At 57.6% G+C, this 114,754-nt stretch carries 79 protein-coding genes, 1 tRNA gene, 1 other RNA gene, 22 pseudogenes and 1 other annotated feature; of the genes and pseudogenes, 36 read left to right on the top strand and 67 right to left on the bottom strand.

The features are described 5' to 3' along the window. Nucleotides 1–193: 193 nt before the first annotated feature. A complete protein-coding gene (locus tag AC3FLX_RS28035; RefSeq protein WP_488700581.1) occupies nt 194–1,213 on the bottom strand; it encodes an IS110 family RNA-guided transposase in 1,020 nt (339 codons plus the stop codon). Nucleotides 1,214–1,342: 129 nt separating this feature from the next. After that, a pseudogene (locus tag AC3FLX_RS28030) lies at nt 1,343–2,282 on the bottom strand (IS3 family transposase); the annotation flags it as partial. Beyond that, nucleotides 2,137–2,253, bottom strand: a sequence feature (AL1L pseudoknot). (Overlaps the previous pseudogene by 117 nt.) A gap of 703 nt (nt 2,283–2,985) precedes the next feature. Between AC3FLX_RS28030 and AC3FLX_RS28025 the strand changes: the two are divergent. The 4 genes from AC3FLX_RS28025 to ilvA all read left to right on the top strand — a co-directional run bounded on the left by AC3FLX_RS28025 (nt 2,986) and on the right by ilvA (nt 8,490). Continuing rightward, nucleotides 2,986–4,446, top strand: coding sequence for an amidase (locus AC3FLX_RS28025; protein ID WP_488700580.1), 1,461 nt, complete (start codon nt 2,986–2,988; stop codon nt 4,444–4,446). A gap of 160 nt (nt 4,447–4,606) precedes the next feature. Then, nucleotides 4,607–5,428, top strand: a complete 822-nt coding sequence (gene proC, locus AC3FLX_RS28020) for a pyrroline-5-carboxylate reductase (RefSeq protein WP_488700579.1) — start codon at nt 4,607–4,609, stop codon at nt 5,426–5,428. Between the two features lie 236 nt (nt 5,429–5,664). Further along, the gene (locus AC3FLX_RS28015; RefSeq protein ID WP_488700578.1) at nt 5,665–6,672 is read left to right on the top strand and encodes a nitrilase-related carbon-nitrogen hydrolase; all 1,008 of its coding nucleotides are present in this window, start codon (nt 5,665–5,667) and stop codon (nt 6,670–6,672) included. A gap of 255 nt (nt 6,673–6,927) precedes the next feature. Then, a complete protein-coding gene (ilvA, locus tag AC3FLX_RS28010; RefSeq protein WP_488700577.1) occupies nt 6,928–8,490 on the top strand; it encodes a threonine ammonia-lyase, biosynthetic in 1,563 nt (520 codons plus the stop codon). A 289-nt stretch (nt 8,491–8,779) separates the two neighbouring features. Here ilvA and AC3FLX_RS28005 read toward each other — a convergent pair whose 3' ends face one another. Further along, entirely contained in the window at nt 8,780–9,538 is a 759-nt protein-coding gene (locus tag AC3FLX_RS28005; protein ID WP_488700576.1) for a maleate cis-trans isomerase family protein, read from the bottom strand. 266 nt (nt 9,539–9,804) lie between these two features. After that, entirely contained in the window at nt 9,805–11,421 is a 1,617-nt protein-coding gene (gene pdxR, locus AC3FLX_RS28000; RefSeq protein WP_488700575.1) for a MocR-like pyridoxine biosynthesis transcription factor PdxR, read from the bottom strand. A 264-nt stretch (nt 11,422–11,685) separates the two neighbouring features. Here pdxR (AC3FLX_RS28000) and AC3FLX_RS27995 point away from each other — a divergent pair, with 264 nt between their 5' ends. The 4 genes and pseudogenes from AC3FLX_RS27995 to AC3FLX_RS27980 form a co-directional block, all read left to right on the top strand. Continuing rightward, nucleotides 11,686–12,384: a pyridoxamine 5'-phosphate oxidase family protein gene (locus AC3FLX_RS27995; protein ID WP_488700574.1), complete on the top strand. Its 699-nt coding sequence runs from the start codon at nt 11,686–11,688 to the stop codon at nt 12,382–12,384. A gap of 332 nt (nt 12,385–12,716) precedes the next feature. Beyond that, nucleotides 12,717–13,187 (top strand): IS66-like element accessory protein TnpA, encoded by a 471-nt coding sequence (gene tnpA, locus AC3FLX_RS27990; RefSeq protein ID WP_488700573.1) that lies wholly within the window; start codon nt 12,717–12,719, stop codon nt 13,185–13,187. Beyond that, nucleotides 13,187–13,540 carry an IS66 family insertion sequence element accessory protein TnpB gene (gene tnpB, locus AC3FLX_RS27985; protein WP_488700572.1) on the top strand — a complete coding sequence of 118 codons (354 nt, stop codon included), beginning with the start codon at nt 13,187–13,189 and terminating at the stop codon, nt 13,538–13,540. The genes tnpA (AC3FLX_RS27990) and tnpB (AC3FLX_RS27985) overlap by 1 nt, the downstream gene beginning before the upstream one ends. A 105-nt stretch (nt 13,541–13,645) precedes the next feature. Next, nucleotides 13,646–14,326 (top strand): annotated as a pseudogene (locus AC3FLX_RS27980) (transposase); the annotation flags it as partial. Between the two features lie 41 nt (nt 14,327–14,367). Here the strand turns inward: AC3FLX_RS27980 and AC3FLX_RS27975 are convergent. From AC3FLX_RS27975 to tnpA (AC3FLX_RS27965), 3 genes and pseudogenes are all read right to left on the bottom strand, one after another. After that, nucleotides 14,368–15,920 (bottom strand): annotated as a pseudogene (locus tag AC3FLX_RS27975) (IS66-like element IS883 family transposase). A 30-nt stretch (nt 15,921–15,950) separates the two neighbouring features. After that, a complete protein-coding gene (gene tnpB / locus AC3FLX_RS27970) occupies nt 15,951–16,298 on the bottom strand; it encodes an IS66 family insertion sequence element accessory protein TnpB (protein WP_488700571.1) in 348 nt (115 codons plus the stop codon). Next, nucleotides 16,295–16,705: an IS66-like element accessory protein TnpA gene (gene tnpA / locus AC3FLX_RS27965; protein ID WP_488700570.1), complete on the bottom strand. Its 411-nt coding sequence runs from the start codon at nt 16,703–16,705 to the stop codon at nt 16,295–16,297. The genes tnpB (AC3FLX_RS27970) and tnpA (AC3FLX_RS27965) overlap by 4 nt, the downstream gene beginning before the upstream one ends. 71 nt (nt 16,706–16,776) lie before the next feature. On the opposite strand from tnpA (AC3FLX_RS27965), the pseudogene tnpC reads away from it, so the two are divergent. Both tnpC and AC3FLX_RS27955 read left to right on the top strand, forming a co-directional pair. Further along, nucleotides 16,777–17,664 (top strand): annotated as a pseudogene (tnpC, locus tag AC3FLX_RS27960) (IS66 family transposase); the annotation flags it as partial. 66 nt (nt 17,665–17,730) lie between these two features. Beyond that, nucleotides 17,731–18,123, top strand: coding sequence for a pyrroline-5-carboxylate reductase family protein (locus AC3FLX_RS27955; RefSeq protein WP_488700569.1), 393 nt, complete (start codon nt 17,731–17,733; stop codon nt 18,121–18,123). 78 nt (nt 18,124–18,201) lie between these two features. On the opposite strand, the gene AC3FLX_RS27950 is transcribed toward AC3FLX_RS27955, so the two are convergent. The 5 genes from AC3FLX_RS27950 to AC3FLX_RS27930 all read right to left on the bottom strand — a co-directional run bounded on the left by AC3FLX_RS27950 (nt 18,202) and on the right by AC3FLX_RS27930 (nt 25,761). After that, a complete protein-coding gene (locus tag AC3FLX_RS27950; protein WP_488700568.1) occupies nt 18,202–19,071 on the bottom strand; it encodes a TauD/TfdA dioxygenase family protein in 870 nt (289 codons plus the stop codon). Between the two features lie 544 nt (nt 19,072–19,615). Next, on the bottom strand, nt 19,616–21,238 hold the full coding sequence (locus AC3FLX_RS27945) for an N-acyl-D-amino-acid deacylase family protein (protein ID WP_488700567.1): 1,623 nt from the start codon (nt 21,236–21,238) through the stop codon (nt 19,616–19,618). A gap of 8 nt (nt 21,239–21,246) precedes the next feature. Next, entirely contained in the window at nt 21,247–22,215 is a 969-nt protein-coding gene (locus tag AC3FLX_RS27940; RefSeq protein ID WP_488700566.1) for a tripartite tricarboxylate transporter substrate binding protein, read from the bottom strand. A 91-nt stretch (nt 22,216–22,306) separates the two neighbouring features. Then, complete coding sequence (locus tag AC3FLX_RS27935) at nt 22,307–23,278, bottom strand: Bug family tripartite tricarboxylate transporter substrate binding protein (protein WP_488700565.1); 972 nt, start codon at nt 23,276–23,278, stop codon at nt 22,307–22,309. 1,511 nt (nt 23,279–24,789) lie between these two features. Next, nucleotides 24,790–25,761 (bottom strand): Bug family tripartite tricarboxylate transporter substrate binding protein, encoded by a 972-nt coding sequence (locus tag AC3FLX_RS27930; RefSeq protein ID WP_488700564.1) that lies wholly within the window; start codon nt 25,759–25,761, stop codon nt 24,790–24,792. Between the two features lie 692 nt (nt 25,762–26,453). Between AC3FLX_RS27930 and AC3FLX_RS27925 the strand changes: the two genes are divergently transcribed. Together AC3FLX_RS27925 and AC3FLX_RS27920 are read left to right on the top strand one after the other, a co-directional pair. Continuing rightward, nucleotides 26,454–27,710: an NAD(P)/FAD-dependent oxidoreductase gene (locus AC3FLX_RS27925; RefSeq protein WP_488700563.1), complete on the top strand. Its 1,257-nt coding sequence runs from the start codon at nt 26,454–26,456 to the stop codon at nt 27,708–27,710. Nucleotides 27,711–27,867: 157 nt separating this feature from the next. Then, nucleotides 27,868–29,409 (top strand): IS3 family transposase, encoded by a 1,542-nt coding sequence (locus tag AC3FLX_RS27920; RefSeq protein ID WP_488700562.1) that lies wholly within the window; start codon nt 27,868–27,870, stop codon nt 29,407–29,409. A gap of 199 nt (nt 29,410–29,608) precedes the next feature. Here AC3FLX_RS27920 and AC3FLX_RS27915 read toward each other — a convergent pair whose 3' ends face one another. The 10 genes and pseudogenes from AC3FLX_RS27915 to AC3FLX_RS27870 all read right to left on the bottom strand — a co-directional run bounded on the left by AC3FLX_RS27915 (nt 29,609) and on the right by AC3FLX_RS27870 (nt 45,157). Further along, nucleotides 29,609–31,663, bottom strand: a complete 2,055-nt coding sequence (locus AC3FLX_RS27915; RefSeq protein ID WP_488700561.1) for an acetyl/propionyl/methylcrotonyl-CoA carboxylase subunit alpha — start codon at nt 31,661–31,663, stop codon at nt 29,609–29,611. Nucleotides 31,664–31,704: 41 nt separating this feature from the next. Further along, complete coding sequence (bioB, locus tag AC3FLX_RS27910; RefSeq protein ID WP_488700560.1) at nt 31,705–32,760, bottom strand: biotin synthase BioB; 1,056 nt, start codon at nt 32,758–32,760, stop codon at nt 31,705–31,707. A 44-nt stretch (nt 32,761–32,804) separates the two neighbouring features. After that, nucleotides 32,805–33,561: pseudogene (gene bioD / locus AC3FLX_RS27905) on the bottom strand (dethiobiotin synthase). After that, nucleotides 33,558–34,778, bottom strand: coding sequence for an 8-amino-7-oxononanoate synthase (gene bioF, locus AC3FLX_RS27900; RefSeq protein ID WP_488700559.1), 1,221 nt, complete (start codon nt 34,776–34,778; stop codon nt 33,558–33,560). Before bioF ends, bioD begins: the two are co-directional and overlap by 4 nt. After that, nucleotides 34,768–36,191 (bottom strand): annotated as a pseudogene (bioA, locus tag AC3FLX_RS27895) (adenosylmethionine--8-amino-7-oxononanoate transaminase). The gene bioF and the pseudogene bioA overlap by 11 nt, the downstream one beginning before the upstream one ends. Nucleotides 36,192–36,236: 45 nt before the next feature. Continuing rightward, on the bottom strand, nt 36,237–37,085 hold the full coding sequence (locus tag AC3FLX_RS27890) for an enoyl-CoA hydratase/isomerase family protein (protein ID WP_488700558.1): 849 nt from the start codon (nt 37,083–37,085) through the stop codon (nt 36,237–36,239). Between the two features lie 31 nt (nt 37,086–37,116). Further along, nucleotides 37,117–38,724, bottom strand: a complete 1,608-nt coding sequence (locus AC3FLX_RS27885) for a carboxyl transferase domain-containing protein (protein ID WP_488700557.1) — start codon at nt 38,722–38,724, stop codon at nt 37,117–37,119. 15 nt (nt 38,725–38,739) lie between these two features. After that, nucleotides 38,740–39,921, bottom strand: coding sequence for an isovaleryl-CoA dehydrogenase (locus tag AC3FLX_RS27880; RefSeq protein WP_488700556.1), 1,182 nt, complete (start codon nt 39,919–39,921; stop codon nt 38,740–38,742). A 195-nt stretch (nt 39,922–40,116) separates the two neighbouring features. After that, nucleotides 40,117–41,046 (bottom strand): hydroxymethylglutaryl-CoA lyase, encoded by a 930-nt coding sequence (locus AC3FLX_RS27875; protein WP_488700555.1) that lies wholly within the window; start codon nt 41,044–41,046, stop codon nt 40,117–40,119. A gap of 514 nt (nt 41,047–41,560) precedes the next feature. Continuing rightward, nucleotides 41,561–45,157: an indolepyruvate ferredoxin oxidoreductase family protein gene (locus AC3FLX_RS27870; RefSeq protein WP_488700554.1), complete on the bottom strand. Its 3,597-nt coding sequence runs from the start codon at nt 45,155–45,157 to the stop codon at nt 41,561–41,563. A 205-nt stretch (nt 45,158–45,362) separates the two neighbouring features. Here AC3FLX_RS27870 and AC3FLX_RS27865 point away from each other — a divergent pair, with 205 nt between their 5' ends. Beyond that, entirely contained in the window at nt 45,363–46,241 is an 879-nt protein-coding gene (locus AC3FLX_RS27865) for a LysR substrate-binding domain-containing protein (RefSeq protein ID WP_488700583.1), read from the top strand. A gap of 10 nt (nt 46,242–46,251) precedes the next feature. Beyond that, a pseudogene (locus tag AC3FLX_RS27860) lies at nt 46,252–47,153 on the top strand (IS3 family transposase); the annotation flags it as partial. Between the two features lie 6 nt (nt 47,154–47,159). On the opposite strand, the gene AC3FLX_RS27855 reads toward AC3FLX_RS27860, so the two are convergent. Next, a complete protein-coding gene (locus AC3FLX_RS27855) occupies nt 47,160–48,320 on the bottom strand; it encodes an IS30 family transposase (protein WP_488700582.1) in 1,161 nt (386 codons plus the stop codon). Nucleotides 48,321–48,359: 39 nt separating this feature from the next. On the opposite strand from AC3FLX_RS27855, the pseudogene AC3FLX_RS27850 reads away from it, so the two are divergent. After that, a pseudogene (locus tag AC3FLX_RS27850) lies at nt 48,360–48,665 on the top strand (integrase core domain-containing protein); the annotation flags it as partial. A gap of 96 nt (nt 48,666–48,761) precedes the next feature. Here AC3FLX_RS27850 and AC3FLX_RS27845 read toward each other — a convergent pair. The 9 genes and pseudogenes from AC3FLX_RS27845 to AC3FLX_RS27805 form a co-directional block, all read right to left on the bottom strand. Beyond that, nucleotides 48,762–49,748, bottom strand: a complete 987-nt coding sequence (locus tag AC3FLX_RS27845) for a Bug family tripartite tricarboxylate transporter substrate binding protein (protein WP_488700553.1) — start codon at nt 49,746–49,748, stop codon at nt 48,762–48,764. 155 nt (nt 49,749–49,903) lie between these two features. Further along, nucleotides 49,904–50,833 (bottom strand): LysR substrate-binding domain-containing protein, encoded by a 930-nt coding sequence (locus AC3FLX_RS27840; protein ID WP_488700552.1) that lies wholly within the window; start codon nt 50,831–50,833, stop codon nt 49,904–49,906. Then, the gene (gene trxB / locus AC3FLX_RS27835; protein ID WP_488700551.1) at nt 50,799–51,818 is read right to left on the bottom strand and encodes a thioredoxin-disulfide reductase; all 1,020 of its coding nucleotides are present in this window, start codon (nt 51,816–51,818) and stop codon (nt 50,799–50,801) included. The genes AC3FLX_RS27840 and trxB overlap by 35 nt, the downstream gene beginning before the upstream one ends. A 94-nt stretch (nt 51,819–51,912) precedes the next feature. Further along, nucleotides 51,913–52,683, bottom strand: coding sequence for a glutaredoxin domain-containing protein (locus tag AC3FLX_RS27830; RefSeq protein WP_488700550.1), 771 nt, complete (start codon nt 52,681–52,683; stop codon nt 51,913–51,915). A 401-nt stretch (nt 52,684–53,084) separates the two neighbouring features. Continuing rightward, nucleotides 53,085–53,649 (bottom strand): annotated as a pseudogene (locus AC3FLX_RS27825) (IS3 family transposase); the annotation flags it as partial. A 47-nt stretch (nt 53,650–53,696) separates the two neighbouring features. After that, nucleotides 53,697–54,763: pseudogene (gene leuB / locus AC3FLX_RS27820) on the bottom strand (3-isopropylmalate dehydrogenase). A gap of 33 nt (nt 54,764–54,796) precedes the next feature. Further along, complete coding sequence (leuD, locus tag AC3FLX_RS27815; protein ID WP_488700549.1) at nt 54,797–55,447, bottom strand: 3-isopropylmalate dehydratase small subunit; 651 nt, start codon at nt 55,445–55,447, stop codon at nt 54,797–54,799. A gap of 21 nt (nt 55,448–55,468) precedes the next feature. Next, entirely contained in the window at nt 55,469–56,884 is a 1,416-nt protein-coding gene (gene leuC, locus AC3FLX_RS27810) for a 3-isopropylmalate dehydratase large subunit (protein ID WP_488700548.1), read from the bottom strand. A 377-nt stretch (nt 56,885–57,261) separates the two neighbouring features. Further along, on the bottom strand, nt 57,262–57,414 hold the full coding sequence (locus AC3FLX_RS27805; protein WP_488700547.1) for a tripartite tricarboxylate transporter substrate-binding protein: 153 nt from the start codon (nt 57,412–57,414) through the stop codon (nt 57,262–57,264). A gap of 379 nt (nt 57,415–57,793) precedes the next feature. On the opposite strand from AC3FLX_RS27805, the pseudogene AC3FLX_RS27800 reads away from it, so the two are divergent. Then, a pseudogene (locus AC3FLX_RS27800) lies at nt 57,794–58,468 on the top strand (tyrosine-type recombinase/integrase); the annotation flags it as partial. A gap of 6 nt (nt 58,469–58,474) precedes the next feature. Here the strand turns inward: AC3FLX_RS27800 and AC3FLX_RS27795 are convergent. Then, entirely contained in the window at nt 58,475–59,191 is a 717-nt protein-coding gene (locus AC3FLX_RS27795; RefSeq protein WP_488700546.1) for a GNAT family N-acetyltransferase, read from the bottom strand. Nucleotides 59,192–59,300: 109 nt separating this feature from the next. On the opposite strand from AC3FLX_RS27795, the gene pdxR (AC3FLX_RS27790) reads away from it, so the two are divergent. Continuing rightward, complete coding sequence (gene pdxR, locus AC3FLX_RS27790) at nt 59,301–60,767, top strand: MocR-like pyridoxine biosynthesis transcription factor PdxR (protein WP_488700545.1); 1,467 nt, start codon at nt 59,301–59,303, stop codon at nt 60,765–60,767. Between the two features lie 656 nt (nt 60,768–61,423). Here pdxR (AC3FLX_RS27790) and AC3FLX_RS27785 read toward each other — a convergent pair. From AC3FLX_RS27785 to AC3FLX_RS27765, 5 genes are read right to left on the bottom strand one after another with little or no spacing between them, the layout of a single operon-like run. Further along, the gene (locus tag AC3FLX_RS27785) at nt 61,424–62,116 is read right to left on the bottom strand and encodes an ABC transporter ATP-binding protein (protein ID WP_488700544.1); all 693 of its coding nucleotides are present in this window, start codon (nt 62,114–62,116) and stop codon (nt 61,424–61,426) included. 56 nt (nt 62,117–62,172) lie between these two features. Continuing rightward, the gene (locus tag AC3FLX_RS27780) at nt 62,173–63,009 is read right to left on the bottom strand and encodes an ABC transporter permease (protein WP_488700543.1); all 837 of its coding nucleotides are present in this window, start codon (nt 63,007–63,009) and stop codon (nt 62,173–62,175) included. Then, entirely contained in the window at nt 63,009–63,971 is a 963-nt protein-coding gene (locus AC3FLX_RS27775; RefSeq protein WP_488700542.1) for an ABC transporter substrate-binding protein, read from the bottom strand. Before AC3FLX_RS27775 ends, AC3FLX_RS27780 begins: the two co-directional genes overlap by 1 nt. Before the next feature lie 43 nt (nt 63,972–64,014). Further along, a complete protein-coding gene (locus tag AC3FLX_RS27770; protein ID WP_488700541.1) occupies nt 64,015–64,929 on the bottom strand; it encodes a TauD/TfdA dioxygenase family protein in 915 nt (304 codons plus the stop codon). Then, the gene (locus AC3FLX_RS27765) at nt 64,926–65,756 is read right to left on the bottom strand and encodes a sulfurtransferase (protein WP_488700540.1); all 831 of its coding nucleotides are present in this window, start codon (nt 65,754–65,756) and stop codon (nt 64,926–64,928) included. Before AC3FLX_RS27765 ends, AC3FLX_RS27770 begins: the two co-directional genes overlap by 4 nt. Before the next feature lie 272 nt (nt 65,757–66,028). Between AC3FLX_RS27765 and AC3FLX_RS27760 the strand changes: the two genes are divergently transcribed. The 3 genes from AC3FLX_RS27760 to AC3FLX_RS27750 all read left to right on the top strand — a co-directional run bounded on the left by AC3FLX_RS27760 (nt 66,029) and on the right by AC3FLX_RS27750 (nt 68,603). Beyond that, a complete protein-coding gene (locus AC3FLX_RS27760; RefSeq protein ID WP_488700539.1) occupies nt 66,029–67,372 on the top strand; it encodes an MFS transporter in 1,344 nt (447 codons plus the stop codon). A gap of 20 nt (nt 67,373–67,392) precedes the next feature. Next, a complete protein-coding gene (locus AC3FLX_RS27755; RefSeq protein ID WP_488700538.1) occupies nt 67,393–67,887 on the top strand; it encodes a MarR family winged helix-turn-helix transcriptional regulator in 495 nt (164 codons plus the stop codon). Nucleotides 67,888–68,450: 563 nt separating this feature from the next. Next, on the top strand, nt 68,451–68,603 hold the full coding sequence (locus AC3FLX_RS27750) for a hypothetical protein (protein WP_488700537.1): 153 nt from the start codon (nt 68,451–68,453) through the stop codon (nt 68,601–68,603). On the opposite strand, the pseudogene AC3FLX_RS27745 reads toward AC3FLX_RS27750, so the two are convergent. From AC3FLX_RS27745 to AC3FLX_RS27730, 4 genes and pseudogenes are all read right to left on the bottom strand, one after another. Then, nucleotides 68,575–69,030: pseudogene (locus AC3FLX_RS27745) on the bottom strand (IS110 family transposase); the annotation flags it as partial. The gene AC3FLX_RS27750 and the pseudogene AC3FLX_RS27745 overlap by 29 nt on opposite strands. A 466-nt stretch (nt 69,031–69,496) precedes the next feature. Further along, a complete protein-coding gene (locus AC3FLX_RS27740) occupies nt 69,497–70,603 on the bottom strand; it encodes a tetratricopeptide repeat protein (protein ID WP_488700536.1) in 1,107 nt (368 codons plus the stop codon). Nucleotides 70,604–70,740: 137 nt separating this feature from the next. Then, nucleotides 70,741–73,113, bottom strand: a complete 2,373-nt coding sequence (locus AC3FLX_RS27735; RefSeq protein WP_488700535.1) for an MBL fold metallo-hydrolase — start codon at nt 73,111–73,113, stop codon at nt 70,741–70,743. 206 nt (nt 73,114–73,319) lie between these two features. Continuing rightward, the gene (locus tag AC3FLX_RS27730) at nt 73,320–74,105 is read right to left on the bottom strand and encodes a CE1 family esterase (RefSeq protein WP_488700534.1); all 786 of its coding nucleotides are present in this window, start codon (nt 74,103–74,105) and stop codon (nt 73,320–73,322) included. A 3-nt stretch (nt 74,106–74,108) separates the two neighbouring features. Between AC3FLX_RS27730 and AC3FLX_RS27725 the strand changes: the two genes are divergently transcribed. From AC3FLX_RS27725 to AC3FLX_RS27715, 3 genes are all read left to right on the top strand, one after another. Further along, the gene (locus tag AC3FLX_RS27725) at nt 74,109–74,594 is read left to right on the top strand and encodes a helix-turn-helix domain-containing protein (protein ID WP_488700533.1); all 486 of its coding nucleotides are present in this window, start codon (nt 74,109–74,111) and stop codon (nt 74,592–74,594) included. A 2-nt stretch (nt 74,595–74,596) separates the two neighbouring features. Then, a complete protein-coding gene (locus tag AC3FLX_RS27720) occupies nt 74,597–74,791 on the top strand; it encodes a helix-turn-helix domain-containing protein (RefSeq protein ID WP_488700532.1) in 195 nt (64 codons plus the stop codon). A gap of 90 nt (nt 74,792–74,881) precedes the next feature. After that, complete coding sequence (locus AC3FLX_RS27715) at nt 74,882–75,640, top strand: GntR family transcriptional regulator (RefSeq protein WP_488700531.1); 759 nt, start codon at nt 74,882–74,884, stop codon at nt 75,638–75,640. Nucleotides 75,641–76,076: 436 nt separating this feature from the next. Here the strand turns inward: AC3FLX_RS27715 and AC3FLX_RS27710 are convergent, their stop codons facing one another. From AC3FLX_RS27710 to AC3FLX_RS27685, 6 genes are all read right to left on the bottom strand, one after another. Continuing rightward, complete coding sequence (locus AC3FLX_RS27710; protein ID WP_488700530.1) at nt 76,077–76,643, bottom strand: NADPH-dependent FMN reductase; 567 nt, start codon at nt 76,641–76,643, stop codon at nt 76,077–76,079. A gap of 232 nt (nt 76,644–76,875) precedes the next feature. Then, on the bottom strand, nt 76,876–77,829 hold the full coding sequence (locus AC3FLX_RS27705; protein ID WP_488700529.1) for a VOC family protein: 954 nt from the start codon (nt 77,827–77,829) through the stop codon (nt 76,876–76,878). A 106-nt stretch (nt 77,830–77,935) separates the two neighbouring features. Further along, a complete protein-coding gene (locus AC3FLX_RS27700) occupies nt 77,936–78,802 on the bottom strand; it encodes a fumarylacetoacetate hydrolase family protein (protein ID WP_488700528.1) in 867 nt (288 codons plus the stop codon). 305 nt (nt 78,803–79,107) lie between these two features. Next, the gene (locus tag AC3FLX_RS27695; protein WP_488700527.1) at nt 79,108–80,613 is read right to left on the bottom strand and encodes a CoA-acylating methylmalonate-semialdehyde dehydrogenase; all 1,506 of its coding nucleotides are present in this window, start codon (nt 80,611–80,613) and stop codon (nt 79,108–79,110) included. Between the two features lie 51 nt (nt 80,614–80,664). Further along, nucleotides 80,665–81,585, bottom strand: a complete 921-nt coding sequence (gene mmsB / locus AC3FLX_RS27690) for a 3-hydroxyisobutyrate dehydrogenase (RefSeq protein WP_488700526.1) — start codon at nt 81,583–81,585, stop codon at nt 80,665–80,667. A gap of 34 nt (nt 81,586–81,619) precedes the next feature. Then, nucleotides 81,620–82,840 carry an ABC transporter substrate-binding protein gene (locus AC3FLX_RS27685; RefSeq protein WP_488700525.1) on the bottom strand — a complete coding sequence of 407 codons (1,221 nt, stop codon included), beginning with the start codon at nt 82,838–82,840 and terminating at the stop codon, nt 81,620–81,622. Nucleotides 82,841–82,956: 116 nt separating this feature from the next. Here AC3FLX_RS27685 and AC3FLX_RS27680 point away from each other — a divergent pair, with 116 nt between their 5' ends. Continuing rightward, nucleotides 82,957–83,883 (top strand): LysR family transcriptional regulator, encoded by a 927-nt coding sequence (locus AC3FLX_RS27680; protein WP_488700524.1) that lies wholly within the window; start codon nt 82,957–82,959, stop codon nt 83,881–83,883. A gap of 247 nt (nt 83,884–84,130) precedes the next feature. On the opposite strand, the pseudogene AC3FLX_RS27675 reads toward AC3FLX_RS27680, so the two are convergent. From AC3FLX_RS27675 to AC3FLX_RS27665, 3 genes and pseudogenes are all read right to left on the bottom strand, one after another. Beyond that, nucleotides 84,131–85,755: pseudogene (locus AC3FLX_RS27675) on the bottom strand (site-specific integrase); the annotation flags it as partial. Next, on the bottom strand, nt 85,638–86,279 hold the full coding sequence (locus AC3FLX_RS27670) for a TniQ family protein (RefSeq protein ID WP_488700523.1): 642 nt from the start codon (nt 86,277–86,279) through the stop codon (nt 85,638–85,640). The pseudogene AC3FLX_RS27675 and the gene AC3FLX_RS27670, both read right to left, overlap by 118 nt. Then, a complete protein-coding gene (locus AC3FLX_RS27665) occupies nt 86,260–86,421 on the bottom strand; it encodes a hypothetical protein (protein WP_488700522.1) in 162 nt (53 codons plus the stop codon). Before AC3FLX_RS27665 ends, AC3FLX_RS27670 begins: the two co-directional genes overlap by 20 nt. Here AC3FLX_RS27665 and AC3FLX_RS27660 point away from each other — a divergent pair. Further along, nucleotides 86,420–87,247 (top strand): hypothetical protein, encoded by an 828-nt coding sequence (locus tag AC3FLX_RS27660; RefSeq protein WP_488700521.1) that lies wholly within the window; start codon nt 86,420–86,422, stop codon nt 87,245–87,247. The two genes, AC3FLX_RS27665 and AC3FLX_RS27660, sit on opposite strands and share 2 nt — an antisense overlap. A gap of 346 nt (nt 87,248–87,593) precedes the next feature. Here the strand turns inward: AC3FLX_RS27660 and AC3FLX_RS27655 are convergent. After that, nucleotides 87,594–87,761, bottom strand: a pseudogene (locus AC3FLX_RS27655) (tyrosine-type recombinase/integrase); the annotation flags it as partial. 209 nt (nt 87,762–87,970) lie between these two features. On the opposite strand from AC3FLX_RS27655, the gene AC3FLX_RS27650 reads away from it, so the two are divergent. The 4 genes from AC3FLX_RS27650 (at nt 87,971) to AC3FLX_RS27635 (ending at nt 93,440) form a co-directional block, all read left to right on the top strand. Beyond that, entirely contained in the window at nt 87,971–89,320 is a 1,350-nt protein-coding gene (locus AC3FLX_RS27650; RefSeq protein ID WP_488700520.1) for a cell envelope integrity TolA family protein, read from the top strand. Nucleotides 89,321–89,324: 4 nt separating this feature from the next. Beyond that, complete coding sequence (locus AC3FLX_RS27645; protein WP_488700519.1) at nt 89,325–90,431, top strand: hypothetical protein; 1,107 nt, start codon at nt 89,325–89,327, stop codon at nt 90,429–90,431. A gap of 558 nt (nt 90,432–90,989) precedes the next feature. Beyond that, entirely contained in the window at nt 90,990–92,663 is a 1,674-nt protein-coding gene (locus tag AC3FLX_RS27640; protein ID WP_488700518.1) for a site-specific integrase, read from the top strand. 498 nt (nt 92,664–93,161) lie between these two features. Then, nucleotides 93,162–93,440, top strand: coding sequence for an H-NS histone family protein (locus AC3FLX_RS27635; RefSeq protein WP_488700517.1), 279 nt, complete (start codon nt 93,162–93,164; stop codon nt 93,438–93,440). 283 nt (nt 93,441–93,723) lie between these two features. Here AC3FLX_RS27635 and AC3FLX_RS27630 read toward each other — a convergent pair whose 3' ends face one another. The 3 genes from AC3FLX_RS27630 to AC3FLX_RS27620 all read right to left on the bottom strand — a co-directional run bounded on the left by AC3FLX_RS27630 (nt 93,724) and on the right by AC3FLX_RS27620 (nt 99,696). Beyond that, nucleotides 93,724–96,459, bottom strand: a complete 2,736-nt coding sequence (locus AC3FLX_RS27630) for an ankyrin repeat domain-containing protein (RefSeq protein WP_488700516.1) — start codon at nt 96,457–96,459, stop codon at nt 93,724–93,726. Nucleotides 96,460–96,878: 419 nt separating this feature from the next. After that, nucleotides 96,879–98,996, bottom strand: coding sequence for a hypothetical protein (locus tag AC3FLX_RS27625; RefSeq protein WP_488700515.1), 2,118 nt, complete (start codon nt 98,994–98,996; stop codon nt 96,879–96,881). Nucleotides 98,997–99,288: 292 nt separating this feature from the next. Further along, complete coding sequence (locus tag AC3FLX_RS27620; RefSeq protein ID WP_488700514.1) at nt 99,289–99,696, bottom strand: type III secretion system chaperone; 408 nt, start codon at nt 99,694–99,696, stop codon at nt 99,289–99,291. 416 nt (nt 99,697–100,112) lie between these two features. On the opposite strand from AC3FLX_RS27620, the pseudogene istB reads away from it, so the two are divergent. Then, nucleotides 100,113–100,753 (top strand): annotated as a pseudogene (istB, locus tag AC3FLX_RS27615) (IS21-like element helper ATPase IstB); the annotation flags it as partial. A gap of 3 nt (nt 100,754–100,756) precedes the next feature. Next, nucleotides 100,757–100,987: pseudogene (locus tag AC3FLX_RS27610) on the top strand (IS3 family transposase); the annotation flags it as partial. 1 nt (nt 100,988) lies between these two features. Here the strand turns inward: AC3FLX_RS27610 and AC3FLX_RS27605 are convergent. Both AC3FLX_RS27605 and AC3FLX_RS27600 read right to left on the bottom strand, forming a co-directional pair. Beyond that, nucleotides 100,989–101,267, bottom strand: a pseudogene (locus tag AC3FLX_RS27605) (hypothetical protein); the annotation flags it as partial. Next, complete coding sequence (locus AC3FLX_RS27600; RefSeq protein WP_488700513.1) at nt 101,243–101,872, bottom strand: GNAT family N-acetyltransferase; 630 nt, start codon at nt 101,870–101,872, stop codon at nt 101,243–101,245. The pseudogene AC3FLX_RS27605 and the gene AC3FLX_RS27600, both read right to left, overlap by 25 nt. Before the next feature lie 148 nt (nt 101,873–102,020). On the opposite strand from AC3FLX_RS27600, the pseudogene AC3FLX_RS27595 reads away from it, so the two are divergent. Next, a pseudogene (locus AC3FLX_RS27595) lies at nt 102,021–102,176 on the top strand (PepSY domain-containing protein); the annotation flags it as partial. On the opposite strand, the pseudogene AC3FLX_RS27590 reads toward AC3FLX_RS27595, so the two are convergent. From AC3FLX_RS27590 to AC3FLX_RS27565, 6 genes and pseudogenes are all read right to left on the bottom strand, one after another. Beyond that, a pseudogene (locus tag AC3FLX_RS27590) lies at nt 102,161–102,772 on the bottom strand (FAD-binding oxidoreductase); the annotation flags it as partial. The pseudogenes AC3FLX_RS27595 and AC3FLX_RS27590 overlap by 16 nt on opposite strands. A 25-nt stretch (nt 102,773–102,797) precedes the next feature. After that, entirely contained in the window at nt 102,798–103,655 is an 858-nt protein-coding gene (locus AC3FLX_RS27585) for a hypothetical protein (protein WP_488700512.1), read from the bottom strand. Nucleotides 103,656–103,874: 219 nt separating this feature from the next. Continuing rightward, on the bottom strand, nt 103,875–104,099 hold the full coding sequence (locus tag AC3FLX_RS27580) for a hypothetical protein (protein WP_488700511.1): 225 nt from the start codon (nt 104,097–104,099) through the stop codon (nt 103,875–103,877). A gap of 292 nt (nt 104,100–104,391) precedes the next feature. Further along, the gene (locus AC3FLX_RS27575) at nt 104,392–105,921 is read right to left on the bottom strand and encodes a metallophosphoesterase family protein (protein ID WP_488700510.1); all 1,530 of its coding nucleotides are present in this window, start codon (nt 105,919–105,921) and stop codon (nt 104,392–104,394) included. Nucleotides 105,922–106,007: 86 nt separating this feature from the next. Beyond that, on the bottom strand, nt 106,008–106,538 hold the full coding sequence (locus AC3FLX_RS27570) for a hypothetical protein (RefSeq protein WP_488700509.1): 531 nt from the start codon (nt 106,536–106,538) through the stop codon (nt 106,008–106,010). Between the two features lie 419 nt (nt 106,539–106,957). Beyond that, nucleotides 106,958–109,342, bottom strand: coding sequence for a hypothetical protein (locus AC3FLX_RS27565; RefSeq protein ID WP_488700508.1), 2,385 nt, complete (start codon nt 109,340–109,342; stop codon nt 106,958–106,960). Nucleotides 109,343–109,704: 362 nt separating this feature from the next. On the opposite strand from AC3FLX_RS27565, the gene AC3FLX_RS27560 reads away from it, so the two are divergent. The 3 genes and pseudogenes from AC3FLX_RS27560 to AC3FLX_RS27550 form a co-directional block, all read left to right on the top strand. Further along, nucleotides 109,705–109,792 (top strand) — tRNA-Leu (locus tag AC3FLX_RS27560). An 81-nt stretch (nt 109,793–109,873) separates the two neighbouring features. Then, nucleotides 109,874–110,687: pseudogene (istA, locus tag AC3FLX_RS27555) on the top strand (IS21 family transposase); the annotation flags it as partial. Then, nucleotides 110,675–110,788: pseudogene (locus AC3FLX_RS27550) on the top strand (IS3 family transposase); the annotation flags it as partial. The pseudogenes istA and AC3FLX_RS27550, both read left to right, overlap by 13 nt. Before the next feature lie 211 nt (nt 110,789–110,999). Here the strand turns inward: AC3FLX_RS27550 and AC3FLX_RS27545 are convergent. The 4 genes and pseudogenes from AC3FLX_RS27545 to AC3FLX_RS27530 form a co-directional block, all read right to left on the bottom strand. Then, nucleotides 111,000–111,752 (bottom strand): suppressor of fused domain protein, encoded by a 753-nt coding sequence (locus AC3FLX_RS27545; protein WP_488700507.1) that lies wholly within the window; start codon nt 111,750–111,752, stop codon nt 111,000–111,002. A gap of 91 nt (nt 111,753–111,843) precedes the next feature. Further along, nucleotides 111,844–111,906 (bottom strand): annotated as a pseudogene (locus AC3FLX_RS27540) (hypothetical protein); the annotation flags it as partial. A gap of 527 nt (nt 111,907–112,433) precedes the next feature. Beyond that, nucleotides 112,434–112,829: a transfer-messenger RNA gene (gene ssrA / locus AC3FLX_RS27535) on the bottom strand. Nucleotides 112,830–113,123: 294 nt separating this feature from the next. Beyond that, a complete protein-coding gene (locus AC3FLX_RS27530; RefSeq protein ID WP_488700506.1) occupies nt 113,124–113,399 on the bottom strand; it encodes a hypothetical protein in 276 nt (91 codons plus the stop codon). Nucleotides 113,400–113,738: 339 nt separating this feature from the next. On the opposite strand from AC3FLX_RS27530, the gene AC3FLX_RS27525 reads away from it, so the two are divergent. Then, nucleotides 113,739–114,754 (top strand): calcium:cation antiporter (locus AC3FLX_RS27525; protein ID WP_488700505.1); only part of this gene is annotated, 1,016 nt, incomplete at its 3' end.

The raw sequence follows: 114,754 nt of genomic DNA, 5'->3' as shown, positions 1-114,754 counted from the left end.
GTTTCTCTGCTGCGGGCCCCGATGAAATCCGCTGACTTGCGCCTTATTGCCTCAACGAGCTTTGAGCTCTGCAAACTACTCAGGTTCAGCAAGTCACGGTCCTACCTGGTCTGTCATCACACGCAAAATGCCTGCGCAACCTTGGATGATCTATCCTGTGTGAGAGTTGATCTTCTCCAACTCTGTATCTGGGTCATACCGGCTTGGCGCCGATGTAACCTTTGTCGTACTGGCGCTCATGCGCCAGTACCGCCCACATCGTGCGGGCCATCTTGTTGGCCAGCGCCACAATCACCACGTTCGGTGGCCGGCGCTTGCGAATCTGTTCAACCCACGACCCAGAATCTTTCGCGTGCGCAAGCACGCTACGCGCACCATGAATCAGCAGCGTGCGCAAATACGTGTCGCCCCGCTTGCTGATGCCTAGCAGGTTCACCTTGCCACCCGAGCCCGACTGCTTCGGTACCAAACCGATAAACGCTGCAAACTCTCGACCTGATCGGAATACCTTGGCGTCTCCCATTGTGGCGACTGCTGCCGTGGCGGTTAACAGCCCAACGCCGGGAATCTCCGCGATGGCCTGGCATGCCTTGTCTTGCCTCATCCACACCTTGAGCCGTTGCTCGATCTTGCCAATCTGTTCATCCAGTTTCGTTAGCTCGCTGTACCGTTCGCGCAGGGTGTCAATCAGCATGGCTGGCAATCGATCGGCAAGCTTTTTCAACGCACCAGGCATCCCATTGTCCAAAGCCGCACGGCTCTTGCCCATAACCTCGCCGTACTCGGTCAGCAATCCACGCAGCGCGTTAATCTGCATAGTGCGAATCTTGACCAACTGCTGCCGTACGCGATGCATGGCCAGCACCGCCTGCTGGTCCTCGGACTTGACCGCGACGGCCTTGCTAGGTTGCTGCACCGCCAGCCAGATTGCTTTGGCATCCGCCGCATCGCTCTTGTTGCCGATGTTGAATGCCTTGACCAAGCGCGCAGGCATCAGCTTGACTTGGTGTCCTAGCTTCATCAACTCGCGCGCCCAGTGCTGCGCGCCGCCACACGCTTCCATGCCAATCAGGCACGGCGTGCGATTGGCAAAGTACTCCAGAAATCCGATGCGCTTGATCGCCTTGTTCACGATCTCCCCCGTTTCGATGTCCACGTGGTGTACCTGAAACACCGACTTTGCTATGTCAACTCCAACTGGCGTAAGCTGCATGATGGATACTCCGGTTTGCCTGTGAAGACCTCCATGATCTTCCATCTTGTGCACTCCGATGCCGTCGGCCCGTGAGGAGGAACCACCTGCATCCAGGCTTACCCTAGCGGACCCAGGGTTGGGAGACGTTCATTTCATTGCCTCAGCTTCGGCGCGGGATATAGCCGAGGGTTCCATCAGTCGGTGGCGATTGAACCAGGCACCCATTCTAACGTGGCCAGCTCAACGGATTCACGCGTCTTCCAGGCAGTACGACAATGGATCAACTCAGCCTTGTACGAGCCGTTGATCGTTTCAGCCAATGCGTTGTCGTAGCTGTCGCCCCGGCTACCAACCGACGGTTCGATGGCCGCCTCGGCCAAGCGCTCGCTATAGCGCATGCTGATGTACTGCGAACCCCTGTCCGAGTGGTGGATGAGCGATCCATCATTGCCGGGCTGGCGAGCGTAAAGCGCTTGTTCAAGTGCATCAGAACGAAGTCCGTAGTCATCGACGAACTGACCCGCCAGCCGACGATGCGCCCCGCGAACACGTCGATCACAAACGCCACATACAGCCAGCCCTGCCACGTCGAGACGTAGGTGAAATCCGAAACCCAGAGCTGGTTCGGCCGCTCGGCTCTGAACTGACGATTGACCACGTCCGGTGGGGCGCGCTGCTCTCGCATCTGGAGTCGTCGTGCGAACCCGCTTGCGCCGAATCACGCCGCGCAGACTCTGCTGCTTCATCAGCCTCTCGACCGTACAGCGTGCCACCGCAATGCCTTCGCGGTTCATCTGCTTCCAAACCTTGTCGGGCCCGTAGACCTGCATGTTGGCCTGCCAGACTCGCTTGACCTCTGGCCGAAGCCATTCATCGCGCTTGGTTCGCGCAGAGCGCCGGGACGGATCGCGAAGCTGCGCAGCATGGTACCGATAGTCCGACGGGGCAATCTGCAAGACCTTGCAGATCGGCTCGACCCCAAAGGCGTCGCGATGCTGATCGACAAAGGCCTTCAGGACTTCAAACGGCGGTCGAGCTCCGCCTGGGCAACAAATGCGCTCGCCAGCTTCAAGATTTGGTTGGCGCGCGAAACTCCTTTAAATCGCGCGGCCCGATGGGCTTCGCTGGAAATAGGCGTTCGAAGTTGGCAACGCCACCAGCTCGAATACTTGTCACAAGCCCCTCTTTGTGCTCGCGCGACAGCAGCCATTGAACCGGTACGTCAACGAAGTCGGGATTCAGGAACCTATGCCCCGGAATAACCTAGCTGCTCTCAATTGAGGATCTCTTTTACTGGGCACCGGCAAATTGACCGCTTCGCGATCGGGCCTCCAGGCGGGACAGACTTCGTCACGCACCTTTGTGGTTTAGGCGGCAGAGATCGGCTAAGCACTTTTACTGCAATAAAGCGGCCTAGGCCGTTTGATGCTAAGTGGTCCTTTTCGGTGTTGGTTAAGTCGAGAAAAATCGAGGCTCTTCTCCGATCCGAGGAGTCGGGGAGGTTCCCGGCGCGCCCATATCGCCTTGTGCGATGTCTGTGATTGACGACCCAACAAGGCTTCCTTGGAACGCCAAAAATTGTGCTCACACGACCCAACTGAGCTCTAGTAGGGGCGGGAGGGAAGTAACTTGTCTATTTGGAACATCTGAACTTCATAACGACAGCAAAGCGCATGTCGCGTCGACCAGGGATGTTGAACCGGCTTGGAAAGGATTTCGCAACTGGCCCACTTTCCTGGTCCAATCTGTAGAACAGTGCAGTTTTTGTTTGCTGGAGAAGGAAACCACCCATGACCGCCGTGACGCAACTGACAGATCTGTCCGCCTCCCAACTCGCCGAAGCATTGCGGCGACGCGAGTTTTCCTGTCGCGATTTGATGCAGGCAACGCTAACCCGGATCCATGCGCTCAACCCCGTCTTCAATGCGATTGTGAATTTGGCACCGGACGAGTCATTGCTGGCCCAAGCCGACATGGCGGACGCTGACCTGGCCCGCGGCCGGGACCGCGGTTGGCTACACGGGATCCCCATCGCCATCAAGGATTTCGCAGATGCTGTGGGCTTTCCCACGACGAAAGGCTGTGAATTGCTGGCGGCCAACATGCCCCGTACAGATTCAGTCATGACCGCGCGATTGAAAGACGCTGGTTGCATCGTAATCGGGAAGACTGCCACGCCCGAGTTGGGTCTGGGTTCGCATACGTTCAGTTCTCTGTGGGGTGTGACGAGGAACGCATGGGATACCGAAGTCAGTGCGGGCGGAAGCAGCGGAGGCGCTGCTGTATCCTTAGCGCAGCGCATGCTCCCTTTAGCAGATGGCTCCGATGGAATGGGATCATTGCGGAACCCCGCCGGCTGGAATCACGTCTTCGGCATGCGACCGTCTCAGGGTCGTATTCCGCAAGCCGGAACTTCCGATGTTTGGATTGACCTGCTTTCTAACGAGGGGCCGATGGGTCGCAGTATTCGCGACGTTGGTCGCCTGCTCGCCACTCAGAGTGGCTTCGATGCTCGGTCACCCCTGTCAATGCAGATGCCTCTTGGCTGGAATGAGGCCGAGCCGACAGATCCGGACCTGCTGAAGGGCATGCGCATTGGATGGCTCGGAGATATTGGCGGCCATCTGGCCATGGAGCCCGGCGTGCTAGACACGTGCCGCGACGCGTTGCGGCATTTTGAATCCGCAGGAGCAGTGGTAGAGGAGGTCCCGCTGGGCTTTGATCCCGCCCTTCTCTGGGAATGCTGGCTCACTTGGCGACGTGCTGTTGCAGGGCCGCGGGTCGGCGCATTACTGCAACTTCCAGGTGCAAGAGAGAAGATCAAGCCTGAGGCGCAGTGGGAGTACGAATGCTCCCAGGGCATGAGCTTTAACGACTTCCGCGAAGCTACGCAAGTGCGGACGCGCTACTACCAACACATGCACAGCCTGTTTCAGCGCTGGGACCTGCTGGTGCTGCCCTCCGCACAGTGTTGGCCATTCCTTGCCGAAGAGCGTTGGCCAAAGCATATTTCTGGCCGCGCGATGGACACCTACCACCGATGGATGGAAGTGTCTATCTACTCGTCATTGGGAGGATTGCCTTCCCTCGTGGTTCCCGCAGGCTTCCATTCAAATGGGCGTTGGCCAATGGGGATTCAACTGATGGGTCGCTATGGCGGCGATGGCGATGTGCTGCGCGCTGGGGCTGCATATGAAGTGCTGCGGAGCGAATTCATCGCCCAGCGCCCTTCGTCGCCAACTGGCGTCTAATACCAGCACGCCCTGTTTGATCGGCGCCCAGTGGCGGCAACCCTAACCGAGCCGGCGTTGTGCTCACCGGCGCCCTGAGGGCCGATCCGAAGATGCGCGAGTATTACAGCGCTTACGTCCATCCACTTAAACGACGAGCACGAGATGCTCCATTGATAGTATGGAAAGAGATCTGGAAGTGGTATTCGTTGGTGGCGGAGGCATGGCTACGGCATTGATCGGCGGCCTCCTGAGAGGCGGCATGTCGCCAGAGGAAATTCACGTCGTGGACCCGTCCGCGGTGGCACGCAAGCAACTAGCCGACAACTTCGATGTTAGCGTGGCAGAGGGTCCCTGCGACCGACTCGTGCGATGTCGTATGGTTGTGTGGGCTGTTAAACCTCAACATTTTGCGGAGGCAGCGGGTCAAGTTGCGCCTTTCACCGGATCTGCTCTTCACGTTAGTGTAGCGGCAGGAGTCGCCGTTGCCACGTTGCGGCGCTGCTTGAGCGCGAAGCGAGTGGTGCGCGCCATGCCAAATACACCGGCGTTGATTGGCATGGGCATCACCGGCTTGTTCGCCCCCGAAGAAGTCAACGACAATGACCGATCACGGGTGGAGATGTTGGTAGCTGCCACTGGTAGATTCCTCTGGATGAATGAAGAACGGTTGATCGATGCGGTGACAGCCGTATCAGGTTCCGGCCCTGCCTATATCTTCTACGTAATGGAGAGCATGGTGCAGGCGAGCAAAGAGATGGGCTTGTCGGACGATCAAGCCACGGAGTTGGTGGGAGCCACCGTAGCCGGGGCGGCCGCGCTGGCGGCCCAGGCCGGCGAGCCGCTCGAAGCTCTGCGCGCACGTGTAACCTCCAAGGGCGGCACGACCGCTGCGGCCATCGAGTTGCTTCGATCTGCAGGGCTGCAGCAGACTTTCATTGATGCAATGTGGGCAGCAAATCGGCGTGCGGCTGAAATGAGCGCAGAGCATCGGGAGTCTTGAAGCACGGCCCGTGCTAGCTGATTCGAACTCTTACGCCCGAGCCTCGACCCCTCTTCGTTGCTACGCTCATCGGCAGCGCGGCAAAGGGGCCGCTCCAGAATCTCTGTGAGCAGGCCCCTGCCTATGGTGGCTAGCCTCCCAGTTCGGCCTGCGCCCCTGGCATAGCCAACAGCCGCTTCGATTCATAACCGGCCTGTCAACAATCTCCAAAGTGGCTTACTCACTTGAGTCTCCTCATGAGAGCCTCGCCTAGAGAAAGCCTGACAGCATATGAAAAAGTCTCTCGTCTGAGTCTGCGCAAAGCGCCCTCCGGATGCCCAGGCAGATATTCTCTTGAATTAACTATTCTTATTATGAAAATCGCTTTGTGCGTCTATGATCTTGAAGCACCTTGCAAATCATATCTAGATTGGCTCGCCATTGTCGATGGATATGCAAAATCGTCCTCTAGTGCTAATACAGACCTTCTCGTCCTTCCGGAGCTCGTTGGCCTGCACTGGGCACACTATCTTTCGTCGGATCGTTCAAAACCTCCATCGGAAGTTATTCGAGCGATAGCTACCGATTCAACATCGCTAGTTTACGACCTCACAGAAATCTCACGTCGGAACAGAATTTCTATACTTGCGGGCAGTTTCCCCCGTATGCTCAACCATCAAGTCGTCAATCAGGCCATTCTCGTTGGCGAAAAAGGGGTGATCGCCACCCACGAAAAACTGTGCCTAACGCCGGTTGAGAAGCAGGATTTTTTGATTCACCCAGGAGAGCGCCTGTCCGTGTTCGAAATCCAGGGATGGCGATGCGTTATCTTGACGTGCCTGGATATCGAACAGCCTTGGTTGTCTTGCCAGCTCAGCCAACTCGATATCGATCTAGTGTTGGTGCCAAGTATGACTATGACGTCTGATGGGTATCATCGTGTGTTCAGCTGCGCAAAAAGCCGTGCCGTAGAACTTCAGGCTGCCGTGTGCGTCGTGGGCGCTGTCGGCAACACACCTTACACACCCTTTCATCCTTCGAACTATTCTGGCGCGGCAGTCTTCGTGCCGTGCGAAGAGCCGTTGGGTAGTGACGGAACCCTCCTTAACGTGGCTCCCAGAGCGACTGCTACGGGCACAGCGGATGCCTTCCTTCATATTTCAGCTATCCCACTAGCAGAAATTCGCAGGATGCGTAACGGAGGGGCCCGCGTATGGCCGGGCGCCTGGCGCCCAAGCTCGAAATTTCGAGTCGAGCTTCCCTAAGCCCGTGCGCCCCCCCCCCCGAACTCATCGGTTAGCAGAGCTATAAAAATGTGGCGTCGTGAGAAGGGTCATGAATCTACAATCTTTCACTGCAAGATTCCTAAGATCTGACATAGAGCCGATGCCACCACTGAATCCGCGCTTGACTCTTGCTCGTTTCACCCGAACTTCGCTCCAATGTGAGCATTGAAAGTCGGGCTAAGAATACTCGCAAAGCGTCAAGGGCGATGGCGCCTTTCAATGACCATAGTCCATATGACCGAACTCCTAAAAACATCAGGCGATGCGCCCCAACATCCCACGCTAAGCGGGGCCGATTACCTTCGTAAAATTCTAACCGCAAGAGTCTACGACGTCGCATCGCAATCGGATCTAGTCGAGGCGCCGAAGCTCTCAGCTCGGCTAGGGCATACCGTTCTATTGAAACGGGAGGACACACAATCAGTTTTTAGCTTCAAGGTTCGAGGTGCGTACAACAAAATGGCGCAACTTACCGCTGAGGAGTTGGCGCGCGGTGTGATCTGTTCTTCTGCAGGCAACCACGCCCAGGGTGTGGCCCTCGCAGCTCGAAAGCTGGGTTGCCGAGCCGTGATCGTTATGCCCACGACAACACCTGAAGTGAAAGTGCAGGGCGTCCTCGCCCTCGGCGGCGAAGCCGTACTATTCGGCGACAGCTATTCGGACGCATACCAGCACGCGGTAGCGCTTCAGAAGACGGAAAATCTCACCTTCGTACACCCCTTTGATGACCCAGACGTTATCGCCGGCCAAGGAACCGTTGGGCTCGAGATACTGCGTCAATATCAAAGACCGATTGACGCGGTTTTTTGCCCGGTGGGTGGCGGCGGATTGATTGCCGGTGTTGCGAGTTATATAAAGGCCGTACGACCCGAGGTAAAGGTAATCGGCGTGCAGACGACAGATTCGCGCGCAATGCTGAACTCCGTCGCTGCAGGTATGCGGGTCCAACTCAAGGAAGTGGGACTATTTTGCGATGGTACGGCAGTCAGGTTGGTAGGTGACGAAACCTATCGTCTCGTTCGCGAGTTGGTGGACGAATTCGTAGTTGTTGAAACTGACGCCGTTTGTGCCGCTATCAAGGATGTGTACGAAGACACCCGAGGAATTCTCGAGCCTTCCGGCGCGATGGCCGTTGCGGCAGTCAAGCAATACGCAGGGCAAGCCGTAGATCTTGGTCAAACGTTCGTGGCCATCACGAGCGGAGCGAATATGAACTTCGAGCGGCTTCGATTCGTCGCGGAGCGTGCAGTCCTCGGCGAAGAGCGCGAAGCCATCTTTGCTGTCACTATGCATGAACACCGTGGCGAGCTCAAGAAATTCTGCAGCCTGCTCGGAGCGCGAAATGTGACGGAACTCAACTATCGTATGGCTGACCGCGCAGATGCACGCGTATTGGTTCGTCTATCGATAGCTGCTCGAGAAGAGATTTCCCAAATGATGGAAATCTTTTCCATGAATGGATACCCTACATTAGACCTTACTGATGATGAGCTAACCAAGGAGCACCTTCGACATCTTGTTACGGGACCTTCCAGTCAGCCGGATGACGAACAACTTATTGAATTTAATTTCCCCGAAAAACCAAGAGCCTTATCAACATTTCTGTCATTACTAGATTCGGAATGGAATATAAGCCTTTTTCATTACCGAAATCAAGGAGCCGATTTCGGTCGTGTTTTGGTTGGCATCCAAGTCCCGCACAATGAGTATGAGAGATTTTCTTCGTTTTTATTGAGGCAGCCGTATCAGTTCACAGATTACACCAGCAATCTCGCCTATCGCATGTTTTTGCGTTGATGCGCTTAAGCTAAGGTTTTCTGATTGTTTTGCTCGTTAAGAATATGGATCCCCCATCTCTCGCCAGAAGACTGGGAACGCGAAGGCACAGCGAAGGGCCGCCTTGCTAAGCCTTGCCATGCGGATGCGCGAACCGCGCATCCGGTTTACCTTCTTTTTTATGAAGGGTTGCTCGTGGGTACGATGTTCCGTACCCCGTTGCGAAAAACAATGGGCTGCCAGCTTTGCACGATGAACGAACTGCGCCAATGTTCACGAATTCTTAAAAAGGAAGCCTACCCTCGCCTTTTCAGAGTCCGAACAGCCGTCCGAGCGACGGTCGCTTCTGTTCAATTCCCGCAAGCTTTTGCATATGCCATGCAAGCGCATGATTACTGGAAGTGGCGGGCTTTCCCGTAATTCGCTCAATCTCGGGAAGAGCCTCAAAAGTGGGTAGTGTCGTGCACGAAATGAAGACACCGTCCACGTGAGAAGGCATCGATCCGCCACCGTGGACAGCTGCCTCTACCACGCTCCGTGTTGCGATGAGTCCAACTTTCCTATCGTCCGGCTCTTCGAATGACACGATCGAATCGACTTCAAGGCCCCGTGCACGCAAGCCATCTACCATTTTGCGATTGACGTCTGCTCGATAGGGCGTGATTAACTTAATACGCTTCATATGAAGAGCATCGCATGCCGCGATGCATGCCGACACCGGCTCGGTCACCGCAGCCTTCGGATGGACGCTATGTACGATCTCGGCCACCTTATCCTCGCCAAGAACCATGGTGCCCGAGGTGCAGCCAAAGGCGACCACTTGCGCATTGAAGTCAGGCGGAAAAAGGGCCGCTGTTGGAGCAAGAAGGTCACCCATGGCCACCAAGCTCTCGGGCGTGATGTCGAATTCGTTGAAGATGCGACTATGGTATAGCGCGACGGGCGTTGAAGGCAGGCTGGCCCGAACCTCGCCTTCAAGCGTTCGATCTGTCCGGAGCACAATAAGCGCCATCTTGGCCATCTTTTCAATATCGGTACGGAATTCATACCCGAGTCGAGTCTGCTGCATAGTACGCATCCTGAGTTGAGAACTCCTTGCAGGATATGGCGTCGCCATATCATCGAACGGGCCAGTTACCTCAAACAGAACAGACCAATTGCCACTCGATCCTTCGGAACGCCGCAGCCGCCATCAGATCGCATATCAGGGGATCAGCTCGGCTTCGAGTTGCGAGAGGCGCGCGCAGTTGTCGCTCCCCTCTCCTCCTTCGCCTCGATTTCGACGCCATAGCATGTGCGAACCCCGCTGGCCTCGTCCACCGCGACAGCACAGGGCTAGAGCAATGCTTGCTTGATGCCCCTCCTGGTCCATACGGCCTCGAGCCTGTCCATTGCGATCTTCATCTGCGCTTCATTGCTTGCTGCGAACCCGAGTTGGAACCCCCTTAGGGGTTCTACTTCCAGGAAGTACTGCGACAACGGTGGGCACACGACGTTTTCGTCGAGAGCGCAGCGAAAGAATGCTAGATCGTCTATCGGAGAGCTTGCGACCGTTGCGAGGTTCAGGCCCGCCGCATCTGAAACCACGGAGAGCGATGCCCCAAATCGAACCCGCAGCATCTCTCGAAGCAACGCGTGTCGCCCGGCGTAAATCTCACGCATCCGTCTGATATGTGAGTAGAGAGTTCCACGGTCGATGAACTCCAGCATGGCAGCTTGAATCGCTCCCGGAGGGGAGCCATCGGACCAAGTTCTCATACTCCGGAAGATGTCTACTAACTGATCAGGAACGACCAGATAGCCAACGCGCAAAGAGGGAAACATGATCTTATTGAATGTGCCTGCGTAGATCACCTGGCAGCCCTCATCAGCGCCTTGTAGCGCCGGTAGAGGCGCGCTTCCATATCGAAATTCGCTGCTGTAGTCATCCTCGAAGATAAAGCACCCCTCGCGATAAGCCCATTCCAATAGTGCCTCGCGGCGAGCTACGCTCATCGTTATGCCCATAGGATATTGATGTGATGGCGTTGTGTAGAGCAGCCTTGCTCCATCCGAGTCGCCTTCGGTGGGCACTAACACCCCTTGCTCATCTAGCGGAATACCCCGTAACGAGAGCCCTGCGGAAAGCATTGCATTTCGCGCGCCAAGAAATCCGGGGTCTTCGATTAGTGCTGTGTCGCCTGGCTTTGTCAGTACACGCAGTGTGAGATCGAAGGCATGTTGAGCGCCTGACACAATGATAATCTGGTCAGCACTGCATCGGACCCCTCTGGCGCTCCCCAGATAGGCAGCAAGCGCTTCTCTCAGCGGTCGGTAACCGGCCGGATCACGAGTTTCCAACAGTGCGGAAGTGGCATTTCTCCAAGCCTTCGCTGCAAATTCGCTCCACTCCCGGTAGGGAAATTGGTCGATCGCCGGCATCCCAGGCGCAAACGGGATTGCGCTAGAGAGCAGCTGCATGTTTCTTTGCTGCGTACTGCTAATCAGCACGTGCTTCGGAAGTTTATCTCTCAGGTCACTGCGTGTTGAGGGTCCTTCGCGAGCCCGCCGCGGACGAGCCGACGTGCCGCTCGCGGATAGGGGCAGGTTCAAATCTGGAAGATGATCGGATTGTCTTGCCCGCACCCGAACGCCCGAACCTACACGCGTCTCTACAAATCCTTGCTCATTCAGACAAGTGATTACGGCCAGCGCGGTTGTCCTTGCAACGTGCAGAGTACGAGACATTTCCCGCGTGGACGGCAATAAGTCTCCCGGCTGCAGGGCTCCATTTGTAATCATGCGACGAACTGCATGGACGATCTGATCGACAAGTGTCGAATCGTTTGACCGGTCTATTGTGATCAGATCCAACAATCGTGCCTTGGAGGCTCTTGGCTTGCGGCCCCCGACCGGTTGCAGCTGATCCTGCTCCAAGTGGCTTGCTTCAACTTCAATTAGTGGCTTGTCCACAGACTCCTCCTCTCTCTGAAAATGGCCCGGACTGATGGATAGAGGAAGGCGTCGGAGCGATGTTTCACCGCAAAGATAGCAAGTGGCATGCTGGCTCGTCAAATCGGATGCCACTTCCGGCTCGCGAGCCACTCTTCGTCAACGACCCGGACAGCATGTGACCGTCGAAGAGCTTGGCGGCAAATCGAAGGCCCATAGCATTTACCGCTGGCAACATTCCCAACCCGAGTTGGAATGTGTAACAAGCAATTGAAGGAAACCTTTATGAGCGAAAAATACGAAAGTACTTCCCGCACGACCCTGACTCGTCGGCCGCATCGGGGCATCTACGACAAAGACGTGATCCACGCTATTTTGGATCAGGGATATATGTGCAATGTAGCCTACATCCACGAAGGCTCACCGCGCGTACTGCCAACCGGCTACGGACGCATCGGCGACAACATCTACATCCATGGCTCCAACCAGAGCACGATGTTGAAGGCTGCATTGAGCGGTGAAGTGTGCATTCTCGTTACCCACGTAGACGGCTTGGTTCTGGCGCGGGCGCTCTATAACCACTCGGTTAACTATCGTTCGGTAGTTATTTTCGGCCGCCCCGAGGAGGTGACAGACATCGACGAAAAATCCGCTTCCTTTGAGGCATATGCTCGCCATGTTCTGCCTGGTCGATACCAGGACGTGCGGCCGCCCAACGAAAAGGAACTAAACAGTACAACGGTCATGCGGATTTCCATTACGGAGGCCGTTGCAAAGATGCGTTCGGGTCCCCCAACTGACTTTGAGCATGATCTTGATAGAGACTGTTGGGCAGGCGAACTTTTGATCAAGCAGGTACACGCGGGCGCTATTAAGGATCCCAATGGGAGGCAGGATGTACCGACTCCTGATTACGTGACTGGTTACGAAATCAAACCGGTAGTTGAATCACAGGCTATCGCCAATAGCTCCGATAGTCTGTAAGTCACCGAGCCACTCCGGGCTCACCCCCAAACAGTAATCGTGAGTCCGGATAAATTAACTGTCTTCTCGGCATGCAGTTGCGAAATCGTTGCCGCTCAGCACCTTTAGAGGTTGACTCGGGACGAGCGGGTAGTCCGCGCAATGCCGAACATGGGTGCCTTGACCGCCAACCGCGTTACGGGTATGGCGGCTTCGGGCGCTGTGTCTCACGCGGACAGGGCGATGGCCTAACGCGTGTTGGCTTCAACGTAAGCGCGCAATTGAACCCACCTAGCATTTGCGGCTGAGAGTGGGCAGGCTTGCGTCCGCAACCACTCTTTGCGGACGCAATCATGATGGAAGCCGAGTTTGACGTTCTGCCGCTGAGGGTGATCCGTGTTCGCTCGAACGGAAAGCGGGACTTTGACCGGGCGGACAAGCGCCGAATAGTCGAGGCACGCCTGCGGCCTGGGGCATCCGTCTCCGGGATGGCGATCAAGCTCGGTATCAATACGAACCGGTTGCGCAAGTGGATCCGACTGCACCAAGTGGCAAAGGAAGCCGCCGCGGCCACCGGGTCTACGTTGCCGGCGTTCGTGCCTGTCGTCGAGGTGAGCGAGGTGATGCACGTCACGGAATCGCCAGTGGTGCGGGGACGTCCGTCCGCCGAGACGCCAACTGGCACACAGCCACCGCAGCGCCCATGCCTAACCCCAGCGTTACTGAAGGCGCGGCTACCCAACGGCGTGACGGTCGAACTTGAATGCGGCGGGCAGGACGTTGCGCTTGTGAAGGCGATGATCGAAGCGTTGGGAGCGCGCTGATGTTCCGATTCGGCTCCGACGTGCGGGTCTACCTTCACCGCAACGCCGTGGATTTCCGCCTCGGAATAAATGGTTTGGTTGCGCTGGTCGAGCAGTCGATGCAGCTTGATCCCTTTGCCCGGGCCGTCTATGCCTTCCATAACCGTCGGCGCAACCGCGTCAAGCTGCTGCTGTGGGACCGCAATGGATTCTGGTTGCTGCTCAAGCGCATGGAGGAAGATCGCTTTGCATGGCCACGGCGTCAGCAAGCGGTTGTCGAACTGACGACCGAACAGTTGCACTGGCTGCTGGACGGTATCGATGTGGACGCCGTGCAGCGCCACCCGTCCCGCCAATATCAGCACACGGCTTGATGGTCCCGCGGGGTGACGTATACCTATCTACGCGGTCGCTGCACTATCGTGTTCAGCATGAATGAACACGACTTCTCGTGATTACCGCCGGCCGCCCAGGCCTATATCCGCGAACTCGAAGCGCGGGCTGCCACCAACGCCGCGCACATCGCCGAGCTGACCGATCGCATCAGGCTCCTCGAAGAGCAGTTCCGCCTCGCACAGTCCAAACGCTTTGCACCGAGCATCGAGAAGTCCAAGGACCGCGTGTTCGATGAAGCTGAGCAGATGGCTGCCAGGGCCCCGCCCGACGACGAGGAAGACGCGTTCGCGCTTCCTGACACCGGACTGCCGGAGCCGGATAGGCCTGCAGGCGGCAAACGCGGACGCAAGCCGCTGCCGGCAGAGCTGCCGCGCCAGCGCATCGAGTACGATCTGACGGAAGACCAGAAGATCTGCCCATGCTGCCAAGGCTCGATGCACCGCATGGGCGAAGACGTCAGCGAGCAGTTGCACATCGAAGCCAAGGTCTCGGTACTGCAGTACGTGCGCTTCAAATACGCGTGCCGGAACTGCGATCGCCATGCCGAGCGAACACCGATGTTGACCGCGCCGAAGCCAGCCCAGCCATTACCGGGCAGCAACGCAAGTCCGGCAATGCTGGCGACGGTGACCATCGGCAAGTACGTTGACGGCACGCCCCTGTACCGCATGGAAGAGGCGCTGGGGCGGGCGGGGATTGCGGTTGGCCGTGGAACACTGGCGAACGGGATCATCCGCCCCGCGCAATTGCACTGTAAGCGGATCGCCAGCACCGTGGTTGACGACGAGACAGGAATGGTGCTGCTTTAGGCTTGCAACGCCAGTTGAGCGGCGACGTTCCACGGCAGAAGTCCGTCGATCCGATTGACGGGATGATCGGCGATGCGGGCCAAGACGTGACGCAGATAGGCCTCGGGATCGATGCCGTTGAGTTTGCAGGATCCGATGAGCGAGTACATTGCGGCCGCGCGCTCGCCGCCACTGTCAGCGCCGGCGAATAAAAAATTCTTCCGACCCAACGCGACACCGCGCAGCGCATTCTCCGCGATGTTGTTGTCTATCTCTGCCAGGCCATCATCACAGTAGTAGATTAGCGCTTGCCACTGGTTCAGCATGTAGTTGATGGCTTTGGTCGTTTCCGACTGCGTTGAGAGCGTCAATAGCCGCTCTCGCAACCACACTTCGAGGCTGTCCAGTAGGGGCCGGGATCTTTGCTGCCGCACCTGTTGACGCACGGCAGGTGGCTTACCCCGGATTTCCGCTTCGATGGCATAGAGCTCGCCGATCCGGCGTAACGCCTCCGTGGTGGTCGGCGTTGCCTTGCGGACATGCAGATCGTGCACCTTACGGCGCGCGTGGGCCATACAAGCTGCTTCGCGCACACTGCCATTGGTAAAAACAGCGTTGAAGCCCGCATACGCGTCTGCCTGCAGGATGCCTCGGAAGCCGGCCAGATGCGCTTGGGGGTGTTGGCCCTGGCGATTTGGTGTGTAGGCGAACCAGACCGCAGGTGCAGCATCTGAACCCGATGCGCGATCGTCCCGCACGTAAGCCCATAGTCTTCCCGTCTTGGTCTGTCCCTTACCTGGCGCAAGTACCGGCAGCGGTGTGTCGTCCGCATGCACCTTGCCGGGCATCATTACGTATCGGTGCAAAGCCTCGACTAGGGGGCGTACCAGCGCACCGCAAGCGCCGACACCGCGAGCCATGGTCGTGCGGTCCAGCTCCACGCCCTGCCGGGCATAGATCGCGGCTTGACGGTACAGCGGTTGATGATCAGCATATTTGGCAACCAGTATGTGAGCGTGCAGCCCCGCCGTGGCAATGCCACGCTCAATTGGCCGGCTTGGCGCTGCAGCCTGGACGATGCAATCACAACAGGCGCGGGCCTTCTTGCGCCGCACTTGCCGAATCACCCTGAATGAACTGCTGATAATATCGAGTTGCTCCGAGATGTCCTCGCCCAGCGGCTTGAGCTTACCGCCGCACTCTGGACAGGCTTCGGTCTCGGGCTCGAGAATGCGCTCCTCCCGCTCCAGGTGCTCCGGCAACGGCTTGCGTACCGCTTTCTTCCGGACAGGAGGGGTAGCCTGCGGATCGGCTTCGTTTCGGCCGCACCTTCCTCGGCCAGCAGATCTTCCAGTCGGGTCTCGAGCTGTTCAATCTGTCGATCCAGCTTCTCGGACTTCTGGCCAAACTGCATCCGCCTCAGCTTTGCGATCTGCAGATTTAGCTGCTCGATCTCCATGGAGCGGACCGCCAAGGCCCGTTCCATGAGTGCGATCGATTCCCGCTGTGCCAACACCAAGGCCTTCAGGGCCTCAATGTCGTCGGGGAGATCGCTGGGGTCGATTGGCATGCGCGGCAGTTTACGCACATGCCGCAAGGTTTACAACACCGACAGTGGCGGCCAGGTGCGCTCGGGCTGCTTCCAGTTGATCCCCTCCAGCAGCATCGACAACTGCGCTTGCGTCAGGTGGATCTTGCCGCTGTCGGCCTGCGGCCAGACGAAACGTCCGCGCTCCAGGCGCTTCGAGAGCAAGCAAAGCCCATCGCCCGTTGACCACAACACCTTGATGACGTTGCCGCGCCTGCCGCGGAAGACGAAGACATGGCCGGAGAACGGGCTCTCCTGCAGAGTCGCCTCCACCTTCGCGGCGAGCCCGTTGAATCCGCAGCGCATGTCGGTCACGCCTGCAGCGATCCAGATGCGTGTTGCCTCCGGCAACCCGATCATGGCGTCAAACGGTCCCGTACGGTACGCAACGTGGTCGCGTCGACTGCCCCTTCAATGCGAATCACCGCTCGGCCCAAACGGATCTCAATGGCGCCGTGCGGCGGCGTCGGCTCGCAAACCGCAGCGGCCGGACTCATTGGCATCGGACCGGGTGGCGAGCTTGGGTGTTCAACGGTCACCGGCAACAACACCGCGGCTTCCTGGCGCTGCTCCATTCGATAGCGTCGGCGCCAGGTGAACAGCATGTTCGCGTTGATGCCGTGCTCGCGCGCCAATTTCGATACCGAGACACCCGGCTCACACGCAGCGGCTGCCAACCGCCGCTTGAATTCCTCGCTGTGGTTCGGCCGGCCTTTGCGACTGCCGGCGACTGGTTCTTCCTGTGACTGTGACAAAGTAGTTCCCATCACTATTTGGTGGGAACTACTTTGGCGCCACTCTACTGAACGGTACAGACGGTGCTGGCGACTCGCTTACATTGCACTACAGCCGTCTGTATGAGGCGTTACGCCGCACGCTGCTGTCGCAGCCGCTGATCCATGCCGATGAGACGACGGCGCAGGTGCTCAAGGAGGAAGGCAAGGTCGCGCAGAGCAAGTCATACATGTGGGTCTACCGCAGCGCGGAGGACTGCGAGCATCCGGTGGTGCTGTTCGACTACCAGCCGGGACGCGGACAGGAGTATCCGCAGACGTTCCTCGCCGGCTACGATGGCATGCTGATGACCGATGGATACAGTACCTGGCGCACCCTCGAAGGTGTCACGCACTTCGGTTGCCTTGCTCATTCCAGGCGGATTTTCGTCGATGCGCAGAAGGGTCAGAAGAAGCCCAGCGCTCGAATAGCAAAGGCGCTCGAGTACTTCAAGGCGTTGTATCAGGTCGAGGCGCTAGCAAAGGAAGATCTGCCCGAAGGCGAAATGCGCGCGGACTATACGTACCGGCTGCGGCAGCAACACAGCGTACCGTTGCTGAAAGCGTTCAAGGCATGGCTGGATGAGCAGGCGCCGCAGATACTGCCGGAAAGCCTGCTGGGCAAGGCTATCGTATACACGCGCAATCAATGGGAATATCTGAGCCGTTACGTCAGCGATGTCAGCGATGGACGGGCTCCAGTGGACAACAACGCGGTGGAGCGCGACATCCGACCATTCTGCACGGGTCGAAAGGCATGGCTCTTCGCAGACACTGTAGCTGGCGCCCAGGCGAGCGCCATGATCTACAGCCTGATGCTTACGTCCCGGGCCTGTGACGTCGAGCCGTATGCCTACTTGCTCCACGTGCTCACAGGGCTTCCACAACGAACGCCAGCTGCTGACATCAGCGATCTGTTGCCGTTCAACTTCGCCCCGCCGCATCCTGCCTGAACAAGCTCATAGCGTACAAGGTGGGGAGAAACGAGCGCTTACGCTTCAACTGGCTACTGCTTCTCGGTGAATTCGGATGAGAGGTTGGATGCGGTCGCCGCCGTAAGCGGGAGCGGGCCGGCCTATGTGCTTCACTTTCTCGAGGCCTTTCAACAGGCTGCCCAGACGCAAGGATTCGAACTAGCGGTGGCACGTGAACTCGTCCTTCGAACGGCTGCCGGCGCGATGGGACTGGCGAACCTCGGAGAAACTTCGATGTACTGCGAACCCGCGTCATCTCCAAACGGGGGCGCACCGAGGCGGCATTACGTGATCTGGACGAGTGGGCTCCACCACAGCAAGACGAGGTGCCACAAGACTGAAGTGATCAACGCAAGGAGCTGCGCACCTCGGACACTGCTCCATTGCCAAGCCGTCACGCGGCAAGGGCGTGGGCGATTCGAAACCCAGGCGGACTAGCACTGCGACGAGGGCTGCACCAGCAACTCGCGCAGCATGATTCGCTGCGCGCCTCATGTGCCAGCCCTACCCCGTGGTTCACGCAGCCAGTGTCGATCCCGTTCCTTCATAGATACGCCCACTGGGTTCACCGAGCACAGTGGTTCTCTCCAGGTGCCGCAATTCGGCGGGATCGTGGTCGCCAAGTGCGAAGTGCATAGTACACCGGTTATCCCATATCACTATGTCGTCGGCCTGCCACCGATGGCGATAAACTAATTGTGGACGCGTCGAATGGGCAATCAGGAAATCTATGATGGGACGGCTTTCCCGCTCGGTCATCCCTTCGAAGTTTTTAACGCCTTCGCATAGGAACAGTGATTTTCGTCCGGTTTCTGGATGCACCTTGACCAACGGATGGACAATCGGCGGGTTGAGCTTCCGGTTCTCGGCAGCCCACTCGGCCGACACGTTCTTTCTCTCGCGTACGTGCACCAGGTTCAGATCTTTAACTAGCGACTTCATGCCTTCGGAAAGATCGTCGTAGGCCGCATACATGTTGGTGAACATAGTGTCGCCGCCACACGACGGCACGCTCAACGCTCGCAGAAGCGACGCAGAGGCCGGCCGCAGGGATGGTGCCAGGTCTGAATGCCAGACCTGCCCGATGTCACCACCGCGTTTGAGCCCCATCGCGCTGCGATCGTTCGCGACAACGAACAGTTCGGGATACTCGGGGTGCCTGTCTAGGGGCAGCGCGTCGTGCCGATCCAACTCGCCGAAACGTCGGCTAAAGGCGATGTGCTGCTCCCTGGAAATACGCTGGTTGCGTAGCAGTAGGACTCCGCCGGATTTTAGAAAAGCACGTTTGATCTCTTGGAATAGCGAATCGGATACAGGCTGCGACAGATCGACAGCCCGGGCCTCCACGCCGATCCTGTAGGACAACGGCATTAACTTGATTGTCATGATTTACTCCCTATAGATCGCAACTACAAAACATCACCTTTAAACAGCGTGGCCTGCGAAATTATCTGATTGTGGTCCGACAGTGGCCTCCCGCATCAGCACAACCGACCTCATGATCCAAGTGCAAAGTCCGGATAACCTCTTCTACCTCTACGCTCGCAGGTAAGCCGGTACTCGCCTACGCCGCCGGGCATAGGGCAGAAAGCTGGCCTTCGATATTGGCACCGAGAAACCAGGATCTACCTTTAGACAGTAATGTGTCGCAGTGACACTCAAACTGCACGGGCTCAGACCGCTCACAACTGTGCTCGCGTCAATGCAATACAGTCCGTTTATGTTCATCGTATGCACGCGTCGTGACACGCAAGCCTTAAGAAAACAATGTGCCATATCTCGTAGGCTGTCTGCGATCCAGTCTGCGCGGTGCTCAACCGAACCACGTGGGGGAGCACTGAAGGAAAAAATGCCTCTCCCCTTGATGTTTGGATCGCGACCACGAAACATAATCAAACCTGCAGCGCATAACACTTTCGGCACATCCGCATCATGTCCTGCGCAGCACCATGCCTGGCCGAGCCTCGGTCTGCTTGCAGTCACGAAGAACCGCCTGTCCATTAACCCAAACGTGAAAAATTCCCGCGGAAGCTGCATCAGGATCACGCAATGTGGCGTGCGCGGCAATAGCGTCATTTTTAAAGACGACGATGTCCGCGTAATAGCCTTCCTTCAGCTGTCCCCGGCGCTCCAGCTTGAAACGAGTGGCCGGAACACTGGTTAACCGCGAAATCGCTTCAACCAAGGATAGCTTGCCTGATTTTTGTACATAGTTTTCCAGGAATGTCGTAGCCCACGAGAAAGCGATCGGCGAAAAGCGCATCTGACTAAGGGCCCCATCGGCGCTCTTAGTCACACCATCGGAAATTACCATGCAGCCAGGTTGCTCGATCAATTTGTCAATGTCCGGTTGGCGAGAAACACGACCACACCACATGAGTCCCGCAATGCCCTCGCCTTCATCGGCAAGCAGATCGCAGATACTGTCCCAGGGCGCCACACCGCGGATTTCGGCGATATCGGCGATCGTCTTGCCAACAAGATCCGGATTGGCTGCGCTGTAATACAGGACCAAAAGATCCCAGCGGGAGTCCGACAGCAGTTTCCAATTGGGAAACACGTTCTGCCCCATCTTATGCCGCTGCTCCGGTTCGCGCAGCGCTTTGAGCAGCAGTGCCGGAGGGAGCTCAAGCGCCCAACTTGGTAGGGAGGCGATGACCTTTGTAGGTCCCCACTCATCCGGAATCACGTCGAACCCCACGTCGACTCCATCGCCTCGCGCCCAATCGATCATCTCAATCACGCGATCAACAGCCTCGGTCGGCGCGCCGTGCTTGGGTGCGATGTGCGACAACTGCAACTTTGATTTCGTTGCGCGGGCTACACCCAGAACCTCGCCGACACCCATTTCTATGAGCCAGTCGCGATTGCGGATATGAGTTGCATGAATAGCGTCACGGCTAGCTGCAATGGCTCCAACCTGCATGAGTTCGGCCTGTGAAGCATACATGCCCGGGGTGTACTCTAGGCCGGTCGAGATCCCCAACGCTCCGTCGTCAAGCGCGTCGTATAGATAACGCCCCATCTGCTCCATCTCATCCGCGTTCACGGCCGAACTCGAAGCGCGCTTGACTGCCAGTCGAACGGCCCCATGCCCGACATACGAACCTACGTTCAGTACGGGCTTGGCATCGTCCAGCGCGGCCAGATACTCGCCGAATGTGCGCCAGGTGATCTCGGTCGAATCATGAATACCTAGGATGTATTTGCGCAATAGAACGGGGTCGGCGCAAGGCGCACAGCTGTGACCACAGTTGCCCACGATTTCCGTGGTCACACCCTGACTAACCTGGCTGGCCGCCCGGCCATCGCATAGCAACGCAGCGTCCGAGTGCGTATGGATATCGATGAACCCCGGGGCTACGGTCATTCCTGTGCAATCGATCCTCTTCTTGGCCTGCACCTGCACGTCGCCCTCGGCCACCCAAAGGATCTGCCGACCCGAAACGGCGACCGTGCCACGGAACGGCGGCCGCATCCCATCCCCTAGAATGACCGTCCCCCCTGCTAGCAGATAGTCGACTTCGCTCGACACTTCATTGAATGTAGCCATTTGATTCCTCAGTTGTCGATTTGGATATTTTTTCGCTTGATCAAGGCTGACCAGCGGCCGAACTCGGTATCGATAAAACGTGAAAAATCACCCCGAGACTGGGGCCGTACAACCATCCCTTGCTGGCGCAACCCCTTAAGAACGACCGGATCCTGCAGGACCCTATTAATCTCGTGGTTCAAGTAATCGGCGATAGGCGCCGGTGTGTTGGCCGGCGCCGCAATGCCGTACCAGAGGGAAACGTCGACGTCCAGTCCTTGCTCGGCGAGCGTCGGGACAGCCGGGTAAGCTTCAAGGCGCTGCGGGGCGCTTATCCCGAGAATGCTCAATTTCCCGGCATTCGCATATTCGGTTGCAGGCTGCAGGCCAAGCATCATGAGATCTACCTGCCCACCGAGCAGTTGCGCCGACGCAGCGGCCGTGCCCGGAAATGGCACATGCAGCAGATGCACATTCGCGGACTGCTCGAGCGAGGCGATGGCTAGGTGCGCGGTGCTGCCGATGCCCCAACTCGCGGCGGACACCGATTCCGGACTCCGGCGTGCAATCCGGAGTACATCACTGATGCTCTTGCCCATGTAGGTCGGACCAGCGACCAACGCAAACGGCCGTACTCCAATGAACGCCAATGCTTGAAGATCCTCGACGCGATAACTGATCGTCTTGTAAACCAGGGGATTAAGGACGTTGGTCTCCGGAAGCGCTAACATCAACGTATAGCCATCCGCCGGCGCCCGCGCGACGGCAGTTGTACCCACGATGCCATTGGCCCCGGAGCGATTCTCGACAATCACGGGCTGGCCCACCTGGACCGAGAGTTTTTCTGAAACCAATCGTGCTATCGCATCCGTAGGCCCGCCCGAGGGCCAAGGCACAACCAACTTGATTGGCCGGGAAGGAAATCCGGGCGGTTTGGCTTGGGCCGAGAAGCAGCACGCTAGGAGCAAGGTCGCACCTGCTAGCAGTTTTTTGAACATTGAGGCTCCAAATATAGGAAAAGAGGGCAGCCAAGCATCAGGATTGACGCATGTGCTCGCGCGTTGAACCTGCTGACACGAGCGGCCCCGATCAGTTATCGATGTGAATATTCTTGGCCTTAATTAGCGTAGCCCAGCGCGTGGTTTCATTACCGAGGAATTTGTCGAACCATGATGCCGATTCAGGCTGCACCACCATCCCACGCTTGCGCAGATTTTCCAGTACCATCGGCTCCGTCAGAACCTCATGAACCGCCTTGGATAAAAGATCTTTGATCGGCGCCGGCGTGCCGGCCGGGGCGACGATCCCATACCAGAGCGATACGTCGAAACCAGGAATGCCTTGTTCGGCGAAAGTCGGGATGTCTGGATAGGCTTTCATCCGCTGCGACGACGTGGCGGCGATAATTTTCACCTCTCGGCGCGAAGCATAGGTCGTAGCGCGCTCGGCTGACAGAAACATGAGATCCCCCTGCCCTCCGATGAGCTGCGTCAACGCTGGCGCTTCACCGGGATACGGTACATGCAGCAGTCTGACGTTGCCGGCCTGCTCGAGCAGTGCGATGGCAGTATGTGCGGTACTGCCGATTCCCCAACTGAAAGCGGAAACGGAGTTCGGCGCTTTTTTGGCCAACGCCAGAACTTCAGAAACCGTATTGGGCTCCAGGTTAGCCCTGGCAACTAGCGTAAAGGGCAGAATCCCAATGAATGCCACCGCATCGAAATCTTTGGCGGTGTAAGTGATATTTTTGTATACCAATGGGTTAAGCACATTGGTTTCCGGCAGTGCGAGCATGATGGTGTAGCCGTCCGGCTTTGCTCGGGCAACTAGGTTCGAGCCTATTAGGCCATTCGCGCCGGGTCGGTTTTCTACAACGACCTGCTGGTTGATACGAGCCGACAATCTTTCGGCCATTAGCCGTGCGATGCCATCGGTGTTCCCGCCGGCCGCCCAGGGTAGGACCAACCGAATCGGGCGCGACGGATAATCATCGGCCTGGGCGACATCCGTCGCAATTAAAATCGCCAGTAGAGGGCAGAGTAACAGCTTCCGAAAAGACATGTGGAGCCCCTTAATATTGGTATGGGTTTTATGACTGCAGTACAATAATTATGCATAGAATCCGTACTCATTCGGACCACTTTAGATAAAAGCAACAGGCCGGTTTCCTTTGCGAAATTGTTGATTTTTCTGCAATCAAAATCCGCACCAATCGCACTCGTAAACGCACCATATTGCGTCGAAAAAACCCAGTATCGTGCACGCCGGGCCCAATCTAGCCCAACGGGGCGTACGCATTACAGAGGACAAGCCGACGATTTCTTGGGCGGCGCGAAATACAACTCCCCAATTGCGGAGCAATAGCATTTAGGTGATTACCCTCAATTGGAATTCCAATCCGTTCCTGTTAGCTAAGATCACCTTCGCGCTGGTGGGCGAAATGGTGTATGAGTCGCACTTCCTCACCGTGTAGGGCCTGGTCCCCTTCGCAAGCTCGAACGGGACCCTGCGTCAGGCCAGCGCCGCAGGTCGGCCACCAATTCCGCGACCTGCTATTCTCGGGATCACCCAACTCGGTCCGGCGCCGGTCAACCTGCTATTGAGCGATTCATCACGAAGGAGCGCGGCGAGACGCCCGATATCGAACCGTTTATGATCTGGTGGTTGACGTCGCCGTTGTGCGGGGCCCATCCACGGCGGCATGGTCCAGCAGCCGTATTTGCGCCCGCCGGCATGGCAAGGAACCTGTCACCTACCCGAGCCCTCAGATGAGCCGGCGCCGTCCCTGACACTTGTCGTGCCGATCTCAGGAGCATGTCCTGCAAGTCGCCATGATTGCGACGAAACGCAAAGAGGGCTGGAGCATTACTACGACCGGCTCGTGACCGGCATGTCGAGCACGGCGACGAGCGCGAGTTTTCCGAGCGGATTCTTCAGCAGCTCCAGAGTATCGATGAAACGGCTTTCCGGAGAACCATTCCGCGAGCTTCGCGCTGCTGGTCTGTGGAGGCGCCGGGCTCAATGCCACGAGCCGGCAGCGTTCCACTGCGCTCGGCTCCACAGCCGGCCTATGGGCTCCTACAGTCCTTCCTAACTGGCGCAGAATGCAAAACACCATGGTGTCACAGTGCTGCGGCAGACGTTGCGCTCAGCGGGTGGAGTTCGTCGCTGGAATGCCGATCGGGCGAACCGCCAGCCGTCAGACTAGGGCTCTTGCCCAGCGTGGCATGCGCCAGGGCGCCACTCAACGGATCGAGGACGCGCGGGCGGTGCGCACCTTCACGGCTTTCCCGAGCTCGCACGTCGTGCGACCGGGATCTCCAGGCGCTCGCCGTTCCAGGCGCTCGCCGCAGGCAAACGCTGCGCTAACGGACAAAGGCCCGCTCCGGCGATTGAGACTGACGTCTTGGTACGCCGGCTCGAAAGAGGGCAACCGATTGAGATGGGCAGGCAGACATGGTCTGCCGACTGAACCTGCCTGCGCAAGACGCGCGGATCCTACTAAGCACCTCGGGCGTCATCCCAGGCATCGCATCGCGGGCCCCAAAAGTAATAACAGACGGCCGATCTCCTCAATTGTCGACGTGAATCTTTTTGTTTTTGATCAGGTTCGACCAGCGTGTATCCTCCTCACGTAGGAACTGGGAGAACTGCGCCGGCGATTGTGGTTGCGTCACCATTCCCCGGTTGCGCAAGTTTTCCAGCACGAGCGGGTCCTGCAGAATAGCTTGAATCTCCTTTGCCAAATAACCCTTGATGGGCGCAGGCGTTTGTGCCGGCGCTACAATGCCGTACCAGAGTGCCACCTGGACCTGGGGCAGTCCCTGTTCGGAAAACGTCGGGATATCTGGATAACCCTCGATCCGTTTCGGCGACGTCACGCCAAGTATTTTGACCTTTCCCTGTTTGGCATATGTAACGGCGCGCTCCGCTGAGAGGAACATGAGATCGCCCTGTCCTCCGATCAATTGCGTAAGCGCTTGGGCGGTTCCGGGATACGGGACGTGAAGTAGGCTAATATCCGCTGCCTGCTCCAATAGCGCGATTGCCGCGTGCGCGGTACTTCCAACGCCCCAGCTAAATGCAGAGATCGATCCCGGCTTTTCCTTCGCCAGTTTCACCAGTTCCGGTATCGTGTTAGCCTTCAGACTCGGCTTTGCTACTAAAGCAAACGGCAGGACCCCGATGAACGACACCGCATCAAAATCTTTTGCAGAGTAGCTAATTTTATTGTACACAACCGGATTCAGTACATTTGTCTCCGGCAGGGCCAGCATAAGTGTATAGCCATCAGGCTTAGAACGAGCCACAACAGTTGCGCCGAGGATCCCATTAGCGCCGGGCTTATTCTCAACCACCACAGGTTGATTAATCCGGATTGCTAGCTTTTCCGCGATTAGTCTGGCGACTCCATCAGTATTACCTCCACCCGGCCAAGGAACCACAAGCTTGATCGGTCGCTGCGGATAATTATCCGGCTGCGCACATACCGGCAGAACGAACATTGCTGAAAAAAAGCCGAGCAGCAGCTTACGCAAATCCATCTTAACTCCTTGGTTTCTCGTCATGATCGCCAAATCTACATGCCTAAAACCCTCTTTGGATAAGCCACTTTGTACAGAGACTCGAGACCGGTTGAATGAAAATTATCGGTGCACCCTAATGATTAATTTGCTGCAGTGCGCTTGTATTCTTTGGAGCACTTTCCCCCCGGATATGGTGCAGCACGTGTCTTCCTGTGCTTTGAATTGGTGCGTGAACAACATACCGCCGCGCGCGTGCCGCCGTGGCCTGCGATCGACACGTCTGGAATTGAGTCGGTGCTTTATCCATGCGAAGCTGCCGAGACGTGCCCTTCCCCTCCGCATTGACATCTTGAGTGCCTTATCCCTGCCCCCCTTATGGAAGCCGTGTGCACATTGGCAACGCCGCGTGTGTCAGTTGCCACCCGCGGCATCCGCGGTAATCGCAGGTGCGCAGGCCACGAGCGAGGCACAATATACCGCTATGTGAAACTTGCGTCTGGCCTGCGGCGGACTGCTAGTAGTCAAGATTGCACTGCGTCGTCCCATGCCTCACTTAGTGGCAATGGGTTGAGCGTAACGCGGCCGCTGGCTGATCCCTCAATGCCCACGCCACATATCCCATCGGACGCGAAAAATATCGAGAGCATTGAATACGGTTTCCCGTTAGCATGTTCGCTCGAAGAATAAGAGACCCTCCTGAACGCAACTGCATGACAGCACAGAATCGTGTCGTAGTAATTGGCGGTGGGATCATTGGGGCGTCATGTGCGTGGCACGCCAGGACAAACGGCCTCAAGGTAACGCTCGTAGATCCTGATGACGAACAAGCCAGAGCGAGCTATGGAAATGCAGGTGTGCTCGCCACATGCGAGTACTTGCCGGTCGGCACGCCGTCCTTGATCAAGAAGTTGCCGCGCATGCTGCTCGCGAAGAATAGCCCTTTGCAATTTCGCTGGCGCTATCTGCCGACTCTTACGCCATGGCTTCTGCACTTTATACGAGCTAGCAACCCCGCGGCTGTCGACCGAGCGGGGCTTGCGTTGAAATCGTTGCTGTCCGAGGCAGTTGCCGCTCACCATGAAATTGCCAACGCCGCACGCGCCGATAACCTCCTTCGTGCTAGCGGCTGGATCAAGGCTTACGAATCCGCCAACACCTATCGCGCCCTTGAATCAGAGCGACGTTACCTGTCGAGGCTTGGTGTGAATATGACCGCGTTATCTATGGGTGATCTTGACACATTGCTACCTGGGCTGCGTGGGATCTTTACCCACGGAACGCTGTTCGATGATTGCATGCAGGTGACCAATCCTGGCGCGTACCTAGCCCGTATCACGACTGCATGCCAGGAAATGGGTGTGGAATTCGTCAAGGGCAATGCACACCGCTTCGTCGTGGAGGGAGGGAAGCTCGCCGCAGTGCAAACCTCCGCCGGGCAGGTGTCTGGCGACACCTTCGTGATTGCTGCTGGGGCGTGGTCGGCAAGTCTAGCGCAAGAGGCCGGCCATAACGTGAGCCTCGATACCGAACGTGGCTATCACGCTATGCTCGAGGTCCCTTGTGCGGATTTCTTGCATGCGCCCGTGTTCTGGCATGAAAAATCCGTGGTACTGTCACAGCAGGAGAATCGCCTACGCATTTCCAGCAGTGTTGAATTCGCCGGCCTTGATGCACCGCCCAGATATGACGGCATTGATCGTGTCGTTCGATCCATCGGCCGCGCCGTACCTTCTCTGGCAGCACCCGTGTTGAGCAAATGGCTCGGCTTTCGGCCATCAACCCCAGACTCGCTCCCGGTAATTGGTCGTAGCGAGGTCCATGCCAACTGTTTCATGGCCTTCGGCCATGGCCATCTCGGACTAACGCTCGGCCCTATCACGGGCCGGCTGATTGCTGAAGCCATATTGGGTGCAGGCTGTTCGGTGAATCTACAGCCTTTCTCCCCAAATCGATTCGACGGCCACTAAGGAAAGACCTGCCACCTGCGCCAACTTGCACCACTTCCATATAGAGAGTCGATAGCTCGCACGTCAGCGATCCGTTCCAGCATCGCCGCTGTCAGCGTGGTATTGCCGCCGAAGGTCGGGGGTGCGGACGAAAACTTGGACTACCTGGAGGTAGTTCATGTACTCGTACGAAGACCGTCTTCGAGCGGTTCGGCTCTATGTGAAACTGGGTAAGCGCCTCAACGCGACCATTCGGCAACTGGGGTATCCAACCAAGAACTCGCTTAAATCCTGGCATCGCGAATACGAACAGTGTCATGATTTACGGCCTGGCTATGTTCGTTCGCTGCCAAGGTATTCGTCCGAGCAGAAGCAGGCGGCCGTCGATCATTATCTGAGCCATGGTCGTTGCTTTGCTGCAACCTTGAGGGCGTTGGGATACCCGTGTCGGGCGACGCTTGCAGCCTGGATCGAAGAACTGCACCCTAAGCTCGGTAAGCGCATAGTCGGCAGAGTAGCTGGCAGCGTCCCGAAATCGCAGGAATTGAAACAGGCGGCAGTCATCGAGCTGTGCATCAGAGAGGAAAGTGCTCGCGCGCTTGCGCAGAAAGCCGGCGTGAGCAGGCCGACGCTGTATAACTGGAAGAACCAGCTACTCGGGCCAGAGGCTCCCGCATCCATGAAACGCCAAAGCAAGCCCGCGCCGGACCATGAGCGGGCGGAACTGGAGCAACAGGTCGAATCACTTCGACGCGACATCCGGAAACTGCAGCTCGAACACGACATCCTCAAGAAGGCGAATGAACTGATAAAAAAAGAAGTGGGCGTCGACCCGCAACTCCTGAGCAACCGGGAGAAGACGATGCTGGTTGACGCCCTGCACCAAACCTATTCGTTGCTAGAGCTGTTGGCGGCGTTGGGACTTGCTCGCAGCTCCTACTTCTATCACCGTGCGCGCCTGCTCGTCTCCGACAAGTACGCTAGCGCACGTTGCGCCATCGCGAACATCTTTGGGCTCAACTACCGCTGCTATGACTATCGTCGGATACGCGCGGCACTGGCGAGACAGCAAGTCTTCCTCTCGGAGAGGGTCGTGCGGCGCTTGATGAAACAGGAAGGCCTTGCTCTTGCTGTCACCAAGCGCCGTCGGTACGGCTCCTATTTAGGGGAGATTAGTCCTGCACCTGAGAACCTCATCAACCGCGATTTCCAGGCTGCTGCGCCAAATGAGAAGTGGCTCACCGACATTACCGAATTCCAGATTCCGGCAGGCAAGGTGTATCTGTCGCCTGTGATCGACTGCTTCGACGGTCTTGTCGTAAGCTGGGCTATCGGCACGCGGCCGGACGCTGAACTCGTAAATACCATGCTGGATGCGGCCATCGAATCAGTGGCCAGCAGCGATGAAAGGCCTGTGGTCCACTCCGATCGCGGCGCTCACTATCGCTGGCCCGGATGGCTCTCGCGGATGCGCGATGCCAAGCTCATTCGTTCGATGTCACGCAAAGGATGCTCGCCGGATAACGCCGCCTGTGAAGGTTTCTTTGGACGGATAAAGACGGAATTGTTCTATCCTCGCGACTGGCGTGCTACAAGCATTGAGCAGTTCATCGAGGTAGTTGACTCTTACATCCGCTGGTACAACGCAAAACGGATCAAGGTCTGTCTGGGCTCCCTCAGCCCGATGGAATACCGGGAGAGTCTCGGAATAGCGGCATAAAACAGTCCAAGATTCTTGCCGCACCCCCACCTCGCGCAAGGTAAATCTGAACCAATTTTCCGTACAGTCAGCCTTTTCCGCCCGAGGGCCGACGATGGCGAATCACCTCTGCGACTCCCCTATCTCTGTACGTCTATCTAGGCATTCGTCGCAGGCCACATACGGTGGCCTGCGGCGTTTTCAGTCGCCCAATGTGACACTACGCAGCGGCTTCGGCGGACTCCGTGATGCTATTCAGCAGGGACAGGAGTTGCGCACCCTCGGACACTTGTTCTCCGACGCCGTAAAGAACTTCGCCGATGATGCCATCCGTTGGCGCCGTGATCGTGTGCTCCATCTTCATGGCTTCCATCACCAGCAGCGGAGCACCCTTGCTGACCTTGCTGCCAGGCTCGACCATCACGGAAATTACCTTGCCCGGCATCGGTGCCGTCAGCTTGCCGCCTTCGCCTTCCGACTCCCCGGCATGGGACAGCGGGTCGATCCATTCAAGCACTGTCTGGTTGTCGGCAAAAAAAATGTTGAACGTGTCGCCTTCGAGATAGGCCTGACCTTGTGTTCGCCGCGTACCAAAATCCACGCGGATCCCGGCGGCGTTGAACGTGTAGGCGAACGGCGCGGCCTTGTCGGCGTAGATCAGCGTGTTGCGGCGTGTGTCGCGCGCGTCGCCCTTGAGCACCACTTCCAGTTTGTGGCCGGCGCCCTCGAAGTGCAGCGTGCGCACGTCGCGCGCATTCAGGCGCCAGCCGCCGGCGTGGGTCCACGGCGAGTGGCGGTCGGCCTCGTCCACGCGGCGCTCGCGCGTGTCGCGTTCGAGCAGCGCCGCCACGGCCAGCGCAATGGCTTCGATGCCCACCGACTTCTGCGGCGGGAACAGCACGGTCTGGTTGCGCTCGATCAGGCCCGTATCGAGATCGGCCGTGCGGAAGGCCTCGGACTTGACCAGCCGCTGCAGGAAGGCCACGTTGGTGGACAGGCCCACCACGTGATAGTTGGCCAGCGCCTGCGCCATGCGCGACAGCGCCTCGTCGCGGTCGCGGCCCCAGACGATCAGCTTGGCGATCATCGGGTCATAGAACGGGCTGATGGTGTCGCCTTCGCGCACCCCGGCGTCAATCCGCACGCCCGCCGGACCATGGGCGTCACCGCCGCGCATGAACTGCACTGCCGGCGGCGTGCGCAGGAAGCGCAGCGTGCCCGTCGACGGCAGGAAGCCCTTGTCCGGATTCTCGGCGTAGATCCGCGCTTCCAGCGCGTGGCCGTCGATCTTCAGTTGCGCCTGCGTCAGCGGCAGCGGCTCGCCGGCCGCCACGCGCAGCTGCCATTCGACCAGGTCCTGGCCGGTAATCATCTCGGTGACCGGGTGCTCCACCTGCAGGCGCGTGTTCATCTCCATGAAGTAGAACGAACCGTCCTGGTTGGCGATGAACTCCACCGTGCCGGCGCCCACGTAGCCCACGGCCCGTGCGGCGGCCACGGCGGCGTCGCCCATCGCGCGGCGGCGTTCCTCGGTCATGCCCGGCGCCGGCGCTTCTTCCAGCACCTTCTGGTGGCGGCGCTGCACCGAGCAGTCACGCTCGAACAGGTAGACGCAGTTGCCCTGCGTGTCGGCAAACACCTGGATTTCGATATGGCGGGGGCGCGTCAGGTACTTCTCGACCAGCACCTTGTCGTCGCCGAAGCTGGCCGACGCCTCGCGCTTGACCGATGCCAGCGCGGCCTCGAAGCCGTCGCCCGCCTCCACCACGCGCATGCCCTTGCCGCCGCCACCGGCGCTGGCCTTGAGCAGCACCGGGTAGCCAATGCGGTCGGCCTCGCGCCGCAGCAGCGCGGCGTCCTGATCCTCGCCGTGATAGCCGGGCACCAGCGGCACCGCGGCCTTTTCCATCAGCTGCTTGGCCGCGCTCTTGCTGCCCATCGCGTGGATGGCGTCAGCCGGCGGGCCGATGAACACCAGCCCGGCCTCGGCGCAGGCGCGCGCGAAGTCCTCGTTCTCCGACAGGAAGCCGTAGCCCGGGTGGATGGCCTGGGCGCCGGTTTCCTTTGCCATCTCGATGATGTGGTCCGCGCGCAGGTAGCTGTCGCGCGCGGCCGCACCGCCGATATGCACGGCTTCGTCGCAGAAGGCGACGTGACGCGCGTCGGCGTCGGCGTCGGAATAGACTGCCACCGTGCGAATGCCGAGGCGGCGGCACGTGGCCGCTACACGGCAGGCAATCTCGCCACGGTTGGCGATCAGGACCTTTGAAAACATCACTCCTCCTTTCTTGTCATCAGTATGCTCTCGCGTCGGTGTTAATCAGCCACGAGACTTTCGGTTCGTATATCGAGACGTGCCAGCAGGGCGCGGTCGCGCTCGGCTTGCGGGTTGCCGGTCGTCAGCAGCTTCTCGCCATAGAAAATGGAATTGGCGCCGGCCATGAAGCACAGCGCCTGCAACGCGTCGTCCATGGCCTCGCGGCCGGCGGACAGGCGCACCATCGCGCGCGGCATCGTGATGCGTGCCACGGCAATCGTGCGTACGAACTCGAACGGGTCCAGCGCTTCGGTGCCCGCCAGCGGCGTGCCCTCCACCTGCACCAGGTTGTTGATGGGTACCGACTCGGGGTACGGGTCCATGTTGGCCAGCTGCGCGATCAGGCCGGCACGCGCCTCGCGCGCTTCGCCCATGCCCACGATGCCGCCGCAGCAGACGTTGATGCCCGCATCGCGCACGTGGCCGATGGTGTCCAGACGGTCCTGGTACGTGCGCGTGGTGATGATCTTGCCGTAGAACTCGGGCGACGTATCGAGGTTGTGGTTGTAGTAGTCCAGGCCCGCGTCCTTCAGGCGCTGCGCCTGTTCGGCCTTGAGCATGCCCAGCGTCACGCAGGTTTCCAGGCCCATCGCCTTCACCTCGCGCACCATGTCGATCACCGGTTCCAGGTGGCGGTCCTTCGGGCTGCGCCAGGCAGCGCCCATGCAGAAACGCGTGGCGCCGTTGGCCTTGGCATTGCGTGCGGCGTCCAGCACGCTGTCGAGATCCATCAGCTTTTCGGCCTTCACATCGGCTTCGTGATGCGCGCTTTGCGGGCAGTAGCCGCAATCCTCTTCACAGTCACCGGTCTTGATCGACAACAGCGTCGACAGTTGCACGGTGTTGGCATCGAAGTTCTTTCGGTGCACTTGCTGCGCTCGGAACAGCAGGTCGTTGAACGGCAGCGCGTACAGTGCAGCCACGTCGTCCACACGCCATGCATCGGTTTCCCTGGGCGCGGTAGCGGCGATATTGCGCGCGGACTGGCGCAGCGCATCCACGGAGATGTTGGCGACGGTATTGGTATTGGTGCTGGCGTTGGCGGTTCGAGTCATGTTCGTATTGCGTATTCGGCTTTTTGGCGGCCGCGGCTCACGGTTCAGGCGTGATGCGGCGCGGCGGCAATGGTGTGGGATGCAAGCGGCGGCATGCCGGCCAGCAGCGGTGCAAGATCGAGGTACTGGGCGGCCACGGCCGGCGCAACCTGCCAGGGCAGTTCGGCCAGCATCGGCGCATCGAGCGCATCCTGCAGCGTGACAATGTTCTCGGTGGGCAGCAACATGTCCGGATCGCGATGCGGTTGGCAATCCAGCTGGCCAGCTTCAGGCCGCGCGCGCGAACCGCTTCAGCGGTCAGCATCGCGTGGCTCAGGCAGCCGGGACGCACGCCCACCACCATGATCACGGGCAGGTCCAGCATCACAGCCAGGTCGGCGGTATTCCAGCGCACGGCGCGCCCACGTCGAGCGGCACCACAAAGCCGCCCACTCCCTCCACCACCACGGCGTCGGCCTTGCGGCGCAGCGCGTCGAACGCATCGCGGATCGGTCCGCGCGTAATGCGCTCGCCTTCCAGTGCGGCCGCCAGATGCGGTGACGCCGGCGTGCGGAAGAAGAACGGGCACATCTCTTCCTGCGGCACGATTACCGAGCCCGCGGCACGCAACTGGTCGACATCATCGTTCTGCCAGCGGTCGTCGAGCCATTCGCCGCCAGCGGCAACCGGCTTCATGCCGAGTGCGCTGTAGCCGGCGTCATGCAGCGCATGCAACAGCGTGGCCGTGGCGTGGGTCTTGCCCACGCCGGTATCGGTACGTGTCACGAAGAATCCAAGGCTCGCAGCCTTACTCGCGATCATGCTGCTTCCTTGCAGCCTTGTACCAGTCCACGGTCCAGCGCGTCGAGCAAACGCGAAATATCGGCCGCCGTGTGCGAGGCTGACAGCGTAATGCGCAGCCGCGCGGTACCTGCCGGCACCGTAGGCGGCCGGATCGCGCCCACACGGATTCCATCGGCTTCCAGCGCCGCGGACAGCGCCAGCGCAGCAGCGTTGTCGCCGACGATAAGCGGCTGAATCACGGTGTGGCTCTTCCCCAGCGTCCAACCAGCCCGCGCGGCCAAGGGCTCCAACCCTTTGCGCAACTGCGAAATCAGTTCGGTCAAGTGCTGACGACGAATACGCCCTCCTCGACCGGCAATGACGTCTAGACTGCTAAGCAATGCGTGCGCAATAGCAGGCGGCGCCGCCGTCGTGTAAATGTAGGGACGGGCCGTGTTGATAAGGTGCTCAACGATCGTCTCGTGTGCCGCCACAAAGGCGCCCGCGACCCCAGCCGCCTTGCCCAGTGTGCCGATATAGATTAGCCGCTCCGAGCGTAAGCCCAGGTGTTCCAACACGCCACGACCGTTCTTGCCGAGGACGCCGAATCCGTGCGCGTCATCAACGATAATCCAAGCATCGTGGCGTTCGGCCAGCGCCAGCAGTTCTGCCAGTGGCGCTATGTCGCCATCCATACTGAACACACTGTCAGTCACGATCAGCTTTAGATTGCTCGCACAGGACTGCAGCATCATATCGAGCGCCTCTGCGTCGCCGTGCGGATAGCGTTTTACATCAGCCTTGGCGAGGCGTGCGCCATCGATCAACGACGCGTGGTTAAGCGTCTCGCAGAACAGCGTCGCTTCGGCGGTACCGAGCGCCGTCAACACAGCGAGATTGGCCATATAGCCGGTGCAGAAGAATAGTGCCTGCGTAAGCGGAATATGTGGCGCAAGCCAACGTGCAAGCTCGTACTCAAGCTCCGCGTGCACCAACGAATGCCCGCAGACGAGATGCGAAGCCCCGCTCCCAGCGCCATAGCGGAACGCGCCCTCTGCCATCGCATGCGCAATTGCAGCGTGGTTTGCCAATCCTAGATAATCGTTGCTACAGAACGTGAGCAATGCTGTGGGCTTGGAGGCCAGCGACCCGACGGACTGATGGGGAGCGCATGCCGTGTGGGCAATGCGCCGGCGGCGCGTCAGCGATTGCGCCTCGCGCTCTGCGGCGGCTCGCTTAAGATGGTCAAGCAGCATGGCGTACTTCCTCCTTATGTGCCAGCACGGTATGCATCGTGTCTAGCAATTGCTCGCCGAGCCAGCTGGCCAGTGCGGCGTCGAACACATACGGCGGCATCACATACAGCGTATTGCCGATCGGGCGCGCCAGGACGCTGCGTTCGCGCGCGGCCAAGTGAAAGCGCCCAGCAAAGTCGGCGCCTGCGGCCTCGGGGTCGATGTCGGCGGCCCAGATCATGCCGCGCTGGCGCACGTTGCTCACGCGCCCGTCGCTGGAAAGGGCGGCAATGCCGGCCATCGCTTCGCCCAGCCATTGCGCACGCTCGCGGTTGCGGGCCAGCACGTCGTCGGCCGCAAACAGGTCCAACGTGGCCAGCGGCGCACGGCACGCCAGCGGGTTGCCCGTGTACGAATGCGAATGCAGGAAGCCGCGTGCGATATCGTCGGCCACGAAGGCGCGCTGGATTTCCGGACACGACAACACCAGCGACAGCGGCAGGTAGCCGCCGGTAATGCCCTTGGACAGGCAGAGGAAGTCGGGCCATGCATGCGCCGGCACGGGTTCGCCATCGCATGCCTGCTCCCATGCGAAGAACGTACCGGTACGGCCGCAACCGACGGCGATCTCGTCGGCAATCGGTGCACGCGATAGCGATCACACAGCGCGCGAGCGCCTTCCAGGTACGACGGATCGTACATCGCCATGCCGGCAGCGCCCTGCACCAGCGGCTCCACGATCAGCGCGGCTATCTGGCCCGCGCGCTCGCGCAGCAGCGCTTCCAGATCGGCGAGCGCGCGCTTGGCCACATCGGTGGCCGACTCGCCACGGCCCGCCTGGCGCGCGTCGGGCGACATCACCACATGAGCACGGCGCGTGAGCAGGTCATAGGCGTCGCGGAAGATCTCCACGTCTGTCACAGCCAGCGCGCCCACAGTCTCGCCGTGGTAGCCATGGCGCAGGCACACGAACTCGCGCTTGGCCGACAGGCCCGTATTACGCCAGTATTGGAAGCTCATCTTGAGCGCGATTTCCACCGCCGACGCGCCGTCGGACGCATAGAACGCGTTGCCCAGCACGCCGCCGGTCAGCGCTTCGAGCCGCTCGGCCAGTTCTACAGCCGGTGCGTGGGTGCAGCCGGCCAGCATCACGTGTTCGAGCGTGTTGAGTTGCGCCACCAGCGCGGCATTGATCGCCGGATTGGCATGGCCAAATAGATTGACCCACCATGAACTGATGGCATCGAAGTATCGACGGCCTTCGGTGTCCATGAGCCACAGGCCTTCGCCACTGGCGATGGCCAGCGGCGGTTCGTTGGCAGCCGCATCAGGACGCAGGCACGTGGACGGACGCCAGACGGCACGCTGGCTGCGCGCCGCAAGGGGCTCGCAGTTGGCAGCGGGTAGAGAATGGGGACGAGCCGAGGCATTCATGCTAAGTACTCCACTTCTAGTGGCGCCTCCCTGCGGGCGCCTTGCTCACTTCAGCCTGCTGGCTCGCACTTCGATCCCTTGCTTAGCACTTTCCTGGTTCCGTCCACCGGGTGGCAATGCGCACTCAAGTCTCCACGATGGAGCCCTCTTCTCTAGAAAGGAGCGCACACCTTTGCGCCCTTCTTCCGATGCACGAACTGACGCGACCCGATTGGCTGTATCAGTCAACAAGCTGCTCTCGATGACGCGCCCTGCGACTTCGCGCACCAGTCGCTTGCTCTCGCGTATTGTTGACAAGCGTGGCGGCAATCTCCGCCACCTTGGCATCCAGTTCCTCCGGCGGCACCACAGCGTGACGAAGCCCAGACGCAATGCCTCAGCGGCCTCAAATCGTTCAGCTGTAATGAAGTAGCGACGAGCGGCCTGCTCCCCCATCGCGCGAATCACGTAGGGGCTAATCGTTGCCGGCAGCAAGTCTAGTTTGGCTTCGGATAGGCAGAAATTTGCAGACGCAGCGGTAACAGCGATATCGCACGCCGCCACCAGGCCCATGCCACCAGCGTACGTATCGCCTTGTATCCGGGCGATAACGGGCTTTGGACATGCCCAGACTGTGTGGAGCATTTTCGCGAGCGTCAGTGCGTCGGACCGATTTTCTTCGTCCGAATAGCCTGCCATCTTCTTCATCCAGTTCAGATCCGCGCCCGCGCAAAAGGCTGGACCGGTTCCGGTCAGGACGATGGCCCGCACGGGTGTTGAGCTTCCAAGCGTGTGGAACACTTCAGTCAGCTCAGCAATAACCGTCTCGTTGAACGCGTTACGCACGTCCGGTCGGTTGAGCGTGACCGTGGCGACATGGCCGTCCACAGTCACGGTAAGGGTAGTGGCATTCATGGCAATAGAGCTAGGCATGGCGTTGGACGCATTACATGCGGAAGACGCCAAACTTCATGTCATCAATGTGGGCATTGAGGCTGGCGGACAAGCCAAGGCCCAGCACGGTACGCGTCTGCGCGGGGTCGATGACGCCATCGTCCCAGAGCCGCGCGCTCGCGTAGTACGGATGGCCCTGGCGTTCATACTGGTCACGAATCGGCGCCTTGAACGCTTCTTCCTCGTCGGCGCCCCACTGGCCGCCCTTGCCTTCGATGCCGTCGCGGCGCACCGTGGCCAGCACGCTGGCCGCCTGCTCGCCGCCCATCACCGAGATGCGCGCGTTCGGCCACATCCACAGGAAGCGCGGCGAATACGCACGGCCGCACATGCCGTAGTTGCCGGCGCCGAACGAGCCGCCGATGATCACCGTGAACTTGGGCACCTGGGCCGTGGCCACGGCCGTCACCATCTTGGCGCCGTTGCGCGCGATGCCCTCGTTCTCGTACTTGCGGCCGACCATGAAGCCGGTAATGTTCTGCAGGAACACTAGCGGAATCTTGCGCTGGCAGCACAGCTCGATGAAGTGCGCGCCTTTAAGGGCGGCTTCAGAGAATAAAATCCCATTGTTGGCGATGATGCCCACCGGGTAGCCCCAGATCCGCGCGAAACCGCAGACAAGGGTGGTGCCGTAACGCGCCTTGAACTCGTCGAACTCCGAACCGTCGACGATGCGGGCGATGACCTCGCGCACGTCATAGGGCTTGCGTGTATCGGTGGGAATCACGCCGTAGAGCTCTTCCACCGGGTACAGTGGCTCCTGCGGTTCGTGCAGGCGGATCTGGTCCGGCTTGCGGCGATTCAGGTGCTGCACGATATTGCGGGCCAGCGAGAGCGCGTGATGATCGTTCTGCGCGAAGTAGTCGGCCACACCCGACAGCCGAGTATGCACGTCGGCGCCGCCCAGGTCTTCGGCGCTGACTTCCTCGCCCGTGGCCGCCTTCACCAGCGGCGGGCCGCCCAGGAAGATGGTGCCCTGGTTCTTGACAATGATCGACTCGTCGCTCATCGCCGGCACATAGGCGCCACCGGCCGTGCACGAGCCCATCACCACGGCGATCTGCGGAATGCCCTTGGCGGACAGGTTCGCCTGGTTATAGAAGATGCGGCCGAAGTGGTCGCGGTCAGGAAACACGTCGTCCTGGTTCGGCAGGTTTGCGCCGCCCGAATCCACCAGGTAGATGCACGGCAGGTTATTCTGCTCGGCGATCTCCTGCGCGCGCACGTGCTTCTTGACCGTCATCGGGTAGTAGGTGCCGCCCTTGACCGTGGCGTCGTTGCAGACGATCACGCACTCCTGCCCCGCAACGCGGCCGATACCGGTGATCACGCCTGCACCGGGCGCCGCATTGTCGTACATGTCGAAGGCGGCCAGTTGCGACAGCTCCAGGAATGGCGTGCCGGGGTCGAGCAGTTGCTGCACGCGGTCGCGCGGCAGCAGTTTCCCGCGAGACAAGTGCTTGTCGCGCGCGGCATCACCACCGCCTTCAGCAAGCTTCGAGATTTTCTCCTCGAGGTCCTTTACCAACGCCTGCATGGCCTCGGCATTGGCCTTGAATGACTCGGAACGGGCATTCAGCTTCGTATCGATAATCGGCATGGCTATCCTCGCGGCTTACATCGTTTCCGCGAAGAGCTCGCGGCCAATCAGCATGCGGCGGATTTCCGAGGTGCCGGCGCCGATCTCGTACAGCTTGGCATCGCGCCACAGGCGGCCCACCGGAAATTCGTTGATGTAACCGTTGCCACCGAGGATCTGCACCGATTCGCCGGCCATCCAGGTCGCCTTCTCGGCCGTGTACAGGATCACCGCGGCGCAGTCCTTGCGCACCTGGCGCACGTGGTCGGTGCCCAGCGAATCCAGGTTCTTGCCCACCGTGTACAGGTAGCTGCGGGCGGCCTGCAGCGTCGTGTACATGTCGGCCACCTTGCCCTGGATCAGCTGGAATTCGCCGATGCTCTGGCCAAACTGCTTGCGATCGTGGATGTACGGCGTCACCACGTCCATGCAGGCCTGCATGATGCCGACCGGGCCGCCCGACAGCACTGCGCGCTCGTAGTCCAGCCCGCTCATCAGCACCTTGGCGCCGCTGTTTTCGGCTCCGAGGATGTTCTCCACCGGCACCTCCACGTCCTGGAACACCAGTTCGCCGGTGTGCGACCCGCGCATGCCGAGCTTGTCGAGCTTCTGCGCCACCGAGAACCCCTTCATGCCCTTTTCGACGATGAAGGCCGTCATGCCGCGCGCACCCAGGTCGGGCTCGGTCTTGGCGTAGACCACCAGCACGTCGCAGTCCGGGCCGTTGGTGATCCACATCTTGGTGCCGTTCAGCGCGAAGCGGTCGCCCTTGAAGTCCGCGCGCAGCTTCATGCTGACCACGTCCGACCCGGCGTTCGGCTCGCTCATGGCCAGCGCGCCAATCCATTCGCCCGACACCAGCTTCGGTAGGTACTTCGCCTTTTGCGCAGCCGATCCGTTGCGGTGGAGCTGGTTCACGCACAGGTTCGAGTGGGCACCGTACGACAGGCCCACCGACGCCGACGCACGGCTGATTTCCTCCATCGCCACCATATGAGCGAGATAGCCCATATTCGCGCCACCGTATTCTTCGTCGACGGTGATGCCCAGCACGCCCAAGTCGCCCATCTTCCTCCAGGCGTCCATCGGAAACTGGTCGGTATGGTCGATTTCGGTAGCGCGGGGAGCCAATTCGGCCTGAGCCCAGTTGCGCACCGATTCGCGCAGCATCTCAATGTCTTCACCGAGATCGAATTTCAGGCCGGGGAGTTCGTACATGATGTGGGTCTCCAATTCTGTTGTTTCCCCTTTGGCACCTACATACCAAGCGGGTGTTTTGGCTAGTCTAGAAACACAGAGCGCTATCGTAAAATCATCATTTCAGACATCTGGTATCTAAAATTCGGATAGCGTCGTGGGCATCTGCCTTTCCTAGGGTTGGACGGTGCCAACTGGCGCAGAAGCTCAATCCGGCTAGCACGCACGCATTGCGCTCAATGCCATCGACACTTTCGAAGACGGGGTACGCCCCAAGTGTGCGGAGATGAATTGGCTCGCGGCGAGCAGCGGCGCCAAGTCGACGCCCGTTTTGACTCCGAGCGAATCGAGCAAGTAAATGACGTCCTCCGTGGCAACGTTTCCGGATGCCCCCTTCGCATATGGGCATCCGCCGAGACCACCCACCGACGAGTCGAAGACGGCCATGCCAAGTTGAAGCGAAGCGTAGATGTTCGCGATCGCCATGCCATAGGTATCGTGGAAGTGCCCGGCGAGCTTCGACATCGGCACGCTTTCGGCCACGCGTCGCAGCATTCGCTGGACCGTTGCCGGTGTGCCAACGCCAATCGTGTCCCCAAGGGAGATTTCGTAACACCCCATCTCCAGGAGAGCACTAGCTACCGATGCCACCTTTTCCGGAGCCACGTCGCCTTCGTAAGGGCAGCCCACCACGCACGACACATAGCCGCGCACTTTGATGCCGTCGGCCCGTGCGGCGGCCAGCACCGGCTCAAAACGAGCCAGGCTCTCGGCAATCGAGCAGTTGATGTTCTTTTGGGAGAACGCCTCGGAAGCTGCCGCGAATATTGCGACCTCACTCGCACCGCAGTCCTTGGCGGCTTCGTACCCCTTCAAGTTCGGGGTCAGCGCCGCATAACTGACCCCCGGTTTGCGCTGGATACCCGTCAAGACTTCGTCGTTGTCCGCCATTTGAGGTACCCACTTGGCAGAGACAAAAGCCGTCGCTTCCACTGTCGACAGACCGGCGTTGGCCAGCCGCTCGATAAGTTCGATCTTGACAGCCGCAGGCACTAGCGTCTTTTCGTTCTGCAGGCCGTCCCGTGGACCGACCTCGACAATCTTCACCGTCTCCGGAATCGCGTATGCGTACGTTTCGATGCTCATCTCTCTCCTCCTACCTGACCGTGCGGTCAGTGCTGCTTTTTGTCTATGCTGCTATCGCCGCCGCATTGCCGGCGAGTTGGTCTGCCCGACGCACCGGCCTTTCGATGCCTTGGAGTACCTGTTCTGGCACGCTGAACCTTCGCCCCTGCGTACGACCGCGGCTACACCGATGGCGAACCGTCCAATAAATCCCCCGCAAGTGGAGATCCTCCCGCTCCAGCACCTCATTGGACCAATCAAAGAGGTCATCGTCCGGATACATCTGAAGCTCGGCCGCGCTACCCAAAATGACCGCGACATCAGTGGCTGAGCGGACCAACAGTGCACCAACGAGTAAAGAAGCCAGAATCCTCCCCAGCTCAGACTCGTACGTTGTGGCGGTTGGCCCGGCAGCTTTCCTGATGCGGACAGCGGATGCGCGTATCAAGTGAAAGAGCTGCGTCGTGCAAAGCTTTCTCTTCGATGCCATATGTCCTCCGCCTCTGCTCCGCATCGGCTTGCGCCGGCCTCGGGATTACGCCGTCTCGATCACTTTCGCGTTGGACACAGCTTCCGCGCCGCCAGCCTTGTAGAGGTTCATCAAGTCGGCTCGCTTCCCTTCTGCCTTCTTGATGGCAGCCTCCTTGACGTGCCCATAGCCGCGGATATCGTCCGGCAGGCTTGCCAGCTCGATGGCGGTGTCGAGGCGACCCGCGGTCAGCGAGTATGCGAATTCGTTGACCAGGCCGAAGTAATCCTCGATCAGCCGCCGTTCGCTACGCCGCTCTTGCGTACGGCCGAATGGATCTAACCCAGTGCCACGCAGCCATTTGAGTTTTGCGAGCACCTTGAAGGTCGGCATCATGCTCGGACCGAAGCGCCGCTTCTTCGGCTGTCCCTCGTCACCCTTAGTCAGGCTCGGCGGCGCCAACCAGAAGTTGAGCTTGTAGTCGCGTCCGGGTTCCCCTTCAAACTGGGCACGGAGCTTCTCCAAGAAAGCCGGCTCCGCGTATAGCCGCGCCACTTCATACTCATCCTTGTAGGCCATCAGCTTGGCCAGATTCTTGGCGACGGCCTCCGTCAGAGGACGCTTCTTGCTCTGGCTAATCTGGTCCTCGGCAGCGCGAACTTTGGCCACGGCATCGGTGAAGCGCTTCGCGTACGCCGAGTTCTGGTAGTCAGTAAGAAGCGCCTCGCGACGACGGATAATCCCATCCAGCGTTTCCGGCATTGAGACCACCTTTGGGGGACCAGACACTTGACCAACCATGGCCTGGATCGCCTCCTCGCCGAGGTGAGCGAGTGCGCGCCCCCAAGTGAACGCCTGCTTGTTGCGCTCTACTGCGACGCCATTGAGCTCGATGGCGCGCGTCAGGCTCTCCAGCGTCAGCGGCACCCATCCCTGCTGCCACGCGTAGCCGAGAAGCAGTGGATTCGAATAGATGGCGTCGCCTAGCAGCTTCAATGCCCACGCATTCGCGTCGATGAACTGGCATGCATCCCCGACGCTCGTCCGGATATCGTTCTCGGCAGACGTGCCCGGGAATGCCCATTTTGGATTCGCGAGGAACTCCGCTGTTGGTGTCTGTGCGCTGTTGATGGCAGCCGCGGTCCGACCGTTCTGCACCTTGGAGAGGACTTCAGCGGATGCCGATACGATGGCGTCGCAGCCAATGATGAGTCGAGCTTCGCCTGTGGCGATGCGTGTCGCGTGCAACGCTGCCGGCGACGGGGCAATCTGGACGTGGCTCAACACTGCACCACCCTTCTGCGCCAGGCCCGCCATATCCAGCACGGTGACACCCTTGCGCTCGAGGTGAGCAGCCATCCCAAGCAGACCACCGATGGTGACGACGCCGGTTCCGCCGATACCGGTGACCAGGATGCCGTAGTTCTCTTTGAGCTCAGCGACAACCGGCAACGGCAGTTTTGCCTCTAAGCCGCTGCCTTGTTTGCCACTTTGCGCAGCCGGCTTTCGCAGCTGCGCGCCCTCGGCGGTCACGAAGCTGGGGCAAAAGCCATTCACGCAGGAGAAATCCTTGTTGCAGGAAGACTGATTGATGGCCCGTTTGGTGCCGAGTGGCGTGTCTAGCGGTTCCACCGACAGGCAGTTCGACTTAACGGAGCAATCGCCGCATCCTTCGCAGACGGCGTCGTTGATGAACGCACGCCGTGCCGGATCCGGGTACTTACCCTGTTTGCGGCGGCGTCGCTTCTCCGTCGCGCACGTCTGGTCATAGACGAGAATCGTCACGCCTTCGACCGTGCGCAGGCGTTTCTGAACCGCGTCAAGCTCGTCGCGGTGGTAGATGGTGACTGCTGGCGCCAGGGCATCGGCCTTGGCGTACTTTTCTGGCTCGTCCGTCACGATGACGATTTCCCGGACGCCTTCGGCCTTCACCTGATGCGTAATCTGAGGAACAGTCAGAACGCCGTCGACCGGTTGCCCACCCGTCATGGCGACCGCGTCGTTGAACAGAATCTTGTAGGTAATGTTCACCTTGGCCGCAACGGAGGCGCGAATGGCGAGCAGTCCCGAATGGAAATAAGTGCCGTCACCAAGGTTCACGAAAACGTGCTTTTCGTCCGTGAACGGCGTCTGACCGATCCACGCGACACCTTCTCCGCCCATCTGGCTGAAGGTGTCGGTGTTCCGGTCCATCCACATGGCCATGTAATGGCAGCCGATGCCAGCCATGGCGCGCGACCCTTCCGGAACGCGCGTCGACGTATTGTGCGGGCAGCCCGAGCAGAACCAGGGCTTGCGTTCCACCGACAGGCGGGGCTTGGCGGCTTCGCGTTCTTTTGCCTCAATGAGCGCGACACGGGCGGCGATGCGGCTCCGGACATCGGCGGGAAGGTCAAATTTGTCCAGCCGCTTGGCGATGGCCTTCGCAATCAACGCCGGCGACAACTCGTAATGCGCCGACAGGAGGTACGGGCCTTGCGGCACCGACCATTCGCCACCCTGGTTGCCCCGTTCGTCGAACTTACCGAAAACCTTGGGTCGAACGTCCTCCCGCCAGTTGTATAGTTCCTCTTTCAGGGCGTACTCAAGAATCTGGCGCTTCTCTTCCACCACAAGGATTTCTTCGAGACCGGTGGCAAACTCACGCGCGTCTTGGGCGTCAAGCGGCCACACGCATCCAACTTTGAAAAGACGGATGCCAAGGCCCTTGCACGTATCGTCGTCGAGGCCAAGGTCGCGCAGCGCCTGCCGCACGTCCAGGTAGGCTTTACCGGCTGCCATGATGCCGAAGCGCGGCTTGTCGGAATCGAGGACGATTTGATTGAGCTTGTTCGCGCGGATATAGGCCAGGGCGGCGTACAGCTTATGATCCAGCAGCCGCGCTTCCTGCGCGAGCGGTGAATCCGGCCAGCGGATATTCAGCCCTTCCGGGGGCAATGTGAAGTCGGTAGGCAGTTGGACCTGGACGCGGTCCGGGTCGATTTCCACCGATGACGTCGACTCCACCACATCGGTCACGCACTTCATCGCGACCCACAGACCCGAGTAGCGGCTCATTGCCCAGCCGTGCAGTCCGTAATCGAGGTATTCCTGCACGTTGGACGGATACAGGACTGGAATGCCCGCGGAGAGCAGCACGTGCTCGGATTGGTGAGCAACCGACGAGGACTTGGCGGCGTGATCGTCCCCCGCGAGCACCAGCACGCCACCATGCTGCGCTGAGCCCGCGGCGTTACCGTGCTTGAGCACGTCCATGGAGCGGTCAACGCCGGGGCCCTTGCCGTACCACATCGAAAACACGCCATCCCGATTCGCCTTCGGGAACAGATTCAGCTGTTGCGTCCCCCAGACTGCCGTGGCAGCCAGGTCTTCATTGACGCCGGGCTGGAAGACAACGTCGCTGCCTGCGAGGTGCTTCTTTGCCTTCCAGAGCGCCATGTCGAGCGCGCCCAGTGGCGAGCCACGATAGCCTGAGATGAAGCCAGCGGTATTCAGACCAGCCGCCGCGTCGCGCGCTTTCTGCAAGAGCGGCAGTCGCACGAGCGCCTGCGTGCCACTCATGTAGACGCGCCCCTTCTCCAGGGTGTACTTGTCGTCAATGGTCGTCGACGCCAGCGCGTCTTCGAGGGCCTTTTTCGATTGCGGGGAAAGCGGACTATTCACGATGCAGTCTCCAGGGCAGCGAGCCCCTTTCTATAGGTTTCCCCCAGTGTAGGCACCCCGACTCGTATCGTAAAATCACGAATTCAGACAACAGCTATTCGTTTGTCAGATACCAATGAGCGCACAGAAACCACAGATTGGTCGCCGGAAAAAGTCAGGCATCGACAGCGCCTTCCCTGCCGCAAAGGAAATTACTTTGCGGCAGATGCGCTACTTTCGCGCCGCTGCCGCCACCGGTCAGTTCTCCATGGCAGCCACTGAAGAGCATGTCTCCCAGTCGGCGATCACCAATGCCGTCATCGCACTCGAGCAGTTGTTGGGTGTCCGGCTCTTCGACCGTCTACCGCATGGCGTCGCACTGACTGCGGAAGGTAACCACCTTTATCAACACGTCACCCGCATTCTGGAATCCGTTGACGATGCGCTACGGCAACCACGTATTCGTCTGGACTCCCTGGAAGGTGCTGTAAGTATTGGTGCCACCTATACGGTCCTCGGGTACTTCTTGCCAGGATTGCTGGCGCGCTTCCGAAACAGCTACCCTAACGTCGAACTGGATCTTCACGACCTTGACCGCGCCGCGATCGAGGACCGCGTTCTACGTGGCCAAATAGAGCTTGGAATTGTTCTGCTTTCAAACGTTGACGATCCAGGTCGCTTTGGTCATCGCACCCTGATCCGTTCGCGCCGCCAGCTTTGGGCCGCACCTGGCCATCCTCTTCTAGATGGACAACCACCGACCCTTAAACGCATTGCCGAATACCCATACATCCTTCTTGCGGTCGACGAGGGAGAAGAGTCAACGATGCGTTACTGGCAAGCAAAGCGCCTCTCCCCTAACATCGCGTTTCGAACCACCTCCATGGAGGCGTTGCGGGGCCTAGTCGCACATGGCTTCGGTGTTACCGTGCTATCCGATATGGTGTTTCGACCTTGGTCTCTCGAGGGAAAAGAAATCGAAGCGAGGCCGCTTGGCTCCCCGCCGCCGGATATGGAGGTCGGCTTGCTTTGGCGGAAGGATGCAGAGCTCTCGCTATCCGCCACCGCCGTGCGTGACTTTCTGATATACGCTTGCAGCCGTTAGCTTTGTCGGAGTGCTTCTATGGGGTTCGTGGTGGATCCGCAAGGTGGATCAGCCCCCTGAGAGCTGCGAGCCGGGCAAGACGGTGTCGATGGTGGCGCGCCGGCATGGGGTGAATCCGAGCCAACTCTTCCAATGGCGCAAGCTGTATCAGGACGGCAGCCTATCGGCGGTCAGTGCCGGGGAGGAAGTTGTTCCTGCGTCCGAGCTCAGCGATGCCCTCAAGCAAGTGCGGGAGTTGCAGCGGCTGCTTGGAAAGAAAACCATGGAGAACGAGATTCTTCGTGAGGCGGTGGAGGTGATGAAGTCGCGAAAATGGATTGCGCGCTCACCCTCATTGCCAGGGGACGACCAGTGAAGCGGGTCTGTGACGTCCTCGGTGTAGCGCGCTCGAACGTGGCGGCCAAGCTGGCCAAGCCTGCTGATTGGCAGGATGGGCGCAGTGCCAGGCAGATGAATGACGCTGGGCTGATCGAAGAGATTCGCGGCGCCGTTGCGCATCTGCCCAGCTACGGCTACCGCCGGGTCTGGGGCGAGATACGCCGCGAGCGAGAGCGTCGGGGCGTGCCCGCGGTCAACGTCAAACGCGTCTACCGGGTCATGCGCGTGCATGGACTGCTACTGCAGCGCAGGGCCGCTCCACGACACCCGCAGCGAAAGCACGAGGGTAAGGTTGCGGTGGCACAAAGTAACCGGCGCTGGTGCTCGGACGGATTTGAGTTCCGCTGCGACAACGGCGAGCCACTGCGGGTCACGTTTGCCTTGGACTGCTGCGATCGTAAGGCCATGAGCTGGGCAGCGACGACGGGCGGACATAGTGGCGACGTGGTTCGTGATGTAATGCTGGCGGCCGTGGAAAATCGGTTCGGCGATGTACAGCAGACGCCAACGGAAATCGAATGGCTGAGCGATAATGCGGATTCAACCGGTCAACGCAACAGCTTGTTGGAATCGTTCAGCTGGTGTATCGAAGTCTAGTGTTTTGCGTGGGCGTTCGTTGAGTCGTCTGGCTATCGCGTTGAGCTTGGCTTGCGAGTAGACCGAGAGATCGGTGCCTTTCGGGAGGTATTGTCTCAACAACCCATTCGTGTTCTCGTTGGAGCCGCGTTGCCACGGGTGCTGAGGATCGCAGAAGTAGACCTGGATGTCCGTGGCCACAGTGAAACGCTTGTGCCCGGCCATCTCCGTGCCACGATCCCAGGTCAGCGATTTGTAGAGCTCCTGCGGCAGCTTCCTGACGTGTTTGATCAGCGCGTTGACCACGGCCTCAGAATCCTTGCCAGCCGTCTTCACCAGCATCACGAACCGGCTCTGGCGTTCAACCAGCGTTGCGATTTGACTGTTAGCGTCGCCGAATAGCAGGTCGCCCTCCCAGTGCCCTGGTATCGCACGATCTTCCGCTGTGGCAGGACGTTCACTGATCGAGACGGCGTCCGCGATGTTGGTGCGTCCCTCAGTCTTCATTGTGTACTGACGCGACCGACGCATGACTCTCGAGCGCCGCAAATGCTCCAGCAACTCCTTCTTCAAAGCGCCACGCGCCTGAATGTAAAGGCTACGATAGATCGCCTCGTGTGACACCTGGTAGTCCTTGTTGACCGCATAGACATGCTTGAGCCAGCCCGCAATCTGCTCGGGAGACCACTGCAGCTTCAGCTTGCCGGCGACGACCCGCGCCAGCACCCGGTTCCTGACAAGCTTACAGAGCTTCGGGCGACGCGCTCGCTCCCAGGCCAGTGCATCGGCCTGGCTCGCGCGATATCTTTGCCGCCCGCCATTGCGCTCGAGCTCACGGCTAATGGTAGACGGAGCGCGATTCAGCCGCGATGCAATGGCCCGAATCGAAAGCCCTGATGCCAGCGAGCGCGATATCTCCTCACGCTCGGCAAACGTCAACGCTCGCGCGGCGCGATGGCGTTGTGCTGGTCGAATGCCTCCCGCGTCCGACAAGATCCTCTGGACTGAAGAGTGCCCGCGATCAAATAACCTGGCGATCTCATGAATCGTATCTCCCTTGCGCCAGCGATCCCACATGAGTGCCTTCTGCGTCTCGGAATAATAGATCCTCGGCTTCATTTGCAACACCTCCACTGCTCACACAGATTCTAGGTGTTGCATCGACCGGTTGAATCCGCAAACGGCTCGGGCTACACGGCTGAGAAAACCAGGTCCTTTGCCGCGGCCATCGGTCTGAAGCCGCTGACCACACCGGTATGCAGTCCGCAGAGTAATGGCATGGCGGAGAGCTTCGTAAAGACAATGAAGCGAGACTACATCGCCTTCATGCCCTAGCCGGATGCGGAGACGGCCGTTCGCAACCTGGCAATTGCCTTCGAGCACTACAACGAGCAGCGCCCCCATAGCGCCCTGCATTACCGCTCTCCGCGGGAGTTCAGACGGGCTATGGGGTTCTCAACCGAAGTGTGAGACCGTGTCCGGGGATACGGGGGCAAATCCACCACCGGGACACCCGCTTTAATACCCCACTGGTAGTCGGCGCCAATCAGCTTCCCTAATTCCGATCTAGTTGTCTAGCTTTACCCCAGATTGTGCAACGATATCCTTCCACTTTAAATAATCGGCTTGCACAAAATCGGAAAATTCCTTCTGCGACATCTGCTTGGGCTCGGCACCTTGTTCATGTATCGCACGGACAACAGCAGGCGAAGAAAGAACTTTATTCACCTCTGTGTTGATACGGTTCACAATGTCTTGCGGAGTCTTCGCTGGCGCAAATAGTCCGTACCACGTACTGACATCTACCTCCTTGTACCCACTCTCCGCCACAGTCGGGACGTCGGGGAGCGATGAGCTTCGTGTTGCCGAAGTGACAGCAAGGGGTCGTAGCGTCCCCGATTTAATTTGCGCAAGCACAGAGGGGACCGACGCTACCATCAAATCGACATTGCCGGCGATGGTATCCGGAATGCCTGCACTCGATCCTTTGTACGGAACATGCAGGAGCTTGATCCCCGCCGCACGACTGAGTATCTCTGCAGCCAAGTGGATGGTGGTCCCACTGCCTGGCGATCCGTATTTTACCGATCCCGGTGCGGCACGCGCGGTCTGAATGACGTCTGCTAGTGTCTTGTACTTGGAGTTTACTGACGTAACGATAACGATTGGCGTGAACGCAACATGGCTGACCGCCACCAGATCACGGGTCGGTACATATGTCACTGACCTGTATATCCACGGTGCAACGGAAAGATTATCCTTCTGTCCCATCACCAGATCGTATCCTCCTGGCGCCGACCTAACAACATCGGCGATGCCAAGTGTGCCGCCTGCGCCGGGCTTATTCTCGGGGACAAAGTTCCATTTTGTTGCTTGAGAGACTTCGTTTGCCACCAAGCGCGTGAGAATGTCCGAGCCGCCACCCGGCGTCCACGGGATTACCACTCTAATGGGCTTGGTTGGCCAAGACGTACTCGACTGGGTCTGCGCGTGCGTGAATCCGCCCGACAGAAGAGAGATGGCAAAAAATGCCTTCATCACCTTATTTATCATGTTGTGTCTCCTTTAATTTCGTCTTGATGTCGATTTGCACATCGCTTGGCGGTATTTGGAAGGACCGCACAGCGCTGGGCCATCAAAGAATATCTTTATAATCCAACACTTATACTTTTTTTGCTTTTAGGGTCTTGTTTGTCTTTCGACTGAGGTTAGGTCCTCAAACTTGCCCCTTGCCAGATGCGATCCCTGACTAAATTAGTCATGACCTCTTGTAGCAGCTTATAAACAGCCTCCGTCGCTGCACTCGAGGCATTCAGTGAAGATGTACAAACAGAAAGAGGACGAGTGAATCGCTGTGCACGCACCTTGAGAACTTGGACCACGCCCGCGGCCTCCTCTTGCGCAACAACTGCCCATGGAAGAAACGTTGATGCAATGTTCTGAGTCACGCATGCCTTCAGAAGTGCTAGCGAGTCGAGTTCCGCAATAGGCTTAAAACTAAGTTCCGCAACCGTACAAGCGGTATCCACCACCAGCCGCATACTATTTCCCACGGCAGGCATTACTAGTTTCGTCGCCAACGCCTCTTCCAATGTGACACTCGTTCTCCCCTCTTTCGAAAAACCGGTGTCCGGTGGGCAGACGTAGAACAGTTCCTCATCCAGCACTGTTTTAATCTCGAGCCCTCTGGGAGCATGATCAATAAACAAGATAGACATATCGAGGCGACCGATGAGCGTGAACTCCTGAAGTAAAACACTCAGTCCTTCGACAATTTGCAGTCGCACCATCGGAAGCCGTTCCTGGCAAGCCCGAATCATTGCAATTCCCAAAACTTCAGCCGTGGCTGATGGGAGTCCGAGCGAGACAGTGCCAGATGGTTCGGCGCTAGCATTCGCAACGTCTTCCTGTGCGATCTCCGCTTGACGCTGTATAAGGCGCGCATGGCGATACAAAAGACGCCCCGGTTCCGTCAGAGTTACTCCCGTAGACCGGCGCAGGAATAGTTGATTTCCAAGTTCACTCTCCAGTGCGGCGATCTGAGTACTAATCGCCGACTGGGCGACATGCAATTGATCGCTTGCCTTGGAAATGCTTCCCAGGTCAGCAACTTTCAGAAAGTACTTTAGCTGTCGCATGTCCATCGTCGCCTGCCCTTTCAAACGAAGATCCACTGAGATACTCCTCGATATAACGATGAGCATCGAGAGCAGCCATGCACCCGGTTGCGGCACTGGTGATTGCTTGACGATAAACTTGATCCTGAACGTCCCCCGCCGCAAAGACTCCTGGAACGCTAGTCATGGTGGCATACCCCTTAAGACCCGAGCGGGTAACAATATATCCATTGTCCATTTCCATCTGTCCCGAGAAGATAGCAGTATTCGGTGAATGACCAATCGCAATAAAGCACCCTTTGACCGGGACCTCTTCGGTTAGCCCTTCGGTGAACCGAAGGCGTACTGAGGAAACACCGTCGTGGTCCCCCAGTACCTCATCTAGAACTGCTCCGAGTTGCAGAGAGACGGTGCCTTCTCGCACCTTGTCCATCAGGCGACCAATGAGAATCGGCTCGGCTCTGAGCTTCTCTCTCCGATGCACAAGAGTCACATGCTTGGCAATGTTTGACAGCAGCAGCGCTTCTTCGACCGCTGTGTTTCCGCCGCCTATCACACAAACATCCTCGCCCTGATAGAAGAACCCATCACATGTCGCGCATCCTGATACGCCGCGCCCCATGAATTCCTTCTCGGAAGCCAAGCCGAGCCATTTAGCAGACGCACCCGTTGCGATAATTAATGCGTCGCAGGTGTAGGCTCCCATTTCTCCGTGAAGAGTGAACGGTCTTTGCTCCAGAGACACCGCGCGGACGTGGTCCTCTACAATGGTGGTCTCGAATCGAGCCGCATGATCGCGCAACCGTTTCATAAGGTCTGGACCCTGTACACCATCCACATCACCCGGCCAGTTTTCAACGTCGGTCGTCGTGGTCAGCTGACCGCCAGGCTCACTTCCAGCGATTAGCATTGGCTTGAGGTTGGCGCGAGCTGCATAGAGTGCTGCTGCGTAGCCAGCCGGTCCCGAGCCGATGATGGCAACCTTGGCGTGTTTGATAGCTTTCATTCCTACAATCCTAAAGATAATCGGTTCGTACCGCCATTTTTGAAAGGACGGTACTCGCTCTATTTAATAGCAGCCTTCTTTAGAACGGAGGGATTTATTCCCACAAACCGTTCGGCATTGGCAGGCCCTCATAGTCAGCCGCAGACAGAGTGACGGGCGACTCAATGCCGTTTTCCTTGAGGAGAGCAAGGAGTTGGCGTGTATGCTGCGCCGAGTGCCAAGTGGAGCGCTCGAGGAATTGGTGTAACGGATGCTCGCCATAGAACATCTTCAGCACTTGTTTACACGACTTATCGTCAAGATTTGCCCACCATGCCTCGACCCGCGCCTTTAAATCCGTACCCTCGGAAAGAATGTCGTCGACGGTTTTGATGCGGTCCGGTGCATCAATGTTAGCTACGACTGTCCAATCTTCCAGACCCTCCAACACAGTTTGAAGGAATGCATCGACCACCTGAAAGACGTGATAGCTGAGGTCGCGATAGGTGCGCGGCCGTCCCGGAAATACTGGGCTATTGAAAAGGTCGTATGGAATCAGCGGCGTGATGGTCAGTGCAACGTTCAGTACTTTCATCCACTTCGCGACCAGCACATCGGGTGCGAGGCGATCGGCAACAGCATCAAGCCTGTCAACGAAGCGCGCAACGTCTTCAATCGACTGTGCGTAGACGTAATTGTCCCCTTGGGAGACGACCGGCACGGACCTCGCGCCTAGCCGACGCAGTTCATTTCGACCCTCGGTGTCCGAAAGCACGTTGACCGACTTGAAAGGGATCTCCAAGTGTGTCAGGAACTCCTTGACTCGAACACAACTCGAGCAACCAGGCTGCCAAAATACGCTGTACGTTTGAGTGGCGCTGTTCATTTCTACTTCCTTTCGCATACGTGGGTTGGTAGAACTATCCTAGCTACCGCTCCTCGCACCCGGAAGCATCGTTTCCCGATGCCGCCATCTTAAAAACAGATGGCGACGTTCAGGGTTCACCCGTATTTTCCGGGCTCCATGCTACCAAAACTGACCAAAACATCTATTAATATGCTTCATGAGATACTTTTTATGGGGAAAACTTTTGCGCTTCGCTCCATGAACCGTAAGAACATTGAGTCCGCCATCGCTTTGTCGAAACGCGACATCGCGTCAAAGGCGCGTGCCATTGGCAGCCGGGCACTTACGCTGGGAATCGGTGGTAGTGACTGCATTTGTGATTGGAGGACCAGTCGATATACCAATCAACATAAAGTGGCGGAAGGGAACACTCTCCATACTATTGCGGTGGGAATGCTGCGGGCGTCAGGCTTGTTCATGGTCTTGACGAAGGATTCGGCTATTCCACAGCCCTGCGGGGCGCACCGGCGTGTTTAGTGGGCCTACGCCCAACTCCCGTGCAAAAGCCTGTGCGCTGGAATATCGTCACCGTGTCCGCGGGTGATTGCGTCCCAATTGATGTCTCCTCGAGACAATCCAGCGCAAAGGTGAAGGGGCGAATTATCGCTACCGCTGAATTCGGAGCCGCTGAACAAGGTATTGCTGCGGTCTACAGCAACGCAGCCGTTGTGGCGGCCCGTATTCAGGCACCCGCCCAGGGCTGGCAAAGCAGATTTTTTGATGCTCGCGCATGACGCGACGAACGCGTTTGGCATTCGCGGGCGAAACCCACTCAGTTCGTGCTGTACCGTAGCAATACCCAGATTCTCCGGTAACCGTAGGTTGGCAGACCTGTACCAAACTCGGGGATTCCAGCCGCGAGCGCCGTGTTGTCATATTGGCGGCCCAGCGCCCATTTTGCCAATCCGAAGAATGGGCCCGCCTCACTGCTACTGCAGAGCGCGCGCCACGGTATTCAATGGCTTGCTCTGCTTGGACACTTCAGGTACTGTTCAAAGCGAGGATAGTACCGCCTCGCCCATTTCCTTCGTGCCAACCTGCTTGCAGCCCGGCGTCAGGATGTCGCCAGTGCGGTAGCCCTGGGCCAGCACCTTCTTGACGGCGGTCTCGATGCGATCGGCCTGCTCGGCGCGGTTCAGCGAGTAGCGCAGCATCATCGCGGCGGACAGGATCGTAGCCAGCGGATTGGCCACGCCCTTGCCGGCGATATCGGGGGCCGAACCGTGCGACGGTTCGTACAGACCCTTGTTGTTGGCATCGAGCGATGCCGACGGCAGCATGCCGATCGAGCCCGTCAGCATGGCGGCCTCGTCCGACAGGATGTCGCCGAACATGTTGCCGGTGACGATCACGTCGAAGCTCTTCGGGGCCTTGATCAGCTGCATCGCGGCGTTGTCCACATACATGTGCGACAACTCGACGTCCGGATATTCCTTGCTGACATCGATCACGATGTCCTTCCAGAACTGGAACGTCTCCAGCACGTTGGCCTTGTCCACGCTGCACAGCTTCTTGCCGCGCTTGGCAGCGGCCTGGAAGGCCACGTGGGCGATGCGGCGGATTTCCGGCTCGCTGTAGCGCATCGTGTCGAAGCCCTCGCGGGCGCCCTTGAACAGGCCGTCCGGCGCCTCGCGCACACCGCGCGGCTGGCCGAAGTAGATGTCGCCGTTCAGTTCGCGCACGATCAGGATGTCCAGGCCGGCCACCAGCTCGGGCTTCAGGCTCGACGCACCGGTCAGTTCCGGATAGCAGATCGCCGGGCGGAAGTTGGCAAACAACGCAGGTGCTTGCGCAGGCCCAGAATGGCCTGCTCGGGGCGTAGCGGGCGCTCCAGGCTGTCGTACTTCCAGTCGCCGACGGCGCCGAACAGGATAGCGTCAGCCTCCTTGGCCAGCTTCAGCGTGCTCTCCGGCAGCGGATGGCCTTCGGCTTCGTAGCCGGCGCCGCCCACGGGCGCGGTTTCCATCTCGAACTTCTCGTCGAGCGCGTTGAGCACCTTGACGGCCTCGGCAATGATCTCGGGGCCGATGCCGTCGCCCGGCAGGACTGCAATCTTCATGTTTCTTCCTCGTAGGTTGTTATCCAGCCCGCTTCAGCCAACCACGCGGTTGCCCAGCCACGGCATCTTCGTCAGGCGCTCGGCCTCGTAAGCCTTGATCTTGTCGTTGTGGCGCAGCGTCAGGCCGATATCGTCGAAGCCGTTCAGCATGCAGTACTTGCGGAACGGGGCGATGTCGAACGAATAGCTGTCGCCACCCGGCGTGACCACGACCTGGCGGTCCAGGTCGATCGTCAGCTGGTAGCCCGGAAACGCCAGCGTCTCGTTGAACAGGTGGTCGACCTGCAGATCGGTCAGCGCCACCGGCAGCAGGCCGTTCTTGTAGCAGTTGTTGAAGAAGATATCGGCAAAGCTCGGCGCGATCACCGCGCGGAAGCCGTATTGCGTGAGCGCCCACGGTGCGTGCTCGCGCGAGCTGCCGCAGCCGAAGTTGTTGCGCGCCAGCAGGATCGATGCGCCCTGATAGCGCGGCTGGTTCAGCACGAAATCCGGGTTCAGCGGACGGCGGCTGTTGTCCTGGCCCGGCTGGCCCACGTCCTTGTAGCGCCATTCGTCGAACAGGTTCGGGCCAAAGCCCGTGCGCTTGATCGACTTCAGAAACTGCTTCGGGATGATCGCGTCAGTATCGACGTTTTCGCGATCGAGCGGCACGACAAGGCCGTTATGCACAGTGAATTTTTCCATGGCTGCCCTTCTTCCCGAATATCAGACGATTTCACGAACGTCGACAAAGTGGCCTTCGATGGCCGCCGCGGCGGCCATGGCCGGGCTCACCAGGTGCGTACGGCCACCGGCGCCCTGACGGCCCTCGAAGTTGCGGTTCGACGTGGACGCGCAGCGTTCGCCCGGCTCCAGGCGGTCGGCGTTCATCGCCAGGCACATCGAGCAGCCCGGTTCGCGCCACTCGAAGCCGGCGGCCTTGAAGACCTTGTCCAGCCCTTCGCGCTCGGCCTGTTCCTTGACCAGCCCCGAACCCGGCACCACCATCGCCAGCTTCACGTTGGACGCCACCTTGCGGCCCAGCTTCTGCACCACCCATGCGGCGGCGCGCATGTCCTCGATGCGGCTGTTGGTGCACGAACCGATGAACACCTTGTCGATGTTGATCGACTCCATCGGCGTGTTCGGCTGCAGGTTCATGTACTCCAGCGCGCGCTCCATGGCGTTGCGCTTGTTCGCGTCCTTTTCCTTCTCGGGGTCCGGCACGCGGTCTTCGATGCTGACGACCATCTCGGGCGACGTGCCCCAGGTAACCTGCGGACGGATGTCCTCGGCACGCAACTCCACCACCTTGTCGAAGTGGGCGCCAGCGTCCGTGTGCAGCGTGCGCCAGTAGGCCACCGCCTGGTCCCATTCCACGCCCTGCGGCGCGAACGGACGGTTCTTCACGTATTCGAGCGTGACATCGTCCACGGCCACCAGGCCGGCGCGCGCACCGGCTTCGATGGCCATGTTGCAGACCGTCATGCGGCCTTCCATGGTCAGGTCGCGGATGGCCGAGCCGGCGAATTCCATCGTGTAGCCCGTGCCGCCAGCCGTGCCGATCTTGCCGATGATGGCCAGCACGATGTCCTTGGCGGTGCAGCCGCGCGGCAGCTTGCCTTCCACCTTGATCAGCATGTTCCTGGCCTTCTTTCCCAGCAGCGTCTGGGTGGCAAGCACGTGTTCCACTTCCGACGTGCCGATGCCGTGCGCCAGCGCGCCGAACGCGCCGTGCGTGCTGGTGTGCGAATCGCCGCAGACCACGGTCATGCCGGGCAGCGTGGCGCCCTGCTCGGGTCCGATCACGTGGACGATGCCCTGGCGGTGGTCGTTCATCTTGAACTGCGTGATGCCGTAGGCGTCGCAGTTGGCGTCCAGCGTATCGACCTGCAGCTTCGAGATCGGGTCGGCGATGCCCTGGGTGCGGTCGGTGGTCGGCACGTTGTGGTCCGACACGGCCAGGTTCGCGCTAATGCGCCATACCGGACGCTCCGCCAGTTTAAGGCCTTCGAAGGCCTGCGGGCTGGTCACTTCATGCAGCAGATGACGGTCGATGTAGAGCAGCGTCGTGCCGTCTTCCTCGACGTGGACGGTGTGGTCATCCCAGAGCTTATCGAAGAGTGTCTTTTTCTTGATCATTAGAAACAAGATCCTAGTGAGGACGAAATCACCGGCTAGCCTTGCCACGTACGGTTGCAATGCAGGATTACTAATCCACAAGCGAGCTCGCGGCTCCAAGTCTTGCAGGGCACGGTCATTATGTCGTAGGGGTGGCATACCGAGCGGACGCAATCCGCGAAAGGAGGATATCGCGTACCGCGACAGCCCTATTCAAGAAGTCAATGCTGTCGACTCGGTGATACCGTCTTCATCTCCCCGGACGTTCGAACACGGTCTCGGTATTGCCAAATAATGATGCCCGCCAAGCCGAGGGCTGCGGGAAGTCCGCGCGGCCAAGACGATCGGTCGAAAGTCCTTGCTCGGCGAATACGTCAGCCCCTTGTACAGGAGCGGATTCACCGCCAGCGCTCTGACGCTCCCAGCAGCAACGTGTAGCCGTCAGCAGGAGACTTGGCCACATAGGCAGCGGCAACATTGGCTGCGGCACCTGGCCGGTTCTTAACGATAAAGGGCTGTCCAAGGCGAGCGCTGATTTTTTCGCCCAGCATGCGGGCCAAAAGATCTGTGGATCCACCGGCCGCGTAGGGCACTACGTCTTGACCGGCTTGTTTGGATAATTGGCGGTATCGTCGGCCAACGCGGAACTTGCTACCAGAGTGGCACCAACACAAACAAATGCCGAGAGTGAACGCGAGAATTCTGATATCAATTTCATGTGCGATCCCTTGGGGCGTTGTTGCATAAATCCGGTGGCAGATGGGCTGACGTTTACGCGCAACGGCTGGAACGCTGGCTCTGTTTGTCAGTATGACTCCGCGTGGCAGGGGCTGGCCTCTCGTGAGGAATCAAACGCGGGTTAGCATTGCTGCCAGAGCCGCACGGTGTGGACAGGGCCGCACCCGGCGATTTCCGGTACGGAGGCCAGCAATGAAAAACGATAGCACCCTCTCCGTAGGTTTGGACGTTCACAACGATTCGAACACGGCAGCCTATGCGCTGGGCGCCGGTGAGGTCGAATTGCTCGCGACGACGTCGGATATCGATCGTCTGTGCAAGCGTCTGCAGTCCAAAGTACGCCACATATACCTTGTCTATGAGGCGGGCCCGTGTGGCTATGGGCTTTACCGCCAGCTTGTGCAGAAGGGTTTCAACTGCATGGTGTGCGCTCCGTCATTGATCTCCAAAAAACCGGGCGAGCGCGTCAAGACCGATCGACGGGACGCCGTCAAGCTCCTGCGTTCGCTGCGCGCCGGCGACCCGTCAGCGGTATACGTACCCAGCGTGGAAGACGAAGCCTTCCGCGATCTGTCGCGCGCATGGGCGAGCGCGAAAGACGACCTGAAGCGCGCACGGCAACGACTGAAGGCTTTTCTGCTCTCGCACGGTGTGCACTACGCGGGCAGAGGTGATTGGGGTCCCGCGCATCGACGCTGGATCAACCAGTATTCGTTTGACAGTGAATGGCAGCAACTGGCGTTCGAGGATCGCCTCCGTGACGGCATCACCAAGGCCATTACCCCACACGCATTGCGTCATGCGTTCTCCACGCACTTGCTCGAGTCCGGTACCGACGTGCGCACCATCCAACTGCTACTCGGCCATCGCAGGCTATCCGCTGCGCTCAGTGAAGGACGTCAATGTCTCGATCTGCACTCCTTCCTTATCGAAATTCCGAGGATCAAGCCATCCTTCGTAAGCGGCGTGAAGCTTCGGATATTCGCTGTCGATGATCGAATACCAAGCGGTGTCGCGATTGCGTCCACGGGTGATGATGGCCTGGCGGAAAATGCCCTCGAACGTAAATCCGTAGCGGAGCGCTGCAGCGCGCGACGGCGCATTTAGAGAGTCGCACTTCCATTCGAAGCGACGATAGCCGAGTTCGTCGAAGACGTATTTCAGAAGAAGCGACATGGCTTCGGTAGACAGGCGTGTCCGCTTCATGCGAGGGGAATAATTGATGCTCCCGACCTCGATCACGCCGTTTGGCGCATCCATACGCATTAAGGCAAGAGTCCCTACCGCCTTGCAGCTGGCCAGATCAATAATCGCGTGATGCATTGGATCCGTGAGCTTCGCTGCCGCCGTCAAATAGCTTCGATATGCCTCGAACGTATCAAAGGGACCGGCCAGAAGGTAGGTCCAATCTTTCCAGTTAGGCGCGTCGCAATAAGCCTCGTAGAGCTCAGCGGCGTGGCGCTCGACATCTACGCGCTCGATTCTGCAATAGCGGCCCTCAAGAGGATGGGCACCCGGAAGCAGTGCTCCTTTCCAATCCGGGAGTGCGGCGCCGATGGGCTGCCGATACTCGTTGTACTTGATACTCACTTTTCTCACCTGTCCTCTGTGGGGAGGATCCTCGACGCCCGACTATATGACAAACGTGGTATCTTAAAAAGATCCACGTGTTTACGAATCTTTGGATCCACGAACAGCGATGATCGAGATCACTGGGCCGCTGGAAGCCGGCGGAGTCACTCCAACGGGAGAACCCATATCGCTGCAGAGGCAGTTGATTGACCGATTGCAGCGGGCCATCCTTTCGGGACGGTTGCCAGCGGGTTCGCTGCTCCCATCGTCACGGGGATTTGCGGCTGAACTTGGTGTGTCGCGCAATACGGTAATCAATGCGTACGACCACCTTGCGGCGGAAGGCTATGTGTTGGCCGATCGCCAGGGCACTCGCGTTACGTCGCTGTCGAGCTCAACCGGATTTGACGAAGCTGCCGACGGCGCTGCTTCGTTGCCGGTCATACTGGCACGACGACTCCAGGTTTTTAGGAGGGTGCGGATTCAGTCTACCTTTGAGGCGCTCTTGGCTCCGGGCATGCCAGCACTCCGAGACTTTCCCTTGTCTGCATGGCGCCGGTCACTTGATCGCGCCATCGGCAAAGCGCTGCCGCAGTCGTTGGGGTACGGCGAAGCAATGGGCGAACCCGCACTGCGCGAAGCCATTGCTGCGCATCTGCGCATTGCCCGCGGTGTTCGCTGCGATGCGTCTCAGGTCGTCATAACGGAGGGCGCTAAAGAAGCGCTAGATTTGTGCGTAACGTTGCTGACCAACCCCGGCGAAGTCGCCTGGATCGAGGAACCAGGGTATCGCGGCGCCAAGGCAGCCTTTTACGCAGGCGATTTGCAGACGGTGCCTATCCGAGTGGACCATGAGGGGTTGGCAGTGCCGCCCGGGGCATGGCGGGAGTCTCCGCCAAAACTTGTCTACACGTCTCCAGCACATCAGTATCCAACCGGCGCTGTTCTCTCTGTTGTTCGGCGACTCGAACTGATATCGCACGCAAGGCAATGTGGTGCTTGGTTGATTGAGGATGACTATGACGGAGATTTTAGGCATGCTGGCGAACCTATCGCCAGCATGCAAGGATTGGTAGCCGATGCACCAGTGCTGTACATCGGTTCGTTTAGCAAAACGATGTTCCCTGCGCTAAGAATCGGGTTCGTAATTTTACCGCGCAGCATAGTGAGCCAAGCTCAGGTTGCGTTGCACGAGCTTTTACGCGGTGGACACCGGCTGCAGCAACTCGCCCTGGCAGATTTCATCCAAAGCGGAGAATTTGGGAGGCATTTGGGTCGTATGCGGCGCCTGTACCGTGAACGCCAGCGGGTGCTCCGCGATGCCCTGCGGACGCATTTTGATGATGCACAGATTCTCGGGGGAAATGCGGGAATGCACTTAACCTTGCGGCTGGCGGCAAATATCGACGATCGCGGTGTTGTAGAGAATGCGTATTCATACGGAATCACAGCGCGGGCACTTTCGACGTTCACTATTTCTCCCACGAACTTAGACCACGGCCTCGTCATTGGCTACGGTAATACGCGCGCCGAAGACATTCCGGGAGCCGTTAATGTGCTAGCGAAGCTTGTACGAAACCAAGGTCGCATATAGAAAGCGCTGGGCATTCAGGTTGTCAGTCGTCATGTACCCGTGCAAGATCGGGCAAACCGTGTCGATCCGGAGAATAGCTGGACACTCTCGCTAACCGCGCCTTCCCTGAATACTCGCCTCCGTTAGCCCCACTAACTGTGAGACAGATCGCATCTTTTTGGATTTGCCCCGTATCCCCGGACAGATGCCCGAGCTTCTCGGCGGCGCGCCAGACCATCAGGCCGTCCTCGACAACGGCCTGGACGACCTTGCATCGGTCCAATTCCCCATGCTCATGGTGATCGTGTCGGGTCGGCCCATGATCGCGCTCCTGGCTTGGCGGAAAGGCCACCAGCGTGGCAGGATCTGGGACGGAGTACGACATTTGAATTCATCCCAAGGTGGCTAGATCAGGATGTCCGGTCAGTGCAGGGTGGTTGTCTTCTTCCTAGATGCCTTTCTCGGACGATTGCGTAGGGCGGTGGCGCTGGCCTGTGGCGGCGTGGCATCCTCAGGGTGGGGCGGTGGTGCCAGTTCGTCGATGCGCCCGGAGAGATGCTGGTCGGTGCTGCGCCGCTAGCGCTGAACGTCGCGCGTGATCTGGCCCATCAAAGAGCTCGCGTCGCCCTCAGCAATTCGGGCTGCCTCACCTACCTATCTACAATGTCGTGTCTCAATCAGGATTCCAGTGCCGACATGACTCGGCGGTGCACCTCGAAGAGCTTCGGATCGTCAGGATGTCGCGGGCGTGGGACGTCCACTTCGATGATCTCCCGAATACCTGCAGGGCTGCCGGCCATGACAGCGATCCGATCAGCCAGGAACGCTGCCTCGAGCATGTTGTGGGTCACTAAGACACCGGTGGGACGTGGCCGTCCTTCTTCAATCCACAGGGATTGCAGTAGCGTACGCAAGCGACGGGCTGTCAGCTCGTCTAGTGCGCTAAACGGCTCGTCCAACAACAGCACATCGGGTTGCACTGCAAACGCCCTCGCAATGGACACACGTTGCTTCTGCCCTCCGGAGAGGAACTGTGGATAGGCCCGAGCGTGCTCCCGTAGGTCAACCTTTTGCAGCAACTCTCGTGCGAGTTGCTGCCTCTGCGGGGCAGCGACAGCGTGCTTTTCGAGAACAATGCCAATATTCTCTTCGACACTGAGCCAGTCCAGAAGCCGCGGCTGTTGGAATACTACGCTCAGGTTTAGCGCATCAGAAGCCCGGTCGAATTTGATCTCTCCGTGGCTTGGCCGATCCACCCCCGCAATCATGTTCAGCAACGTGGATTTGCCACATCCGGACGGGCCCACCAGCGCCACAAGCTCCCCCGAACGAATATCAAGGTTGATCGCCTCGAGCACGGTCTTTGCCACATCGATTCCCCGGGCTGGGAATCGCTTACTCAGACTGTGGATTCGAATATCGCTACTCATTGCCTTGCACCCTTTTTCCAGCGATTGGCATGCGCCTCTAGCGGGCCGAATCCTCCGTGCTCGACAACGAGCATGGCCGCCCAGAACGCGATCGTCCAGGCAATAACACCCTCGACATTCTGCACACTGAACTGAGAGTTCAGCTGATAGCCAACGCCGTTGGACATGCCGAAGATCTCCACCAGCACGATAACTTTCCACGCAATCGAAAATCCAACTCGACACCCCGACACGATGAAGCTATACAGCAGCGGCAGCCAGACCTTGCGCAGCACGGTCAATGCTGGGAGCCGAAAGACACGGGTCATCTCGACAATCTCGTGATCTAGTGAGCGCACACCCTGCTGTACCGAGATGACAAGCGACGGAAGAACGCCAAGCGCTACAGCCACTACTGGCGAGGTCAGCGAGACGCCGAACCAGATCACGCACAGCAGCGCCCAGACCAAGCCCGGAACTGTGAGTCCCAGGATGACTCCTGGCTCGAAGAAGCGTTCCGCAATGCGCGATACTGCAGAAAGGATTCCAATGGGTAGTGCCACGACCAGCGCAAGCAGGAATCCAAGCGACATGCGAATGAACGTTACACCGATCTCAGTAAAGGCGAATCCGCTAGAAGTAATCGACACCAACTCGCGAGCAATGGATGCCGAGCTTGGCACCAGCGGCGTATGCAACGCGCGCGCCATGACCTCCCAGACAGCAACCAGCAGCACGAAGAAGAGGCCCTGCGGCCATTGCCGCAGCACAGTCTGCGGCAAGCGCAGCCCTGCCCTCATTCGGCTACCGCTTGGGGCCGACGGGGTATTTAGGATCGTATTTTCAGTACGCATTATGTCTGCACGTAGATCTTTCGCGCTGGCACTCGGTCCAGCATGCCAAGCTTGTGTGCCACCTGGATCTGCTTGTCAATCGTGCTGAAAACTCCGGCGTCCCAACGCGTCGCGTATGCAGGCGACAACCGACTCGGCAATAGTTCGGTAGCACGCTCCTCGTCTGACTTGAGGCCCAACTCTTGGACGATGGCACGCAGTTGCTCAGGCTGCTGCCGGACCAGACCATTGACGCGCTGGAACAGCGCGCTAAGCTTGGCTGCGGTGGCCGTATTGCTTTCGTACCAAGTGCGGCTCGCGGCCAAGCCAACCAGGATTGGGTCATCCTGCTGACCCGTTGCCTGCTTCCAGATGTCGGAAACACGTGCGATTTCACGCGCCCCACGCGCTACAAGGCGCGTCGCCGTAGGTTCGAGAGTGATGATGGCGTCCACGTCACCCCGTTCGAACAGTGCCAAGTTGGCTGTTGGCGATCCGTGAAGGACGCTGACATCCTTTTTGAGGTCAATGCCAATGAGCGAAGCGGCAACACGAGCCTGCTGATAGGTTTCGCTCGTCTCCGGCGTGGTGGCGATACGCTTACCAATGAGGTCCTTGGGGTTTCGCAGCCCACTGTCACCCCGAACAAGCCAACGACCGTGATTGTTAAGCGCAGGCCCAAAGAGAACGATGTCGCTTCCACGGTTGACCAGCGTAGCCAGTCCAACCGCGCCAAAGAGACCTACGTCAAGCGAGCCTGCGCTCAACTGCACTTGCATCTTGCCCGGATCGGCTGTTACCCAGTTTAGGCGCAGTGAAGGATCAGTGTTGAGCTTGTGGCGCTCAATTAATGGACGCCAGGCAGAACCCGCACTCCCAGGCGAGGGAAGCGTAATCCGGACACCTACATCTTGCGATATTGCTGATAGTGGCGCTAGTCCCACAGCCGCGCCAAGGGTCAAGAGAAATTGCCTGCGTTGCATGGAAGTGAGGTAGTCAGAGGTCGAGAGTGTGGCAAAAAAATGCTCAGATCACCAACGCGCGGTGCAGCACACGTCGTCCTTGCCCGAAATCAGGCACACCGCGATGCTGTACGGTGCGGTTGTCCCAGATCAGGGCAACACCATCTTCCCACCGGTGTCGAGTCTGGACCTCGGGCGCGCTCAGTGCATCAAACAGAATGTCAAGCAATGCTTGGCTAGTCCGCCTCGTTACACCGAGGATGCGCTGGGTGTAGAGTTCGTTGGCGAAGATTTGCTTTCGTCCAGTTTCGGAATGCACCCGCACTAGCGGCACCTCAATGGGTGGATACTTCTGGCGCTCCTCTTCACGCTTACCCAGATCGTGGTACGCCAGCGTGAGAAAGCCCTGCGTTTCGACGTCATGGACCGCGCTAAGCGTTTCAATATACGCAGCAAATTTTGGATCGAGAAGATCGTAAGCTGCCGTAGCGTTCGCGAAGAGTGTGTCACCACCTATCTTTGGCACAGTCTGCCCGAAGAGCGCTGTGAAATGCGGCGGATTACCTTGGAACACCTGGTCCATATGCCAGATATAGTTCATCCGCGTCTTCTTGATCGACGAGTCGATCGCATTGAGCTGCCCCTCTTTTCCCGTTTCTGGCGTATAGGGAGTGTTCATAAGCTTGGCTTTGCCAAACAACGACACGAGCTGCTCGAAGTGCTGCACCTGCACGGTGCCCGGCTCGAAGCTGAGGAAGCCGTAGCGCAGCATGCCATCATAGAGAAAAGTACGAAGGGAATCACTGAAGGTGGTTTGCGCACCAACGCGTAGGCCGCTTACGCGAGCGCCTACAGTCGCCGAGTAGGGGGTCAACGTTACCCCTTCAAGACTGGCGGGTTCGCCATGGTAATGGCGCATATCCAAGATTCGGGACTGGATGCGATCGAGTTTCTCGTCGTCGACAAAGATGCCATTCATAATGAGTACGGTCGAAAGGAGGGGCCTGCTTGGATGGAGTCAGCTTCTACGGGATACTGTTCAAGATTTCCCCACTCATTCCACGAAGCGGGATACACAGCCACATCCGGATACCCGGCAAGCTGCCATGCAATGAAAGTGCGCGCTGAGCGTCCGCCGCCACCGCAGTAAAGGATGGCTCGTTCGCCGTGGGGTACCACCTTAGCGATTTCATTCGCAAGCTGAGTGACGCCAGCAAATTGGCCGGAAGCATCCAATTCCTCACGCGTATCCCAGAATGTGGCGCCCGGGATGCGACCATTACGGCGCGCGTTGCTGCGTTCACCCGCATACTCTGCGGCTTCCCGTGCGTCAATCAGATGCTCCTTAGCTGCCGACGCGGCCAACACCTCATCAGCAGTGGCCAGGTATGCCGTCTGCGGCAGCAGGACAAACGACGAGGCAGCAACCGCCGGCGCGGCAGTACTCAGCTCGCCCTTCCACGTCTGCGCTCCGCCGTCAAGAATTGCGACGCGCGCGAGACCAGCATAGCCAAGCCCCCAAGCTACTCGCGACGCATTCACTTCGTTTTGCGCACCGACCACAACCACGCGCGTTTCTGCGGTAAGGCCCAATGCCGACAAAGCCCAGCCCAGGACGCTGTGAAAGCGTGCAAGCTCGCGCTGGTCAGTGCGTTGCACCGAGAACAGGGTCGGGTCGAGGTGGCGGGCTTGCGGGATATGCCCAGTCCAGTATTCCGCGACCGATCGACAGTCGATTACGGCGATGTCGGCTTGCTGGCGGTGTCGGTCAAACCAATCGGCGTTGACGAGTTCGAAGGTGGCCATCGGTGTCACTCCATACGTTTTGCTGGTGGCCTGTAGTCTTGCGCCAGGCCAAAAGAGTGGACGCATCGTATAGTCAGTAAGCTAACCAACCAACTAACATTTAAAAGTTAGCATATTTACTTTTTGCAGTTCCGTTGGTGTGACAGGAAGCACAGAATGTTGGCCGACATCGCCTGGTACCCCTCTTCTCAATGCCATCGACACCGACGCCACGTGCCACACACACCGCAGACTATCGCCCCTTATCCGTGCTGGTCGGCATGGCCTTTTTCATGGAACAGCTGGACGCAACGATCATCAGCCCCGCTATTCCCGACATTGCGCAAGCGTTTCAGGTAGACCCGCTCAGTCTGAACCTGACCATGACAATCTACCTGCTATGCTCGCTTGCGTTCATTCCGGTGAGCGGGCTGCTTGCGTCAAGACACGGCACTCGCTCTGTTTTCCAAGCGGCTTTGGCACTGTTCATTGCCAGTTCTGCGGCCTGCGCCCTTTCCACCACCCTGATTTCATTGACGCTAGCCCGTGCGCTGCAAGGCTTGGCTGCCGCGATGATGGTGCCTGTCGGACGCACCGCCATTGTCCATACAGTGAAAAAGAGCGAGTTGGTCGAAGCGCTTGCCTGGATGATTACCCCCGCCATGCTTGGGCCGATGCTGGGGCCGCCGATAGGAGGCCTGTTGTGTGCTCAACTTTCTTGGCATTGGATCTTCCTGATCAACGTACCGGTCGGTCTACTGGGATTGCTCGCGTCGACGCGAGCCATGCCTCAGCTACGAAATCCCACTGATACCGCCTTCAACCCGAGGGAATTTCTGTTGTGTGTATCGATCCTAGCGATTGGCGTATTCTCGCTTGAGCTCGCCCGGCATAACCCAAGCGTCTGGCAGGCTCTCATCATGCTCGCAGTGCTTTGCGCCGTCGTATTCCTATACGTACACCAGTTCCGCAAGCTTGCGACTCCGATGCTGGATTTCACGATCCTGAATGTCACCACCTTTGCGACGGGATTCTGGGGGGGAGCGCTGGTGCGCGTTGGCTATGGTGCCCTACCGTTCTTGCTGCCCCTGACGTTACAGATCGGACTTGGCTTCACCGCCGTGCAAAGTGGTTGGGTCCTCTTGGCCAGCGGCGCTATCGCCTTTTTTACAAAAACTCAGACTGCCACAATTTTGCGTCGATGGGGGTTTCGACGTGTTCTCTATTGGAACGGCCTGATGTGTGCCGTTGGCCTGGCCGCGTGCGCGTTGTTCTCAGTACCCGGCTGGAGCCTGCTTGCCATTGGCATTGTGGTGAGCCTGGCCGGATTCTTCCGAGCGGTTCAATTCAACGCCCTCAGTGCTGTGTCGTACGCCGAGTTGCCTTCGGAAAAAGTGGCGGCAGCAACGACATTGAACACCATGGGCTGGCAGCTCGCCGTCATGCTTGGCATCTCGCTGTCCGCACTCACTGTGCGCTGGTCCGCAATGTTGGGCGCGCGTACCACCCCAAACAGTGCTGATTTTTCCGTCGCGTTTCTGCTGGGCGCCTTCTTCGCTGTTGCTGCTATCCCAAGCTATTTGGCATTGGCGCATCACGCGGGTGATGCGCTCAGTGGCCATCGTGCATCTAGCTGAGTTTCCAACCGTTTGCCTGCATGTCATCTGAAATTGAACGTCTCAACCAATTGCATGCCCGCCCTGGCTTTTTGCTTCGGCGCGCGCATCAAATCGCCGTTGCAATCTTTGAGGACAGCTTTTCCGCCCTTGACATGACGCCTTCTCAGTACGCAGTGCTGATTGCCGTCAATGACATCGAACACATCAACCAGAACGATGTCGCACTGGCGCTCGGTCTTAACAAAGTTAGCGTCTCCCAGGTCGTTCAGGGACTGGAGGAACGGGGGTGGCTAACGCGTAGGACCTCAACTGATGATCGCCGGCACCGGCAATTGATTCTGACGGCCGCCGGCCGCCAAGCGCTAGCGCAATCGAGATCTATGGCTGATGCAGCCTGTGACACGTTGATGGGGCAGTTTAATACCGTTGAGCAAAGAATGATCCTATCCCTGCTGCAGCGTGTAGTGACTGAGCTCGGGCACCTGGCGCGCGCACCATTGCTGTCAAGGGCGATACCTGCCGCTACAGCTTAAGTGTTAGCGGTGTGTATGCGTAGGAATTCAACAGCCGCTCCCATCGCGCTGGACCATACCGTTTGAGTAATCTGCCCCCCCATTCTGCTTGCCAAAGTGTGGCATGCGCCCGCGGTGCGTTTCGCGTAGTCGAAAGCTTGGATAGAGGGCGATGGTCTGTCTGCCCTGACCAATTTGGGGATGGTCGAACTGCTGAACCTCGGCGAAACGCTGCACCGCTTCGGCCTTCAGTGAACTCCCTGCACCTGCTCTGCGGGTGCATACCCCAACTGTCGAATGGTGGCTCCGATGCGCTTACCCAACTTCAAGTAGAGGCGAACCGCTCGAAGACGGTCTTCATACGAGTACATGAACTACCTCCAGGTAGTCAAAGTTTTCGTCCGCCCCCCCAGTGGGTCAGTTTTAAATCGGCGTTGACACTTGCTTTGGACCACTCGGTTGCCATCGTCCCTCTAATTACTCCGTCCGCTGGATACGATGCACTTCGGGACTTTTCACCGCTAGGTACCGTTGCGCGCTTTCAATGGGCTCTCTCCGTGCCCACATCGAGTTCCGCTACGACGTTGCAGCAGTTCATTGAGATTGCAAAGAAGAACGTGAGTAAACGCAACTACGGTGTGCCCTTGATGGGCGGCATGCCCGACCTGATTGGCGTGAACGTTGGAAGTAAGGCGGGTATCGGCATGGAACATCGTGTGCGAGCAGGAACGACTTGAGCCGCTGCCGCGCCTGCCTCAGATCGTCTTTGGCCGTCATCCATGCACGGGCGAGATCGCGAAATGCCTCGTCCTCGACGGCCGGCACGTACACCGCTGACAGGTCCCCGGCCCGTAGGGACCGCACAAGCTTTACTGCATCGCGCCGATCCGTCTTGACGCGTCCCCCGGCCTTTTTGGGAATCAAGGACGGTGCACACACCATGCAATCGAATCCTTTCTGGACCAATTGCCGGTAAAGGCCATAGCCACATGGTCCTGCCTCGTAGACGACACATACTTGTCGCGCTTTCGATTGAAGACGCTTGCAAAGGCGATCGAGATCCGTCTTCGTCGTACCGATTTTGCCGGGTAGTTCGACCTCGCCTGCGCCAAGCGCATAGGCGACTGTGATCGAGTCCTTGTGAACGTCCAGGCCGACGTACAGCGTGAGCTATCGGTTTCCATGCTGGCCTTCGTCCGGGAAATCGCATGATGTGGCAACGACCACACCATGCGGCTCTGGCAGCAATGCTAATCCGCGTTTGATTCTTCACGACGGGCCAGCCTGTGCCTCACGGAAAGTCATAGTGTCTTAACTATTTGCGTCATTGAAGGCCGCTGAATTGAATGACCCTTTCGTGACCAGTAGCAGCCTCACGCTCGAAGTAAAGCCAAGCTTCCGTTCAGGAATAGTGGCCCGCATCGGACGAATTTTTTCTTTTTGGCTGCCGCCGCCGAGTGTTCATGTTCGTTAGACTTCCTGGTTGACGGCACGCTGACGGAAATAATCGATAACAAACTCTCGAAAGCGCTCCACAGGGGCGCTTTGGGGTTCCTCCGCTCCATGCTAGGTGCGAGTCTCCATAGGCATCGCTAGTCCAGACCGGCCGAAAAGCGACGTCGCGTTATCCCTAACTCTTAAGCGGAGGCAGGAACGATTGCGACACCAATATTCCCCGAACGAGTGCCACGATCGTGTGCGTTTTGTCTATCGACTGAACAAAATTCACGAGCACGTCAGCGGCGTTCAGAAGGCCTGCGATGCGATCATTAACGTACTTTCCGCCGTCTGGGGTGTACATGGCGAACGCCTCGTGGAAGGTGTGGCAAGTCTGTTCGAATCGTGCAGCACAGTTGGCGTCGTGTAGGAGAGAAATTGGCGCCTTAATGAGAATGTTCGTCCTCATCCTCGTCGTCATGCGGCGCGACCCCCTCTCGGGATTTTTTGAGCCACATCGTGGCGAGATCGGGGTTTCGCGGCACGCCATGACCTTCGCGATAGGCGCGACCCAGCGCCGCCTGCGCGATCGGATTGCCGGCGTCCGCAGACCGCTTGAGCCAGCGTACGGCTTCCGGCAGATTTTTTTTACGCCGTGACCCGCCTCGTAACTTACGTACATCTCGTACTGCGACTTGGGCGCGCAACGGTCTTGCGCCGTCGCGGTCTGCTTGTACCAACGGAAGGCTTCGGCATAGTCCTGTTTCACACCGCCAAGGCCACCCTTATAGAAATCGCCCAGCATGCATTGGGACACCATCGAGCCGCCCTTTGCCGCCTTCTCAAACCATCGGAAGGACAAAGCGAGATCTTTCAATGCGACGCTGTTGCCATTGAGGTACAGAAACCCCAGTTCGGCTTGCGCCACCGTATGGCCATGCTCCGCCGACTGCGTCAGGTACTGGAAGGACTTGCGCAGGTCGAATGCCTGTCCGGTAGTCCCTTTGTAGTACTGCGAAACCTTGTACTCTGCCTTTCCATTTCCCTGCGCGGCCGCAGCCGCATACAGGTCCTGCGCTTTCTTCCGGTCCAGGGCAACGCCGGAACCGGTGAAGTATCTGCGTCCCAACTCAAACTGAGCTTCTGCGTTACCACGTTGCGCCAGTTCGGATAGGGCGGTGACCGATATGGAGCCGGTCGGCGTGACACCGTCTTTCCGGGCAGCATCCGAGACGGTGCCTTGCGCATACCCGGCGACCAGCAGGGAAGCCAGGAACAATGTGTGAAGTTTTATATGCATCCTGCTCTACCTTGTCCTCGGCTCAATGAAGCGAGCGACGAAGACTTCTAATGCTGACGGCACTCGGGGCGTTCCCGCCCTGGGTGCCTTGGTATTCCTAGCAGGGGCCGAGTCTGACGTGACCCCTTGCAAGGAACTTACTGGAACGTCTGCGTGACGTCGGTCGGGACAACGATCTGGCTATCAGGCGTCAGAGAGATCGTCACCGTCTTGCCCTTGGCAATCGATGCGAGCACAGCCTGTGCATCGGCCAACGAACCAAGACGTTGAGTGCGCAGCACTTCAGGCGGGTGGAACGTACCCTTCGCAGCGTGGATCGATTCGACCGGACCGCCGTTATAGGTCACGTTTGTACCGAGCCCCGGACTGGCTTGGGTCAGCCCTTGTGGCAAGAAGCCCTTGTAGCCCGAATCTTGAACGTCGATGTAGACCTGCACATAGAACCCGGTCGGGTCATTGGTAAAGGTATCGGATGCGCTCGAGACACCGTTGGCCAGCAACGGGATTTTGGGGTTCTTGTTTTGCGCAGCCGTAAAGCCCTGGATGATACGGCCGCCATCGAGTATGGTGGCCTTCACGCCGGCGAGCCCGCTTTCACGGCCCGGCTTGAACGGCCCCGACGTCTCAAGACTCCGGTACGACGTGTTGGCAGTGTCGCTTGCCTTGTATGACACGACCGAACGGCGTTTCTCCAGTTGGTTCTCGAACTCGCTCATCAGGCCAACACCATTCACCTTGGCGGAATCCGTGACGCGAGAGGTCAGCGCATCCATCATGGTCAACTGCTGACCGGCGTTCGACGGATTACGGTTGTAGGCCTTCAATCCTTGATACACCTCAACAATCGGATACTGATTGGTATGCTGAGGCGAAACAAAGTCGACATCAACCATGTTCTGGAGGTAGCTGAAGCCATGCTGGAAGCCCAGGCGCAGCCAGCCGTTGGTGGCAGTCGGCTTTTCGAGACCGTTGAAGCCATAGCCACCGTGATAGCCGAACGTGTAGAACTTGCCGTCAGTCGGGTTCTTCACCTTGAACAGCATATTGGTGGTGCCCGGCGTATGGCCTGGCGACCAGATCACCATCACCTGCACGTTGCCGAAGTCATACCACTTGTCGTACTCGTAGAAGTTCGTCGTTCGCGCCCGGATCACCGTCTCCGAGGCCGGCAACGCACCGGGGATATTCCAGGTATTGCCCTGGCCATCGGTGGTCACGCCCTGCACGTCTTCCCTGGAGCCCCACAGCTTGATCTGCTTGCCTGCGTTGTCCATCATCTTGAGCTGCTCGACGATGGTGCCGTAGTGGTCAATGTGGCCGTGGGTCAGCCAGATGTCGGTCACGGAACGGGGATCAATTCCCACCATTTCCATGTTCTTCCAGTACTGGTAGCCGCTGTTGGGCCAGCCGGCGTCCACCTTGATGACCTTGTCGTCGGACGGGTCGTTGGGTGTGCCCATGTCGGCCTTCAGGACGTACGACGCTACTTCGTTATCGCCCACGAAGTACATCGTGTTCTTCACGATTTCGAAAGGCTCGGTGCTCCGCGTGTACGGAGCTGACGTCGGCGTCGTCGCATTGATACTGACATACGGCTGGCCCGACACCGGATCGTTGCCTTTGGTCGCCAGCAGCGGACTTTGCGTCGGCACTTCCCAGACCGGCTTGCCATCTGTCGTCGATTGGGGCGTGAAGTACCAGATTGCAACAACCTTAGCTCCCCCCGCGTTCTGGTAGTTATTGTCGAACAGCAGATAGGCCGCCTGGCGCGACGTCGTGCCGTAGAAATAGTCGGCAGTCACCGGAATCGACCCATAGTCCGAAACGGTACTCTTCGAATAATCCGACGTGTTGATGTTGTACACCTTCACGTTGGATGCAAGGTTGTACGTTTCTTCGTAGCGCTTGATCGGTGTCGAGTACGGACGTCCCGCCATGTCCGCAAGCACCATATTGCCGTCGCCGACCGTGATCGTTCCCGGCGTCTTCCCATAGATCCAGCCCGCCGCCACCATCTGGCCCGGCTTGTCTTGGTATCGGGAAACAGACGGGCCGTACTTGGCGAGATTGAACTGCGCTGCAGCGGAGTTTCCCTTCGCCAGGATGACGTTGAATGCTTGGCCCGCGTCTGCGGGGACCGTCGCAGTATTGGCGGTCGTGCCCGGAATCCAGTCCACCAGGTTGCCGGGTACCAAATCTGCCTTGATAGCGGCAACAGCATCCGCGGACGCGGCAGGCGCCGAGATGGTCTGCACGCCATTCTGGGTCATGATGCTCGCCTGAACGATCTGGCCGCCAGAACCGTCGGTCGTGACAGCGGGTGCGCTGTAGACGAGACCAGCCAGCCGGAACGAATCGCCGGACGGCGTGGGATTAGATGTCCCCGGCGGATTGGACGTTCCAGGATTCGACCCGGTAGGCGAATGGTCATCGCCACCACCGCAGCCGAACAGGGTCATTGCTGCAGCTAATGCAGTTAAGGCCTGCCAGTGCCTTTTTTCGATCGCCATGAGGTCTCCTCGTTGGTTTAGCGGATCTGGTTATGCAAGCGAAAACTCACGGCGCGGCGTGCGGCTACCCGCCCCTTCAAAGCGCGCCTGTATTTGTAGTTATGAGTTGAGTTCTCCCCTCGCACCGGACATCGGGGAGAACTAGAAGAAAAGACCCAGCGCAGTCTCATCCACCACGGTGCATCTGCGCTGGGGACAGCCTGACGCTACGGCAGGCGAGTCAGAGAACCATCGGCCTGGCGCTGGTACTTCGAGAACATCTCGCTCCACAGCTTCTGGGCCTCACTCTCATGCCAGAAGTGGGGCTGATACTCCGTGACCTGCCAGCGGTATTCGGCGACGCCGTTGTTCCAGATCTGCGTGACCTTCCGACTATCGAGCTGAAGCGTAGGGACGCCACTATTCTTGTTAACCGTTTCCCGCCAGAACACCTGCGCTGCGGCTTCTCCCGCGGTGCCGCCAGGGAAGTCAGTCGGCACTTCGTCCGCCCCGCGGCATTGCCACGTCGGCAGCGGGACATCCGTACGCACGATTGGATTCGTGTAGTTGGCTGGGCTCAGATGGCCGGAGTAGCACGGTGCGATCGCGGCGAAGAGCTGCGGATACTGCACGGCCATCCGGTTGGTAAATGCAGCGCCCATCGACACGCCATTGAGATAAATACGGGTCGGGTCGACTGCGTACTTGCTCTCAAGCTCGGTGATGAGCGACAGCATGTAGGCCACGTCCGTGTTGGTGGTGGCGATGTCGTTTGTCCACGTTGCGCCTTGACCTTGCGGGTACACAACTATGAAGCCGTTCTGCTCGCCGATCTCTTGCCAGCGCGTTGTCACGGCTTGCCAGTGCGCCGAACCATTGCGGCCATGGAGGTTGAACACCAACGGGATCTTCTTCCCGCCGGCCGTCAGCGCCGCGTAATTGCTCGGCAGATAGGTCAGCCAGCGTCGCGGCGTGCCGGGGATGAACTCCTTAGTTGTGTCGATGAGTTTCATTTCGTGATCGCGCAGCAATGGCATGCAGGCGTGTGGTTGGCGGCGAACTGCACCGGCACATTCCTCCTTGCACAGACGCATCTGCTGGACTATCGAATTGCCACAACGACCTGGTGGCTTATGCAGCGGTTCCGCGCACGCTTTCCCTTTGTGGATCTTCAATTGCATCCCGTTATCACCGAGATGGATCGTCTTATCTGTGCGGGCGCTTCAGCGTCCTATCTGCTACAGGCCATTCGGGTCGTCGAGCGCTTCTCCGGAAGAGTAGTCGCCGCACAGACAGCAAAAAGCATGCTGATCGACATCAGCCAGTCCACGCAAACACCGTACCTGCCGCTTCTTTCGGAAAAGGAACATGCCGACTCGATTGTCAACCGGGCTCAGCACTGGCTGCAAAGAAACATGCAGAAGGAAATCGGCATCTGCGATATGGCGAAGTCCTCGCCGTCAGCGAAAAGACCATCGCCAGACGCTTCCGCTCGGCCCTAGATATGACTCCTGTCAGCTACCTTCAGAATCTGCGGCTGGATGCGGCCCGAAAACTGTTAGAACTGGGAGATCTGAGCATCGATCAGATCTCGAGCCAAGTTGGCTATACCGACGCCAGCTCCTTCTCACGTCTGTTCCGCGAGCGAATAGGCATGAGCCCGAGCGCCTATCGCCGCAGATTTGTAACTGCAGCCTAGTTCGGATGCGCTGATCAATCAACTGGCATTACGATTTATATATATTTTCACATACTAACTTGGCCGATCAATCGACGCGGTCGCCCTCCTATGCCAGCAACAACCACGGACCTCAAAGGGCAGCAGACGACTGCATCCATACTTTATGAGCGTATTCGTTCGGACATCATTCGCGGCGAACTGCAGCCTGGCCAGAAGCTCAAGATCGTAGAACTCACGCGACTCTATGATGTTGGGGCCATTCCGTTGCGTGAAGCTTTGTCGCGGTTAGCGACCACAGGCTTCGTGGAAAGCCGTGACCAACGCGGCTTCGCTGTCCGTATGGTGTCGGCGTCGGAACTAACCGATCTCACTCGTGTACGGCTCTTGATCGAACCGACTGTGTTGCGTGAGTCCATTGAGAATGCGGACAAAGAATGGGAGGCACGCTTGACTCAGGCTTACCACGAGTTGGGGAGGTATCGTATCTATGCAGATAAGAATGCACGTAGGATCAATCCCGATTGGGAGGCAGCGCACGACCGCTTTCACAAGGCGTTGTTTTCCTGCTGTAAGTCACCTTGGCTGTTAAAACTGACAGATGAACTTCGAGACCAAACTACGCGCTATCGGCACATCTCAGCTGGCGCCAGTGAGAGCCCCCTGCGTAACATCACAACCGAACACAAAGAGATTTTCGAGGCGGCCATCCAGCGCCGGGTGGAACTCGCAGTCGTGCTCTCCTGCGAGCATATTGCTCGAACGACATCGATCGGGGTAGCTGAGCTACCAACTGGATTGAAGGCACAGCGTCGCAGCGCTTCCGATGTGCGTTCCCACGCGAGCGTTACGCCACTCGCATCCCCTTGATGTTGTGCTGTCGTAGCCGATGCCTTGTTTCCAAACGCAACGCCGAGTTGCCTTACGCCATCGTCGCGACCGAATTCAACCCGGATCTCAAGGCGGTCAACCACTCACACCTCAATCGCACCAGCTCGTATGACAACGGTCGGATGCACGTTAACAGCGGGCATTGTGCAATGCACGAACGCTACGGCACCGACCGCTCTCTACGAACCCTGCACGACCTTCTATGCGAACGCCTGGCGGATGGCCCTTCTCGCCGGGACATGCCCTGAGACATGTGAAACACCACCCGTTCACAACTCAAGGGGGAGACTTGCGCCGGCAGGTATGGGTAGGTCTCTCGGTAACGAGAGTTGCAGAAAATCCCTGGCCGTGACGGAGGTCACTGCAACCTTCCAATCCCCCACTACCGAGAGCCAAGTACGCTGGCGACAACCGACTAGGGCTCTTGCATTCGCTTCACGTCGACGATCCACTTCCTAAATGCAAGCATCTGATCTTGTAGAAATTTGAGCGTAACGTCATCCAGGCAACGACCATCGGAGTCAAATTTATCTGCGGCGTGGCCGACAAATACCTCGGGCTTTTGCAAGACCATTGCATTCATGAAAAGAAGAATACGACGCACGTCGTACTGAACCCGCGCCCCGCCTGTCGGGCCGGGGGTAGCCGACAGCAATGCGACGGGTTTTCGCGCTAGGGGCTGGTCGCTACCCCGGCTGACCCAGTCAAGCACGTTCTTAAACACGCCTGGCACCGAGAAGTTGTACTCAGGCGTCACAATCAACACGCCATCCGCACGCCCGATCTGCTGGCGAAGAGCGAGCACCTCCTGCGGGAATCCCTGCTCAAGCAAATCGCCGTCAAAGGGCGGAATGTTTCGCCACTCTGCCGTTTCAAAAGAAAGATCGGCCGGAAGTAAGCGCGCCGCCTCCAGCATCAGCTGGCGATTGATCGACCCATTTCGCAAACTTCCACACAAGCCGAGAATTTTGAGTTCACTCATGATTCGAAATCTCCCTCGCGAGTTTCCAAGTGCCCCTCGCATCTGGCCAGACCGCAAGATGGTGCATTCGGATGAACGCTTCCCGGCCCTTGAAGTGCGCCTCTGGCCGTCGCACGCCACGCGCCAACGCCCGCTCGCCTAGCAATAAGCCCCCGAAGGACCTCCGACCGCAGAGCCGGTCCCTTCGAACCGGAGGATCGGTGCCCTGTATTTGATTACATAGAACCGTTGTTCAAACTTGGCGAGTTTGCTGGAAGAAACTCTCAGGAACTTCGGGCCCCCACGTCCAAAGCTGATCATAGGTACCCTCGACAGTCGTCGCCGGTACCGTGTTGTCATAGAGATCGCCGTCCGCATAGTGCTCTACACGGAAGCCATCTGGATCCCACCAGTAGTCGAAGACCTGGCTGCCCAACACGTGCCGGCCCACCCCCCAGTGCAGACGATGGCTTCTGGCCTTCATCCACTCGTGGCCCATGTAGACAGAATCGATATCCTGCAACTCGAAGGAGATGTGATGCACGGTGGCCGGATCTGCCTTGGCCACCAGCAGCGAATGATGGTCGCTTGGCGTGTCGCCGTGGTCCCAACGCATGAAGAAGCCGATGTACTCGCTGCGGGTGCCGGGCACTAGCATCGCGTCAGAGACGATCATGCCGAGATGACGCTCCATCCAGTCCTTGCCCGCCACAGGATCCGGCACGCCCAGGGCCACATGCCCCAGGCGCAGGATCTGGGCGGGCTCGCGGGTCGGCCGCTGGGGGATGTTGATGCGCGACTTGCGAATCCCCTCATTGAGTGACAGGGCCGGCCGGATCGCAAGTGCCGCTACGTCCGCGATGCCATGGACCAGTTCCAGCCTAAGACCGCCGGGCATGGTGACTTCGACGCAGCACCCGCCGCCAGGCCGGTCGAGCGCTCGAATCGCCGAGGCCCCGGCAATCTCCGTCGCGCGCTCCAGATCCTGAGAACTCTCCACTTCGATTCCGATCGCCTTCAATGAGGGTTCATCCGAAGGCTCGGCAATATATAGGTAGGGATCGGTCAAAGCGCCGCGAAAGTACGCGATGCGGTCAGACTCTGGCCACTCCACGGGCAGCAGGCCGAAATCGAGCATGAACGCTTTGGTCCTGGCCAGGTCGCTGACACCGTAGACCACGTACTTCACGTCACAAACCTTGATCATGTCCTTATCTCCTTTTCTTTCTTTTGAACTGCGAATTGCCGCCTGGCACGCCGCACAGGCCCGAGAAGAGACACATCTTTCAGGGGCGGCGCGTATGGCTGCCGGCCTATGCTTGCCTAGCGCTCCGAGAGACGATCGGGCTGGAGATCGCGCCGATCCCCTCGATGGCCACCTCGACCACTGAACCCGGCTTAGCGTAGACCCTGGGGTTGCGGCCGAAGCCCACGCCAGACGGCGTGCCGGTGGCGATGAGGTCGCCCGGGTTGAGCGTGATCGTGCGTGTAATGAATTCGATGATTCGCGGCACCGAGAACACCATGTCGGCCGTGGTGCCGTTCTGCATCAGCTCACCGTCGACCTTGGTAGTCAGGCGTTTATTGCTCGCGTCGAAGGCATCGGCGGTCACGATCACCGAGCCCACGACGCCGCTGTTGTCGAGGTTTTTCCCGATCGCCCACTGCCCCGTGCTGAGCGTCATGCTCTGCAACTGCGAGGCACGCCCGCTCAGGTCGTTGAACACCGTATAGCCCAGCACGCCGCGGGCCGCTTCGTCCTGGTTCGCTTCGAGGAGAGTGCTGCCCACAATGGCGGCGAGTTCGACTTCCCAGTCGATGCCATCGGGCTCCGACTGCGGAACCGGCACAGGCGTGCCGGATGGCACCAGCGTCGAGGCCCAGCGGGCGAACAGGTTGGGAAATGACGGCGTCGGCAGCCCGCCTTCCTTGCCGTGCTCGACGTAGTTAATGGCAACGCAAATGATCTTCGCACTCGCCGGGACGGGCACGGCAAGACGCACGTCGGCAAGGCGCAGCGCGCCACCGCCGGCGACGCGCGCTTTCGCAAGCCAGCTAGCCGTGTCCGCGTAGAAAGCGTCCAACGAAGTCAGAGGCGTGAGCAGGTCCCCATTGAGCACGCCAATGTGGACAGCCGCTTGAGACACGGCATCTTGGGGATGATAAGCAACCAGTTTCATGAGGGACATTGGTGGTTCTGAAGGTGAATGGAAGCGTGACCGCGCGTGATCAAGTTAGAAAAATATATATAAAAACTGATAAGAGCGAAACGTATTTCAGCCATCCGAAACGTAAGTGTTTAACCCCTAAATCGTCATTTATCATGAGAAAAATGGATCTTTTGCAACAAAAACCGCGAAAGGAGGATCTTTTATTAGGTGCACGACGCGACGGTAATTTTTCACTTTTGTAGATATATTTATCGTTGCAGCGCGGCAGAAAGTACCGACCATCGCCCACCATGGGCGGCGCCGATCCGGTGACGTCAGGCGCTCGCGTTGAAGGCAAGCGACACCGGTGCAGACTGTTGGTCAGGTTCGGGCCAACGCTGCGAGACCGTCTTGAGCTTGGTATAAAAGCGCGCGGCATCCGGGCCGTACAGGTGGGACTCGCCGAACTTAGAGCGGCGCAGCCCGCCAAAATTGAAGTAGCCCACCGGTAACGGCACAGGCACGTTTACGCCGATCATCCCTGACTCGATCTCAGAGACGAAGCGGTGCGCGGACTTGCCGTCGCGGGTGAAAATCACCGAGCCGTTGCCATAGTCGTGCGCGTTGGTGATGGCAATGGCCTCGTCGAAGGTTGCAGGGCGCATGATCCCGCGCGCCGGACCGAACACCTCTTCCTTGTAGAAGGTCATATCCGTCGTGATTCTGTCGATTAGAGTCGGCCCGACGTAAAAGCCATCTTCGTGGCCCGCGACCTGGATGCCGCGCCCATCCAGCACCAACTCGCCGCCAGCTTCGACGCACTCTGCGATGGCCCGTTCCACAGCAGCCTTCGACTGCGCGGAGACAACGGCACCAAAGTCAGCCGTGGGATCGTTGTACGGGCCGACCTTGAGCGCATTCACCTTCGCCACCACCAACTCACGCAGACGCTCCGCCGTCCCCTTACCCACAGGCAACAGCAGAGAAACAGCCATGCAGCGCTGGCTTGCCGACCCATAGCCCGCCGCGACGAAGGCACTGGCCGCTGACTCCAGATCGGCGTCTGGCATGACCACCATATGGTTCTTGCCGCCGGTGAAGGCGACCACCCGCTTGTTGTGGGAAGTTCCCTTCTGGTAGATGTATTCGCCTACGCCTGTCGAGCCCACAAAGCTGACCCCTGCAATGCCCGGATGCTCAAGAATCCCGTCAACGATCTCCTTGTCGCCTTGGACGACGTTAAAGACCCCATCTGGCAAGCCGGCCTCCTTCCAGAGCCGGGCGAAGATCAAGGCGGCACTCGGCACCTTCTCCGACGGCTTCCAGACGATGCCGTTGCCCACAGCGACCGCCATTGTCATCATCACGGCCGGAACCATGATTGGAAAGTTGAACGGGGTGATACAGCCAACGACGCCGATCGGCACTCGCAGCGAATAGACATCGATGTCGCCACCCACGTTTTTCGAGAACTCGCCCTTCGTCACGTGCGGAGCATTGGTGGCAAATTCGATGGCCTCGATGGCGCGGCCAATCTCACCCTTCGCATCCGCGATTGTCTTGCCGTGCTCCCGGCCGATCACCTCGGCGAGTTCGTCCGTACTGGCGATCATCAGTTCGCGCAGCTTGAAAACGACAGCCATGCGTGCGCCGTGTGAAGTTTGTCCCCAGCGCTTGCCCGCCTCGGTGGCAGCGGTGACCGCGCGATCGAGCGTCGCCCGGTCGGCGAATGCGCAGCGCGCGATCTCCTTGCCGGTCGATGGGTTGTAGATCGGCCCAGATCGTTCGCCGAAATTGGCTTCGATCTTGCCGGTGATGAAATGTCCAATGATTTGCGTCATGTCTGTCTCTCGGGAAATGTTGTCGTGGATATTGATTCGGCAGCGCATCAGTCAGGCTGAACGCGGCGCCAGCATCTGAAAGATGCTGGCGAAGTCCAATTTGCCGTGCCCCTGCGCGCTGTGGAGGGCGAACAGGTTGCGCGCCAGCGCACCGAGCGGCACGGTGGCGCCGGCCTCGACAGCTACGCCGAGTGCGAGGCCCAGGTCTTTGAGCATCAGGTCGGCTGCGAAGCCGCCGGTGTAGCCTCTCGAGGATGGCGAGGTATCCACCGTGCCGGGGCACGGGTTGTTCGTCGCGAGACACCAGTTCGCACCGGAACTACTGCCGATGATCTCGGAGAGCACCTTGGGATCGAGTCCTTGGGACACACCCAGCTGTAGGGCCTCACTGTTCCCGACCATGATGATCCCCAAGAGCATGTTGTTGCAGGCCTTGGCCACCTGACCAGCGCCGCTACCCCCCGCATGCAGGATCTTCTTACCCATCCGCTCCAGGACCGGGCGGGCCCGGTCTATCTGCTGCGGCGTACCTCCGACCATGAAAGTCAGCCCGCCGGCCTGGGCCGACAAGGTGCCGCCAGACACCGGCGCGTCGATCATGTCGAGCTGGCGCGACGCGGCAGCCGTGGCCAGCTCGCGTGAAACCCCCACGGAAATCGATGAGCTATCAATGAGCAGCGCACCATCCTTGACCCTGCGCAACAGGTCGCCTGAGCCCAAATAGAGGTCACGGACATGCGCGGAAGTGGGCAGCATCGTGATCACCACGTCGGCACCGGCTGCTGCCGCGCTCGCGGACTCAGCCTTCGCTCCGCCCGCTGCGACGAGCGATTGCATTGCCGGCGCCGAGAGATCGAAGCCGCTGACCGAGTATCCCGTCTTGGCCAGGTTCAAGGCCATGGGCAGACCCATGTTGCCCAAACCGATAAAGGCTATCTGCATTAGAAATACCTCACTGCGTGTAACCGGCACGTTAGCGTGCAGACCGTTGTTGTGTAGCAGTCGATCACAGCTTCTTAACTAGCGGGCATTGGGACTTGCTAAGCGGTTGGAACACGGTTTCACTGGGAATGGTAGCCAACACCTTGTAGTAGTCCCAGGGGCCTTTCGAATCCTGCGGCTTCTTCACTTCAATGAGATACATGTCGTGGACCACCCGACCATCCGCCCGAATGCTGGCATTGCGCATCACGGCATCGCGTATCGGAAGCTCGCGCATCTTGGCCGCCACCACATCCGCCGCATCGCTCTTGGCGGCCGCGACGGCCTTGAGGTAGTGCAAGACACTTGAGTACACACCCGCTTGCACTTGATTGGGCTTAGTCTTATAACGCTGCTCGAAGCGGGCTGCGAACGCGCGCGTCTGGTCATCCAGGTCCCAATAGAAGCCCTCCGACGAAGTCAGCCCTTGCGCCACTGGCAGCCCCATGGCATGGACATCCGTGATCTGCAGGAGCAGCGCAGCGATCTTCTGCCCCTTATCGACGATACCGAACTCGCGCGCCGACTTGATCGTGTTGATCGCATCCTGGGTCGCATTCGCAAGGCCGATCACCTGCGCCTTGGAGGACTGCGCCTGCAGGACAAAGGACGAGAAGTCGCTGGCATTGAGCGGATGACGCACCGCCCCGATCACCTCACCTCCGTTGGCCTTGACCAATTCTGTCGCATCCTTCTCCAGTGAGCGCCCAAAGGCATAGTCCACGGTGATGAAGTACCAAGACTTCCAGCCTGCCCGCGTGATGGCGGCAGCGGCACCGGCGGAGGCCGAGTACGTGTCGTACATCCAGTGAAAACTGGTTGCCGAGCAGTCTTCGTTCGTCAAGCGCGACGTGGCGGCGCCGTTGAACAGACCAACTGCGCCCTTCTCTCGCATCAGCTTCTGCACCGACAGAGCGACGGCGGAGTTGGTCAGGTCGGCGAAGGCGTCCACATGATCGCGATCCAGCCACTCCCGGGCACGGGACGAAGCAACGTCTGCCTTGTTCTGGTGATCCGCCGTCAGGACCTCAATCTTGAGCCCCTTGCATTCGGTCTTGAGGCAGTCCTCGATCGCAAGGTTCGTGGCAATCACGGATCCCCGGCCACCCAACGTGGAGTACGGCCCGGAGAAGTCGGTCAGAATTCCGATTTTGACAACGTTGTCGGAGATCTGGGCCTCTGCCTGAGCACCGAGTGTCAGAACAAGCGCCGACAAAGCCGTTCGAAGAATGACGAGGGTTCTCATGCTTGTCTCCTTTTATTCGAATGAGAACCCGTATGCTAAATTCACATTTTTGCATCTAGTTATGCAAATATATGATCTTGGCTTTGTGTTTTTGCATAACCAACACTGACGCAAGCATGAGCAAATTCAACTGGGACGACTTCAGAGTCTTCCTTGGCGTTGCGCGGGCAGAGTCTGCGTTAGAGGCGGCTCAGTCCCTGGGCATCGACCAATCGACCATCTCACGGCGCCTGCACCGACTGGAGCAGGTCATGGGGGCCAAGCTTTTTGACCGCAGCTCGCAGGGACACCGACTGACGAGTGCGGGCCTTCGCCTGCTGGACCATGTGGAGAAGTTGGAGAGTACTTTCACGGCGGTGGAGGCCGACGTGTACGGCGACAGTGTGGCGTTGACCGGAGAGATCCGACTCGGTGCCACGGAAGCATTCGGCAGTTACTTCCTGGCCCCACATCTGGCGCACTTCTGCACGCGGCACCCCGCCATCACCGTGGATCTGCTTCCCATGCCTCGTAACATCAATCTGTCAAAGCGTGAAGCCGACGCGTCAGTAACCATCGACAGGCCCACCGTTGATAGCTTTGTCACAAGTCGGCTGACCGACTATCGCCTGCTTCCCTACGCGTCGCCAGAATACCTGCGGTCCCACCCGCCAATCCGGAACGTTGAAGACCTAGAGCAACACCGGTGGATCGACTACGTTGACGACCTCATCTTCGCCGATCAGCAATTTAGCCTGCGCAAATGGCTACCCACCGTCACCCCCTTCCTGCGTAGTACCAGCGTGATCGCACAGCTCCAGGCCGTACGTTCCGGTCTAGGCATCGCAGTTCTTCCATGTTTTCTCGGTAACGTGACGGAAGGACTTATGCCGGTTCTTCCAACCAAAGTCGACATCACGCGTACCTTCTGGATGGTTGCACCACGAGAGCGTCGCGAACTGGCAAGGATTCGCGCTCTATGGGACTATCTTCGAAAAGTTACCTCAATCAATGAGGAATTCTTGATGGGCAAGTCAACCCGCATCGTGTTTGACTCGAACTGAGCAAACACGCGCACATGCTTGTTCGACCTGCAACCTGACCTACTCAGTGGCCGCATGGACTGCCGACGCCACGGTTGGGAACCAGCCGAGGGACTGCAAGCGCGCGAAGTAGTCGTAGTCCGCATTAAATCTGCCACTTTTTCGACAATAAAAGTGTCACTTTGGGACAAAAATGATCCGATTGTCCGTCAAAGCCTTGCTGGGCAAGCGTTTGCGGCGCGCGAAATGATTGTGTCTCTGGACGCGATCAGCGTCTCGTGGACGAGTGTCTCAACCGCTGCACCAAAAAAGCACTGTCGGACTTTCGTTCAGCTGCAAACGCCCGCCCAACCTGCCGCGCGCGCTTGACGTCATCGCTACGCAGATAGATCGAGGTGGTCGAAATCGACGCGTGGCGCAGGTTGTCGCGCACCGCGCTCAGCTCGACCTCCTTGGCAAGCGCGTGCGGGGCGTGAGTGTGACGCATCCAGTGCGGCGTAGCGCGACGAAGCTTTTCGGCCAGCGGCGGATGATCGCTGGCCAAGTTCTCCGCGGCCAGCCGGAAGAACCGCCGCATGACTTCCCACAGGCGCAGTGCTGTGATGCCGGACTCGCTCCCGTTCAGGCTGCCGACCAGCGGCGTCGCGGGATTCCAACGGGCGCGGCTGACCGGCAAGCTGCGCTCCTGCAGATAGCGCGCGAGGGCGACGCGCGCCAGCGGTGTCAGAGTAACCTTAGCTGGCTTGTCGCCCTTGCCAACGACATGCAGCCAGTGGTCGCCGGCGGCGTCGACTTCGACGTTGCGCAGCGTGGCCCGGGTCAATTCGCTGATGCGCAGGCCCGTGGCATACCCAAAATCCGGCAGGAAACGCAGCCTTTGCGCTGCTGGCCCTTCCCATCCGTACGACCATTCCAGCCCCTCGGCAATGGCTCGCACCAGCAGCCACTCCCCTTCCGTGAAGGCGTGGGTCGTCGCCACCGCCTTGGCGTTCTGGCTGCCGCGCACCTTGATGCCGGCAAACGGGTTGGCGACGACGTAGCGCTGCTCGACCAGCCAGCGGAGCATGGCGTTCAGCACGGCGAGCGCCTGCGCCACCGAGCGCGCAGACAGATTGCCCACGAACGGCCGACAGTCTGGCGCCGAGCGCGGCCGCGGAGGTCCGACCCAGTGTTCGCGCGGCGACGGCTTGCGCAGGAAGGCGCGTACTCGGTGGCATCCTTGGTGGTCAGCGACGACAATGCCTTGCCGCGCGCGACAATCGCCCACAGGATTAGCCGTTCGGCCTCCTTGCGATAGGCGCGCTGCGTGGCCGGGGTTTCATGCAGGGCGAGCCAACCCTGGATGGCATCGTAGTCGTTGTCCGCGCCGAGGATGCAACTGGACGCGGGCGCGCGGAACGCCCCGGCCGAGCCATCGACGTCCTGGGGCACGCGCAGGATTTCCCACGGGGCGACCTCCGACCGCTGCCCGGCAACGACCAGCGCACGGGCCCGCTCAGTGAGCACGGGGTGCGCGGCAAAGAACGCCTCGATTCGCTTTGCACTGGCCGGACCGAGCCCCGGGATGGCGGTCCACCATTGTCGTCGGCGCGGGATGCGCACGGTGAGATCAGCCAAAGTCCGGATTCCCGCCGCGTGCAAGAACTCGACTGCACGTGCCCGCAGCCAGCGTGCGACGTCGTCGCTAATCTGCGGCGTCGGAAAGGGTAGCGCGCGCAACGTCGCAGTGCCAAAGTTCACCCCCCTCAACCGCATCAGGCAGTACGCATGGCCTTCTATCCTACGTAGGCTTCGAAGTGCCGGCGCGTGAGCAATCTGCGAAATTCCGCCTTCATCGGATGCGCGGTGTCTGGCGACCAACGCTCGCCGCCATAGCCCGCCCGACAATTGCCGCAGCGGTAGGGCGACTCGAGCAAGCGGATATTCAGGCGAAACGGCGCAACATACCCACAGCGCCGACAGTCATCCTGCAGCGGCCGGCGATGCGCGGGACAGGCGATCACGCATTCCATCTGATGCAACACACTGTGATAGCCGCCCTCCAGCAGGCACGCATGACAATAGCGAAAGACGTTGCTGTACCGTCGCCGATGGTTCGGCTGCACCAGCGCCTCGCGCAGGGTCTTGAGCGGTACTGCAAGATTGTCGCGCAGGCGAACGACATCTACCAGGCCAAGCTGCGGCACGACGCCTTCGTACGGGTCGATATCCGCTCCCAACAGGCGCGCGACCAGGTGGCCTGATATTCCATTTGCCCGCTCGAACTTCCACAGGATCGAGACCAGCGTTTCGTGAGGGGCGATCCACTTCCTCTTGAAGACATAGCCCATCGCAGGCGTCAGCCGACTTTCGTCCAGCGTGAGAATCGGAAAGTGTTTGCGCCCCAGGTCCGGCAGGTCAGGCTGCAACGAGTACATGGCCGGTGGCGTGACGGGATTGCACGTAGCCGCAGTGTTGCACCGCGTAGGTCCACAGCGATAGCTCCGGGCAATACCACGGCACGTCCCGGATCTCGCTATCCTTGAGCAAAATCTCCACGGCACGCGAGAACGACTCCATGGGAATAGCCGCCGATTTGCAAGCACAAGATTTCGTTACCCCAAAGATTGATGGAGTTCGCCGCCTCGCAGAAATCCATGAGCACCCCGATACTAAAATTCGCGCCGACGTCGTACGCGCGGCCTTTGAGACCGTCCGCTTCTTCTGGGAAATGTGGGAGGAAGACAGCGTCGGCGACACGCGCGTAATGGACCTTCTCAAGTTCCCGCTCGCGTTTGGCAATCGTGAGCTTCGCGCGTTTGTTACCGCCTGCTTTAAGACCCACAGGATGAGCCTCGTCGAAGCGGCAGTCGCACTCATCGACCGTTGCCGTGAGCATGGGCCTATCCCGAATCTTTCTGACGACGATCTGGGCGAGCTGGCGGTTATGTGTACGACTGCGACTCGATCATTTGCGACGGTCACGGATCCTCGCGTGATTCAGGAACGCAGCTTCGTTCGGCTCGCCCGCTACCTGGCACGCAAAGGACATCACGCACATACCCGGTCCTTCGAATACTTCCTCAATGGCGTGTACCAAGTACCCACTGGCCGCGGCACCCTTGGTGGCGGCTGGGGCGAGCATGTTGTGCCACTGGCATACATCCGAAAGCACTGTGTCGAGCAAATTGCCGCGGGAGCTTCGTATGCGGAGTCTGCGGCAGATATCAAACGCTTCCTTGCTATCGTCGACATCCTGCCCGAGCAAAGCGCGATGCTCGATAGGAGCGCGGAGTCTGGTGGCTTTGGACTGAAGTCCGGCATGCCAGATGCCTGGTGCCCAAAAACGGGCGACATCTACGCACGGTTGGTGCTGGCCGGCATCGAATTCACACGTCCGAACTAAGTCCCGTAAGCGCTTCTGTTGGGCAAGAAAAAGCGCGCCTGGGACCCGAAGGAAGTCAGACGCGCTTACGTCGGTGGCCCGGGATATACCGATACTCGGGCGATCCCGAAAGGCCGATAGCCGGGTAGTCGCCTCTGGCGTCGGCAAGTCCTTGTGCATGGATAACCCCGAGGGCTGAAGCCGGTCGCGCCCACCCCACGGCCGTGTGTCATATGCCGGCTGTGGGTTCAACCGGTCATCCGGCCTCGCGCTTTCCGATGACTCAGAAGGGGGTCGATCTGAGCCGTCTGGCTTGGGCTCGACAAGGCGCAGGTTCGCCTGCGGCGCCAGCCGGCCTGAGAGATTGCTAACGAAGATCGTCGGCAAATGTGGCGTCGACAAAGGCACACAACTGCGTCAGGTCCGTCCTGGCATAGGCCGCCGTGGTCTGCACGAAAGCGTGGCCGAGCAGTGCCTGGGCGGCGGGCAGCGGCACCTGATGGTCAACCACCAGCGTGCGCGCATACAGGCGTCGCCCGATCTTTCGCACACGACGGCGGCTCCAACGATGCAGGTCATCCCAAAACACTCCCGTGCGCACCATTCGCCACACCGCTGCCGCTCGCGCGTTTCAATCCGACACACCCCTCAAAGGTAGGGTGGCTGCAGTGTCGGCCCTCTGCATAATCCAAGCGCCGCCATCGCGCGCGCCATTGATAACTAGAAGGTCCGGGGAGGAAGGGTATGAAACGACTCACGATCAAATCGTCGAGAGCGCTGCTGTTCGCCATGTTGTTGGGCGCTCTGGCAGGTAACGTTGCTGTGGCAGAAACCGTCTACATCACGGCTCCGAAGTTCGAGCCGGTGGCACTGCCCAAAGATTCGTTCGACGTCAAGCAAGTGCTGGGGTTCTGTGAGACTAATAACAAGAGCTACTACTCGACACTGATGTCTGTTGCCTACGTGCCGGGTGAGTTCAATCGTGGACACCTAGATGGACTCGCTGAAGCCTTCGGGGCGCAAATCCAGCAGAAAGAGGGTGTTCGCGTCCGAGAAGGGACACGCTGTTGGCTTCGTGAGAGCGAAGCAAGTTACGACGCGTACGTAAAGAAGATCATCTCCGAAAACAAGTCGGCCACACTTATCGACATGAAGGGCGCGACGAAGGATATGTCGCTGATGGTTACCCTGCGCGTGCAAGGTCTCATGTCAAACGACTCGTACGACGCCTACTACCATTCCGAGGTGGTACGCGTTCCTGCGTATCCCACCGCGGAGCAGATGAAGCGCCTCTACGAGCAGATTAAGCAGAAGGTCGGCGTCCAATCCGACAAGACATACGCCGGCTACATTGACACCACTACCGACGGCGCGAAATTGCAGGAACTGCGTGAGAACCGTCTACAGCATTATTCGCACAAGTATCACGCGCTCAACTGGCGTCCAGGTTACGTACTGACCAAGGAGGACCAACGCCGCCAACAGGAAGAGGAACGCCAGGCCAAGCTCGCTGAGCAGAAGAAAAAGGCTGAAGAGGAGCGCGAGAGGAAGATTGAAGCCGAGAAGGTGGCGAAGGCGAACGCCGAGCGCGAAAAGCAACTGAAGGCCCAGGAAGCACAACGCTACTGGGCGGAAAAGCGCGAGGCACTCAATCGCGAGATCAACGAACGCGCGAAGCCCGCTCATGCCGCCGCCGACAACGCAGTGCAGAAGCAACTTGCCGCGGCGCTCCAGACCCCGACAAAGCCGAAGGAAGCTTTCCATGAAGCAGTGATCGTCTGCAAGACAATGAACGAGAGGGGCGCCTTCAAGTGCGAAGGGCCAAACGGCTCGATGGGCGGCAGTCCGTCGAGCATTTCCGGCTATCGTTCCCCGCAGGAGCTGGTAAGCGTGAACATGGTCGCTGGCTGCCCTGAGTTGCGGCCGATCAAGTCGAGCGGGCGCGAGCAGGTATTCGGCTGCGGGTTTGCCGCGACGGGCGCGAACAACGCACGTGACATCAGCCCCGGCGATCTCGGCGGGCGCAAGACGTTCTACTGCCAGCCAGGCCAGTTCAGTTGCCGCGATGAGTCGCCGACCGAAGTTGCCAAGTAACGCCATGACCGCACTTACGAAAGGCACGCCCATGCTGAATGCCACCCGGTTGTCGCGGAACCTGCCGCGAATCGCCACCCTCGCCGTCGTCGCAGCGGTCTTGACAGGCTGTATGACGGCTGTACCAAGCTACCGTGGAAGCGCCGAAATGCGCACCACAGCCGATAAGCTCCGAACCACGGACGACGCCGAGATCCATCGCCGCTTCGGGGCTCTGGCTGACCTTGCTGGAAAATCCTGGGTTTCTGGCGACTCGATGCTGGACGCCCGGTGGGTAGTGCCGGGATCCGTTTTGAGCCTCGTGGAAGGGATTTGCTCGGCCCAGGCTTGTTCGCGGGAGTACCTTGTTCAGTACAACAGCTACCTCAGCCGCCTAGAGTTCGTCGGACGCGGTGATGTCCTCGTACTCACGGGGAAAGTGGAAAGCGATGGCAGCGTGAAGACACAAGGCGATCTTGGCGTTTCACACATATGGGCGTTCAACTCCTCCCAAGGGACGTTCACGAAGACTTTCACCGTTATGCTGGAACGCACGGTTTACAAGGCAGTAAGCCGTGAGCAGTTGCTAGCGATGTACCCGTACACGAAGCAGAATCACGCAGGCCTGCCAAACGCTGATTTCACTCAGACCATCGGTGCGGCAACATCGCCGGCCGCGTCGCTGTCGGCCATCCAGTCGGCAAAGGCTGGCGCTCCGGCGACAGTCCAGACCCAGCCGCTTACGTCGAAGCAGGCAACCGACAGGCTGACGTCGGGCTTCCCGACGGTGCCGCGTGGCGCGAGCCTTCACGGGAAGGTCGTAAGCAGTAAGGACGCTCCGGCGGCGCTGTACGTGTTCGATGCCAAGGCCGGCGAGAAGCTCGATATCACTGCGACGGCAGCAAAGTTCAACCCGAGTTTGGCGATCTATCGAGGGGCGGACCAGCAGCGAATTGACGCACAGGCTGGTCAGAGTCCACTGACTTCGACGCTGAACATCAAGCAGACCGGGACCTACCTGGTTGCGGTGTATAGCGCGGACCCGGGCAAAGGCGGCGACTTCACGTTGGAAGTGACCATGCGCTTCCCCGTGACGGATCCGAAGCTGACGCGCCCGGTCGCCCAAAAGTAGTTGGGCCTGCGGCCTGGCTCCTAAGCCCAACGGCAGGTGCCTGCCCTTGAATCCGGTACGCGTGAAATGGTGGCGCGCTTGAAGGTCGAACAGGCTGGCTGGGCGGAGTTGGCCAAGGGCAGCCATCTGAAGTGAAGCACACCCTCGATGTAGCTGGCGCGATACGGCACGTGTACAGATCCTGCGCGGCGTCGACGGCGCCCAGCGGGCATTGTCAACTTGGGCAAAAGGCCTTCGCAATTTCGCACTGGTGGAGGCGTCCGATGAAAGGGGCCACTGCCCGTTGCCGCGCCGAATTCTGTCACTTGGCTTCGCTGGTACGAAGGGCAGAGATGGGTCGTGAACGGCCTTCGGCGCGCCCCTATCGCTCGACGGGAAGTGCCGCGTCCGACCATCGTTTGGCTGTAGGACTCGCCGCGCTACAGTCATCCCGATGAAGGCGCCGCCTCCGGTATTGCCCGCAGGCGAGATGTGAATTGACGACCTAAGATGGCGCTACAGAGATAAGAGTTATTATCTCTGTGCCAATGTCTTGGTACGTAACTCGCTCCACACAAAATGCCCCGACGCCTCACTGTTCCCGATGGCCTGCCCGACCCCGCCGCTCTTGCCGCGCTGCGCGCCTGGTACGAGGGCGCTTCCTCGCGTGAGACGGCCGACCGCTACCTGCGCGATCGGATTGGCGATGGCCAGTCGGCAAGAGGCATCATCGGGGCGATCCGGCGCCAGCTCGTTCAGTATGCCCGGCGGCGCCAGCGCCCCGACCTGGCGGAAGTCTTCGTGTGCTCCGCCACCGAGCGCGTGGGCTACGCCCGGGCCGCCGCGGCGGCCATCGAGCAACTTCGCGTGACCTCCGTGCCTTCGCCGCAGATCAGCGATGCTGTGGCACAGTGGCTGCCAGCGCGCGCGGTACACGCCTTGCAGGCCGCTGGCATCGCAACCCTGGCCGACCTTACCGTTCGTATCCCCCGCCGGCGACAGTGGTGGACCGCCGTCCCGGGGCTCGGCCCCGCCAGCGCCCGCCAGATCGAGGCGTTCTTTGCCGCACACCCGGCGCTTACCGAGCGTGCCCGCGCCTTGATCGTCGCCGACCGACAGTCCATCGTGACGCCGTGGGAACATCTGCGGCTGCCACGCGAGGTCGACGGCTCCACTGGCGCCTTTCGCGCTCCTCTGTCGACGTGCATACTGGGCGTAGACAACGACTACGAGGCCATCCAGGCCTGGCTGGCCCTGCACGAATCGCCGGCCACGCAGCGCGCCTACCGCAAGGAAGCCGAACGGCTGATCCTGTGGGCCATCGTAGCGCGAGGGAAGGCCCTTTCATCCTTGACAACCAAGGATGCGACCGACTATCGGGCATTTTTGCGCAGACCCACGCCGCGCGAGCGCTGGGTCGGCCCCCCGCGGCCACGCACGTCACCGGACTGGCGCCCGTTTGTCGATAACCTCTCGGCGCGCTCGGTCGCCCATGCGCTGGCCGTGCTCAGCGCACTGTTCCGCTGGCTGGTGGAACAACGCTATGTGCTTGCCAACCCCTTTGCGGGTATCAAGGTACGCGGCAGCCAGCGTGCCATGGCCGTGGAAACCACGCACGCCTTCACCGAAGGAGAATGGCTGCTGGTGCGGACCATCGCCAACGGCCTCGAGTGGTCGTACGGCTGGCAAGCCGCGGCCGCACAACGGCTTCGCTTCCTGCTGGATTTCGGATACGCGACGGGACTGCGGATCAGCGAACTGGCAGATGCCGTGTTGCGTAATCTTGACGTCGATGCTGCTGGCGATCACTGGCTGCACGTGGTCGGCAAAGGCGGCAAGCCCGCTAGGGTCACATTGACGCCCTTGGCGCGTGCGGCGCTGGAACGCTATCTGCTGGAGCGCGGGCTTCCTGTCAGCCGCGCTCGGTGGAATCCCGCTACGCCCTTAATCGGCAGCCTGGACGGTGGCGAAACCGGCATCACGCCGCTGCGCCTGTGGGAAGTCATGCGCCGATTCTTCAGGCTCGCAGCGGGCATCATCGAAGGCGAACATCCAGCGTTGGCAGAGAAGCTCCGACGGGCGACACCACACTGGATGCGGCACACCCACGCGACCCACGCGCTGGCGAAGGGCGTCGAACTGAGCGCTGTGCGCGACAACCTGCGCCACGCCTCAATTTCGACAACGTCCATCTACTTGCATACCGATGACGTCAAGCGGGCCCGGCAGTTCAGCCAGGCATTCGCTGCCTGAATCGCCTGTACAACAATGCAATAAGAGGTCCAGGAGCCCCGCCACTGACGAACCATCTCACGCAACTCGGCGTCGTTGGCCCGATAGCCTGAAATGCGCCAGATTTTGCGCCCGCAGGACGGCAACCGGGAAGTTCGCATCCGCGCAAGGCATTGATCTATAGGAAAAATCCAGGCCAAACCGCCAGATTTTGCAAGAAAAGTACGATAACCCCTGTGTGGTCGGCAGATGTTTCCGGCTGTTTCTCTTTCGGATACAGAGCAGCCCCCGACCAAAAGAGACACTATCCGCATACTGGCAGCGGACGGTATTAAAGCTATCGCCACTAGGGACAAGTGCCATTCGACGTTTGCCGCAGGGCATATATGGGACTCCGCCGTACGGCAGCGCCGCCTACTGCGCTAGAATTGTTGTACCGCTCCGTAGAACAACTACGCTCTCCTGCGTCCACGGCGCTCTCTATTTATCGCCGCGACCTTACTCCATTTTCCCCTTTGCATGCACCCTGCACTGTCTGCCGATTTGGATACTCAGCGCCTGCGCGAACGCGCCGATGCTATCCTGTGGATCAGAACCCAGATGGCAAAATTCAATCTACACCTCACCGACTTGCAGAACGCGGGTTGTTTTGCCAACCAACCCTTTGCCGCGACTGGGCCGGTCCGCTTCCGTGACGCACAGGGCCACACCTGGGATGGCCGTGGCGATCTACCGCACTGGCTTCAACGCGCCGTCAATGCTGGCCAATCGATCGCTCATTTTGAGGTCGAACGCTAACGATACTTTCAATGTGAAAGGAACTTTGCTTTGCCTTGCCGCGCCACTGGGGATTGGGGGAACGGCAGGACTAAGGGCCAAAAATGTCCGCCGTGGCCACGATCCCTGTACCGAGTCATGACGTGGACGCTGTCGACATCAACGCTATAACGAGGAAGCTAACAGTATCAGGCGAGAGGCCGCTGCCTTTGCCTCGCGCTGCGCTTTGGCGCCTTCGAGGGCTCGTTGGGGGGCGCTGGATTGCTTACGGCAAATCAGACGCTCTTATCAAAAAACAACTGCGTTATAAAGTTCTCAGACGTTTATTAGCCGCACCTTCTTCAATCAAGGGCGCATCGGTACCGTGGAGCCGTCGTTCGTTCAGCCGCCGATCCTCCAACAACGTTTCAAATGCCATTTGAGAACCGCACTCCCTTGCGAACTCAAGCGGTGTAAGTCCGCTCGGATGTGCACGATGAACGTCAATACGCGAGTCATGGAGCAACGACCGTATTATAACTGGATTATCCGCTTCGATTGCCAGATGAAGGGCCGTGCGACCATCGGAAGCCGAAACATTAGGATCTATTAATCCGTTTTTGAGCACACCGGTAACGATTGTTGCATTTCCCGTGGCCGCAGCAACTAACAGCGCCTCTTCGGGATACACAATGCGAGGATGATCTATCAAAATTTCGACTACTTCAACATGTCCCCCTCGAGCTGCAAGCGCAATAGCTGTTTCACCAGACGGCCGCACGCAGTTTGGTCTGACACCATTCTTCAGTAGAGCGCGGACCACGTTGGCGTGCCCACGGTCAGCCGCATCCAGCAAAGCCGTCCTTCTATCTCGTACGCGGTAATCCTGCGCCAATGCCTGCGCAATATCCACGTATCCGTTCCTAGCGGCCAAGGAAAGTGGCGTCGTGCCGACAATAAAAGTCACATTGGGGTCGGTCTGAGGACTAGACAACAGCGCGCAAACAACATCCAGCCGTCCTCTACGAACTGCATAATGAAGTGGGGACGCACCGTCAATTGTTCTATTTGGGTCGAATCCAAAATCGAATAAAAACAATTCGATCAACTCTCCATTTCCGCGCTTCACCACTGTTTCCCACAATGTCTTTTCTACGGAGAAAATTCCCTCTTCTGATATTTCTCTGTTCGGGTCAATTCGACGACCCGTTAATAACAACCGAATGGTCCCAACGTCGCCTCGCGTCACAAGTTCTTGCCATATGGTTGGTTCCGTTTCAAATAAGAATGCAAGGTCGATATCTTGATGTTCGAGAAACATCGAGATTATCTTTGTGTTGCCGGACCTGATGGCGCTACTGATTTCCTCCTGTATAAAATCTCCCACGTTTTGGAATCGGCTTGTAATCATCTCTATAACCACCATGATGGCCATCTCATTGGAGAAATCCACGGCAGATTTTAGCGCGATCTTCAGATCTCTCTTTATTGTCTTATCAGAGCGCCTATTAATTATTTCGTCGATCAAATCAGGATGCCTGCTTTTCATCGCCTTTTCAATAATATATTGCCCATCATCCCCACTCAACGGAACTTTATCAACCACGCGCAACGCAAGATCTTCACATCCTTGCTCCAGCAGTACTATAAATGCCGTTATTTTTTCATCTGAAGCTAGATGAAAAAATCTATTTTCAAGGATCCAGTATATTCCTTCCCTATTCCGAGTACTTGCAGCCATATACTTACCAACATTCGGCTCTGTAATTGCGTCAAAGCAGTCTCGCGTATTTCCACAAAGACTCCCCAAGACTTCTTCTGGTGAAAACTGCGCGAAATCCTCATCCGTCTTCGCATTCTTGAATGCCGCAACTGTTATTTCGTGTCGTATCGACAGCGATATATCAGGTGGAATCCTCGTCACAGGCGCGTAGCTTGCCGAAGCCCCCATTCCTGTTTTAATGTAAAAAAAATCACCTAGATTTTTTATCTTTTGATCGCGATCTTCGCTCCTCCATACAACTGGATATCTACAGATCCTCTCCAATACTTGCGCTAACCGTAAATTCTTAGAAATAGCTAATGCCAAAATTGTCGGATTATCGACTAGCTTGTAAGAATGACACCCTCCAATCGTCCTAGCGTCAGGACACATAACCAGATAGAACGGAATTTCTCCATACTTATCGCAAAAAATTGCCCGCGTATTTCTTTCATATTTCATGCCAACCTGTAGCCATTCGTCTTCTGAAATCGAATGTGCAAGGGCTGATCCTACATTAATTCGTATGTCTTCCATGCATTCTTCTGAAAGCTGCCTTATAACGGCGCCTTCTATACTACTCGCTTTCACTCGCCGCAAGCATTCCTCTAACAATTGAGGATTTTGTGAATTTTTTGGCACAATATTATCAGGCCGCATCGTCAGCCCGAATTCTTCACTGCAATAGTTGCGATATGCATTTACATAGTGAACTTCATTGCCCCGATATATCGCTTCAGCACCGTGAACCGTCTTGACAAATTCGAGAATTCGCTGCTCAACATGCCACTCATAAACGCGTCTCACGTTTGATATAAAATCTGCATCATGACCTAAGCCCTGTGCAGCCAGCATAAGATTCGTGGCAGATCCCGAGGGACATTTCGTCACTCCATCACTCAATTCAACAATACATTGGACCTTCCGATTTGCCGATATACCTGCATCATCCAACCGATCACATAGAGTATCCAAAGCTCTCTTGCCGGCGCCAAATATTATCTCGAAATCCTCATCCCTAAACCCACTCTGTTTAGAGCCGGATATTTTGGCAAAAAAAAGATCAGTATTTCTTTTTACCGCCGTGGCATGAACTGGCGCATGCGCCGCGATAAACCTATTTATCTTGAGAAGGTCATCCCTCAGCTCCGATATCACTAAATAGTATTTAGGTGACCTAACAAAATCACACACCGGCCCGTCAGATCCGAGATATAAATTCTTAGCATCCTTATTTATCGCGCATAACAACGACGGAGATGAACGAAAAAAAAACGGGGTAAATTTCAACGGGTACATAACATGTGGTAAAACATAATCATCTCGGAATTCAATGGTATTCGCCGATTTCCACAGATATGCTTAGGCGTCGTGGAGCGAACATCCTCCAATTGAATTTTCCGGCTAAGCTCAGAGCTTCATTCCCTGCCCCTGAAATCGGTCACTGATTTGGTATACCGTTCGCTTAAGGCAGAATGGTGGTAGCTCGAGGCGACAACAGTTGACGTTATGCTTTGGCCTCGGAATACCTCGATCACTTGCTACAACCACCGACTCGACAGGTCGCAGGTATGGACCGTCTCCGCCTTGTTTTACGTATCCTTTAATGAGGCTTGCTGCAGTATCAAGGTTAAATGACGACCGCTACACCTCCGTATTCGTACGAATCAACGATACCTAAGTAAAAAATTCATACGGCGACCGTATCTAGACTATATTCAGAGTTTAGGCGTTATCTCCACGAATCTTCTCTTCAATGGCCGTAAATCCGTTTCTTTAGTGCTACTGACCAATAACAAAGCCTTATCAATATCGGATTGCCAAATTCCGGTGGCTCCATTTTGTACCGAATTTTCCGCGTAAATGAGCGCTTCCTCATAAATTTTCAGAATTTTTTTATAACCCTCAGTCCAAACGGGGCAATTATTAAGTGCAGCTGCACATAAATTCAGAATCAGGCGGAAAGATTCGCCTTGATGCATTAATGGAGATTTAATTATCCCCTCCAAATCCATCCTCAATTTTCCGGAAAATCCATCTAGAAGACTTTCCGCATGATTCTCCAATCGAGCACCGATTTCCTTATACTCATCACTATCAACATCGGATAAATATTCAATGAAATCGATCAATTCCCAGACCCCGTCCACCAATCTGTCCTTCGGCAATTGTTCCAGGGTATTTTTGAACAAATCAAAAAATGATTCACATATGCTATAGTTTTCAGCATCAATGAAGACGCGACCGAGACGCAACAATGATTCGATTCTTTGTTCCGCAGGCAACATTCCTACTTCTCTAAGATGCTTCTTACTCAAATCATTAAGCGCATCACCTATTATTTCCGGGCCGTATTTACTAAGTCGCAACATTGTTTCAATTTGTTGCGCGGACGATATATCATTTGATTTGGTTATTTCGATAACCTTGCTTATCGTATGCTTGTCACAGAATCTAATTGCACCAGTACGCAAAAGCCTGCGCAGCGCGGACGCTTTACCTTCAGGAGGGAGAAGATCAATGTCAGCACAAAAATCAATGCAGAATTCCTGGGCCACTGAAACTGCTACTCGAGAAAAAGATAGTGAATTTCCAATAACTTCTCTCGCAGAGATTCGCGTGGATAATGGAATACTCCAGAGTTCGCTCTTGATGTTGGCGTAAACTTTCTCACGATCTTTTTGCGACAAGTTATCGATTAGATACTTAACGCTTATAGTTATCTCAAATTTGAAACGGTTGCTTGAGCGCGAAGCGCACATAATATAGTAGTTAATGTAATCTCTATACCTATTTGGAATATTTGAAAAATACGAGCAGAATTTCGCGAGAGGTTCGCCACGTTCTTCTTCCGGCAATGCGGAAATTTCCGCCCAGAGGACATCAACGGCATCAATGGCTGAATCTACTACCGCTGGAAATCTAGTTCGAGACGCCAGGGCCGTCAGCAGCATTGCACGATGTTCGGGGGGCGTCGTGTCGTCCAAAGCGTCCAAGAACGTTTTAACGTTGTGTGGGCAGACCAAGGCAGCGAAATTAGTCTCTGCAAGTTCGCAGAGCACCAAAATCTTTTTTTGTGGCTCTAACTTCGTTGCGCGATCGAAAATAATATCGAACTTTCGCGTGGAGTTCTCGAGAGCGCCAAGAGTCCAGTCCGGATCCTCAAGCCTGTCGAAATTCCTTGCTGCTGCCAACAGCGGTCGGAATCTCTGATCACTGGGTAGCCTGTCGATCGCTTTTATCAATTGATTGAACTGCATCTCGGATTTGCACCTCGAATTGAGAACCGCTAACGACTTCGATAGGCTAACAAGCGGCATACGTCGGTCTTTTACGTCCAATGTTGATATGGATTGCAAAACGGCATCGAACAAGTCCTCATCAAAACTTAAACCATGAGATTCCCTCATTATAATTTTTCTCGAAATGGAGGACAGCGGCAAGATGCGATATTGCGGTGGCAATCGTTGATCTGGCAACTGATTGTCTATTTCGGCGAGTACCTTCCGTGCATCGCAAGATGGGAGCTGGGCAGAATTATTGAGTTGGTGGCTACGCCTTGCATTCTTAGTTGCTGCTCCGATGCCTTTACTTGATGTACTGAGGTTGCAGAGATCTCCTACCGGCAAGAAACTCATCATCTCTGAAAATGCCGGCCCCAGTGCCAAGAAGAAATTATCCACATAAGGAACTATATCGCCCGGAGAGAGATCCTTGGCTTCCCCACTCAATGATTCCAGAAAAGTTTCGGAAGCTATCGGTTGCTCGGTGCTGTTTGGCAAAATATCGTTGGTCGGAACTGTATTTCCCCCTTCAGCATATTGCTGATCAGACATGACAAAGCCACCTACGCAATTTATTATATTAGTTGTCGGCATGATATAAAAATATATGTCTATAAAAACGGCCCGGGAAACGCGTTCCGCGACTCTGAGCGCTTCAGGAAGGGGACGTCCTGCGCGACAGCTGTATCTCCGACGGAATTTAGTATGAACGCACCAGAGCGACACTTCTCGACGACGAACTGCACGGCGCTTCGTTTATCCAGTCATGGGTCCTTTACTTTCTGAATAGACGACAGATTCACGCTATGCGCCCATAATATGGGCCGGACGATGCTACGTCCGATCATCTGGCATGAAAATTGGTTTTTCGTCGCATATCGGCAATACAGATTAGCAGTTCATCCAAAGCTTCCCGTGCGGAATATCGATTTACGTCTTCTTCATTCATTGGAACAATTGAACTTGCAACGAGCCTTTCGGAGATCGGATGAAGCCCTAAGGTAACTGAGTTCGAACTGCGAATTAGGTTGTATTCAAGAGCGGAGCTGTATGCAAATAATCGCTCCGCGACCGCAGGGATTCCGACGTCAGCATATATTTTCATTACATCCAGCTGTTGATTTAGATGCAAAACTGCGTCGACACCTTTCATCTTAAAAGATAGAGTATGCATATTTGTATCTAAATTTCCGCCATACAAGAGCTCAATAACTCTGGCCACCTCGTTAAAATAACGTGCATTTGAATTCATCTAAAATGCTCCACATACTAGAAATGCTAATAATATCTCATCGAAGGCTAGCATGGAGTTTCCCATTGAATTTACAAAATTGCGCTTAATTTTTTCAAATTTATGTTGGAGTCTGAGGAAATCTTCCGAATGCGCATCGTTCTCCTCCGATGCTGTTAGGAAATCGGTCTACGAGCAACCTCTCTCGTTCTGCTTTCAGGGGAGCTCAAAGTTGAAGTCGCACCGACCTTCGAATTCGCCCTAGCTGGGGTAATCGTACTTTCCGTGCTAAATCTGGCGCTTTCGCTGAAAGCGTGGATTGACAAGGCTTGGCGGTCGACTCCGACGATTGTCAGTAGACGCTGAGAGATCCCGATAACATTGCTTCCCGCCAATCGCGCCGCCGCTAGGAGGTAGGGAAATGCCAGGATCTGACCGACTTCGGTTGCAGCGAGGCCAACGAGGCGCTAATGCGGCAACTCCACCGCCGCAAGTTCCTTGAATTCGCCCACAATGTGGTGCTGGTCGGCGGTCCTGACACGGGGAAGACCCACCTGGGCACAGCCATCGCTGTACAGGCTGTGGAGCATCACCATCGCCGGGTGCGCTTCTTTTCCACCGTCGAACTGGTCAACCCACTGGAACTGGAGAAGGTCTCTGGCAAGCCTGGCCATCTGACCACGCGACTGATGTATGCCGACCTGGTGATCCTCGATGAGTTGGGCTATCTGCCCTTTAGCCAGACCGGTGGTGCATTGCTGTTCCATCTGATCAGCAAGCTGTATAGCGCACCAGCCTGATCATCACCACCAACCTGAGCTTCGGGAAATGGTCCAGTGTCTTCGGGGAAGCCAAGATGACCACTGCGCTACTCGACCGCCTTACCCATCACTGCCACATTGTGGAGACCGGCAACGATAGCTATCGTTTCAAGCGCGCAGCACCACCCAACCCAAGAAGGAGAAAGACACCGCCAAACAGCCCGCACCAAGCGACACCTAACAGCCTTTGGGGTGGGTCAGTTTTCGATGCAAATCGTGCGGGGGAGCGGCCGAAAACTTGGACTACTTGGAGGTAGTTCATGTACTCGTACGAAGACCATCTTCGAGCGGTTCGGCTCTATGTGAAGCTGGGTAAGCACCTCAACGCGACCATTCGGCAATTGGGGGTTCCGACCAAGAATTCGCTTAAATCCGCGTATCGTGAATACGAACAGTGCCATGAATTGCGGTCTGGCTATGTTCGTTCGCGGCCGAGGTATTCGTCCGGGCAGAAGCAGGCGGCCGTCGATCATTATCTGAACTATGGCCGTTACCAACCGCGGCGGGCGGATGTTGGGTCTGCTTCTTCGCGAACTTCTTCAGTACCTCGTTGCCCAGGCGCTGCGCCTTGTAGCCCCAGCCGATCATGGCCGCGCGGGTCATGTTGATCGTCTGCGGGTTGGTCGCGTTCAGGAAGAACATCGACGCGGCGGTGCCCGGACTGAACTTCTTCTGACCCATCTTGCGCAGCAGATTGCGCATCTTCATCGACACGTCGCCGAAGTCGATCTTCACCGGGCAAGGCGTCACGCACTTGTGGCAGACCGTGCAAATGGCAGCCGATCCTGCATTGGCTTGACGGCCGGCATGCCAGCCACGGACCTAAGGACCGGCGCCAGCCGGCTGACCAGCACATCGACGTCTTCCCAGGTGATGCGCCACACGGCCACCATCAAGTTGGTGCCCGGAAACGGGGCGTTGAAGCTGTCCGATTCCGTGCCGCCCAGGCGCCGGTAAAACTTGCGCGCCCGCGAATTTCCGTCCAGCACGTACAGGAACAGCGGTTTCCCCGGCCACTGGCTGGCCACGCGTATGGCGCAGTACGCCATCAGCGTCTTGCCGTAGCCTCGGCCGTGGCACTCCTGCATCACATGAAGGTTGTCCAGATAGATGCCGTAGCCGGGTTCGGCCAACGGCATCAGACATGCGAAGCCGGCCGGCTGCCCGTTGACGCGCAGAATCATGGCTTCCAGCGGCGCCTCGGCGCCTTCAAGCATGCGCGCGCGCCAGGTGGTCAGCCGTTCGGCCGGTGCGTGGGTGTCCAGGTATTCGGCGGGAATCAGTCCGGCATAGGCATGGCGCCAGCTGTCCGCATGCATGGCGGCAAGCAGGTCGGCATCGCCCGGCGAGGCGGGAACCAGTTCAATCAAAGGCATGGCAGGGGGCACCAGACGAGGGGATTGGATGGGTGCGTCTCCGATCTTAACTTCACGCTGCTAGAGTTGCTAATTCGTCGCATTTGCATTTGCGCGTTGCCACACAGATGCGATGCCGAGTGCCGCATCCTCTATAAAAAAGACACACATGGTCTCCGGTCCTATCCGCACCGTTCTAGTCAAACTGCATCTCTACATCGGCCTGGTCTTTGGCTTGCTGTTCGCCATGATGGGCCTGACCGGCACACTGATTTCATGGCGCGATGACATCGATAAGTGGCTGAATCCAGACCTGCTGGTAAGCGGCAGGTTGGCGCGCGGCACGTGCGTGACGCACACCGGCTTGCACTTGCCGCAGCACAGGCAGTCCTTGACGCTGCCGGAAATGGCGCCGACGTCGCTCTGCTGCATGATGCTCAATTCACGCCCTATCAGGCCGAACGACAGCGTGTGGGCATTCCGCAGGCCGGCACCCGGCAGCAGCTTGCCCTTGTTGAAACGGCCCTGCGGGTCCACGCGCTGATTGTAGGCGCGGAACTCGCCGATTTCGTCCTCGGTCAGGAATTCGAGCTTGGCGATGCCGATGCTATGCTCGCCAGAGATCACGCCGTCCAGCGAACATGCCAGGTCCATGATGCGGGCCACCGCGCGGTGCGCGTCCTGCAGCATGTCGTAGTCGTCCGAGTTGACGGGGAGATTCGTGTGGACGTTGCCGTCGCCGGCGTGCAAGTACAGCGCCACGAAGACGCGGCCGCGCAGCACCTGCTTGCGGATCTTCTGGTCTTCGTCCAAGATCGGCTTGAACTCGCCGCCGTTGAAGATCTTGCGCAACTCGGCGCGGATCTCGTTCTTCCGGCTCACGCGGATCGTGCGATCCTGCATCAGGTGGAACACCGTGGCGTGCGATATAGCAGGTGTAGTACGTTCAAAATCCTTGAACAACCAGCGGTTCGATCGCCCCAAAATTTAACATCGAAAAGTCCGCTCGCGTTGACAACGAATTGCATTTTTTTGCTAATCTTTTTGGCCATATATTTTCCGGCCACCACTTGCGATTTTCTCTATTATAAATGGAGTATCTAATCACGTGACGCGAAAATAGATCCAAGATTCCATTACCGAATCCATGTCGAAAATCGCCATTCACCCGTTGCAGTTCTGCGGAAATTTGTAGATCGCCAACATGGGACCACTTCAGGATGCTGCAGTATACCAATAGACCATTGCCTCTATATCTAGGAAGGTAATTAATTTCGCTAACTACCTCAGTTTCCAATCTGAAAGCACGATTCATGCACATCGGCGAAACGATACCTTCCCAACGAGAACGCTTGTAGAGAATAATTGATTCACCCTCTATACGAAGCTCTATCGTCTGATATTCTGGAGTACCAACATGAAAAAAATCTTTAAGGCAAGCTGTGACCGCAAGCACGTCGACGCCAAGCACCGCAGGACTGAGCAGTATTTTTACTATGGACTCCGCTAACGCTTGGCCGTTACTCACGCTTGTCAATAATGACTCGATTTCATCTTCGAGTACGCTCCTCATCTTCGCGTAGCATGTTTTCTCTGCAGCGATCCCAGAAACAAGTACGACTTTCTCGTCGAATTTAAAGGTAATACTTCCAGTCGTTGAATAATTCCCAACGATCCCGTATCGGCCGTTCGCAACATCGCTGTACAGTGATGAAATAAACGGAATAATCCGAGGCGCACACCGAAGCATCGTACTGCATATATATGGCATATATAGCTTTCTCAACCCAATTGCGGCGCGCATTTCAACCTAACATGCTCGAAAGAAAGTACGAACTAACGATTTAATTTTCACGCCGCTTATATTTTATTTCAACGATAGGGCCGGAATGGCACAAATTCTTAGCAAAAACTCCGCCGCTCAATATATGGAAACTCCATTAAAGGTGGTCCAAGGCTATTTGAAGTTGTTTATCCACCTGCCACTTGGGAGTATTCCGCAATTTACTCAAAGTAAATGCGATTATTGAGCGCCTCTATCGAGAATGATTTTGGTGGCATATAAATGCGCACTCAATTTAATGAAACTAGTTACATCATATCCAAGAATGCGTGCAGCAGAATAGGCCCGAGCATAGTCCTGATGGTGCAGCGGAATGGCGAGCGTTATGCTAGGGAACTCACCGCGCTCCAAGCTTTCTTGATTTTCAACGTTGCCGCTGACCTGCATATTTTCTATCATATTCATATTTTTGCCACCAAGGAAGCACCACAATTCTGAGAATGCTGCCGCCCGAACAGCGGCGGCGCATTCCGGTAAACCCCCGATATTTTCGCGATATTGTGATACAAGACCGGGCTAGGCGGTGGCGAGGAGCATCGCCAGACACTCAGAGTAAGCGCGCTTGATCAAACGCGTAGCGTTGCTACCAATATCTGCGCTTTGCGCCTCAGCTGCGATCAGCTTAAATCCCATCCTCGAACTAGACTAATTATGATATTTACACAACGGGGATTCGACGCGCCATTACATTACAGAATTAATATCGATCGCCCACAATACAACCAATTGGGCCGGTTCCTATTATTTGATGCGCTTCTGCTCTCCTGGCATTCAAATTCAAAACATAAATATTTCTGCCGCCCGCATTATTATGAACACCATCGTGCCCATGCACGACCCGGACCTTCAAATACCGACCGACCTCAGCGTTCTGTTCATCGGTCGGTCTAAAGTCATGAAAGTTCTTAAGTTCGTCGGGCGCCACTGCATCTTTATTATACATTCTGGCCAAATTCCCCTCTCGGGTCGATGCCATTGTCATTGCGTTTAACTGCTTTGCGATCGACGTAAGATAATCCTTTCTTGTTTCTGGATTATTTATTTTATTTGCGTCCAAATTAATATCGCCAAATGCGCTTGATAGCGTGTTACCCGATAATCTAAGGCCATGATGCACATAAAAATTATCCGTAGACGCATCGTAATAGGCATTGCAATAATTTCTATTAGAGTACTGATTCCATTTACTCACGTCTGCGTTATAGTCATCTTTTGCTAAGCGCCCGAAGGTGTCGTCCCCGGGGGCAGCAAAAGAGGCCGCTGCGTGATCGTGATTGCCTCTGATGAAAATGGCTCCGCAACTGTGGAGTCCTTCCACTACAGCCCGTGTAACGTTCTTGTTGCAGGAGTTTCGATCGTGATCGATGTCCCCCATAAATATGAGACCTTGAGAAGATTCTTTGTATGAAATCTCCTTTTGCAACTGCTCTAAGTTGTCCTGGTTCACTTTGTTCTGTTGGAACAAAGCCGGAGTTCCCTCAGCCTCGCTCTCAAGCAACGAAGTAAGTAGAGCAATGCCTTTCGGGGTAATGTTGATTTTCTCAGCGTGGATTCCTGCGAGCACGAGCCGCGCGACGCTCCCGTCCGCGTCTCCTAATACCAAAGGGGAACTCAAATGACATTTCCCTACTTTCGCGAGACAAAGTAAATCGGCGAAAAAAGTGGCTGCTTTAGGGGAAAGATTTCGATGTATTGTGTCAATACCCGATAAACCAGTCTGGATAGCGTCAGATTTAATGATCTCAACAAGATTATCATTGGTTGAAAGATTTTTCGTGATCGAATTATCTCTTTCTAACGCGCTTTTAATTGATTTGAAATTTACGCCTTGTAGCGAACGGCGCGATATTTCGTTTTCCTTCTGGTCGCGATATATAATTTCCAACGACTCATTGGATCGATTTTCGCGGATCAGGATGCTATCACCACAATTTAACCTAACTAAGCATCCATTGGTTTCGGAATTAATCTTTAAGCAACTATCAATCTTCGAGAGAAGTTGTGGACCCACCTCGCGAAAGGCGGCCTCTTTGTCTTTCGCATTTTCCGAGTGATGCTTTTCTATAAAGAATACTGCAATACCAAGAGTGAATATACCGGCAAGAACTTCTAGGAAAATAGCCGCTTTCGAGCGACTATAATTTGCCGCATTTGCAGCCATTTCGCTATCAGCAGCAAGCCCCCGACACAAGGTATTGAATGTGAGATGATTAATTGAATTTGGCATAGATGTATTTGATATTAAAAATATGAGGTAAAATTGTGAAAGATTTCGTCAAAAAGATCGCCATCCGCGAAACGCAGAATTCTGCATTATCGTGGCGATAAATTCGGTATCCTCGCAAATCCAGCTCGAAATTCCTGCTCAAGTACCCCGGGTGTAATTGCTGCGCCTAACCGAAGCCCTATGGCCGCGCTCGTGACATTAACGGTACAAATAACGGATGTCGCCGCTACCGATAAAAGAACTACCGTGCTGTAGGCTACTATTTTGCCTCCCACGCCAGCCTGTCTCTTCCGTACATTTTCGACTGCCGCTCGCTTCAATACGGAAAATTCTCCACAAAGGGCGTCAGCAGTGCCTAGCAATTCTTTATGGCGTGTCTGTGCGCCAAGAATTCCGCCATTTTTTTGTTGGCTCAATTGCGCGAATTGAGTAGTAAATTGTCGCCACTTGATTTCGCAGCAAACCAAAATTCTCAGAAACTCCGCGCGAATATTTTCGGGTTGAGAATCAATAAGATATTTCAATTCGGAAATTGATTTTTCTCCATCCTCAATAACTATGAGCGTAAATCTTTCCCGAAGATACGCGAACTCGCAAGTCGCCTCCGCGGAAGTCATAGTGTGCGTTTCATCGTCCCGCCTTCCTGCCGGCCGGAGTGTGTTGAGTCGACACGGCTCGACTGTTTGATTTAACATCGAATTTTATTGTTTACAATCACCAATACCCGCTTTTCGGATATTCACCCACGGTAGAGTCGCAAGATCGAGTCCACGTATACGGCAAGGTAAACTGATGCCCGGTTTCAAGTAGTAGCTTCGGTGCGCCCGACACAAACCTGTGTGCAATAGGTTGGTTAAAAGCGTTTACAAACTTCACAGTACCGCTTCCATCCCGCAAAATGAGGACGGTCTAGATTAGACTAATAGTGTCCGCCACTCCATTCATTTGTCGGATTTGCTTCCTAGAAACCCGGGCCTTAGGCTAGACAGTGCACCGAAACACGTGTCGTATCGGCGCACTGCGATCTCATTGCCTATTAGGCTTTACCAGCGCCGATAGGCGATTTACCTTTATCAGCGCCGATAGGCGATTTACCTTTATCAGCGTCGGTAGGCGCTTTACCAGCGTCGGTAGGCGAATTACCAGCGCCGGTAGGCGAATTACCAGCGCCGGTAGACGAATTACCAACGCCGGTAGGCGAATTACCACGACCGCCGGTAGGCGAATTACCACGACCGCCGGTAGGCCAATTACCACGACTCTTCTGATTCTCGGCGTTTGCAAAGAAAATCTTCCGATACGTATCAGTAAGGCCCAACAAACCGAACAAGGCCACATTCTTCATCACCTCATCCTTGCTCTCGGGAACATCGATAAACCGAACTTTTGTCTCCATTTCGTACACTTCTCCATTATTCGCAGCATCTTCAACCTTTTGGTGTTCCTCAATCTTCCACAGAACTAAATTCATTAGAGAAATAAGGAGCGTCATATCTCTGGCTAATCGCTGCAGATTTGGGCCATCTTTGACATTTTTTAAGCTATCACTTTGAAGGAACGTCACCAAAGCGGAGCATGCCGCCAGGCATTTCTTGGTAGCCTCATAATTCACTCCAGCCTCTACAAGAAAATCAGCCTGATCGGTGAGTTCATTCAAGTAGTTATCTACACTGACACCAGCATCCTTGCGAACTGCTCTATCTTCCGCACGCCTTAACGCAAGGAGGAATTGGTTAGTGAGTGCCGTTACATCGGTAACTGGATTCAGCCACTCGATTCTTTCAAAGTTATCAATGCCAAGTTGATCTGCTTCCTTGTATCGCCCTTGCGCGATAAGTTGTTGCTTAGCAACCATTCGTTCTTCCGCTCTCATATTCAAGAGGGTGCTATTAAAAAGCTTACTAGTGGAATCAAGCTGAGAAAGTAGGTCGTTTTTAATCCGAACAGATGCTTGATACTGCTCGTCTCGCGCTAGGCTATTCTCAAGGTATCTTTCAGCAAAAACACGCGATTCTTCCGCTTCGGCCAACTGTTTTTTCGCTTCTGTCAAACAGCGTGCATCGCGTTCATTGAGTATCTCAGCGTTAGGATCGAACGCATTTACGTCACGCAGCAAGCGCGCCTCAAGAGTACGTAGGTCCTCTCTCAGGTTACTCCGTGCCTCTAGCTTTTTCTGCAGCGTCTCCTCCAACTCCGGGGTTAGAGCGTTAAGATTTCCGAGTGCCTGAAGCTCCGCTATGTCCGTGTTGAGAGCATTTATGGAGTATTTAATGTCCGCACCTCCCGCATCAAGGTAGCCGGCGTACATAGTCTTCAAGGCACATGTTTCAAAATATTTGGCCCTGGCGCTGCTGGCCTTATAATTTCCATCTCTTTCATAATCATTAATACGATCTTCCAAGTGCCTTTCTATATTATTAATACTGCGCTCAAGGGCCTCTACTTTCTTCTGTGCCTCAATGAACACCGACCTGTTGTTTCGATGTGCATCCGCGCCAACTTGGGCTTTCCAGTTGTGAGGGTCCGTGACTTTAGCTGTCACATTAGCCATTGGCGGAGCAAAACGCCGTGCAGGAATTGCGCCACTATTTTCGGCTGAATAATGAAGCGGTCCCTCTTTTGATATTTCCGTGCCAGTGCCCCGACTCTTTGATAAGCCCGCGTGTTCTTGTAGAGAAAAACTTGTGGTCTCATGACGAATCCCCGCTCGGCCAAAGATATTCGCAATGATATCTTGCAACCACATCAGAAAAGTGCGCGCCTGCTTTTCACCTGTCAGTTCCTTCACAATAGCGGCGTCTCCAGAGTGATGCCATGAGCTGATCCAACTGGCGAAAATCGGCGCGCCTCCCTTTGTGGTTTCATTGGTGAATTGAATGTTATATAGTACATCTGTTTTTAAAACTGCAGCGGGATTCGCACCTTCGACAGAGTCAGCACTGACGCCGTCGACGTGGTGCCATTCGGAGGATTTATGAACCTTCAGTCCATCCTCACCCAGACGAATGTTCAGCGACTGAACGCTGGGTTCACCGAAATGGAACTTTTGCGAACAGTTCTGGACTGCCTGGATATCCGCGGTTAGGTATTCGGGCATTGTTAGGACCCTAACGAGGCCTAAAGCGGCTTTCCCAGGGTCTTCAACATGCGGGAAAGCTTTTTCAATCTTTCCCGTCAATATCTTAACAAGTTCAATCCCTTTTTCTTCCTCACGTAGAGAGCTTGCACGAAGCAACTCGACATCAATCTCCTCGCCATTAACAAGGAGTTTGATACCTTTCCCTACGGTGTTTTGGTAGATTTCATCGTACTTTGGCGCTTCGGCGGTGGTCTTCTTCGCCAACGAGTCATTCGCGTCGACCAGGTAGCTTATGACCTTGGAGGAACTAGCGGAAATATTTTCGGCTGATGTGTATCCCATATATACTCTCAATTATTAATAAAATTAATTTCCAGCAATGCATCATTAATGCTATTGCCGTGATTGCTGCGCTTATCGACAACAGGAGTAAGTCTAACGCGACCAACCTCTTAGTTTTTAAGAACTAAACTAATTTTATAGAAAATGTGATGCTCGCCATTTTTGAAGGTGGCTATTCCCGCCCACCTTCCATCAGACTATGGTTCACAACTTAAGAGTTTGTCGGAGCCGCCCTTCTTTAATAGTTGTCCAAATTTTTTAGATATTTCCATCTGCCGCGCCCAACCCGACGTTCGCGGCTGGAAAATGGATTCTTCCCGTGAAGAGCCGTGGTAGACTTTACCGTGAGCAAACAGCCGACTGCCGGCATGGCGAAATTGGTAGACGCATGGGACTTAAAATCCTTGCTCAGTTTCTGAGGTGCGGGTTCGAGTCCCGCTGCCGGCACCAAGCGGACTGCAGCCGAGTTTTTGCTTCAAGAGACTCGTTGTGTTGATTTGCACTGAGAACTGACCCACCTGACCCGCGAGCAAAGGCACATTCATTCCGTTGCGTTTTGCCGAGGGCGAAGCCTTCCAGTTCGACTGGAGCGGGGACTGGGCGGTCATTGGCGGCGAGCGTACAAAGCTGCAAGTCGCGCAATTCAAGCTCAGCCATAGCCGGGCATTTTTCCTACGCGCATTCTCCTGCAGACTCACGAGATGCTGTTCGATGCCCATCAGCGCGCCTTTACTGCCTGGGGTGGCATCCCGCGGCGCGGCATCTACGACAACATGAAGACGGCGGTGGATCGGGTTCGGCGCGGCAAGTTGCGTGACGTGAACCTGCGCTTCAGCACCATGGTGAGCCATTACCAGTTCGATGCCGCGTTCTGCAATCCGGCCTCTGGCTGGGAGAAGGGGCAGATAGAGAAGAACGTCCAGGACAGCCGCCATCGATCTGGCAACGTATCCCGTCATTTGGCTCGCTCGACGCGCTCAACGACTGGCTGGCCGATCAGTGCGTGCTGCTTTGGCAACAGACCCGTCACCCCGAGTTCGACATGACGATATGGGAAGCATGGTCTCAGGCCCCCCCCATCTCATGCCCGTGGGGCAAGCCTTCGATGGCTTCGTAAGCATACCAAACGCGTCTCGCCGACCTGCCTCGTACACTTCGATCGCAACCGCTATAGCGTGCCGGCCTCATTCGCCAACCGGCCCATCAGCTTGCTGAGTCTATGCCTCGCGCCCTGGTGTTCGTTGCCGAAGGACATGTCATCGCGGAGCACCCACGGTGCATCAGCCGAAGCCATGGCCCTGGCAGCACGATCTATGACTGGCGTCACTATCTGAGGCCCGCTCAGACGTGTTCGACTACATCGAACGCTTCTACAATCCGACTCGCCGACATTCGGCGTTGGGATACGTCAGCCCCGTTGAGTTTGAGCAAGCTCGAAAAGCTTAACTCGGCATCCACCGAACCGGTAGAGCAGCCCAGGGCTTGCTTATATCTTGATTGTGGCTGCGAATAGCGCTTGGGACGCAACTCCACCAACTCATAGCAGCAAATCATACTATCACTTCGCGCTTGCAGTCGCCCTGCCCCCCTAGCTACGCGCAGCGATTGATAAAGGCTGACCCTTCTGGGTATTGGACTGAAGTAGAGCACCTTGCGATCACCCGATGGCTCCTAATGCATTGCCCTGCTCGTCTAGAAATACCGTCTTCTCGACGAGCCAGCTTAGTCGGTCGAACCCGTCAACCGTGTATTCTCCCGCGCGGGGCTGTATTGTGCGAACAAATTTTTGAACCGTCGGACCGGTCAGTCGAAGCGTTAAAGTGTCGCAGTCTTCGGTTACATCATTCGCATCGCCATGCATAAATTTTAGCGAGCGCTTCCCACTTACCAGACAAAGCGTTCGACCGAAAGGGAGCCGCAGGGGCAGCAATTCAACAAGTTCCTTGACTTGATGCGCCCCGACGGTGATCTTAATGATCGGCGGTAGAAGGAATCGCTTTCGCGTCTCCCAGCCGAACTCCTCAGTGACGATGTAACGACTCGACGAACCATCTCGCAGCATGCCCGCGTCGACCTGCGTGCGGATGTCCGGCTTGTGAAGCAGCGAAGCGCGACCAAGGTCAGACACCCATAGCGGCATGTGTGGCAGCAGAATATCAAGCAGCGACTGCAAGCGCCAACGTTTCGCAGCCCACTCTTCTTCGAGAGTCAGTCCGACAACCTGCAGAAATGTCATACGGCCGTTCGGTGTGTCAATCGCGGGCAGCTCGGGATCGAACACGAATCCCATCGAGCAAAGTGTTGTGTCGGTATTGCGTGCAATTGGTCCGTTGGCAGTCATCCAATGACCATCGCCGAATGCGTTGCCGCTCTGAAACGCATATCGCGCAAGATTTTGCAGAAAGCTCAACGCCCAGCGCGGGGGATCGTCGTCCTGCGGAGCGCGTGCGACGCGAAAGCGTCAGTTCGAAACCGAAGCCACTGACCTCTGGGTCATCAGATTCCTTCAAATAGAGTTCGGTCAGCCCGTATGTGACGAAATGCCAGTGCGGTACAGGCTCCATGCGTTTCCACACGCTGATACCGTCCAGAGGATCGGGACCGCCGAGGTCCTACCTAGTCTGCGTGCCGTAGTGTTTCGGCTCCTATCCGTGATAGAGCAAAGCAAGCGCAGCATCGATCGCTTCCCATCCCGGCGCACTATTGTCACCGTCAAAAATCACCTGCGGATCGTGTTCCGTGTCTGTCATATGGAATCTTTAGGATTTTTTAGAAGTGTTGCCTCGATGCTGCATCAAGAACCACACCTATGTGATCAAGCTGCAAGTTGCTCTGCACATCAAGCGGGATGTGCTGCAATAGACAATTGAATCTCAGGACACGAAGACTCTCTTAAAATTAGGGATAGTCCTGTGACTAGCTTTACGACTAGGCATAACGTGGAACATATCGAGATTCTGACCGAACCGGAACGCCGCAGACGGCGGACAGTGCGGGAGAAAGTTGCCATCGTGCTCAGTGCTTCGAGCTGATAAACGCTGCCGTAGCCTTTTCGTCTAGATGCTAAGGGGTGAATCTTGTTGCCAAGGAGATATGGAGGCGGCGGGAATCGAACCCGCGTCCACGAACAATCCACAATCAGTTCTACATGTTTAGTTCTATCAATTGATTTAACCACCTCGACGCGGATGAACACGCTGCGCGGCGGCGAGTCACATCAAATTTTCGATCCGATTGTTGTGACCACATTCGGACTTAGCTGACATCTATGACCCCGCTAGTCTTTCGACCCAGGCTCGTCAGCAAGCCAGTGCGAGGAACGTCGGATTTCAGGCTGCCTGGAGATCCAGGTCTCGATTTGCCGACGATGCGCCAAAGCGCTGTGCAAGGTTAGTTGCGGTTACTTCTTTCCCATTTTTTAACGAGATAACGGATCCTCGACATGCCCTGACTGCTTCATAACCCGTGTCGAAACCAGGTCGCCCCCACCGAAGGATGCCCCAATGCCACGACGACGAACGCCTCAAGGTAGAGAACTTACGCGGCACTGAGGGCGCTCTAAGTATGCAGAAAGTCGTTGCGCAAGACTATCAATAAACTACGCGTATTTTTTGTTTCCTGCGGCCCGTCTGGCCAGCGAACAAACATACTTGTGCCTGATGTTAGCCTTTGACAAACACGACCAAACACCTTCAACATCTGCCGCTCAATAAGGCACCCACCACGGAGAGCACGGATGCAACGACCTTCATGAGGTTTCCCTATTGTGCTTATTAGTCCCTCAGTATGCGTGGCTACTCGCAGTGGCTGCGGCGGCTTCCATTTCGGCTTGGGCTTGGCGCAACAGAATGATGGCCCGGCCGGCGTGACCGCCAAGAGCATAATGATTCGCCCGTTGAGCCGCCTGCATCCGCTCAATTGCCTGCTCAGCGTGGAAGCTCGCCGCCTCGATATTCGGATGCAACTCTGAATAATATCCCACGTCAGCTACGGCGCATCCGGAAATCAGTGTGAGGGCCAGCGCGCTGGCGGCGGCGAATTCAAGTCGATATTTCATGATTAGCTCCACATTTACTCTATTAATCAGTCTCGTTCCACGCTGTACAGTAGACATTATGGTGAGCGAGAATGAGGAAAGAATTAGATGGAGAACCATATCAGTGAAATTCGAAGAGATTGCTCAGACCGCGCTAAATTTTATAGCGACTGCATGTATCTCGAGGTACGCCCGCAATACAGCAGGCATACTGAATTCCTCTTATGGAGGGGCTCGCTCGACTCCGCAAAGCCGATCTGCACGCTAGAATCTACGTCCATGCGCACTACACGCTCAATGTCTGCGCCCGACGCATACACACAGTTACTAGTGGGCTACAAGAAAGAAATGGCACAAAACATGGCAATTTCCAACAAGCTGCCGACGTGGACCATCTGGTCGCCGCTGGCCGCCTGGGCCGCATTCGGCCTGGGCCTTATGATGACGGGCCAAAGCTGGCTGATTGCATTGATGGCCGCCGCACTGGCCGGCGCGGTGTTTTCCGCCGTGCATCATGCCGAGGTGGTAGCGCACCGGGTGGGCGAGCCTTTCGGCACATTGGTGCTGGCGATTGCGGTGACCGTGATCGAGGTGGCGCTGATTGTGTCGGTGATGCTGTCGTCCGGGCCGGAGAAAGCCGGCCTTGCGCGCGACACCGTGTTCGCGGCAGTCATGATCATCTGCAACGGCATCGTCGGCATATGCCTGTTCGTCGGCGCGCTGCATCATCGCGAGCAAGCGTTCCAGGCGCCCGGCGCCAACGCCGCGATGGCGATTCTGGTCACGCTGCTGGGGCTGACAATGGTGCTGCCGAACTTCACCAGCACCACGCCAGGCCCGGTGCTGTCACCATCCCAGCTGGCGTTCTCCGGTGTGATGTCGCTTCTGCTGTATGGCTGCTTCGTGTTCGTGCAGACGGTGCGGCACCGTGACTACTTCCTGGTGGAAGGCAATCACGACGAGAGCGTGCATGCCCCGCCTCCGCCAGACCGCGTGGCCGTGGCCAGCGGCGTGCTGCTGGTGGTCTGTCTGGTGGCCGTGGTGGCGCTGGCCAAGCTGCTGTCGCCTTCAGTGGAAAAGGCCGTCGCCGATGCGGGCCTGCCCGCCGCGGTAGTGGGTGTGGTGATTGCCGCGCTGGTGCTGCTGCCGGAAGGATTGGCCGCCCTGCGCGCCGCGCGGTCGGACCGCATTCAGACCAGTCTGAACCTGGCGCTGGGTTCCGCGCTGGCCAGTATCGGCCTGACCATTCCCACGGTGGCCGTGGTCTTCATCACGATCGGACAGCCGCTCGAACTTGGGCTCAGCGCAAAGGAGATGGTGCTGCTTTTCCTGACCATGATCGTGGCGTCCCTGACGTTGGGCATGGGCCGCACGAC

It is taken from the genome of Cupriavidus sp. 291-E7, from assembly GCF_057798835.1.
The sequence above is the reverse complement of the archived record's forward strand: the minus strand, read 5'-3'. Positions and strand labels throughout refer to the sequence as shown.

Excerpts from the sequence above, each read along its gene's own strand:
- AC3FLX_RS28035 (WP_488700581.1), bottom strand. The coding sequence starts at position 1,213 with ATGCAGCTTACGCCAGTTGGAGTTGACATAGCAAAGTCGGTGTTTCAG.
- AC3FLX_RS28025 (WP_488700580.1), top strand. The coding sequence starts at position 2,986 with ATGACCGCCGTGACGCAACTGACAGATCTGTCCGCCTCCCAACTCGCC.
- proC (WP_488700579.1), top strand. The coding sequence starts at position 4,607 with ATGGAAAGAGATCTGGAAGTGGTATTCGTTGGTGGCGGAGGCATGGCT.
- AC3FLX_RS28015 (WP_488700578.1), top strand. The coding sequence starts at position 5,665 with ATGAGAGCCTCGCCTAGAGAAAGCCTGACAGCATATGAAAAAGTCTCT.
- ilvA (WP_488700577.1), top strand. The coding sequence starts at position 6,928 with ATGACCGAACTCCTAAAAACATCAGGCGATGCGCCCCAACATCCCACG.
- AC3FLX_RS28005 (WP_488700576.1), bottom strand. The coding sequence starts at position 9,538 with ATGCAGCAGACTCGACTCGGGTATGAATTCCGTACCGATATTGAAAAG.
- AC3FLX_RS27995 (WP_488700574.1), top strand. The coding sequence starts at position 11,686 with ATGAGCGAAAAATACGAAAGTACTTCCCGCACGACCCTGACTCGTCGG.
- tnpA (WP_488700573.1), top strand. The coding sequence starts at position 12,717 with ATGATGGAAGCCGAGTTTGACGTTCTGCCGCTGAGGGTGATCCGTGTT.
- tnpB (WP_488700572.1), top strand. The coding sequence starts at position 13,187 with ATGTTCCGATTCGGCTCCGACGTGCGGGTCTACCTTCACCGCAACGCC.
- tnpB (WP_488700571.1), bottom strand. The coding sequence starts at position 16,298 with ATGATCGGGTTGCCGGAGGCAACACGCATCTGGATCGCTGCAGGCGTG.
- tnpA (WP_488700570.1), bottom strand. The coding sequence starts at position 16,705 with ATGGGAACTACTTTGTCACAGTCACAGGAAGAACCAGTCGCCGGCAGT.
- AC3FLX_RS27950 (WP_488700568.1), bottom strand. The coding sequence starts at position 19,071 with ATGACAATCAAGTTAATGCCGTTGTCCTACAGGATCGGCGTGGAGGCC.
- AC3FLX_RS27945 (WP_488700567.1), bottom strand. The coding sequence starts at position 21,238 with ATGGCTACATTCAATGAAGTGTCGAGCGAAGTCGACTATCTGCTAGCA.
- AC3FLX_RS27940 (WP_488700566.1), bottom strand. The coding sequence starts at position 22,215 with ATGTTCAAAAAACTGCTAGCAGGTGCGACCTTGCTCCTAGCGTGCTGC.
- AC3FLX_RS27935 (WP_488700565.1), bottom strand. The coding sequence starts at position 23,278 with ATGTCTTTTCGGAAGCTGTTACTCTGCCCTCTACTGGCGATTTTAATT.
- AC3FLX_RS27930 (WP_488700564.1), bottom strand. The coding sequence starts at position 25,761 with ATGGATTTGCGTAAGCTGCTGCTCGGCTTTTTTTCAGCAATGTTCGTT.
- AC3FLX_RS27925 (WP_488700563.1), top strand. The coding sequence starts at position 26,454 with ATGACAGCACAGAATCGTGTCGTAGTAATTGGCGGTGGGATCATTGGG.
- AC3FLX_RS27920 (WP_488700562.1), top strand. The coding sequence starts at position 27,868 with ATGTACTCGTACGAAGACCGTCTTCGAGCGGTTCGGCTCTATGTGAAA.
- AC3FLX_RS27915 (WP_488700561.1), bottom strand. The coding sequence starts at position 31,663 with ATGTTTTCAAAGGTCCTGATCGCCAACCGTGGCGAGATTGCCTGCCGT.
- bioB (WP_488700560.1), bottom strand. The coding sequence starts at position 32,760 with ATGACTCGAACCGCCAACGCCAGCACCAATACCAATACCGTCGCCAAC.
- bioF (WP_488700559.1), bottom strand. The coding sequence starts at position 34,778 with ATGCTGCTTGACCATCTTAAGCGAGCCGCCGCAGAGCGCGAGGCGCAA.
- AC3FLX_RS27890 (WP_488700558.1), bottom strand. The coding sequence starts at position 37,085 with ATGAATGCCACTACCCTTACCGTGACTGTGGACGGCCATGTCGCCACG.
- AC3FLX_RS27885 (WP_488700557.1), bottom strand. The coding sequence starts at position 38,724 with ATGCCGATTATCGATACGAAGCTGAATGCCCGTTCCGAGTCATTCAAG.
- AC3FLX_RS27880 (WP_488700556.1), bottom strand. The coding sequence starts at position 39,921 with ATGTACGAACTCCCCGGCCTGAAATTCGATCTCGGTGAAGACATTGAG.
- AC3FLX_RS27875 (WP_488700555.1), bottom strand. The coding sequence starts at position 41,046 with ATGAGCATCGAAACGTACGCATACGCGATTCCGGAGACGGTGAAGATT.
- AC3FLX_RS27865 (WP_488700583.1), top strand. The coding sequence starts at position 45,363 with ATGCGCTACTTTCGCGCCGCTGCCGCCACCGGTCAGTTCTCCATGGCA.
- AC3FLX_RS27845 (WP_488700553.1), bottom strand. The coding sequence starts at position 49,748 with ATGATAAATAAGGTGATGAAGGCATTTTTTGCCATCTCTCTTCTGTCG.
- AC3FLX_RS27840 (WP_488700552.1), bottom strand. The coding sequence starts at position 50,833 with ATGCGACAGCTAAAGTACTTTCTGAAAGTTGCTGACCTGGGAAGCATT.
- trxB (WP_488700551.1), bottom strand. The coding sequence starts at position 51,818 with ATGAAAGCTATCAAACACGCCAAGGTTGCCATCATCGGCTCGGGACCG.
- AC3FLX_RS27830 (WP_488700550.1), bottom strand. The coding sequence starts at position 52,683 with ATGAACAGCGCCACTCAAACGTACAGCGTATTTTGGCAGCCTGGTTGC.
- leuD (WP_488700549.1), bottom strand. The coding sequence starts at position 55,447 with ATGGAAAAATTCACTGTGCATAACGGCCTTGTCGTGCCGCTCGATCGC.
- leuC (WP_488700548.1), bottom strand. The coding sequence starts at position 56,884 with ATGATCAAGAAAAAGACACTCTTCGATAAGCTCTGGGATGACCACACC.
- AC3FLX_RS27805 (WP_488700547.1), bottom strand. The coding sequence starts at position 57,414 with ATGCTGGGCGAAAAAATCAGCGCTCGCCTTGGACAGCCCTTTATCGTT.
- pdxR (WP_488700545.1), top strand. The coding sequence starts at position 59,301 with ATGATCGAGATCACTGGGCCGCTGGAAGCCGGCGGAGTCACTCCAACG.
- AC3FLX_RS27780 (WP_488700543.1), bottom strand. The coding sequence starts at position 63,009 with ATGCGTACTGAAAATACGATCCTAAATACCCCGTCGGCCCCAAGCGGT.
- AC3FLX_RS27775 (WP_488700542.1), bottom strand. The coding sequence starts at position 63,971 with ATGCAACGCAGGCAATTTCTCTTGACCCTTGGCGCGGCTGTGGGACTA.
- AC3FLX_RS27770 (WP_488700541.1), bottom strand. The coding sequence starts at position 64,929 with ATGAATGGCATCTTTGTCGACGACGAGAAACTCGATCGCATCCAGTCC.
- AC3FLX_RS27765 (WP_488700540.1), bottom strand. The coding sequence starts at position 65,756 with ATGGCCACCTTCGAACTCGTCAACGCCGATTGGTTTGACCGACACCGC.
- AC3FLX_RS27760 (WP_488700539.1), top strand. The coding sequence starts at position 66,029 with ATGGAACAGCTGGACGCAACGATCATCAGCCCCGCTATTCCCGACATT.
- AC3FLX_RS27755 (WP_488700538.1), top strand. The coding sequence starts at position 67,393 with ATGTCATCTGAAATTGAACGTCTCAACCAATTGCATGCCCGCCCTGGC.
- AC3FLX_RS27740 (WP_488700536.1), bottom strand. The coding sequence starts at position 70,603 with ATGCATATAAAACTTCACACATTGTTCCTGGCTTCCCTGCTGGTCGCC.
- AC3FLX_RS27735 (WP_488700535.1), bottom strand. The coding sequence starts at position 73,113 with ATGGCGATCGAAAAAAGGCACTGGCAGGCCTTAACTGCATTAGCTGCA.
- AC3FLX_RS27730 (WP_488700534.1), bottom strand. The coding sequence starts at position 74,105 with ATGAAACTCATCGACACAACTAAGGAGTTCATCCCCGGCACGCCGCGA.
- AC3FLX_RS27720 (WP_488700532.1), top strand. The coding sequence starts at position 74,597 with ATGACTCCTGTCAGCTACCTTCAGAATCTGCGGCTGGATGCGGCCCGA.
- AC3FLX_RS27715 (WP_488700531.1), top strand. The coding sequence starts at position 74,882 with ATGCCAGCAACAACCACGGACCTCAAAGGGCAGCAGACGACTGCATCC.
- AC3FLX_RS27710 (WP_488700530.1), bottom strand. The coding sequence starts at position 76,643 with ATGAGTGAACTCAAAATTCTCGGCTTGTGTGGAAGTTTGCGAAATGGG.
- AC3FLX_RS27705 (WP_488700529.1), bottom strand. The coding sequence starts at position 77,829 with ATGATCAAGGTTTGTGACGTGAAGTACGTGGTCTACGGTGTCAGCGAC.
- AC3FLX_RS27700 (WP_488700528.1), bottom strand. The coding sequence starts at position 78,802 with ATGAAACTGGTTGCTTATCATCCCCAAGATGCCGTGTCTCAAGCGGCT.
- AC3FLX_RS27695 (WP_488700527.1), bottom strand. The coding sequence starts at position 80,613 with ATGACGCAAATCATTGGACATTTCATCACCGGCAAGATCGAAGCCAAT.
- AC3FLX_RS27685 (WP_488700525.1), bottom strand. The coding sequence starts at position 82,840 with ATGAGAACCCTCGTCATTCTTCGAACGGCTTTGTCGGCGCTTGTTCTG.
- AC3FLX_RS27680 (WP_488700524.1), top strand. The coding sequence starts at position 82,957 with ATGAGCAAATTCAACTGGGACGACTTCAGAGTCTTCCTTGGCGTTGCG.
- AC3FLX_RS27670 (WP_488700523.1), bottom strand. The coding sequence starts at position 86,279 with ATGTACTCGTTGCAGCCTGACCTGCCGGACCTGGGGCGCAAACACTTT.
- AC3FLX_RS27660 (WP_488700521.1), top strand. The coding sequence starts at position 86,420 with ATGGGAATAGCCGCCGATTTGCAAGCACAAGATTTCGTTACCCCAAAG.
- AC3FLX_RS27665 (WP_488700522.1), bottom strand. The coding sequence starts at position 86,421 with ATGGAGTCGTTCTCGCGTGCCGTGGAGATTTTGCTCAAGGATAGCGAG.
- AC3FLX_RS27650 (WP_488700520.1), top strand. The coding sequence starts at position 87,971 with ATGAAACGACTCACGATCAAATCGTCGAGAGCGCTGCTGTTCGCCATG.
- AC3FLX_RS27645 (WP_488700519.1), top strand. The coding sequence starts at position 89,325 with ATGACCGCACTTACGAAAGGCACGCCCATGCTGAATGCCACCCGGTTG.
- AC3FLX_RS27640 (WP_488700518.1), top strand. The coding sequence starts at position 90,990 with ATGCCCCGACGCCTCACTGTTCCCGATGGCCTGCCCGACCCCGCCGCT.
- AC3FLX_RS27635 (WP_488700517.1), top strand. The coding sequence starts at position 93,162 with ATGCACCCTGCACTGTCTGCCGATTTGGATACTCAGCGCCTGCGCGAA.
- AC3FLX_RS27630 (WP_488700516.1), bottom strand. The coding sequence starts at position 96,459 with ATGTACCCGTTGAAATTTACCCCGTTTTTTTTTCGTTCATCTCCGTCG.
- AC3FLX_RS27625 (WP_488700515.1), bottom strand. The coding sequence starts at position 98,996 with ATGTCTGATCAGCAATATGCTGAAGGGGGAAATACAGTTCCGACCAAC.
- AC3FLX_RS27620 (WP_488700514.1), bottom strand. The coding sequence starts at position 99,696 with ATGAATTCAAATGCACGTTATTTTAACGAGGTGGCCAGAGTTATTGAG.
- AC3FLX_RS27600 (WP_488700513.1), bottom strand. The coding sequence starts at position 101,872 with ATGCCTTTGATTGAACTGGTTCCCGCCTCGCCGGGCGATGCCGACCTG.
- AC3FLX_RS27585 (WP_488700512.1), bottom strand. The coding sequence starts at position 103,655 with ATGCGCGCCGCAATTGGGTTGAGAAAGCTATATATGCCATATATATGC.
- AC3FLX_RS27580 (WP_488700511.1), bottom strand. The coding sequence starts at position 104,099 with ATGAATATGATAGAAAATATGCAGGTCAGCGGCAACGTTGAAAATCAA.
- AC3FLX_RS27575 (WP_488700510.1), bottom strand. The coding sequence starts at position 105,921 with ATGCCAAATTCAATTAATCATCTCACATTCAATACCTTGTGTCGGGGG.
- AC3FLX_RS27570 (WP_488700509.1), bottom strand. The coding sequence starts at position 106,538 with ATGACTTCCGCGGAGGCGACTTGCGAGTTCGCGTATCTTCGGGAAAGA.
- AC3FLX_RS27565 (WP_488700508.1), bottom strand. The coding sequence starts at position 109,342 with ATGGGATACACATCAGCCGAAAATATTTCCGCTAGTTCCTCCAAGGTC.
- AC3FLX_RS27530 (WP_488700506.1), bottom strand. The coding sequence starts at position 113,399 with ATGAAATATCGACTTGAATTCGCCGCCGCCAGCGCGCTGGCCCTCACA.